The organism is Mycolicibacterium sp. SMGY-1XX (genome assembly GCF_059132455.1).
In genome coordinates this window covers 6,134,368-6,249,710 of sequence record NZ_CP101139.1, presented here as the reverse complement: position 1 = coordinate 6,249,710, position 115,343 = coordinate 6,134,368, and the positions used below count along the sequence as shown (strand labels likewise).

Genomic DNA, 115,343 nt, shown 5'->3' with positions numbered 1-115,343 from the left:
GGCAGCGCACCGGCGTCGGCCGCGGCGCCGGCCGTCCCGTACGCGGTGCAGGGTATGGACCCCGATGGGGACGCGGGACCGACACTCACCGAAGGTGACAAGGCGAGGGCGCCCGCATCCGATATGGCCGCTTCGAGTTCGGCGGCGGCGCTCGCGGCCACCCAGGCGCGCCGGAAGGCGCGGCGTCGCCGCGGTGCCGAGATCAAGGATCGTGGTTTCCGCGACGAGTACATGACCATGGACGACGGTCCCGCCGCGCCGCCCGAAGACACGCCCGTCACCCGGCCCACCACCGCGCAGTCGTCACATCAGGGCGCCGGAACACTCGGTGCCTCCGGCCTCGGTGGCACCCAGACCAAGACCGGGGCGGCCGACGCTGCCGGGATGACCTCACTGGAAGGTGACTCCTTCGGCAACGGGCCCACCAGCCCGATGCTGCCGAACACCTGGACCGCCGACGGCGAAGGCGGAGAGGGGGCACCACCTGAACCACGACGCTGATACCCGAAATCCATTCTCTATCACACGAATTGGAGTCAACTGATGAGCATGCTGGATGCCCACATCCCGCAGATCGTGGCGTCGGAGTCTGCCTTTGCCGCCAAGACGGCGCTGATGCGCAGCACCCTCGCCCAGGCCGAACAGGCCGCGATGTCCGCCCAGGCCTTCCACCAGGGTGAGTCCTCGGCGGCGTTCCAGGCCGCGCACGCCCGCTTCGTCGAGGTCGCGGCAAAGGTGAACGTGCTGCTGGATCTGGCCCAGGCCAACCTCGGTGAGGCCGGCGCCACCTACGTCGCCGAGGACGCCGCCGCCGCAAGCACTTACGGAGGAATCTGATGTCGCAGATCATGTACAACTACCCGGCGATGATCGGCCACGCCGGGGAGATGTCCAGCTACGCCGGGGCGCTGCAGGCGGTCGGCGCCGACATCGCCGCCGAACAGGCGGCGTTGCAGGGCGCCTGGCAGGGGGACACCGGTCTGACCTACCAGGCATGGCAGGCGCAGTGGAACACGGCCATGGAAGAGCTCGTCCGCGCCTACCGCGCGATGGCCACCACCCACGAGACCAACACGGTCTCGATGCAGGCGCGCGACCAGGCCGAAGGGGCCAAGTGGGGCTAGTGGGAGACGATGGCTGCGCCTGACGCCGTCGAACTGACGGTCGACGCCGCCTGGTTCATCGCCGATGCCGTGGGTGCCGGCGCGTTTCCCTGGGTGCTCGGTATCACGACGCCGTATCACGACCACAGCGAACGTGATGCCTTCCGCACTGCGCAGACGCAGGAGCTGACCGAGCTCGGGGTGATCTCCGGTGAGCCCGGCCGCATCTCGCCCGCGGTCGAGGAATGGGTCCGGGTGGTCTGTTTCCCCGAGCGCTGGCTCGAGCTGCGTTGTGTCCGGGGCGGATCCGGTGAGCTGCTGCGCGGCCTCGTCGCGCGCCGCGGCGACCGCACCGTGGTGGCGTTGCGGAGCGCTCAGCTGGTGACCTTCACCGCGCTGCCGGTCACCGACCCCTACGGGCTGGTGCCGATCCTGGCTGCTGGCCTGGGCTCTCGAGACCCGGCGCGCTTCGCCGAGTTCTCACTGCCGGCCCGGGTGGGCGCGCGCGCCGACGAGCAGCTGCGCGGGGGCGCCGACCTGGCGGGCGTGCTGGACTACCTGGGTGTGCCACCGTCGGCGCGGCCCGTGGTGGAAGCGGTCTTCCGTGGACCGCGCAGCTACGTCGAAGTGGTGGCGGGGCAACGGCGTGACGGTGTCCACACGACGACCGAAGTGGGTATCGCGCTGGTGGACACCACCCAGGGCCGGCTGGTCGTGAGCCCGGCGAAGGCCTCCGACGGTGAATGGGTCTCGACCTTTGCGCCCGGCACCCCGTTCGCCATCGCTGTGGCCGTCGAGAACCTGACCGCGACGCTGCCCGACGGGCAGTGGTTCCCCGCCGCACACCTGGCGCGCGACTTCAGCGCGCGCTGGGCCTGAATTTCCAACGGAGAGAGAAGAACCGATGAGTGAGACTTCGCTGGCGCCGGTGCTGCCCATCGTCAGGGTGGCGATCCTCAGCGACAGCCGCCTGACCGAGGTGGCGTTGCCCGCCGAACTGCCGCTGCGCGAGATCCTGCCCGCGGTGCATCGGCTGCTGCCCAGCGACGCCTCCGAGACCGCGCTGCGCCGGCTGAGCCTGGCCCCGGTCGGCGGGGCACCGTTCAGCCTGGATGCCACCCTGGACACGGTGGGTGTGGTCGACGGGGACCTGCTTGCGCTGCAACCGCTTCCGAAGGGCCCGGCAGCCCCTGGCATCGTCGAGGACATCGCCGACGCCGCCGTCATCTTCTCGGCCTCCCGACTGCAGCCGTGGGGGATCCGGCACATCCAGCTGGCGGCCCGCGCGGCGGTGGTCGCGGTGATCCTGGCGATCACCGGCCTGGGGGTGGCGCACACCCTGGCCGCAGGTGAGCCCTACGGCCTCTACGCCGTCAGCGTGCTCGCGGCGGTCACGGCGGTGGCCGCACTGCTGCTGCGGGCTCGTGCCCAAGCACCCGCCGTGGAGCTGTCCATCGTCGCGCTGGCACCCATCGGTGCGGCGTTCGGGCTCGCGGTGCCAGGCGATTTCGGTGCCCCACAGCTGCTGCTCGCCGCGGCGGGGGTGACGGCATGGTCGTTGATCAGCGTGATCCTCGCCCCCGAGAACTCGGAGCGATCCAGGGCCTTCTTCACCGCGGCCAGTGTCGTCGGCGCAGGTGTATTGCTGGCGGCCGGTGCGGCGGCCCTCTGGCCGTCCCTGCCGCTGCTCACCCTGGGCTGCGGCCTGATCGTGTTGGCGCTGCTGGTGACGGTGCAAGCCGCGCAGCTGTCGGCGATGTGGGCACGCCTGCCGCTGCCGGTCATCCCGGCCCCCGGTGATCCCACGCCCTCGGCTCCCTCGGTGCAGGTGCTGCGTGATCTGCCCCGACGGGTACGGATCAGCGAAGCGCACCAGACCGGTTTCATCGCCGGAGCCGTCGTGCTGTCGGTGCTCGGTGCCGTCGCCATCGGTGGGCGTCCCGAATCACCCAGCCTGTGGGCCTGGTACGTCGTGGTGGCCACCGGCGTCGCGGCGGTGCTGCGGGCGCGGGTGTGGGACACGGTGGCCTGCAAGGCGTGGCTGCTGGCGCAACCGCATCTGGTGGCCGTGGCTCTGCTGGTGATCTTCGTCGCCTCTGACCGCTACTGGGCGGCGCTGTGGACCTCGGTGGTGCTGCTCGGCCTGGTGGCGGTGTGGATCTTCGTGGCCACCAACCCGAAACTGGCCTCCGCCGAGAGTTATTCGTTGCCGATGCGACGCCTGGTCGGGTTCCTGGCCTCCGGTGTCGACGCGTCGCTGATCCCGGTGATGGCCTACCTCGTCGGCATCTTCACCTGGATCCTCAATCGATGATCCGCCTCGGAATCCGGTGTGCGGTCGCCGGGGCAGCGGTGCTGCTCGTGGCGGCGCCGTCGGCGTGGGCCATCAGCCCGCCGGAGGTCGATCCCAACTTCGAACCCCCGCCCGGAACCACCGGTCCGGAGGCGCCGATGTCCCAGCGCGGTGAATGTGTCACCACCGGAGTCACCCAGGGGTTCGACGACGCTGCTGTGCCTGCCGCCCAATCCATGCTGAATCTGGCCGGTGCCTGGCGTTTTTCGCGTGGCGAAGGCCAGACGGTGGCGGTCATCGACACCGGCGTCCAGCCCGGCCCGCGGTTGCCGAACGTTGACGGCGGTGGTGATTACGTCGCCGGCACCGACGGCCTCACCGACTGCGACGGCCACGGCACCCTGGTCGCCGGCATCATCGCCGGGCAGCCCGGTGCGGACGGATTCTCCGGAGTGGCGCCCGCCGCACGGGTGCTGTCCATCCGGCAGACCTCGGCGATGTATGCGCCCGCCAGCCCGGACGAGGATCAAGACGCGCAGCGGGCGGGTATCGCCATCGACTCGCTGGCTCGCGCCGTCGTGCGCGCCGCCGACGAAGGCGCCCGCGTCATCAACATCTCGACGATCACCTGCGTGGGACCCGACAGCACGATCGACCAGAACCCGCTGGGCGCGGCATTGCGGTACGCGGCGATCGAGCGTGACATCGTGATCGTCGCCGCCGCGGGCGATTCCGGCCCCCAGGGAACCGGCGGCGGACTCGCGTGCCAGTCGAACCCGGGTGACTGGGCCGGCGTCACGTCGGTGTCGGTGCCGTCGTCGTGGCAGCCCTATGTGCTGTCGGTCGGCTCACTGACTCCGGAAGGACAACCGTCGCCGTTCACGATGGCGGGGCCGTGGGTGGGCATCGCCGCTCCGGGTCAGGGCATCGTCTCGGTCAGCAACTCACCGGTCGGCGGACTGGCGGACGGTCTCCCGGACAACCGTGGCGGGCTGGCCCCGATCAACGGTTCCAGTTATGCGTCGGCGTATGTATCCGGGGTGGCGGCGTTGGTGCGCAGCCGGTTCCCGGAGATGCCGGCGCGGGACGTGATCGAACGGCTCACCGGCACCGCCAGCAACGGTGCGCAAACCCCTTCGAACCTCGTGGGGGCGGGAACCGTGGATCCGGTGGCGGCACTGACATGGCAGCTGCCCGCACCCGAAGGCGACGAGGGCGTCACCCAGATCGCCGCACCTGTCGTTCCCGAACCGGTGGATCAGCGGCCCCGCAACATCGCCCTGGGCGGCACCGCGGCACTGGTGCTCGTGGTGGCTGCGACCGCACTGGCCGTGCACCGAAGAAAGGAAACCGTCCGATGACGGGCCGAATCATGTTGGCGCTGTTGGTCCTCATCCCGGCGGCGATGGCCTACCCGTGGCAGACCCCGCTGGACTGGTGGCTACTCGGTATCGCGGTGGCGGTGGTGGTCGTGGTGTTCGCGTGGTGGCGGGGGACCTTCCTGACGACGGTGCTGCGTCGCCGCCTGGCGCTGCTGCGCGGGCATGACGAACCCCGGCACCTGGTGCAGCACAGCGAGACCGACGCCCGCACCACCGTGGTGTTGCGGGTGCTCACCGGAGATGAGCACGAGCTGCCGCTGCCGACGCTGAGCAGCTATCTCGATCGGTACGGCGTCCGGTGTGAGGCCGTTCGGGTGACCCACCGGGATACGCCGGAAGGCCGCACCACGTGGGTGGGGCTCACGTTCTCCGCCGCCGCCAACCTCGCTGCCTTGCAGGCGCGTTCGGATGACATCCCGCTGCGCGAGACCGCCGAGGTGACTCTGCGCCGCCTCGCCGATCACCTCCGTGAGCTGGGCTACTCGGTGAGCACCGTCGACGTCGACGTACCCGACCTGCTGGGGTCCGCGTCCAAGGAACGGTGGAAGACCGTGCAGGACGGTGGCCAGGGTTATCTCACGTGCTATTCGGTGCCGGCCGACGATCGGCTGAGTGAGACGCTCGCCGAACTGCGGGCCACCGACGCACCCGAGGTGTGGACCGTGCTGGAGCTGACCGGGGCGCCGGCCCGCCCGGAGATCACCGCGGTCTGTGCGGTGCGCACCGCGGAAGCACCCGCCGGCGCGCCGGTCGGTGCGGTGCAGCAGCTGCGCGGACGGCAACGGCACACCCTCGCTGCGCTGCACCCGGAATCCACTGAGCTACTGAGCGTCTAGAACATGATCGGATGCAGGAACTTCGTCATCCGGCGCAGGTAGTCCTTCTGGCTGACGTGGATCAGATGGTTGCCCGGAAACCAGTGCAGCGCACAGCGATCCCAGTGCTCCCAGAGCCTCTCGGCCTGGTCGGGCGGGGCCAACCGGTCGCCGAGCCCGGTGATGATGAGCCGCCGGTCCACCGGCACCAGCGGCCGGTAGTTCAGCGGCGAATGGTAGGCCGACGCCGCCACGGACGCTTCCCTCGACACTCCACCGGCGCACCGGCCGAGGGTCACCAGTGTGCTGGCCGGCCACCAGTCGTCGAACGCGGCTTCCGGTGTCACCACCGGCACATTGGGGACAACGGCCCGGATGCGGTTGTCCACACATGCCGCCAGCGCCGAGGTGTAGCCGCCCAGCGACAGCCCGGTCACGGCCACTCTGTCGACTCCGGTGGCCTCGAGATGGTCGATGACGGAACGGAAGTCGTGGATGGCCTGCGCCATGGTCTCGGCGAATCCCGCCATGCCGTTGGCGAAGATGCCGTAACCGCTGAAAGGTGACCCCTTCTCGGCGCGTCGACCGTGGAACGGCATCAGGTACAGCAGTACGTCGTATCCCGACCGGTAGAACCACGGCAGCGAGAAGAACAGTCCGTTGGCCAGGTATGCCGACCCCATGAAACCGTGGATCACACACAGTGTCGGGCGGGGACCGTCGCCGTGACGCCAGTGCTGGGCGCGTACCACGTTGTTGCGCGACAACCCTTTCCACACGTCCCGCATATCGGGGTTGATGGCGCGGAACGAACTGTCGAATTCGAGATTCTCGACGTTGCCGTGTGCCACCCACCGAGCCACGGCGTTTGCCGGGCGCGATGTGACACTGGGCGGTGACGTGGGTGCGGGGAAGGATGCCTTGACGTCTTGTCGGCCCGCGAGTTCGGCGTAGAACGCCATCGCGTCGCGGTCCCGGGTGGCCCGCGCCGGGCGCACCACCTCCGTCAGCACCCTGGGCAGCATGGCCGCCCCGATCATCGACGCCACCGCCGTGCGCAGGCCCAGGTCGGCGACCACGGACGCATCGACGATCGCGCGTTGTGTGGACGTCAGTTCCGAGCGGTCCGGTAGACCCCGTCGGCCGGCGTCGGCGCCGGGGATGTCCAGGACGGGCGGATCTATTGGGTCAGTCACCACCGGCGATGATAACGGGTGTTGTCATTCCAGACCGAACAACCGCGCCGCATTGTCGAACAACACGTTGCGTATCCACGTGTCGTCGGCGCCGTCCAGTTCGGTGATCGACCGAAGGGCGTCGCCGTAGCTGTACGGGATGTTGGGGAAGTCGCTGCCGAACAGGATCCGCTCACCGGCGGCCCACAGTTGCGGCCGCAGTTCGGCGGGAAACGGCATGCTCTCTTCGGAGAAGGCGGTGAACGCCATGGTGGTGTCGAGGCGCACCTGGTCGTGGGTCAGGCACAAGTCCAGGAACTCGCCGTACTCCGGCATGCCCAGATGCGCGACGATCAGCGGTAACCGCGGGAACCTGCGCAGCAGCCGCCTGATGGGCTCCGCACCGGTGTGGGTGCCGGGCACCGGGCCCGAACCGCAGTGGATCACCACCGGGACCTGGGCGTCCTCGATGGCGCCCCACACCTTGCCGAGCAGGGGATCGTTGGGCTCGTAGTCGCCCACCTGGATATGCGCTTTGAACACCCGGGTGCCACCCGCGATGGCGGCGCTGACGTACTCGGCGGCATCCGGTTCGGGGTAGAACGTCGCGGTGGCCAGGCAGTCCGGTGTCGCGGCGGCGAACTGTGCGGCCCACTGGTTTAGCCAGGCCGCCATGTTCGGCTTGTGCGGGTACACCAGCGACGTGAACGCCCACACCCCGAATTCGCGTAGCGTGCGCACCCGTTGGGTTTCGTCGGCGCGGTAGGTGATGGGCCATTCCCGGCCGATCAGCGGGCCCTGGGCGTCGAAGTACTGCCACACCTTGTCCATCACCGATTTCGGCATGAAATGGGTGTGCACGTCGATGATGCCGGGCAGGCCCAGCGATTCCCAGATGCGGCGTACGTCTTCGGTGTCTTGCATCGTTCATAGATGATGTCAGGGTGTGGAACCCCGACGTGTACCTGGCCTTCGCCGACCACCGCGGTCGCCCCTTCTACGACCTGACATCGCGGATCGACAGCTCGGAGCCGCGCCGGGTGGTGGACCTCGGCTGCGGGCCGGGCAATCTCACCCAGACGCTGGGACAGCGATGGCCCGGCGCGGTGATCGAGGCCGTCGACAGTTCCCCGGAGATGGTGGCCGCGGCCCGTGAACGCGGCATCGACGCTTCGGTGGGCGACGTCAGCGCCTGGTCACCGGCGGCCGATACCGACGTGGTGGTCTCCAACGCCACCTTGCACTGGATTCCCGACCACGTCGAGCTGGTCAGGCGCTGGGCTCGTGAGCTCACACCGGGATCGTGGCTGGCGTTCCAGGTGCCGGGCAACTGGGAGGCGCCTTCGCACCGGGCGCTGCTGGAGGTGGCGCAACGACCGCCGTATGCGGAGGCGTTGCGCGACATGCCGTTTCAGGACAGCCCGGTGGTACGGACGCCCAGTGAGTACGCGGGGTTGCTGACCGAGGCCGGGTGCACCGTTGACGCCTGGGAGACCACCTACGTCCATGAACTGGCCGGTGAGACACCGGTGCTCGACTGGATCACCGGCTCCTCGCTGACCGCGGTCAAGAGCAGGCTGTCCGAGGAAGCGTGGCAGCAGTACCGTGACGAGCTGGCCCCGATCTTGGCGCAGGCCTACCCGGCCCGCCCCGACGGCCGCACGTTCTATCCGTTCCGGCGGGTCTTCGTGGTGGCGCGTAAGGACTAGCCGGGACTTCGGTGCTTTGAACAACTGTCTATGTCGCCGTCCGTTGCCGGCGTGTGAGCGTGTACGCGCCACAATCGTGGCGCACGATCGACGTCAAAGGATCGACCATGAGTTTCGTCCAGAACCGGCGGCTGTTGTCCGCCCTCGCTGCCGCCACTGTGTTGATCGCGCCGCTCACTGCCTGCTCCAGTGATCAGCAGGAGAGCCCGGATTCCGGGTCGGCGCCGTTCCCCACTGTGGCGGCCGGTGCTCTGACCGTCGGGGTGCCGACTTTCCCGCCGTTCGTGGGTCTGGAGGGTGAGACCATCACCGGACCGGACGGGGAGATCGTGAACGCCATCGCCGAGCATTACGGGCTCGACGTGGTGGCCAAGCCTTACGATTTCGCGGCGCTCATTCCCGCCGTCCAGCAAGGCCGGATCGATGTGGCGATCGGGTCGATATTCCGCACCGAGGAGCGCAACAAGAGTGTCGACTTCTCCGACCCGCTCTACATCGAGCCGGGCGCGTTCATCGCCCGCGAGGAGATCACCAGCATCGACAGCCTCACCGGCAAGCGGGTCGGCACCGTGCAGGGTTACAACTGGAACCCCGACCTCGAAGCGATCTACGGCGATCAGCTGGTGCTGTATCCCTCGTCGGCGGAACTGAAGCAGGATCTGATCGCGGGCCGCCTCGATGCGGCCGTCGACAGCCAGGGCACCGCGCTGTATCTCTACAAAGACGACGGCTTCACCGTCACCCGGCTGCCCGCGGACGACCGCGTGGAGTCCACCACGGCGCCGGGCCAGACGGCGTTCGTGCTGGCCAAGGACAAGCCGGAACTCAGAGACGGACTCAACGCCGAGATCAAGCAACTGCACGAGGACGGCTCCATCGCAAAGTTCCTCGAAGAGGCCGGTCTGGATCCGGCAGCCGCGGACACCGGCGATCCCCGGTTCGCATGACCGAGGCCGCACCTCCGTTGCGGGTGGGCGTCCTCCTGCCCGCGACGGATACCGCGGTGGAGCTGGAACTCCCGCCGCGTCTGGCCGGCCGCGCCAGCGTGCACGTCGCACGTATGGTGCTGGACTCGGTCACCGTCGACGATCTCCGCAAGATGGAAGCCGACGCGCTCGCGCAGGCGCACATGCTGGCGCGGCTGCAGCCGGTCCTCGTCGTCTTCGCCTGCACCAGCGGAACATTCGTGTTCGGCGCCGAGCACGAAGCCGACCTCGTGGCCCGTCTCGAGCGGATCACCGGTGCGCCGGTCATCACGGCGGCGCGCTCCGTGGTGGCCGCACTGAACCGCCGGGGTGCCCAGCGCATCCGGCTCGGGGCACCGTATCTGCCCGAGATCGTGGATGCCGAGGTCGCCTACCTCGGCTCGCAAGGATTCACGGTGGTGGACAGCGCCGCCCTGTCGATCGTCGACGACGAGGACACCGCACGCCTGGGCGCCAACACGCTGGTCGACCTCATCGGCACACGCTCGGACGGGGCCGATGCGGCGCTGCTCAGTTGCACCAATCTTCGTACGCTGCAGCACCTCTCGATGATCGAGGAGGCCGCCGGGGTGCCGGTGGTCAGCAGCAACAGCGCGTTGCTGGAGCAGATTCTGGTGAGCCTCGACGACGTCAGATCCGGCCCGACAGCTCGGCGAGCACCAGACCCAGGTGCATCCGGAGCCGGCCAGCACCCGTCATCGACAGCCCGGTCAGCCGCTGCGCCTGGTTGATCCGGTAGTACAGCGTGCCGCGGTGGATGAACAGCTTCTGCGCGGTGTGCTGTGCGTCGTCATTGCTGTCCAGGTAGGCCTTGACCGTGCGGGCCACCTCGCGAGTGCGTGGTGTCTTCAACAGGGGTTCGACCGAGCTCAGGGGCTGCAACGGTGTCGTGTCGCCGAACGCGCCCCGCAGCTCCTCGAGAAAATCGAATGAGTCGTGATCCTCGGCGAACACCAGACCGGGTTCGTTGTTCCCGTGCCGCAGCAGGTCTTTGAGCGCGGAGGCGGCCACACCCAGGGACTGTGTGGAGACTCGACTCGGCGAAACCGCCATACGCAGGACGCTGCCCGGCGCGGACTGCGACTGCTGCTCCCATTGCTGCCGGAGCACGCGCATGGCTTCCTCGGTGCGATCGCGGGTCAACGCCGCGGGGGACCCGCCGAGGACGACGACACCCAGGACATCGCCGTCGATATCGGCTGCCGGTGCGGCCGCGGCATCGATACCGAATCGGTGAGGCAGATCGGCACCGGTCAACACGCCGTGCAGGCTGACGTTGGCCTGGCCGGTGGGGTCGAACACGGGGGGAGTGGAACGCGCCACCACCACAGCGCGGTGGGCTTCGGAGTGCGCGGCGACGGCTGCCACCTCATCGGTGGTGTTCGACGGGGCGATGGCGCTGAGCGGGCGGGTGAGCAGCTCCGTGGCGGTGCGGCTGAGGTCTTCCAGACCGCCGGCGGAAATGGTGCGGTCGGGGTCGATGATCCACACGTGCCCGATGACATCGCCGCCGGGTGCGTGCACCGGCACGTATGCGCGGCCCAGATCCAGTCCGTGAAACGCCGCGATGTGCCTGGGTCCGCGGTCGGAGGCAAGCTCCTCGGCGAACAACCGATCCCGCACCGGAACCGGCGCTGGCCTGCCGTACAACAGCTCCATCCGGCTGGCGTCGATCGGGCCCTCGTGGGGAGTGGAGGCCACCGGAACCATGTTCCGGTCGTTGAGGGCGACGGGCCGCCGGCACACCGCGGAGAGATCAGAAACAGCGCGGCTCAGTGTCGCAGACGTCATGGATACCCAGTCTGCTCACGGCGGGCTGAAAGCCACGGGTTAGAAGCAGCGGGAATTCAATGGCACCGGTGTGCTGTTAGTCAGAACTGACGCAGATTGTCCCGTAAGAGCCGGTGCTCGTACTGTTTCCGAACCAGGCCGCGGCGTTGCAGTTCCGGCACCAAGCCGTCGGTGACCTCGATCACGTGCTTGCGGTTGATCCGCAGACTCGGTGACTGGATCAGGAAACCGTCGCCGCCGACGAACTCGTGGATCGCCTGCAGCCGGTCGGCGACCGTCACCGGTGAGCCGACGATATCGCCCTTGCGGCGGCCGTTCTCACTGATGATCACCTCGCGCAGTGTCGAATTGCGGCTGCCCTCGACCATGGCCCGGTAGGTGCCCTGCTCGCCGTGGGATTCGAGATCCTCCGGCAGCGGTTTGTCGAGATCGAACTGGGCGAAATCGATATCGGTGACATCGGAGATCGCCACCAGGCTGCGTTCGATGAAGGTGGGGTCGTCGACGCGGCGTTGGGCGCGTTCGCGGGCATGCTCGTCGGTGTCACCGAGGATCGGGGTGATCAGGTAGAGCACCTTGATCTCGTCGGGATCGCGCCCGCTCTGCGCGGCCCGCGCCCTGATGTCCTCGCGGTAGGCGCGCATGGCTTCCGGCGTCGACGCCGGCGAGACGATGGTGTCGGCGTACTTGGCCGCCAGCGCGCGACCCGCCGGTGACCCACCGGCCTGGGCGAGAACCGGGTAGTGCTGGGGTGACGGAACGGTGTTCAGCGGTCCGCGGCTGCGGTAGAACCGGCCCTCGAAGTTGATGTCATGAACCTTGGTGTGGTCGACGTAGGTGCGGGTGGTCTCGTCGCGGACGACGGCATCGGGTTCCCACGATCCCCACAGGCGACGTACCAGATCGACGTACTCGTCGGCCTTTTCGTAGCGCAGGTCATGATCGGGTATGGCGTCGAGGCCGAAATTCTGGGCAGCCCGGTCCTCACCGGAGGTGACGATGTTCCAGCCGGCCCGTCCGCCGGTGAGGTGATCGAGGGTCGACATCAGCCGGGCCAGCAGGTACGGCGGGTAGAACGACGTCGACAAGGTCACGATGAATCCGAGGTGCTCGGTGGCCTGCGCCAGCAGCGGCACCAGCGGTGCAGGGTCGAGTTTCGGGGCGTGTACCGCGTGCCGTAGTTCGGCTTCGAACGTACCGCCGTAGGTGTCCGGCACCATCAACTTGTCTTCGAGCAGCACGAAATCGAACCCGGCGCGATCCAATTGCCTTGCCACGTCTACGAATACCGCGCCGGAGAAATCCTTGGCGCCGTCCGACCACTGTTCGGCCCAGCCGTCGATGGTGAAGTTGAGAAACCACCCGAGGTGGAATTGTTTCGGGTCAGGCATTGACCGGGCCTTTCTTGTCGAACGATTTCAGGGGGGACAGGCCCATCCGCCTCTCCAGCCGGGCCACCATCCGGATCGCCGGCAGCGCGATGACGGCGTAGAGGACGCCGGCCATACTGAGGTACTCCAGGTAGAGGAACGTCATCGAGCCGTGGGTGTAGGCCCGGCTGATCAGTTCGGGGACCGACACCGCGTACGCCAGCGATGTCGCCTGGAACATCTGGATGGACAGTCCCAGCAGCGGCGGTACCGACACCCGCATCGCCTGCGGCAGCACGATGTGTCGCAGGGTGTCACGCCGGCCGAGGGCCAGTGCGTGCGCTGCCTCGACCTGGCCGGGATCCACCGATTGCAGTCCCGCGCGGATGATCTCGCTGCTGTAGGCCGCCGTGCTGAGCCCGATCGCGATCCACACCGACGGCATGGCCGCGATCGTGACGCCCTGGGCGGGTAATCCGTAATAGACGAGTTGCAGCAGCACGATCACCGGTGCCCCGCGCAGGATCTCGACAGCGGTGATGATGGGCCAGGAGATCCAGCGCCTCCGGGATACGGCGAGCAGTGCCAGCAGCAGCCCGGCCGGTATCCCGGCTCCGATGCTGACCACCGTGAGCTGCAGGGTGACGACGAGCCCGGCAAGCAGATCAGGCAGGTTCTCCCAGAGTGTTTCGGTCATCGGCCGACCCGCTTGCGCAACGTGTGGTCGACCCCGCGGGAAACGATCGCCACCGGCACACTCAACCCGATGTAGATGATCAGCGCCGCCAGGAAGGGGGCCAGGCCGTCGCCGTGTTCGCGAACCTGCGCGACGGTGCGGAAGGTCACCTCGGTCACGCCGATCACGCTCGGAATCGACGAGTCCTTCAGCAGGGTGAGCGCGAACGTGGTGCATGAGGGTATGGCGATTGAAACAGCCTGCGGGGCAATGATCCACCACACCGCGGCCGTGCGGTGCATACCCACCGCACGTGCGGCGTCCCACTGCCCCTGCGGTACGGCGGCCACCGCGGCGCGGTAGACCTCGGCCAGGTAGGCGGCGGTGACACCGGCAAGGGTCACCACGGAGGCGGTGAGTTCATCGACGGCGGCGCCGTTGATCTGCACGCCGAAGTACACGATGAACAACCACACCAGGATGGGGACGGCACGGATCACGTCGACGGCGAACCTGGTGGGACGGCGCCACCACCACCTGCGGCTCTCCAGTCCGGCGGCCAACGGGACCGCCAGCACGCCTCCGAGCACCAGGGCCGCGCCGGTGATACCGACCGTCAATGGGACGCCCTTGGCGATGATCGACATGGTCTCGACGAAGGTGTCCACCGGTCAACGACCCAGCACCGCGTGGAGAAAACGCCGGGTGCGTTCGTGACGCGGATCTTCGAAAATCTGTTCTGCGCTGCCCTTTTCGATCAACGATCCGTCGGCCATCACCCCCACCTGGTCTGCGACACCACGCGCGAAGCGCATCTCGTGCGTCACCACCACCATCGTGCGGCCTTGGTCGGCGAGATCGCGCATCACCGCGAGGACTTCCTGCGCGAGTTCGGGGTCCAGCGCCGAGGTCGGCTCGTCGAACAGCAGCACATCCGGATCCAGGGCCAGGGCCCGGGCGATCGCCACTCGTTGCTGCTGGCCACCGGAAAGAGTCGACGGACGCGACGTGGCCTTGGCGGCCAGACCGACGCTGTCCAGCAGCCGCAGCGCATACTCCTGTGCGCTCTCCGCCGAGCGACCCAGGACGCGACGCTGGGCGAGCGTCACATTCTGCAGAGCGGTCAGATGCGGGAAGAGGTTGAAGCTCTGGAACACCATGCCCACCGCTCGATTGAGTTCGGCGCGTTGCGAGCGGGTCAGCGCGGTGTCAGCGGGGTAGTACTTGCCGCCGATGGCGACACTGCCTGCATCCGGGGTGTCCAGTCGGTTGAGGCACCGCAGCAGAGTCGATTTTCCCGAGCCGCTGGGGCCGATGATCGCGGTGACATCACCCACGGCGGTATCGAAGCTCACGTCGTCGAACACCGTGTGCGCGCCGAAACTCTTGGACAGCCCGCGGACTTCCAGGGCAGGAGCACTCATGTGGCTTCGCCTTCCTGCGCGGCGGCCAGCACCGTGGCCAACAACACCGTTGCGCCGTCGGCGGCCCACCGTTTGGTGATGTCCTCGGCTTCGTTGTGGCTGATCCCGTCCTTACACGGCACGAAGATCATCGCCGTCGGGGCCACCGACGACACATGCACCGAGTCGTGTCCGGCGCCGGAGACCATATCGGTCCAACTGAGCCCGGATGCTTGTGCCGCTGCGCGGACCGCGTCCACGGTGGCGGGATCGAACCGGGTGGGAGCCACCTGCAGGGGACGCTCGATCCGCCATGTCAGGCCGTGCGCGCGGCTGATGCGTTCCACCTGAGAATGCAGTTCGGCTTCGATACGGTCCAGAACGTCGGTGTCGTCGTGCCGGATGTCGAGCTGTATCCCCGCACTGCCGGGAATGACGTTGCGGGAGTTCGGCGCGATGTCGATGCGACCGGCGGTGGCTCGCACCTCGGGCACCTCCCGGACGGCTGCCGCGCGGACGGCGGCGATCAACTCCGCGGCCGCCACCAGGGCATCCTTGCGGTGGTCCATCGGGGTTGTGCCGCTGTGGCCCGATGCGCCTTCGAGAAACACGTCGTACCAACGGATTCCGTAGACACCGGTGACCACGCCGATATCGATGCCGGCCTGCTCGAGGACGGGTCCTTGCTCGATGTGCAGTTCGAAGGACCGATAGGGGCGCGCCGGCGCCGCGGCGTTGTCACCGTCGTAACCGACGGCGTGCAGGGCGTCGCCCAGGGCCACCCCCTGATGGTCCGGACGCTGCAGCGCGTCGGCGAGAGGGTAGTTGCCGGCATATACGGCTGATCCCAGCATGCTCGGGCTGAATCTGGAGCCTTCCTCGTTGGTCCAATTGGCCACGACCACCGGACGCAGTGTCTGAACGCCCGCGTCATCAAGGGCGGCGAGAACTTCCATTCCTGCGAGTACTCCGTATGTTCCGTCGAAGCGGCCGCCTTTCGGCTGGCTGTCCAGATGCGAACCCATCAGCACGGGTGCCAGTTGCGGGTTGGTGCCCGGACGGGTGATGAAGATGTTGCCGATCGCATCCACGCCGCTGTGGTAACCGGCTGTTTTGGCCTGTGCGAGCAACCAATCCCTGGCGTCCCGGTCCGCGTCGCTCAAGGCAAGTCGGTCCAGGCCGTTCGCCGCTGTGGCGCCGAATCGGGAGACCGCGGCCAAGCGATCCCACAGTCGGTCCGCATCGATGCGCACGGTCTGGTCCAGGGAGGTACGGAACTCGGCCACCTGGCGAAGGTACGGACTCCCGCCGGCCTCAGACTATGGATAGGTGTTCAAATTCCCGCCGTCAGTCCCGCGCTTTGTGCAACGCCTCGAGCACCTGTGCCACCAGGGCATCGATATCGGCACCCGTGGTGTCGAGTACCAGGTCAGGGTTCTCCGGTGGCTCGTACGGCGCATCGACCCCGGTGAGCCCCTTGAGCTCGCCCGCCCGCGCCCGCGCGTAAAGCCCTTTGGGGTCCCGCTTTTCGCACTCGGCCACCGAGGTCGAGATGTAGACCTCGATGAACGGCAGTTTGGCGGCCTCGTTCAGAGTTCGGGCGATCTCGCGATCGGACTTCAGTGGTGATACCAGCGATGCCAGCGCCACCACCCCCGCGTCGGCCAGCAGCCGCGTGAGGTGCCCGACACGGCGGATGTTCTCGGCGCGGTCGCCGGCCGAGAATCCGAGGTCATCGGACAGACCGTGCCGGAGGTTGTCGCCATCGAGCAGATAGGCCACGTCACCGGCTTCCACCAGCGCCCGCTCCACCGCCACCGCCACCGTGGACTTGCCCGAGGCGGGCAGGCCGGTGAACCAGATGGTGGCGCCGCGCTGTCCCGTCTTCTGCCAGCGGTAGTCGCGGTCCAGGCTGGACGGGTGCCAGCGGATGTCGTTGCGCGTCTGGGCACCTGGCTTGATCTCACGGGCCTCGGTGATGGTGCCTGCACCCACGGTGTCGTTGGACGTCTCGTCGATCAGGATGAACGCGCCGCTGTCGCGGTTGTCGGCGTAGGGGTCGGCGACCACGATCGAGCTGGTGCGCAACGTCACGGCACCGATGTCGTTGAGCCCCAATTCCACTGGACCGTCGAGATCATCGAGGGTTTCCGGGTCCAGGCGCGTGTGCAGTTCCTGCACGGTGGCGCGCACGGTCCGCGCACCCTGCTTGAGCGCCAACCGGTCGCCGGCCCGCAGTGGGGTGTCGGTGAACCAGCAGACGGTCGAGTACAGCTCGCGGGCAAGGACGGGCAACACGGCGTCCTCGGCGCCGCTGACCAGCACGTCGCCACGCCCGACGTCGATGTCGTCGGCCAACTCGAGTGATACCGACAGCGGTGCCACGCCGACGCTGCGGTCGTCGTCGAGCGTGTCCAGGGCTGTCACGGTGGATTTTGTGCCCGACGGTAGGGCCACAACCGGGTCGCCCACGCTCAGCGTGCCCGCCGAGAGCCGCCCGGTGTAGCGCCGTCGCTGCTCGGCGGTGGGGCGGGACACCCACTGTACGGGCAGCCGGAGCTTCGAGGCTTCCGGTTGCGGCGCAACAAGATCGATGGTCTCCAGGTATTCCAGCAGCGACGGCCCGTCATACCACGGGGTGCGGTCGGAGCGGTGCACCACGTTGTCGCCGTGCTTGGCCGCGATCGGGATGACGGCCAGGTCCGCGCCACCCAGGCGGTCGGCGAGCTGCTTGAGTTCCTTTTCGACCTCGGTGAACCGGGTCTGGTCGAAGTCCACCAGGTCGATCTTGTTGACCGTGGCGACAAAATGTTTGATACCCAACAGTTTTGCGATGCGCGCGTGCCTCCGGGTCTGCCGCAAGACGCCGGCGCGGGCGTCCACCAGCAGGATCGCCACATGGGCGTTGGAGGCACCGGTGAACATGTTGCGGGTGTAGCGCTCGTGTCCGGGGGTGTCGGCCAGGATGTAGCTGCGGTTCTCGGTGGAGAAGAAGCGGTAGGCGACATCGATGGTGATGCCCTGTTCGCGTTCGGCGCGCAGGCCGTCCGACAACGCCGCCAGGTCAGCGATGCCCTCTTCGTCGGTGACCGCTTCGAGGTGATCCAGCGGCAGACTGTCGGTGTCGTGCATCAGACGCCCGATCAAGGTGCTCTTGCCGTCGTCGACCGAACCGGCCGTGGCGATGCGCAGAAGTTGTCTGGTCATCAGAAGTAGCCCTCACGTTTACGGTCTTCCATGGCAGCCACCGAGGTGCGGTCGTCGGCGCGGGTCTCGCCGCGTTCGGACACTGTGGCAGCGGAGATCTCACTGATGACACCGGTGATGTCGGTGGCGCGGGAGCGGACGGCGCCGGTGATCGTGAGGTCGCCGACAGTGCGGTAACGCACCCACTCCACCGCGGACTGTTCGTCACCTTGCGGCTGAACGTATTCCGATACCGCGAGCAGGATGCCGTCGCGAGCCACCACCTCGCGCTCATGGGCGAAGTAGATGGACGGCAACTCGAGGTTCTCGAGTTCGATGTAGCGCCAGATGTCCAGCTCGGTCCAGTTCGACAGCGGGAACACCCGGACCTGCTCGCCCTTTTTGATCCGGCCGTTGTACAGCGACCACGGTTCGGGCCGCTGGGCACGCGGATCCCACTGACCGAACTCGTCGCGGAAGCTCAGGATGCGTTCCTTCGCCCGCGCCCGTTCCTCGTCCCGGCGTGCACCGCCGAAGGCCGCGTCGAATCCTCCGGCTTCCAGGGCATCCAACAGGGTGCGGGTCTGCTGACGGTTGCGCGACGCTCCGGGGCCGGGGTCGGCGACTCGGCCGCTGTCGATGGTTTCCTGCACCGAGCCGACGATCAGCTTGTGGCCGTGCTCGGCCACGCGGCGATCGCGGAAGTCGATGACCTCGGGGAAGTTGTGACCGGTGTCGACGTGCAACACCGGGAACGGCAGGGGAGCGGGGCGAAAGGCCTTCTCCGCCAACCGAAGTAGCACTATCGAGTCTTTGCCGGCGGAGAACAGCAGCACCGGACGCTGCAGCTCGGCGACAACTTCGCGGATGATGTGGACGGCTTCGGCTTCCAACAGGCGCAGCTCGTCGACGTGGGTGGTGTCTATCGTGCTGGTCATAGCGGAAGACCCTCTCGCTCGGCGTCGGCGCGGTAGCGCTCCACCCATTCGTCGGACCGGTGGTCGGCTTGGCGCTCCAGGACCGGTGCAGGGGCGAGTTCCGGATCCAGGCCCAGTGCTTCGAGCACGGTGCCCACGGTCTGAGTGAGGTTGCGCCACAACACCGGATAGGGAACATCGATGGGCTGGATGTTCTCTTCGGCGAACCAGTCCTGCCAACCCTGATCCTGAGCCTTGAGCATGCTGACCACGTAGGCGATGGCCCCCGCGTGGTACTCGGCACGGGCGTCGCGAACGGGATCTGGACGGCCCCGCCACACGCGTGTCTGCACCGCCCGCCAGAACGACACCGCCTGGGACACCTTGTCGGGGCGGTGTACATGAATGAGCACCGGGTCGCTGCCGATGACGTCGCGGATGGCGGCCAGGAGGCCATCACCGGAGCGGTCAGGCAGGTCTTTGGCGCGCTGGAGCAGCAGCGGCGTCTGATTCCACATCAGCTTGCCGCCCCAGACGCCGTTCGGCGTCCGGCCGACGGTGCGGATGTAATCCCGCCAGATCTCTGCGGGCGCGATGTCGGGCTTGCCTTCGATCAGGGGGTCCAGCAGGCGCAGGATCGACTCGTCATCGACGTCAGCGAACCATTCACGGGGCTGCGGGGCGGCGCTGGTCTCCGGCAGGTACTGGAAGAACTCCTGCGGTTCGCCCGCGACGCCCGTGGCGCGCAGGGACTCGACGAGCAGTGTGCTACCACTGCGTTGGGACGCGAGTACCAAATAGGCGGTCGGGCTGGATGCCATGCGCGAGAGCCTAACCGCAATTCAATTCGAGTGCATATAGCCAATTTCCGTCAGCGTGAACAAAACTATTGTTTTGTCTCGGTGTCGATGCCGCGCTCGGACGCGATGGCCGATCTGCTGGGCAATCGTAGGCCTTTGATGTGCGCGTAGGTCTGGGTGTAGCGCTCGGCGATCCGGGTGCCGGCAAACTCTGAGGGAATGACGTCGTTGGTTTTGACCCGCCAGTCGTTCAGCTGCATCGACAACTCACGGGCGATCGCCTCGTTCTTGTCGCTGACCTCACCCGTCAGCAGATTCCGCGTTTCCGTCGGGTCGGCGATGAGGTCATACAGTTCGCGTTCGGGGCGGGGCGCAGACGCCTGCGGGCCGACCAACTGTCCCGGCGCACTTTCCTCGATATCCCACGGTAGATCGAGTAGCGGCCGCTGCGCGTAATTCTCGATATAGCTGTATTGCTTTGTGCGGATGGCGCGAATTGGATCGAACGAATCGTGATAAGTCTTGGTGGTGAAAACTGCGGGGCGGACTTCGGTGTCGTCCTCGGCCGAATTCGCAATTTTCTCGGCGTGTGACAAACCGTCGATATCGTCCGGAACGGGCACGCCGAGCAATTCCAACAACGTGGGCACCAGGTCCACGCCGCTGAACAGGTCGTCGTAGACGCGGCCGGCCTGCCGCCGGCTGCGCGGTGGCCGGATGATCGTCGCGATGCCCGTCCCTGCGTCATACAGCGTCGACTTCGCCCGCGGCAGCGCTGGTCCGTGATCGGTGAGGAACACCACCCACGTGGAGTCGGCCAGGCCGGTGTCGTCCAGGACCTCGAGCAGCTCGCCTACGGCGGCGTCGGCCACGGTGATCGATCCGTAGAAATCGGCCAGGTCCTGACGGATCTCCGGGGTGTCCGGCAGGTAATCGGGCAGCTCGACGCCGGTGGGCTCGGCGGGTTGGTAGCGCTCGTGGGGATACGGGCGATGCGTCTCGAAGAAGCCGGCGGTGAGCAGGAACTTCTGTGGGGGCGGGTTGCGCAGCCACTCGGCGGTCCGCTCCACCACGTACTCGCAATAGGAGTTGGAGACGTCGAACTCGTCGAAGCCCAGCCGCGACGGAAAGCTGGTTTCGTGTTGCATGCCGAAGAGGGCGGTGTGCCAGCCCGCATCGCCGAGCAGTTGTGGCAGTGTGCGCACGCCTGACCGGTACTCCCAGCCGTGATGAGCAAGTCCGACCAGCCCGTTGGTCTGCGGATAGCGGCCGGTGAAGATCGAGCCGCGCGATGGTGAGCACAGTGGGGCGGTGGCGTGCGCGCGGGTGAACACGATGCTCTCGTCGGCCAGCTGGTCCAACCGGGGACTGACGACGTCGGCATGGCCATAGACGCCTAGGTAGCGGCCCAGGTCGTGCCAATGGACGATGAGGACGTTTTCGTCGGAGGTCACTACTCCAGCTTGCCTGTGCACGGATTCGCATTCATCCACAGATCACGCTCGGCGGCTAGATTTGTCGGCCCCCGATGGCATAATCGAACACATGTTCGATACATTCGATGCGTCTGCGTTACTCAATGAGGTGGAGTGCTCCCGCCTCGATGAGTCGGCGGTGTGGGCGCATCGGATGGCCGCGATCGCCCCGTTGTTGGCGCAGCGCACCGCCGAAGCCCTGCAGCAGGCACTCGACGACCCCGACGGTGACCCGGGGTATGCATTGGTCACCGGCTGCGTGCGCACCGCCGCTGAGGTGGGTCCGGTGTTGGGAGTGCCGCCCGCGGTGGCCACCCGGCTCGTCGGGTACGCCGAAGCCCTCGATGAACGGATGCCGCAGACCTATGGCCTGCTGGCCTCGGGGCGGCTGGACTGGGAATCGACGAAAGTCATCTTGAATCGCACCGCCAACGTCACCGCTGCGGCGATCAAGGATCTGGATCGCAACCTCGCCGCGAAGATCGCCACCTGGCAGTGCTGGTCACGCACCCGGCTGCTGGGCGCCATCGACCGCGCCATCCTGCACGTCGATCCCGACGGCGCCAAGGAACGCCGGGTGAGCGCCGACACCGACCGCCGGGTGAGCGTGAAATCGCTGCCCAACGGGATGGGCGAAATCCGGGTCTATGCCTCGGCGCCGGTGGTGGCCCGCGTCGAGGCCCGCCTCGATCACATGGCCGCCCTGGTGTGTGCGGCGGATCCGCGCACTCCGGTGCAGCGTCGTGTTGATGCCCTCGACGCGATCGGTGCGGGCAGCTTCGTGTTGGCGTGTGTGTGTGGGCGCGACGACTGCGCGGCCCCGAAACCCGACGCTGCCGCTGCTGCGGGGGCAGGGGCGCGGTTTGTGATCAATGTGATCGCCCCGGCGGCCACCGTGACCGGCGACGGTGACGAGCCCGGCTTCCTGGAGGGCTACGGCATTGTCGACGCCGACCAGGTCCGTGAGCTGGCCGCCCAGCCCGCCACGGTGCTGCGCGAGGTCGCCGACCCCGACACCCCGACTGTGACCGGCGACGGCACCTCGGTGCTGCTGCGGCACCGTCCCTCGGCCGCCACGAATCGGTGGGTACGCTGCCGGTCCTTGACGTGTTCCTTTCCGTTCTGCAACCGGCCCGCCTGGACCGCGGATCTGGATCACAGCATCGCCTTCGATCACGACCACCCTCTGCGGGGTGGGTGGACGATGAGCGCGAACCTCGATCCGAAATGCCGGCAGCATCACCGGTTGAAGACGTTCCTGACCGGTGACTGTGGTTGGACCACCACGCAATTGGCGGACGGGACAATTGAGTGGACGTCGCCGACGGGGCGCAGTTATCGGTCGACCCCGGATGGGGCGGAATTGTTCGAGGACATCGCCACCGCGGGTGCGCCGAAACCGTGGCCCCGCCCGCGGGATCCCCGCCGGGACAAAGCCAGACGTACGGCGGCGGCGCGGGCCGGGGCGGCGGCCAAACGCGCGGCGAATGCCGAGATCCGGCGGGTCAATCAGGGCCGTGCCAAAGAGATCGCTGACCGTCAGTGGCGCAACGAGATGCGGTTCAAACTCTTCTGGTTCAAAGGCGCACCGTCGACCAGTCCCTGGTGCACCTGGGTCAACGATCCTGACGAAGACCACACCATCAGCGCCGACTGGCGCCCACCTCCCTTACCGGAGAAATCCGACGACGACCAACCACCCTTCTGAGTGGGTGGGGGCCCGTCCTCATATCTGCGCCGGCAGAACGTGATCGGCGACCTTGTCGGTGCTCAGGCACAGCGAGCACACGAAGGCGGCGTGTGTTTCGCACTTCATCATGTCGGGGCGCTCGTAATCGTGGTGGCAGACATGGCAGGTGAGATGGTCGGCGCCGGGGTTGCCGTGCTCGTCGTACATCGGCACGTCGATGCCGTCGTCGGTGCGGCGCAAGTAGTACTTGCCTTTGGTGGCGAGGGCGAAGATGGGCGGTAGCACCAGGCCCAATCCGATCGCCACCAAAGGGGAGTACGGACGGATTGCCTCGCCGAGACCGCCGAAGAACGCGAGAATCGACACCCCGGCCGCAATGAGCATCGACCCGAAGCCCACCGGATTGACGGCGTACAGCATGCCGCGCCGGAATTCTGGTTGCTTGGGCGAAATCTTGAGCAGGTACTTGTTGAAGACGATGTCCGACGCCACCACAACAACCCACGCCATACCGCAGTTGGCGTAGAACCCGAGGATGGTGTTGAGGAAGTCGAACATGTTGGCTTCCATCAGAATCAGCGCAATCAGAAGGTTCACGCCGAGGAACACCAGCCGCCCGGGGTAGTGCTTGGTGACGCGGGTGAAGGAATTGGTCCACGCCAGCGAGCCGGAGTAGGCGTTGGTGACGTTGATCTTGATCTGGCTGATCACCACCAGCACCACTGCCAGCGTCATCGCCAGCCAGCCCGGCAGGAAGTTCTCGTAGATCTCCAGGAACTGGTGCACAGGTTGGTTGGCGATGCCGGCGCCGTCGGCCACATTCGCAATGAGGTACACCGCCAGGAACAACCCGACAACCTGCTTGATCGCCCCGAAGATCACCCAGCCCGGGCCGGCCAGGATCATCCACGTCCACCAACTGCGGGCGTTCTCGGGCGTCCGCGGCGGCATGAACCGCAGATAGTCGATCTGCTCGGCGATCTGCGCGATCAGCGACAGGCACACTCCCGCCGCGAGCAGGGTGGCACCCAGATCGAAGCCACTGTAACCCTCCTCGCCCTGGTAGGCGAAGAACTCGCTCACCGACTCGGGATGGCTGATCACCAGGTAGGCGAACGGCGCGACCATCAGCACCAGCCACAGGGGTGTCGTCCAAACCTGCAATGTCGAAAGGACTTTCATCCCATAGATCACCAGCGGGAAGATGATGATGGTCGACACCGCATAGCCGATGGGGAGCGGGATGCCGAGTCCGAGCTCCAGCCCCTGGGCCATGATCGACCCTTCGAGGGCGAAGAAGATGAAGGTGAACGTCGCGAAGATGACGTTGGTGACCACCGACCCGTAGTAACCGAAGCCGCTGCCGCGGGTGATCAAGTCCAGGTCGATGTTGTACCGCGCCGCGTAGTACGCCAGCGGGAAACCGGTCGCGAAGATGACGACCGCAAAAATCCCGATGCCCCACAACGCATTTGTGGTGCCGTACGAGATCCCGATGTTCGCGCCGATCGCAAAGTCGGCGAGGTAGGCGATGCCGCCCAACGCCGAGATGCCCACCACGCGCGTCGACCATTTGCGGTAGCTGCGGGGAGCGAACCGGAGGGTGTAGTCCTCCAGCGTCTCTTTGGTGGCTGTCAGCTGATCGACGGCGACTTCCTGCGTCATGCGAGGACACTAAGGTCGCCTTGTTTCAGGGCTGTGACGCCGATGTTCCCTTCGCAAAGCTATGGATCAACAAGTGCGTCAATAAGTCTCAGGCGGACAGCAGCCCAGACTCACCCTGATTGTGCAGGAAGAAGTTGGGGTCAACGGCATCCCAGAGGGTGATGTAGAGCTGCTCTTTGGCCGCGAAGCTGGCCTCTTCGGTGTTGAGAAGGTCGGCGATCTGGTCGTAGACGTAGTACAGCACCGATACCGGACCGGTGGTCAGCAGCAGTTGATTGATGGCGATCTGCGCACCGGCCTTGTCACCGCTGAGCGCCTGGACGACGGCGGGCAGGACCGCGGTCACCGGCACAACCATGTTGACCACCGGCACGATCTGGCTGGCCCGATACACCAACTCGAAGCCCTCGCGGTAGACCTCTTTCAGCGGTGACGGGAGGAACAGCATCGTCAAGTCCCGCACCTGGATCAGCGGGGCGGGCATACCGATCGGATCCGGGTCGTCGGCGCGGAAGGGGTCAGTCGAAGGCGCGTCGGCCACCGCGGCGACCAACTGCACCGAGGGAGCGCTGGGCACTTCGACACTCGCGCCCGGCGACGACGGCGACAGTGGCAGCCCCGACTGGCCGCGGTTGTGCAGCAACGCAAACGGGTCGAGGATGTCCCAGGCCGTCGCGTAGAACACGTCCTTCAGCTGCTGCGCCTCGTACTCGAGGTTGATGAAGTCGGCGACTTCGTCGTAACCGTAATAGAGCACCGAAACCGGATGCAGGGTCACGATCAGGTTGTTGATGATGCTCTGAGTGGCGGTGCGGAACTCCACGGGATCGCCACTGGCGAGGTTCGGCAGCTGCCCGATGATGTTGACCGCGGGAATCACGGCGTTGACGAAGGGGATGAACTGGCTGCCACGGAATGCGGCTTCGAAACCCTCGCGGACGACGGGCTGCAGAAACGGCACGGGCGCAAACGCATTGATGACCGTCTGCTCGATGTCCCACAGCGCACCCGGCATGTCGTTGGGAGCGGGCTCCGGCGGCATCGGGCGGAACGGGTTGATGCTCCACGGCACCGGACCGGCGGCGGCTTGGGCTGTCTTGGTGTCTGAGTCAGTGTCGGACGGCTTGGGCAGCGCGGCAACCGCTTCGGAGGCCTTCGTCGCCAGGTCACTGACCGGCTGGAACACCGGGAGAGGCGCGGCGGCGACGTCGTCCTCCTCCTCGTCAGCGGTGGGCTCGTCTTCCTCGGTGTCTTTCTCGGTGTCGTCCTCGTCTTCAACAGTCTTGGATGGCTTCGCCAGCCCGAACTGCTTGGTCAAACCCCTGACGGCCTCGGCCGGATCGAACTTCGGCCGGTGATTCGTCGTCGCGCGCTCTGGGCCCGCGTCGACATCGTCGTCCTTGGTTTCGGCCTTCTCCGTTGTATCGGGAGCAGTCGCTTCCGGTTTCGACGAGTCCGACTCTGATGAAGACGATGAGCTCGCTGACGAGGACGTGCCGTCGGGGGTGTCAGCATGGGCCGTGCCCTGACCGGCGACGGCGATGGCCGCGCCGACCCCGGCGGCGACTGCCGCACCGCCGAGATAACCGATGTACTTTGCTGACGGCATGCTCGTCCCTTCGTAGGCCAAGGGGATCGTAGAGGCTCTGGGCAAATTCGGCACCACGAGCTTGTGATACGTGTGTGAGGGTGGGTCGACTAACTGGTGCGGCGGCCATCGCCGCGATCGTGCTCTACGCGGCGATGTGGATCGGATCCGTGCAGGACTGGTCCTGGCTGGCAGCGATGGATTCGTGGGCTCTCGATGCCGTGTATCCAATCGGGGCGGAGCGCCCCGCCTGGGTGACCTCGTGGCACGTGTTCTGTACCGTTCTGGGGCCGACGGCTTTCCGGATCGCCGGTGTCGTCGTCATCATCTGGCTGCTGAGACGTCGCTACCTGCGTCCCGCACTGTTCCTGGTCCTCAGCGTGGAACTGAGCGGACTGGTGACCGAGGCGGCCAAACTGCTGGCCGACCGTGCGCGACCCGACACCGCGATGGTGTACGCCTACGGAACGTCGTTCCCGTCCGGACATGCCGTCGGTGTCATGGCAGCAGTACTGGGACTGCTGACGATCCTGCTGCCGTTCCTCGCGGCGAAATGGCGCACGCCGCTGATCGTCGTCGGGGCAGTGGTGGTGATCCTCATCGGAGTCGGTCGGGTGGTCCTCAATGTCCACCACCCGTCCGATGTCCTGGCGGGATGGGCGCTCGGTTTTCTGTGGTACCTGGTGTGCCTGCGAATGCTGCGGCCACTGCCGCTGACTACATCGGGGGGTGAAACACCTTCAGCTCCCGATAACGGGCGCTGAAGCTGACCTCGTCGAACTCCTCACCGACCTCGCCGTCGCGCGACACCGGAATCGGACCGTCGAGCGACTCGAACCGGAACTCGGGCACCTGCAGTTCGTGATACAGCGGGCTGCGCGGTAGCCGCCCCAGCGCCAGCGCGACCAGGATCCTGGTCCGCGCCAGGCGCTTCCCGGTCTCGAGCAGCCGGACGTCGATCAAGCCGTCATCCATCCGGGTGCGCCGTGCCGGGGCGAAGCCGGTTGGCAGGTACACCGAGTTGCCCACGAAGAACAGTGAGGTCTGCACGACCTTGTTGTCGTAGCGAATCGTGACCGGAGAATCGGTGCGGAGCGTGTGCAGCATGGCGTAGATGCCGGCCAGGGGTTTGCCGACGCGGTGTTCGTACTTCTCGCGGGTCTGCACAAAGCGGGGATAGGCGCCGATGCTCGCGGTGTTGATCACCATGCGGTTTTCGTTGATGCACACCAGGTCGACGCAGCGGACTTGGCCGTGGCGGATCGCTTCGACCGTGCGTGCCACCGTGTCACAGCCGATGTCCTTGGCGAAATGGTTGAACGTGCCCGCGGGGAAGACCGCCAGTGGTAGATCGGCTTCGACGGAGATCGACGCGGCGGTGGAGACGGTGCCGTCGCCGCCACCGATGCCCAGCACTTCTGCGCGCTTGGCCGCCTCGCGGAGCACCTCTTCCGGATCGTCGTCGGGGGTCAGCTCGACGATCTCGGCTTTGGGCAGGGCGTCGCGCACCTCGTCGATCACCCGGGCACCGTTTCCGCTCCCGGAGGCAGGGTTGACCACGAGCACCACCCCGGCACCCTCGGGACGGTTGATCGTCGGAACGTAGAGCGGTTCGGTTCTCGGTAGCTGCGTCTCGACGACGGGAGGGACGAGCTTGCCGCCCAAGACGGCGATGCCGGCGCCGATGCCGAAGCCCGCGACCACGTCACCGGGGTAGTGCGCGCCGGTGGCGACGCGGGACAGCCCGACCATGCCTGCCAGCAGCGCCAAGCCGAAACCCAATGGCGGACTCTCCAGGCCGACCGCCACCGCGAATGCGGCGGCGCTGGCGGAGTGGCCCGACGGCAGCGAACTCGACGTGGGGAAACGCCGGATCTGGCGTGGCAGCGGCACCGAGGTGCGTAGCGGACGCGGCCGCTTCCAGACCCGCTTGGCCAACTGGTTGGTGAACAGGCTGGTGACGCCCAGGGTGACGACGCCACGGGCAGCGCCACGGGTGGCCCTCGGCTTACCCGATGCGGCCAGCGCCGCGGCGATGGCGAACCACAGTTTGGAGTGGTCGGCGGCGCGCGTCAGCGGCGGCATCAGCGTGTCCAGCAGCGGGGTCGGGGACTCCGCGATGGCCTCGAACACCTCGCGGTCCAGGGTGCCCAGGCCTTGCGTGATCTGGTGGATTCCTCGAGCGCGTTGCCACGGCCAGCGGTTCATTCACCCCACCCTAATCACAGGGACTCACCTGCCCTTGTCGTCGCCGTCGGCCTTGGCCTCAGCTTTGTCGTTGGGAACGATGATCCGCCTGGTCGCGACGGGCTTTCCCTCGACGTTCTTGGTGACCGTCGGCGCCGCGGGTGGTGGCGGCGGGGTGGTGATGCGGCCCTGTACGGGGGCGCCGTTCTTCACCGACGGCACCGACACGCGTTTTGTCGCGGCCTTGTCGTCTTTGTCTTGCCCACCGGCTGCGCCGGCCATGCCGCCCGGCGGCATCATCGGGTAGCCGCCGCCCATGCCGCCCATGGGGGCGCTTGCCTGCGCTGCCGGTGGTGCAGGTGGGGCCACCGATGCCCGTCCCGATGTCGGAACGGTTGAGCCCGTCGGTGTGGCAGCCGGTCCCAGCGCCGACATGGGCGTGGTGGCTCCCATACCGCCACCGCCGCCACCCGCGGAACCGCCTCCTCCAGAGCCGAGTTCGCTGTCGCCGGCCAGGATTTCACTGTCGAGGCCCTGAGTGGCCAGGTCTGCCGGCGTGACTTCCTTGCCGGCCTGCTGCATGGCACCCATGCCCTGTTGCAGCAGCTGCTGACCGGTCTGGGCGAGCTGCTGTGGAATCTGCGCCAGCGGTTGCAGCGCCCCGCCCAGTGCGCCCGAGATCGCCCCCGCAACACCGCCGATCATCTGCGGCATCTGTTGGGCCATCTGGGACATCTGGTCGACGCCCTTCATCTCCGCTTGTGCGGCTTGGTCTTGGGCGGGGAATTTCTGCAAGGCGTCGGATGTGATGGCTTTGCGTTCCGCATGGCCCTCCTGAGCTTCCAGATTGTCTTTGGGGTCACCTTGATTGGCGGCCAGTCCGAGTACCTGGAGCAACTGTTCGATTGGAGCAGCGCCTGCCATCACTGCATCCGAGACGATGGGCGGTGGCGGTGGAGTTTGGTCGGCGGCGAACCAACCCTGCAGATCAACGTTGAGAACTCCGCCTTGGCCGTCCTGTCCTGCTGGTGAAGTCATCGTGGTCCCCCTTGTGTTGCCATGCTCAACGCCTGGAACCAGGCGAAGTGGTATTTCAAAGTGGTTTTGTCTGAGGCTATGAGTCCGCTGATTGCAGCCAGCAGCTGCCAGTTGCCGACGTCATTGAGGTCGACGGCATCAGGGTAGGACTTGACCACTTTGTCGCGGATCGTGGTCAGGTGCTCGTAAAGGAGGTCTGCTTCGGTGTCGAGCACCCCAGTACCTGCGATGCCGGCCTTGGCCAGGGTATGCGCCAGTCGGGGTAGCCCGTCGCGCCAGTTGGTGGCCTGGGTGAGCTCCCAGTTGAGCTCACCGATATCCGGGACCTGTCGGGCCCGGAACGTCATCTCAACCGGCTCAACATCTTTGGCGTTCGGTAGATAGTGGCCTGGCGTCCAGATCGCGTGGTTGGTTGTTTCTCCGAGAAGATGTTCCAAGCCCCCGCGGCGCTTCTCCGGGGCCAGGAGGTCCACACCTTTGGGTATCTCGATGTGCGGAGGGATCCAACCGGACGCCAAGTCGGTGACGAGGACCGTCGACCCGTCTTCTCGATTTCCGATGGCCCACTTGAGTTTTGGTTCTTGACGGGCGACTGCCTCGAGGAGTCTGTCGAGCCTGGCCTGTGCCATGGATTGTTCTGCCGCTGCGCCTGCGACCGCGCCGGTTGTTGCTGAGGTGAGGGCGTTTTCGACCATGCCGGTCGGGTTCGCGGTGGTTGGTGTTGCGGCACCGGGTTGTTGACGGACGACGGCGGGCTGGTTGCCGGCCGCTGTACCGCTGGCCGGGTTGACCGGAGCAGCCGACAGCGGCGCTGCTGCTGCGGGCGGGGGAGGGGCTGCCGCCGCAGCCGGTCGAAGGTCGGAACCGTAGGCCGGTAGCGGGCCTGCTGGTGCCGCGGGTGGAGCTGCTGCAATGGGTGCGACGGGAGCGGCAGGTGCCGCTGCGACCGGTGCCGCATACATGGGTTGGGATTGTGCTTCTGCAGGTGCGGGTGGCGCGGCTGGCTCTGAAAAAACCTGCGGCGCTTCATAGGCGAAGCCGCTGGACGCGACCGTGGGGGCGACCGGTGGTGGTGGAGGGGCTGGGCTTTGTGGGGCTTGTGACTGCACGGTGTCGGAGATGCCCTGCGACAGTGCCTCTGCGCCGGCAGATGCCGGCGCTCCCGCCTGGACGCCGCTGTTGAAGCTCTGTGCCAAGCTTTCCGGGCTCAGGGGCTGGGGACTTGAGCCGAGGTTGGCGGGGGACGATAGGCCTGCGTTGCCGATGCCGCTTCCGCCGGTGGCCCCGCTCAGGGTTCCGGCTCCGGCGTTGGCCGGCCCCGCGCCTCCACTCACAGCGCCGATCGTGCTAGGGCTCGGTTGGGCTGAAATAGATGCGCCGGGCTGACCTTGGTTTGCGGTGGGTGTGCCAAGAATGTGATCAGCGACGCGAGCAGGTTCGAGTCTCTCCGACAACATGCTGTTCAGCGGTGGGCTATTTTGCTGACCGGGGTTGGCCTCGAGGCGGCCGGTTGCAACTGGCTGGGGGACTCCATCATCCGCCGGGCCCTCATATTGAAGATTTGCCCTGTCCTCCGCACCGGACCCTGCTAGCGCAGATTGTCCTTCGCCAGGCGCTTGGTTACTTTCGTTCGCAGCGCTGGTGGCCAGTCGTGACTTCACTTGCTCAGTCAGAGCCGTGGTGTCGGCGGTTGCGGGCTGTCTGAGGTTTATCCCGTTGGCCTGAGCGAACTGTTCGGGAGATCTTGTGTCGCCATCCGCAATGAGCACCTTCTCGATTCCCGACTTTATCTGATTCCCCCAGTTGTTGGTCTTCTGGGCTGCTTCATTATTTGCTGTCAGAATGGTGCTAAGCGTGGGCGTGATCTTATCAAGTATCGTTTGGTCCGCTTGAATCCTGTCGATTTCTTGGTTGCCGCGAGCGGCTATTCCACGTAATTCCGATCTAAGCCCTTCAAGCGCTTCGGCTGCGCTATGATAGGCGCTAGATTTCACCTCATTCTTCTCACTTATGCTTCTGGATTGCTTTTCGCCTCTATCGAAGGAGTCGGCCGCAGCTAGAGCGGTAGCGCCCAGTTGGCCCGAGAGTGGCCCATGACGTGTCTGAATCAGAACGTGTTCGTATTCCTCGAAGGTGTCTCGGTTGGACGCTCGGTTCCTGCTTGACGTGAGAGCGGCATCTGTAGATTGGGAGCTCGGCCACCATGGACCGACTAACAAATCACTCCACTGACCTGGAGGATCGTTGCTCATCCGCACGCCCGTGCTGCCGCTGCGTCCGCTGCGTCGAGCTTCTCGTTGAGAGGATCGAACGTGGTTTCAGGTGCGCTAGCGAGCTGCGCTAATAGAATTTCGTCGTACGCGTCCGACATGTCCTCAAAAGTTTTCGCCAACTCAGCCGGCGTGGCTGGGTTCTCGGCCAATTTTTGTTTCAGGTAATCCGAGTTGGCGTGAATCGCTAGACGGGTGTTTACGGCAATTGTGAAGTTCAAATTCGCATCGTCGCTGGAGCGGCCGCCGGCCTCGTTGATCGCGGCAAATATTTTGCGGTAAGCCTCACACATGTGGTTCTGAGCCGCCTCAACATCTTCTTGGCTGTACTGGTGTGGAGAGGAGACGGGCTTCGCCTCGTCTCCTGGACGGAACCACGACCCGATTGCGACCACAGTTGCTATTGCGGCGACCGCCAATGAAACGACCGTTAACGCGTTAGGTCGCTTCTGAGGGGGTGGAGGACCCTGGGGCGGTGGTCCGGCCGGCGGTTGCCATGAGCCCCCCGGCGTGACTCCGTACGGTGAGCCAGTCATGGCTCGATGGTAGCGTCGATAGCCGGATTTGCCATTCACCTGTTAGCTCACGAGCGAAGCCCGACTTCGTTCTGGCCGGCACCTCTGAATCGCGAATGATCCCCCTTCGGTGTCACGGGCGGTCACGATTGGTGAATTGATCAGCGAAGAACGCTAATACGGTCGGACCATAGTCGTTTGATAGCAGGGTTGTCGCGCAAGTTGACGTCGAGGTCCTGCGAACTGGTGAGAACCGTCGTGCACAGCGGGTCTTGCAGATGAGGCCGCTCAGAATCTCGCTCGTCGTGCGGTGGATTTGGCATCCTCGGTGGCTTTGCTGCTGCCGGCGACTTCGAGAGCACCCTCTTTCGGAGGCGCGCTTGCAGCATGTGGATCGCCTGCGTAATCACGCGCGATGACTGGGCGTGCTCGGCGCCAAGGTCCATGTCGCGGTGTCGGATCGCCGCAACGCTGAAGCGCTCTGGGCGGCGTGGCATTGCCCAAGCCTGAACCACATTCGATTAACGATGTTGTTGGCCGCAAGCGGTCCGTGGCGTTCTGGTGAGACGTTACAAAGCGTCGATCAGGAGAATTTTGCGGAGCGCCACCGCATTCCCTGTCGAAAGCGCCTTGGGCGCTTTCAGCGGTGAAGCCCTCTAGATCAGAAAGAGGGCCAGGCAGCATTGAGTTCAATAGGCTCCCGTAGTCCCCGTATGCAGTCGCAATAGCGATCTGGTTCGAAGCTAATGCACTGTGGTCTCGGTGCAACGAAAACTAGGCCACCAGCCTCCGACCAGCAAGTCGGAACATTTGTCCGGCGGAAGATCCCTCATGTACAGACCTCGAGCGCTTCCGCGTCGGCGGCGTCAAGCTTCGCATTCGCCTCCTCGAAGGACTCGGACGGAGCGTCTGACAGTTGACCCATCAGGATCTCGTCGTACGCCGACGCCATATCGTGGAATATTCGGGCAATGCCAGGTGGTAGAGATGGATTATCCGCCAAGGCCTCTCTTAGATGAATTGCGTTGGCGAGAATCGTCACTCGTGCGTTGACGGCAATGATGAATCGCACGTTCGGATCATCGCTAGTTTGACCACCTGCTGTGGTGATTGCTTTATCGACCTTATGATAGGCGCCGCAAATCGCATCAGTTGCTCCGGCAACCTCCTCAGAACTGTATTGCTCTGCGGGATCAGAGAGCTCTGCTGGCGGTGTATTTTGAATAGGTCGGAACCAGGAACCAATTGCGACTGCTGTCGCAAGAACAGCAATCACGATAGAGGCGATTACCAAGACTCGGGACTGCTTGGACGCGGGCGGAGAACCGAAGGGTGGGCTGGGTGGTGGAGGTTGCCAAGAGTCCCCCGGCGTGACTCCGTATGGTGAGCCAGTCATAGCTTGATGGTATCGCCGATGATCCTTCCTGCAATTCACCTATCTCTTGAGGCTGGGGGTTGACTCGGTACCCCGAGGAGAACCTTAAAGTGCATTCGCGACTTCCCGATAAGATTCAGAGTCACGCTGTTCTTCCTGAAACGTTCGGCGTGTGTCTCGGCTGCGAGAACACTCCCCGCCAGCCTCTTTTGCAGAGCTACCCTCCTGCGGCGATAAGGGGCCATTTCGGGTGTTCGTGAGGCGATGCTGAAAGTCGTCGAAGCTGTCTCGGATGGATGCTCGGCGTTGCGACGATGACACAGTCAATGATGAACGCTCAGCATCCCCAATAGAACTTCTGACCATGCGCCGGGCGGATCGCCATTCACTGGCAGGCCTTCGCCACTTCGGCATCCGTTTCATCGAGCAAGTCATAGGCGGCGTCGAGTTCCGTCTCTTCAGCGTCGGCCAGATTCAATAACGTGGTCTTTTGGTAGGTGACGGCGAGAGTTCGGAGACCGTTCGACACGTTTGATGGCGCAGCAGGATAATCGACTAATTTCTGCAGGAGATAGTCAGAGCTCGCAGAAGCGCTAAGGCGAACATTAGTCGCGACGATGTACGCGATTGTGGGGTCATCGCTACGCCGAGAAGCGGCGGTCCGCGTTGCTCTGCCGACTAACGCGTGTGCTTCACATAAGGCAGTTTTTGCGTCAGCAATTTCCTGCTTACTGTACGTGGTGTCACTGTTTGCCGCAGGGGCGTCCGCCGCGCCCTCGGGGCGAAACCACGAACCCACCGCCACGGCAACTGCAGTAATCGCAACGGCGAGAGCGGCAATCGTCACTCTGTTGGGAGGTTTCGCTGCAGGCGGAGGGACACCGGGTGGGTTCGGTTGCCAGGAGCCCCCCGGCGTGACTCCGTATGGTGAGCCAGTCATTGCTCGATGGTATCGCCGACGATCCTCCCGCCATTTACCTGTGTCTTGAGAGGCTGGGGGTGGCGGGACGTTCTTGTTAACTCAGATGCCCTGACTCGTCGGCGACCGGATTTGCTTACTGGGCGCGATTGGTGAATTGACGACCCGCAAAGCCCTAGTACGCTCGGAATGTACGTGTTTGCTATCAGGGGGTCATCGTGCAAGTTGACGTCGAAGTCATGCGGACGGGCGCGAATCGTTCTTACACGGCGGCGGGTCTCGCAGATGAGGGCGCTCAGAAGCTCGCTCGTCGTGCGGTGGGTTCTGGCATCTTCGGTGGCTTTGCTGCTGCTGGCGACTTCGAGGGCATCCTGTCTGAGGCGCACTCGCAGCATGTGGAACGCCTGCGTAATCACGAGCGGCGACTGGGCGTGCTCGGCGATAAGGCCCATGTCGCGGCGTCGGCATTCGTCGATATGGAACGCCGCAACGCTGAAGCGCTCCGGGCGGTGGCGTGGCAACTTACCCAAGCCTGAACAACATCCCCTTGGGGATGTTGTTGGCCGTAGGCGATCCGTGGCGTGCCGATGAGACGTTACAAAGCGGCGATCCGGGGGAGATTGCGGAGCTAGCCACCGCGTTTCGAGACGCAACCGCTTGCACCGAGGAAACGTTCAAGGAGTTCGCCCAAGCGCGTGAGCGGTTTCAGGCGTCCTGGAACGGGGAGAACGGCGAGCGTCCAATCGATGACTCCGCCGAGGTTCAGCGGGCAGTGACCCGGCTTTTCGTGCAATCGGAGCAACTCCCTGCGATCGCAATTGATCTGCAGAACATCGCGGCGGATTTGGCCGAGGCGGAGTCGCAATCCACCGCCAAGATCGAGAGCCTCAACAGCAGCCTCGAATCACTTGACGCATCGGTTGGCGTGGCGATCGCGAATGACGAGGACTACTCCGGTCTGCTTGACCAAGCAGAAGAAGCTACGCGCTCCGCCCTCGGAGAGGTCGAGCGGATCCGCGACACCTATACCGACAAGCTCGAAAGCGCAGCTTTCGACTTGCGGCTCAAGCATGGCTATGACCCCGCCGCTATTGAGGACGTGGACGGTGATGGTGAGATCAGTCCCGAGGAGCGGGGGCGCACCGCGCCGGAACACTACGACGCCAACCAGCGCGCCAAGGACGAAGCGCTCGTGAACGGCGGCGGCCCCATGACTCCTGAAAAGGCCGCAGCCGAAGCACGATTGCGGGATTTCGCAATCACTGCCAACCCTGCGGCCAGTGCTGACGCTAGAGAGTTGGCAGCACAAAGACTCGATGACTTCCGTATGGCCCACTTCGTGGGCCCGCTACCACGAGACCCACTGACCGGAGTCGATGCACGCGCCCGAGCGCAAGCTCGACTCGAACTGCAACGGCAATTCGAGCAGGGTTACTCAGGCGCTCCGCCCCTCACCCCGGACCAAGCCACCCAACTCATGAACGACGGCGAAGTTGCGGGTAGAGCCGCGGTCGTGAGGGAGGCTTACAACGGACTCACCGCGGCGGGGATGTCACCGGATGGTGCACTGCGGGTGCTGTCTGAGGTCTCTGGAACTATGGGTAATGCAGCGACAGGAGCCGAAGAGTTCGCGGATGGGATTCCGCGTGGCAGCCATGCGCGCTACACCGATTTCCTCACCGCCTCGGATGCGGAAGTTTTCGGGAAGGTGGCCGGCCGCATTACCCGGGCAACGGATGTCATCCAAATTGCCGTCGCTCTCAACGAATTCCTGCAAGGCGGTGAGCACAAGTGGGAGAAGGCTGGTGAGGCTGCGGGTGGGTTCGCGGGCGGGACCAGTGCAGCGTGGCTAGTCGGGATCGGCGCCGCCTCAGTCACCGGGCCGTGGACGACAGCTGCGCTGGTGATCATCGCTGGCGCTGCGGGTGGGCTTGGCGGAAAAGCCGCGGGCGGTGCAGTTGGCAGGCAGCTCGACTAGTGCCGAAGGGCTAAGACATGGAAATCAACGAAACCATCTACATCGCCGATGGGCCGGGGCTCACCGGGAGTGGTTGGTTCTGGATCTGTCTTATTCCCTTAGTGATTGGGTTCCTCGGCAGCGAGTTTGCAATGTGGAAATCTGCGAGGCTTTCTCCAGAAGCGATCAAACGGCGGTGCTATTGGGCAGGCGTATCTGGTTTCCTCGTGTGCCTGCTGCTGTCACAGATGCCTGATTGGAAGGAAGGCTCGATGGCAGTCGGTCTGTTCGGGTTTTCCTTCGTCGTTCTCGCCTTCTTTCGCAGCTCTCACATTAAGATCGGCGACACGATTTACGCGGCGTGGCCGTCCTACCGTCGCCCTGACCGGCCGCCGGCCCTCAGTAAGGAGGCGCGGGACTGACAGCGGGCTTGGCCTGCCCGCAACCGTCCGGTCCATGACGGCCCGAAAGAGCGGCTGCGAGTCGAGGGAGTGCGACTCTCCACGCCGGGGATCGTCGATATGCGAACCGATCTATCCGGAGGTCAAGTCAGTAACTGTCGGGCGACTGCCTCGAGTGGGTGTCGAGCGTGGACTGCGCTACGGACGTATTGCGTGCAGCGCCTGCGACTGCTCAGGCTGTTGCTGAGGTTACGCTTCTTAACGACACCAGTCGGGTTCCCTTTGATTGCTTTCCAGCTCGGGAAAACTTTTTGTCGAGATCCGCCTGAGGCGGTTCTTGCTCGTCTCGCACCCGAAAACAAGTGCTGATGGCCAAGCGTTGTCGCCACTAGTGCGAGAGCAAGCGAGATGACGACAAGTGCGTCGCCAGGACCCGGGCCAACTGAGCCAAGCCCGCCGCGAAGCGGACCTGCCGCCGTGCCCCACCGGTGACGGCGGCCCAGGCCCTGCGATGGTTTCAGCACCGCCCGGATTATCTAGTTCTGGGCGAGTTAACTCTCGCCAAGAGTCCCCCGGCGCGGATCCGTTTGACGGCCAGTCTTGGTTCGATGGTGTAGGCGAAAGCTCAACCTGCCATTCTTCATCTAGGGATTTCATCACTAGGGCGTCAGGTCTCACTCTGTTTTCAAGGTGAATTGACCACCCCCGAACCACTAGTACGCTCGGCGATAGCCGTTTGCTAACTGGGGGTGATCGTGCAAGTCGACGTTGAGGTCGTACGGATTGGCGCCAGCCGTTCGTGTACCGCGGCAGGCTTCACCAACACCCAGAACGAGCGACGGAATGAGAAACTCCGGCAGCGCGGTCGGCGGGTTCCTCCTCGGTGCAGGAGGAACAGCAGGCGGGGTGGCCCTCGCTGGCTCTTTCTCGAATCCGGTGACCGCGGCAATCGCAGTCGGTGTGATCGCGTATCTCTCTAGTGAGACTGGTGAGTACATCGGCGGCACTATTGGGAGCGCCTTCGACCCACCGAAATCGACCGTAGGGGGCTGAAGAATTTGATGGCATCTGCCTTCTTCTGGTGCGGTATCGCAATGATGGGGATAGGAACGTTAGGCGGGTGGTTCCCGCTTTGGAAGTCCTCCACGCTCTCACCTGACTCCATTCAGCGACGGGTGTACTGGGTCAGCGGTTCGCTGGCTGCGGTGATGTTCTTTCTTTCGCAGCTGCCGGATTGGCGGTCGGGCTTGTTCTTCGGCATCTGCATAGCGCTCGGACTTATCGCGATCGCCTTCAATTGGACTGGACACGTCAAGGTTGGTGGCCGGATCTACGCGGCCTTTCCCAATCTCCGTCGCCCCGATCGCCCGCCAGCTCTCAGCGATGAAACACGAGACTGACGCCCCGTTGCATCAAGAACGCAACCGGGCGCCGACAACTCGGCTAGCACCTGCGCGCGGAAGTTAGGACATGTCAGACATTTATCACCTCGCAGTGGGCGGCGCCGTTCCCGCTGCGCGCGTGTGGTTTTGGATCGGAACCGCGGGCCTCGCAGTTGGCGTGATCGGCAGTGAGTTCGCGATGTGGAAGTCGGCGGTATTGTCGCCGGACTCGATCAAACGCCGATTCTTTTGGTGCGGCGCAGCATTTTTCGTTGTATGTCTATTCATTTCTCAGGTGCCAGATTGGAAGGACGCCACTTTCGGCGCTCTCGTTTTCGGCTCTTGTTTCGTCGTAATAGCGTTCTTCCGGAGCTCGCACATCAAGATCGGTGACAAGATTTATGCGGCGTGGCCGTCCTACCGCCGCCCCGATCGCCCGCCGGCGCTCAGCGACGAGCCGAGGGATTAACGTCGGTGTTGCAGATCTGGAAGGGTTTGCAGCTTCCGCCGCCCCGTGAGGTTTGAGGGCCAATGTCGGATGCTCTGTGCTTGTGATCGCGGCAGTGGCGTTGAGGTCGACGGGCGAGGCTGACGCCCAGTCTCCAGAACAAGACCCAATCGTGTCGAAACCTTGACTTGACCGTCGACGGCGGCGCCCCGAACGATTAAGGGATGCGCCGACTACTCCGCGTGCTCTGCGCTGCCGCCTGCGCGACGATGTTGGCGCTGATCTCGGCGCCGATCGGACAAGGGCAGTACAACCCGTGGTTCGCCAACAGTGTCGGCAACGCCACGCAGGTGCTCGCGGTGACGGGCACCGGCGGCTCCGACGCGAAAATGGATGTCTGGCAGCGCAACGGCGCGGGCTGGCAACTGGTCAGTGCGGGCATCGCGGCGAAGGTGGGGTCCAAGGGCATGTCGCCCGACCACTACGAGGGATCGATGCTGACCCCGACGGGCATCTACACGTTGGACTTCGCCTTCGGCACGGCGCCGAGTCCGGGTGGCGGGCTCAAGTATGTCCAGGTCGGACCCGATCACTGGTGGGACGGCGACGTGAACAGCCCCACCTACAACACCATGCAGGTCTGCCCGAAAGACCAGTGCCCGTTCAGCCTGTCCGGCGGCACGGAGAATCTGCAGATCCCGCAGTATGCCCACGCCATCGTGATGGGCGTCAACAAAGACCGGGTCCCCGGCAAGGGCAGCGCCTTCTTTGTGCACAGCACCGACGGGGGACCAACGGCCGGGTGCGTCGCGATCGATGACGCCACTCTGGTGTCGATCATGCAGTGGCTGCGGCCGGGCGCGGTCATCGCTGTCGCTGAGTAGTCGCTTGTAGCCGGGCGCCTGCGCACATGGTCCCCCTCCGGCAGCGCGTGGGGCAGAAACGAGAAACCCCTCCGAACACCACAAACCCGCCGCCCTCACTGCAGGACCAGTTACAAGGTGATCGTCAAACCGGCTGTCCGACGCACCACCAACGCCGGCAACCAAGGTGGCTACTCCTCGGTGAACAACCGCCAGCTCGGCCCCGGAGAACACCGAAACCGCTTAAAGCGCCAGCGCGGCACCGGGCGTCAGCTTGAAGTCCAACCCTTTCAACGACATCGTCGCCTCATAGGTGCGCTGGTATCCCGTCGACGCGATCTTCCACCCCGCAGGGGTGCGCCGGTAAGTGTCGGAGTAGAAGGCCGCACCGATCAACATGAAGTCGAAGTCGGCCACGATCACCCGATCCTGTAGGTACCAGGTCCCTGTGGCGGTATCGCCGTCGACGACGATCTCCGGGTGGGTCACCCGGTGCTCGGTGATGACGTTCGCGGGCAGCGACGACCGCATGTACTCCACCAGCGACGCGCGATCGGTGAAGTGATGCTCCTCCCCGACGGACGAGCCGTAGTCGCCCACCACGTCCTCGGTGAGCGCGTCTTCGAAGTCGGCCCAGTGCTTGGTGTCCAGTGCCCGCAAGTACTGATACTTCACACGTTCGATGTCTTCGCGATCACCCATGCAAGAACAATTAGCACACGTTCTAGTTTCACTTGAGCAGAACGAGTTGCGGAGCCGGCTTTCGACCATAAGGTCACAGCGTGACGAAACTCCTCGACGGGTACTTGAGGTCGCCGCTGTCGGGTATTGCGCCATGGATCTTGTTCTCGGTGCTGTCCACACCGGGGCAATTCGAGGTGGCCGTCTGCGTCGCGCTCGGTCTCGCTCTGCTGACTCTGTGGCTCGGCCACCGCCGCGGTCTCGGTGTCTACGCGCTCGACGTGCTGGGTGTCTTGTTCTTCGCGATCCTGGCCGTCATCGGGCTGGTCGTCGACGATGCCACCATCGAGTTCCTCGAGGTCTGGGCGGGCGAGTGCACCAACATCGTCTTGGCGGTGTTCGTCATCGCCACCATCATCGCGCGCCGGCCTTTCACTCTGGCCTACGCCAAGAAGGAGACACCCGAAGAGTATTGGGACAGCCCGCTTTTCCTGAAGATCAACTACGTGATCTCAACGGTGTGGGCGGGTGCGTTCGTCTTCAACGCGGTGATGGGCTTCGTCGGCGACGCGGTTCTCCACGATCCCGGCAACTTCTGGACAGCGTGGGTTCTGCAGTTGGCGGCCCTCTTCTTCGCGATCGCGTTCACCGAGTACTACCCGGACCGGGCATCCGGGGACCAGCCGCCGTCGCTGCTGAAACTGTTCGACTGGCTGCCGATGTTCGTCCTCATCGCCGGAATCTTCGCACTCGTCACCGATGCGCTGCCCGACGCCGCCGGTATCGGCATGATCGCGGTGGGTATCGTCGGTAACGCGTTGGTGAGCAAGCTTTCCCCGCCGAAGGAGGCATCCGAAACATGAGCAGACTGTCTGTCATCTACTACTCGGCGACCGGGCACGGCACCAGGATGGCGCAGCGGGTGGCCGACGCCGCCGAAGCTGCCGGTGCCGAGGTTCGGTTGCGGCATATCGCCGAGACGCGGGACCCCGAATCGTTCAGTAAGAACGACGCCTGGGTGGCCAACTACGAAGCGACCAAAGATCTTCCGATTGCCACCGGTGACGACATCGTGTGGGCGGACGCCGTCATCTTCGGTACGCCCACCCGATTCGGGTCGCCGGCTTCACAGTTCCGCGCATTCATCGACACCCTCGGCGGGCTGTGGGCGCAGGGCAAGCTGGCCGACAAGGTGTACTCGGCATTCACGTCCTCCCAAACCGATCACGGCGGGCAGGAGACCACCCTGCTGGCGCTCTACATTTCGCTCATGCACTTCGGCGGGATCATCGTCCCGCCCGGGTACACCGACGGGCTGAAATTCGCCGACGGCAACCCGTACGGCGTCGGGCACGTCACCGGACCCGAGAACAAGGCGGAGCTGAGTGACGCCACCCTTGCCGCCCTGGATCACCTGGCCAAGCGCGTCGTCTCGGTGGCCGATCGTCTCAGCTGAGGTAGCGGATCACCATCTCCACCAGCGTGCGCCGTTCACGCTGCCAGTCGATGGACTGGTTGACGATCATCTCGGCGAGCACCATGCCGCGCAGCGCGGCCCAGATGACTTCGGCGACGTCGTGGTGGGCGGGATCATCGGAGATCAGCCGCCCAAGACCGCTGATGGCGTCGTTCATCTCCAGCAGATGACGCATCGAAGCCTCACCGCGGGTGGCCCGCAGAATCTCGAACGCCGCCAGTGAGGTGGGGCTGCTGTAGCAGTTCCAAGCGATGTCGACGACGGTCTCGATGCGCTTCGCCAGCGGTAGGTCGCTGACCTCAGCCGTCGACAGGCTGTCCAGCAGTTTGGCCACTCCGTCGTCCACCACGGCCATGAGCAGGCCATTCCGGTCGCCGAAGTGGTACTGGATGACGCCCCACGTGACGCCGGCGCGTTCGGCCACATGTTTGGCCGTCGCGGCGGGGAAGCCCTCCTCGACGATGCAGTTCACCGTCTCGTCGATGATCTTGGCCCGCGTGTCATCGCCGCGCTTGCGAGGGGCGGACGTCTTCCGGGTGGGGGCTACACTTGTCATCGTTGACTTTATAACATTGTCGAGTCTATGTTTGGGGCGTGACTGCAGCCCACAGCCGTTACGCCTCGCTGTCCAGGCAGGAACTCGCCACCCTGGTGCCTGAGCTCCTGCTCATCGGCCAGCTGATCGACCGCTCCGGAATGGCTTGGTGCATCAGTAATTTCGGACGCGAAGAGATGCTTCAGGTGGCCATCGAGGAGTGGATGGGTGCCAGCCCCATCTACACCCGGCGAATGCAGAAGGCGCTGAACTACGAGGGCGTCGACGTCATCACCATCTTCAAGGGTCTGCAACTCGATATCGGTGCCCCGCCGCAGTTCATGGACTTCCGCTACACCGTGCATAACCGGTGGAACGGGGAGTTCCACCTCGATCACTGCGGCGCGCTGCTCGACGTCGAGCCCATGGGCGAGGACTACGTGCGCGGGATGTGCCACGACATCGAGGACCCGACGTTCGACGCGACGGCGGTGGCCACCAACCGCCGCGCCCAGATCCGCCCCATCCACCGGCCGCCGCGGGTTCCGGCCGATCGTCACCCGCATTGCGCGTGGACGGTGATCATCGACGATTCACATCCGCCGGTGGAGGATCACCCTCATCTGGCTCTGGTCAACGAAAGCCGGGCTGCCAGTTGGGAGTTGGCGCCCATCGAGGCGGGTGACCACGGACAGTCAGACTACTCGGGTGCGCTGCTGGCCGACTTCGACTTCGCGGCGTTCTCCCATTCTGCGCTGGTGCGCATGGCCGACGAGATCTGTCTGCAGATGCACCTACTGAACCTGTCCTTCATCGTCGCGGTGAAGAAGCGGGCCGACGACGCGCTGGCCGCCGAGATCTGCACCAAACAGCTCACCGGTCTGGCCGGGGTGGCCGCCGAACGTATTCACAGGGCGCTGAGCCTGCCCGACGGTGTTGCCGGCGTGCAACGAGTCCTCGAACTGCACCCGTTGCTGAACCCGGCGGGTTACGTTGACGCCGAGATCGAAAATGGTCGTGTACACGTGCGCCGGTCGGCGGCTCACGACGACGGTTCGTGGATCTCGCTGTGCACGCCGGCATCAACACGACCGCTCGAGGCTGTCGCGACTGCGGTGGACCCTTACATCGGCGTTCAGCTCAGCGGTACCGACGACGACTGGACGCTGGAACTGCAGCACCGCGACACCAAGGCAAAGGAACTGTCCGAAGTGGAGGTCGCGAAATTCAGTGGGGGAGCGACGTTCCAGTTCGAGGCCCGTAAGTCCTTGCCGCTGACCGTGGTCTGAGCCCGTGCCGTATCGGGTGGTGCAATGGGGCACCGGAGAGATCGGCCGTGAATCGTTGCGGGGCATCCTCGAACACCCCGATCTGGAATTGGCCGGGGTCAAGGCATTCAGCGAGGACAAGAACGGCGTCGACGCCGGTGTCCTGATCGGGCAAGAGTCAGTAGGCGTCACCGCGACCACATCCCTGCAGGACGCACTGGCCGGGCCCGTCGACTGTGTGCTCTACACCCCGCGCACGCCGTCAGTGGACGAGGTCTGCCACCTCTTGGCGGCCGGTATCAACGTGGTGACCACCTCTTTCGCATTTCACCAGGCGCGGGCGGGCGCGCCCCAGTTACTCGAGGCCTGCAAGCGCGGAAACAGCTCACTGCACGGAACTGGGCTCAACCCCGGCAATCTGGGCGCCGTCCTGCCCCTCGCCATGGCGGGGATGTGCCGCGAGATCGAACAGGTCACCATTCAGGAACGCGCCGACTGGTCGATGTACGACAGTGCCGAGATCACTTTCGGTCAGATGATGTTCGGCGCCGAGCTTGCTGATGTCAGCGTCGACAGCCCGTCGCTGCGCTACACCAGTGAGCTTTTCCAACAACAGGTTTGGTTGCTCGGCGATGCACTCGGTGCCGATCTGGACGAGGTGGCCACCGAACTCGAGATCGTTCCCGCCGAGGTCGACGGCGAATTCCTCGGTCGCACACTCGAAGCGGGAACTGTCGCGGGGCAGCGGTGGCGCTGGTCCGGCCGGCGCGCAGGCCACACGGTCATCCAGGTCGAAACACTGTGGATGCTCGGTCAACGTCAACCCGAGCACTGGCCGTCACCGCAACACGGCTGGACGATCACCATCGAGGGCAGCCCGTCGCTGCAAGCACATGTGGTGACACTGGCCAGTTTCCGGCGCGACGTGCCACTGAGCGAACACGTGCACGCGGCCAGTGTCGCGACCGCCATGCAGGCCGTCAACGCAGTCCCCGCCGTGTGTGCCGCACCCGCGGGATTTGTCACCATGGCCGAATTGCCGTTGGCGTGGTTGCCGCGCATAGCTGCCTCATAGATTGCGCGGGGCGGGGTGTCGAGTTGCCCGCACGCTGCCCGTAGCGGCTAGGGTGGCCTCTCGACCGCCACTTACCGGTGAACACAAGGTGCAACTAGTGAGCGACCCTTTCGGGTTGTCTATCGGAACAACCAACCTGGTCGCGGCGCGTGTCGGAGCTCAGCCCGTGACGCGCCGCTCCGTGCTGACCCTGTATGGGCACCGTCCCGCAGAGGTGGGTCTGCCGTCGGACAATCCGAATCTCACCGAGCCCGGCCTCGTCCTGCGTGGTTTCGTGGAACGCATCGGTGACCCGGTGCCGCTGGTCGCCGTCGACGGTTCGCCCCACCAGGCTGACCAGCTGCTGGTCGAGGCCCTGGGAGCGATGGCCGACGCCGCCGGAGGCCCCGGTCCGAACAGCGACGTCGTCCTCGCGGTGCCCGCGCACTGGGCGCCGACCGCCGTCCGCGCTCTCGAGGCGGCGCTGCGGGGCGACCGCAAACTCGCCCCGAGTGGCGTGCTGCCCCGGCTGATGTCCGATGCGGTGACCGCGTTGACCGCGCTGCAGGTCAACCCCGGCCTGGCCGCCAACGGCATCGTCGCACTGCTCGACTTCGGTGGCAGCGGCACCAGCATCACCCTGGCCGATGCCGCGGCAGGCTTCCGTCCGGTCACCGAGACCGTGCGCCACCTGGATTTCTCCGGCGACCAGATCGATCAGGCCCTGCTGACCGCGGTGCTGGCCGACATCGGCAACCGCGGCGACGTCGACCCGTCGGCCACCGCCGCAGTGGGGTCGCTGGCCCGGCTGCGCGACGAATGCCGTCGAGCCAAAGAACGCTTGTCTGCAGAAACCGCCACCGCGGTGAATGTGCAGCTGCCCGGTGTGAGCACCGAGTCCCGGGTCACGCGAGCCGAACTGGAGAACCTGATCGGGCCGGCTCTGGAGGGTGTGCTGGCCGCGCTCGATGATCTGCTGCGGCGCAACCGGATCAACTGGTCCGACATCACCGCGGTGGGCACAGTCGGCGGCGGCGCCTCCATTCCACTTGTCACACAGCGGCTTTCCGAGCGATCCTCTGCGCCGGTGGTCACGACACCGATGCCGGCGCTGGACATCGCCGTCGGCGCCGCACTGATCGCCGCGCGTGGGCCCGACGCCGACGCACCCACCGGGTTGTCGACGGCTCTGGGTGAGGCGGCCACGTCGGGGATCGGTGTAGCGGGCTGGGCGGCGGATCCCAACGCGCCGGGATCCTCGACGTTCCGGGCACTAGCCTGGTCGCAGGACGACGACAGCGCGGCCGATCCGGTGCCCTACGAAGGTGATTATCAAAGCCCGTACGAGGCGCCGAACCCGTACGCGATGAACACCGGAGCCCGGCCCCAGATCGAGTACACCCCGGCGACGGGCACCTTCGAAGAACCCACGTCGCGGTTCCGGTTCCCGCAACTGGCGCTGGCCGCCGCGGCGCTGATCGCGGTGGTGGCTCTCGGCGGTGTGGCCTACACGCTGACCACCGACTCGTCGAGCACGGAGCCGACCACCCCGCCCAGCATCGCGCCCCCGGTGCTGACCACCCAAGCGCCGCCACCGCCCCCCGAGACGACGCTGCCCCCGCCGCCGCCGGAAACGACGTACGTTCCGCCGCCGGAGACGACGTACGTCACCATCACCCCGAGCCAGGCGCCGCCCCCACCACCGCCGCCGGAGACCACCACCACCACGACGACGCCTCCGACGACCACCACAACCACCACCACGACGACGACCACGACACCGACAACCACGACGACGACCACAACACCGACGACCACGACACCGACAACCACGACACCGACAACCACTCCGCCGCCGATGACGACGACGCACCTGAACATCCCGTTCCTACCGGTGCCGATTCCTATTCAGGTGCCGAACCGGGAGTCGCAGCAGCCATTCCCCTGATCGTTGACAAAAACATTTGTCAAGGCTGACCATCGAATGGTGTTCGACGTCGATGTGATCGCAGACCCGGCCGCCGCGGCGAGCGCGCTGGACCCCATTCGCAGCCGCATCCTCGCCGAATTGGGCGAACCCGCGTCCGCGGCGGTGTTGGCCTCGCGACTGGGCCTTGCCCGCCAAAAGGTGAACTACCACCTGCGCGCGCTCGAAGACCACCACCTGGTGACCGTCGCCGACGAACGCAGGTGGGGCGGGATCAAAGAGCGGATGCTTGTCGCCACGGCCTCGTCGTATGTCGTCTCACCGGCGGCGCTGGGCCCGGCCGGAGCCGACCCGGGACGTATGACGGACCGGTTGTCCGCCAGCTATCTGATCGCCGTGGCCGCACGGACGGTCCGCGAAGTCGGGGGGCTCTGGCGGGCGGCCCGCGAGCAGAACAAGCGACTGGCGACCCTGGCGGTCGACACCGAGTTGAGTTTCGCCTCTCCCGCCGACAGGGCTGCGTTCACCGACGACCTCGCCGGCGCCGTCGCTGCGCTGGTCTCGAAGTACCACAATGCCGGCGCGCCGGGCGCTCGGACGTATCGCCTGGTGGTCGGTGCCTATCCAACCCCGAACTCCACCAACTGAGGAGCGCCACATGCCCATGCACAAAGACGAATCCGGCCGCCGCTGGGTCGAGGTGGGGGTCGTCGTTCCCGGGTCGCCGGAACAGGTGTGGCAGGCCATCGCGACGGGCCCCGGGTGCAGCGCCTGGTTCGCCCCCGCCACCATAGGCGAATACGTCGGGGGCACAGTTGAATTCGACTTCGGGGACGGCACAACCTCGTCGGGACCGGTGACGGCCTGGGAGCCGCCCACACGGTTCGCCTACGAAGAGGTGGGTTGGAGTGGAGAGGCGCCGCCGGTGGCCACCGAGGTCACCGTCACCAGCCGCAGCGGTGATCAGTGTGTGGTGCGGATGGTGCACAGCCTGTTCACCGACCGCGACGACTGGGACGACGAACTGGAGAGCTTCGAGAGGGGCTGGCCGACGTTCTTCGAGGTCCTGCGGATCTACCTGGCCGATCACGCGGGTGAGCCGGCCGCGACCGTCAACGTCGGCGCGTCACCGTCCGGTACCGAAGCGCACGTGTGGAAGGCGCTGGTCGACGCGCTCGGCGCCCGCGAGGCAGATGTGGGCGACGTCCTCTCGCTCGGCACCCCGCGCATCCTGGGTACGGTGGAGCAGACGCAGCAGAATCACAGGTTCCGGCAGCTGCTGATGCGGCTCACGGAACCCACCGCCGGGGTGTTGGTGGCTGGCACCTGCACCGTGGGCGGCCAGACCATGGTCAATGTCAGCGTCTACCTCTACGGGCCGGAGGCGGCACAGTTCGCCGTTGACGACGAGTGGATGAGCTGGCTGAGCGCCGTGTGCGACGCCGCGGCAGCGCCGAGACCGACGTAATTCCGGTTTCGTCTCGCACTTTCGGGCCCAAACTCACGTTTGGGCGAGGTGGTGGGGGCCGGTGGCACACTGGAGTCATGAGCAGCAGCAATAATCCCTTCGGCTTCGATCCCGAGGACTTCGATCGCATGGTCCGGGAAGCCGGTGAAGGTCTGCGCGAAGCGTTCGGGCGGGTGTTCGAGACCGGTGGCCAGCGTGGGGGCTGGAACATGTTCTTCGATCAGGGCGGTCACCGGCCGCGGCCCGAGCCCGAGACCACCGGCGATACCGGCGACGGGGTGTGGGCCATCTACACCGTGACCGAGGACGGCTCAGCGACCGTGGAGCAGGTGTTCGCCACGGAACTCGACGCCCTCCGCGCCAACAAACACAACACCGACGCCACGCGGAAGGTGCGGTTCCTGCCCTACGGCATCGCGGTCAGCGCGCTGGACGAAGCGGATCGGTCGGCTACCGACGAGGCTTAGCGGCGGCGGTTGACCACAGCGCCCACGCCACCAGAACCGGCTGGAACAGCAGTCGCACGAACCTCTTGGTGTCGCTGTTGAGGCCGAAGCCGTCGCGCTTGTTGACATACTGCGCGATGTTGCCGGGGAAGACGGCCACGAAGAACGCCGCCAGCAGCCGGCCCACCAGCACGCGGTCGCGGCGCAGAAGTGCCAGACCGGCACCGAGCACGATCTCCACGCCACCCGAGGCCATCACCACGCCGTCCGGATCCATGGGGAGCGATTTCGGCACCTGGGCCTGGAATTCCTGACGGCCCCAGAAGAGGTGACTCAGTCCGGCGAACACCATGGCGCCGGCCAGAACCAGACGAGCAGCCGTGCGCGCCGGTGTGGTGGGTGGCGGGGGCGGAAGCTCCGCCGAAACAGGTGAGGTCACCCCCTACAGATACCCCACGCCCCCGGCGCTCTACCAACCGGTTGCGTGGGCGCTAATTACAGGAATGTTTCCTGTCAAAACTCTGTGAAACGGGAAAAATTTCAATCCTTAGCGAGCCAAAACTGTTTTTCTCGTCCAAGATGGCTCCTCGAATCCTGATCGAGGCGTAAACGTGGACCGGAACCCGACCGGTCGCAGTACACCCACGCCCCGCGGAACCAACTGAGGAGCCCGATGAGCACCCTGCGCACCACCCTGCGCAAAACCGCTGTCCTGTTCTGCATCGCCACCGTCGCCGCCTTCGGTGTCGCCGCGTGTGGCGGAGACGACGACGCGGGCGGCGGATCCAGCTCGGGATCCGGGGGCGGCGAGATCAACATCTCGATGACGTCGTTCCCCGACTACATCGACCCGCAGCTGTCGTACACCGTCGAAGGGTGGGAGACGCTCTACAACGTCTACACCCCGCTGCTGACCTACAAGCACGCCAAGGGCGAGGACGGCACCGAGGTGGTGCCCGGCCTGGCCGAGGCGATGCCCGAGGTCTCGCCCGACGGCAAGACCTACAAGCTCAAGCTGCGGTCGGACATGTTGTACTCCGACGGCACGCCCATCAAGGCGTCGGACTTCACCTACGCGATCCAGCGGCTGTTCAAGGCCGACTCGGGTGGCTCGGTGTTCTTCAGCGGCATCGTCGGCGCGCCCCAATACGCCGACGGATCCGCGGACACCATCTCCGGCATCGTCACCGACGACGCCACCGGCGACATCACCATCACCCTCGACGCGCCCAACGGCACCTTCGAGAACGTGCTCGCGCTGATGTTCTCGGCGCCGGTTCCGCCGAGCACCCCGCTGGCCGATGACACCACCAACAATCCGCCGCCGTCGAGCGGGCCGTTCATGATCACGAATGTGGAAGCCCCCCAGACGTTGACGCTGGAACGTAACCCCAACTTCGAGACCGTCAAATCCGCCGGCGCCACCGAAGTGGCCGACGCCCAGGTCGACAAGATCACGGTCACCCAGAACAAGAGCAACTCCGCCCAGGTGACCGGAGTGGAGCAGAACACCATCGATTTCATGGTCGACCCGCCGGACGCCGACCGGCTCCAAGAGGTCAAAACCCGCTTCGGAGAACGGTTCCGGCTCGAGGAATCGATCAACACCTACTACTTCTGGATGAACAACCAGACCGCTCCCTTCAATGACGTGCGGGTGCGCCAGGCGATCAACTACGCGATCGACCCCGAAGCCCTCAACCGCGTGTTCGGCGGTCGCATGCACGCCACCCAGCAGATCCTCCCGCCGGGAATGCCCGGCTACGAGGAGTACAAGCTGTACCCGGGACCTGACATGAACAAGGCCAAAGAGCTGCTGGCTCAGGCCAATCCGGCCGACAAGGACATCACGGTCTGGACCAACGACGAGCCTGACCGCAAGCGGATCGGCGAGTACTACCACGATCTGCTCAACCAGCTGGGATTCAACGCCACGCTGAAAGTGATCGCCGGTGACGTCTACTTCACCACGATCGGCAACCAGTCCACGCCGGACCTCGACACCGGATTCTCCAACTGGTTCCAGGACTTCCCGCACCCGGACGACTTCTTCCGTCCGCTGCTCAACAGCGACGCCATCCTGCCCACCAACGGCAACAACTTCTCCCGGGCCTCCATCCCCGCGCTGGACGCCAAGATGAACGAGTTGCTGACCAAGCAGCTCACCGACGGGGACACCGAGCAGCAGTACGCGGCGTTGGACAAGGCCTATATGGAGCAGGCGGTGTGGGCGCCGTACGGCAACGAGCAGTACACGACATTCGTCTCCGAACGGATGGACTTCGACAAGGCCTACAGCCATCTCCTGTTCAACCAGGACTGGTCCGCGCTCGCCATCAAGTAAATGGCCACTCCTACTGATGCGGTGGAGGCACCCGGGGAACCGGTGCTGCCCACCGGTGTTCCGGCCGAGCAGATCCGGGGCCGGAGCCCGTGGTACCTGGCGTGGTTACGTCTGCGCCGCAACAAGGTGGCGCTGGGCTTCGGGGTGCTGTTCGTCCTGATCGTCGTGTTCTGCCTGGCGGCGCCGCTGTGGGCAGATCACGTGGCGCACACCGGACCCAACGAGAACCACATCACCGACACGGTGATGATCGACGGCAAGGAAACCGACGTCGTATCACCCGACGGCACACCGATCGGACCCGGACTGCACGGCCGCTACCTGCTGGGGGCCGACCAGAACGGCCGTGACGTGATGGTGCGGTTGATGTACGGCGGGCGGACATCCATCTACATCGGGGTGGCCGCCGCGGCGATCACCACGGTGTTGGCGGTCCTCGTCGGCCTGGTGTGCGGCTACTACCGCGGCTGGATCGATGCGCTGCTGTCACGCGTCATGGACGTGGTGTGGGCCTTCCCGGTGCTGTTGCTCGGTATCGCGCTGGGCACCGCACTTGCGTTGGGCGGTTTCAAGATCGGCGACGTGCAGGTGGCCGGGGACTCGCTGTGGATCCCGATCCTGATCATCGGCCTGGTGTACGTGCCGTACATGGCCCGGCCGATCCGCGGTGAGGTGCTGGCGTTGCGGGAGAAGGAGTTCATCGAAGCGGCGGTGGCTCAGGGCAAGGGGCCGCTGCGCATCATGTTCACCGAACTGCTGCCGAATGTGGTGTCGACCATCATCGTGTTCTTCACGCTGAACATCGCGAACAACATGCTGCTCGAATCGGCGCTGTCGTTCCTCGGTGCGGGTGTGCGGGCGCCGAACGCGTCGTGGGGCACCATGATCGCCGACGGTTACCAGACGATCTACACCGCGCCGCATCTGACGATCGTCCCCGGTCTGCTGATCGTGTTGACGGTGTTGTCGCTCAACGTGTTCGGCGATGGGTTGCGCGACGCGCTCGATCCCCGCGCCAAGATCCGGATGGAGCACTGATGCTTCGTTTCGTCGCCAGGCGGGTGATCGGCATGGTCGCGGTGCTGTTCGCGATCTCGATTCTGGTGTTCCTGATCTTCAACGTCATCCCCAACTCCGATCCGGCGGCGCGCATCGCCGGCAAGAACGCCGACCCCGAACTCATCGCGCGGGTCAACGCCGACCTCGGTCTCGACCAGCCGCTGCCGGTGCAGTACCTGACGATGATGAAGCAGATCTTCACCGGAGAGCTCACCTCGTACGCGAGCTCGCTCAACGTCGTGGACCAGATCTGGAAGGGCCTGCCCGCCACGCTGTCGCTGTGCGTGGGTGCGGCGGTGCTGTGGATGGCGCTGGCCATCTGGTTCGGTTATCTGAGCGCGGTGCACGCGGGCAAACTCACCGACCGGGCGCTGACGGTGCTGAGCCTGGTCGGTATCTCGATGCCGGTGTTCTGGCTCGCGGCAATTCTGTTGTACTACTTGAGTTTCAAAGCTGAGCTGTTCCCCACCAGCAGTTACGTGCCGCTGACCAAGGACCCACTGGACTGGGCGTATCACCTGATCCTGCCGTGGATCACCCTGGCGGTGCTCTACGTGGGCTTCTACAGCAGGGTGTTGCGCTCCAACATGCTCGACGTGATGAACGACGACCACGTCCGTACCGCCCGCGCGAAAGGAATCAGTGAACGTCAGGTCCGCATCAAACACGTGCTGCGCAACTCGATGATCCCGATCGTGACCCTGTTCGGGTTGGATTTCGGGGCCGTCGTCGGCGGGGGAGCGATCCTCACCGAGACGGTGTTCAACATCAACGGTGTCGGTTTGTACGCCGGGCAGGCCATCGGCTCGCTGGATCTGCCTCCGCTGATGGGCGTCACGATGTTCGGCGCCTTCTTCATCGTGCTGTTCAACACGCTGGTGGACATCGCGTACGCATTCCTGGACCCCCGCATCCGATTGGGAGAGGCGGCACCGGTATGAGCCCCATCCTCGAAGTCAATGACCTACGAGTCGGTTTCGCCACCCAGGACGGCATGGTGCACGCCGTCGACGGCGTGTCGTTCGACCTGTCCGCCGGTGAGGTACTGGCCGTCGTCGGCGAATCCGGCAGTGGTAAGAGCGTCACCGCCCAGACGCTGATCGGCCTGACCCGGGCGCCGAACGCCACCATCGGGGGCTCGGTCCGCTACCGCGGCACGGATCTGGTGACGCTCAGCGACAACGACCTGCGCAAGGTGCGGGGCAATGACATCGCCATGGTGTTCCAGGATCCGATGACCTCGTTGAACCCGGTGTACCGGGTGGGTGACCAGATCGCGGAGATGATCCGGGCCCACCGCGACGTCTCCCGCGCCGAGGCCCGGGACCGGGCGATCGAACTGCTCCGCTCGGTCGGAATCCCCAATCCTGAACGGCGGGTGCGTGATTACCCCCATGAATTCTCCGGCGGTATGCGCCAACGGGTGATGATCGCGATGGCGCTGTCGCTGGAACCGGACGTGCTGATCGCCGACGAACCCACCACCGCGCTCGACGTCACGATCCAGGCGCAGATCCTGAGGCTGCTCGACGACCTCAACACCCAGCGTGACCTCGCGGTCATCCTGATCACCCACGACCTCGGAGTGGTGGCGGAGGTGGCCGACCGGGTGCTGGTCATGTACGCCGGGCATGTGGTGGAGGACGCGAGTGTCGACGACATCTTCTACGATCCCCAGCATCCTTACACCTGGGGGCTTTTCGGCTCGCTGACGCCGCTGGACGCGCCGCAGCACAGCCGTCTGCCGCAGATCGGCGGCGCCCCGCCGTCGCTGCTGTCACTGCCTTCCGGCTGCCGGTTCGCCCCGCGCTGCCCGCACGCCTTCGAGGCCTGCGACACCCCGCCACCGCTGGAACCCCGGAGGTTCCCGGAGCACCTGGACCGGTGCTGGCTGGAACCGGAACAGAAGTCGACACTGCGTGATGTCGACGGCCGGATCGGGTTGCGGAAACCGGTCGCCTCATGACTGAACCGCTTCTGGAAGTCACCGACCTGGTCAAACACTTCCCGATCAAGGCGGGCGCCGTCATCGAACGCGAGGTCGCGCGGGTGCGCGCCGTCGACGGGGTGAGCCTGGTGCTCCACGAAGGCGAAACCCTGGGGCTGGTGGGCGAGTCCGGCTGCGGCAAGTCCACACTGTGCCGGCTGATCATGCAGCTGTTGACGCCGACCTCGGGGTCGGTGCGCTTCGACGGCCAGGAACTGGTGGGCCGGTCGCGACGGGAACTGCGCCCCATCCGCAGGCACATCCAGATGGTGTTCCAGGACCCGTTCGCCTCACTGAACCCACGCAAGCGGGTCGGACAGATCATCGGCGACGCGATGGAACTGCACGGCCTGGCCGGCGGCGGCGACGTCAAGCGCAAGGTCCAGGACCTGCTGGACCGGGTCGGGTTGCAGGCCGAGCACATCAACCGCTACCCCCATGAATTCTCCGGTGGACAGCGCCAGCGGATCGGCATCGCGCGGGCGCTGGCGCTGCGCCCGAAGCTGATCATCGCCGACGAACCGGTCTCGGCGCTGGACGTGTCGGTGCAGGCGCAGATCATCAACCTCCTCGAGGACCTGCAGGACGAGTTCAAGCTGTCCTACCTGTTCGTCGCGCACGATCTCGGCGTGGTGCGGCATGTGTCGGATCGGGTGGCCGTCATGTACCTCGGCAAGATCGTCGAGACCGGGATGTCAAACGATCTGTATGACAAGCCGTTTCACCCATACGCCAACGCACTGCTGTCCGCGGTGCCGATCCCGGACCCTCGACGCAACTCCGCGCGGGAGCGGCTCATCCTCGAAGGGGACGTCCCCAGCCCGATCGACCCGCCGTCGGGATGCCGCTTCCACACCCGGTGCCGCTGGGCCACCGAAGTGTGCACCGCGGAGGAGCCGGTGTTGGTGACGCATGAGCCCGCGCATGCGGCGGCCTGCCATCACCCGCGGCACCTGGAAGCGGCGTTTGGGGGTAGCTGACCCGGGTATCCGGCGCACATGTCTGCGCCCAATCCCTGTACTGACGTGACGCTGGAGGTCGACGGCCAGCGCCACGAGCTGCGGGTCGACAACCGCGTCACCCTGCTGGACGCCCTCCGTGAACACCTGGGCGTACGCACCGCGAAGAAGGGTTGTGACCACGGCCAGTGCGGTTCGTGCACCGTCCTGGTCGACGGCCGCCGGGTGGTCAGCTGCCTGTCGTTCGCGGTCGCCGCGCAGGGCAGTCAGGTCACCACCGCCGGGGGCCTGGGTTCCGGCGAGGAGTTGCACCCCGTGGCCCAGGCGTTCTACGACGAAGACGCCTTCCAATGCGGGTACTGCACGCCGGGACAGATCTGTTCGGCGGTCGGCATGCTCGACGAGGCCAAGGCCGGAGCCCCGAGCTTTGTCACCGACGACCTGGAGCACGTCGCCGAGCTCACCCGCGAGGAGATCCGGGAACGGATGAGCGGCAATCTGTGTCGTTGCGCGGCGTATCCGAACATCGTCGCCGCCATCGAGGAAGCGGCCACCCGATGAGACCGTTCGAATACCACCTCGCGGCCAGCCCCGCTGACGCCGTCGCCACCCTGGCACGTCGGCCGGACGCCGCCTACCTGGCCGGCGGCACCAACCTCGTCGACCACATGAAACTCGGTGTCGCCAATCCCGGGCTGCTGGTGGACGTCAGCCGGCTCGACCTCAGTGAGACCACGGCGCTGCCGGAGGGCGGTGTGCGCATCGGCGCCACCGTCCGCAACAGCGATCTCGCCGCGGATCCGGTGATCCGGTCCCGCTACCCCGTGCTGACCCGGGCGTTGCTGTCCGGAGCCTCGGGACAGTTGCGCAACGCGGCCACCACCGCGGGCAACCTGCTGCAGCGCACCCGCTGCGTGTACTTCCAGGACGTCACCACCCCGTGCAACAAACGTGAACCCGGCAGCGGCTGCTCGGCGATCGGCGGGTACCTCCGTTACCACGCCATCCTGGGTACGTCCCCGCAGTGTGTAGCCGTCCATCCCTCCGATATGGCGGTGGCCATGGCCGCGCTGGACGCCGAGGTGGTGATCCAGGGTGACAACGGTGAACGGCGTGTGCCGGTCGAAGAGTTCCACCGGCTGCCGGGCGAGGAGCCGGAACGGGACACGGTGTTGCGCCACGGCGAACTCATCACAGCCGTCGAGCTGCCCGCACCACCCGAGGGCGCGGTGTCGAACTATCGCAAGGTGCGCGACCGCGCGTCGTACGCGTTCGCTCTGGTCTCGGTGGCGGCCGAACTCGTGGTGACGCCCTCCGGCGACATCCGCTCCGCCAGAATCGCTTTCGGCGGGGTGGCCCACAAACCCTGGCGGGCCCGCAAAGCCGAGGGTTTGCTGACGGGTGCACCGGCCACCGAGGAGACCTTCCGCGCGGCTGCCGATGCCGAGTTGGCGGCGGCCGAACCGCTGCCCGGCAACGAGTTCAAGGTCGACCTGACCCGCCGCACCCTGATCGCCGAACTGCGTGCACTCAGTGGGAGACAGCGCTCATGACGATGCTCGAACCCCGCTCGATCGGCCAGCCGGTCGCCCGCCTGGACGGTCGCGCCAAGGTCACCGGCACCGCGCCGTACGCCTTCGAACAGGCCGTCGACAACCCGGCTTATCTGCACCCCATCCAGTCGACCATCGCCCGTGGCCGGGTGATCGCGATGGACACCGCCCAAGCGCGCGCGGTGGACGGTGTGCTCGATGTCCTGACCGTGTTCGACGCACCCGAACTGGCCGATGACTCCGACGGCGAACTGGCGATACTCCAGGATCAGCGCGTGCATTTCCGCGGCCAGTTGATCGGCGGCGTGGTGGCGGAGACAGCCGAAATCGCCCGTCACGCTGCGGGTCTGGTGGAGCCGGAGTATGAGCAGGAGGCTCACGACGCCGAACTGACCCCGGATCACCCGGGTCTGTACACACCGGAATCGGTGAATCCGTCCTACGATCCGGACACTGACGACGGCGATGTCGAGGCCGCGCTGGCCGCTGCCGAGTTCGTGGTGGACCAGACCTATACGACCCCCATCGAGCACAACAACCCGATGGAACCGCACGCCTGCATCGCGCAGTGGTCCACCCGGGGCGGGCAGCCGTCGATCACCATGTACGACTCCACCCAGGGCGTGCACGTGGTGCGAAAGACGTTGGCGCCCATCTTCGGTGTGGAACCCGAACAGCTGCGGGTGGTGGCCCCGCACGTGGGTGGCGGTTTCGGTTCGAAGGGGGCGCCGCACGCCCATGATGTCCTGGTGTTGCTGGCCGCCCAGCGGGCCGGCGGGCGCCCCGTCAAGCTGGCACTGACCCGGCAACAGATGTTCTCACTGGTGGGGTACCGCACCCAGACCATCCAGCGTCTGCGGCTCGGTGCCGGTGGCGACGGCCGGCTGACCGCGCTGGTGCACGACGTGGTGGAACAGACCTCAGCGGCCAAGGAATTCGCCGAGCAGACCGCGGTGACCTCGCGCAAGATGTACGCCTCACCGAACCGGCGGACGTCGCACCGGCTGGCCAAACTCGATGTGGCGATCCCGTTCTGGATGCGTGCGCCGGGGGAGTGCCCGGGCACCTACGCCGCCGAGGCCGCGATGGACGAACTGGCGGTGGTCTGCGGCATCGACCCGGTCGAGCTCCGGATCCGCAACGAACCCGAGGTCGACCCGGAAACGGGTAAATCGTGGTCCGGTCGCCACCTGGTGGAGTGTCTACGGCTGGGGGCCGAACGGTTCGGCTGGGAAACGCGTAACCCCACTCCGGGACAGCAGATGTCCCAGGATTGGTTCATCGGGATGGGAGTGGCGTCGTCCACGTATCCCGGAATGGCCATGCCCGGCAACGCCGCCCGCATCACCTACGCGGCCGAGGGGCGTTACGCGGTCGCCATCGGCGCCGCCGATATCGGCACCGGAACCTGGACGACGCTGACGCAGATCGCCGCCGACGCACTGGGCTGCGGTGTGGACGCCGTCGACCTGCAGATCGGTGATACCGATCTGCCACCGGCGTCGGTGGCGGGCGGGTCGTCCGGCATGACGTCGTGGGGCACCGCGATCGTCACGGCGGCCGAGCAGTTCCGGCGCGACCACGGCGATCCCCCGGCCGTCGGCGCGACGACGATGGCGGAATCATCGGGTCCCGAGTCCGACGACTTCACCGTGCAGTCCTTCGGAGCCCAATTCGTCGAGGTTCGGGTGCATCGCGACACCGGCGAGATCCGCGTACCCCGGATGCTCGGGGTGTTCGACGTGGGGCGGGCCATCAACGGCCGCACACTGCGGTCGCAACTCATCGGCGGTATGACCATGGGCCTGTCGATGGCGTTGCATGAGGAAAGCGTCCGCGACACGCGTTTCGGCCATGTGGTCACCCAGGATCTGGCGACCTACCACATCAGCTCACACGCCGATGTCGAGGACGTCGACGCCATCTGGCTGAACACGCCGGACGAGCACTTCAACGTGATGGGGTCGCGGGGAGCCGGTGAGATCGGGATAGTGGGCGCCGCCGCCGCGGTGGCCAACGCCGTCTACAACGCGACCGGCGTGCGGGTGCGTGATCTGCCCGTCACCCTGGACAAGGTGTTGGCCGGCTGGCGCTGAGGTCACTGCCTCTGCCAGGCGCGGGCGGCGAGCAACTCCGGGACCACCACCTCGGTGAGCAGGCGGACGTCGTCGTCGGTGTCACCCGGATACCGCAACCCGTACCCTGCGCCGGCCACCTCACCGCCGACACCGACGACGGTGCTGCCGCGGGCGGTGGTCCACTCCGCCAGTTGGTTCTCCCAGGCCGAGCCGGCGAAGACCAGCAGCCGGTAGTCGGTGGTCTTGGTCAGGTAGACGTCGACGTGGCTCCAGTCGCCGGTCTCACATCCCACCGCCGGAAGCCGCGGGCCTTCTCGCACCATCAGCGACCCCTGCTGCGCAGAACAGAGCCGCTGTGCGGGCGCAGCCAAGTGGGTTCCATCCGGCCCCAGCAGGAGTCCCGAAAGCTCCGGCTGCCAAGTGCTTTCGGTGTCGAGGAGGTGTTGGGTGGCTTCGGCCGACCTGGTGATGGTGTCAGTCGGGGTGTCCCTGCCGGTGAGGTGGCATTCGAGCGCTATCAGCAGCGCCAGCGTGTGCTGATAACTGCGGCAGGCGACACCGCCGACCTCCGGTTCCGCGTGCAGTGCCACGGTGGCATCGCAGGCTTCGGTGATCGGGGAGTCGGCGGTGTTGGTCAGCGCCACGGTGGGCACCTGCCGGCGCAACCGGTCCAGGGCGTCGAGGGTTTCGACGGAGCCGCCGCTGGCCGAGGTGGCCACCACCAGAGTGCCGAGACCCCAGTCGGGCAGCAGTGAGGACGACGCCAGCTCCGATGTGACGATGAGCCCGCGGGCGCGCATCCTCGCCGCGGCCACCCCGCCGGCGTAGGCCGACGAGCCCATTCCGAGCAGGACAACCCGCTCGACATCCGGCGAAACGACAGCGGCCCAGGGATTTTCGGCGGCCAGAGTCTCAGCGAGCCGACCCAGGACCTCCGGCTTGCGCTGCACGTCGGCCAGGAAGCCTTCGGGTTTCACAGCGGTGACCTTTCATCGAGAAGTGCGGGCAGTGCCGCATCGGGGACGTACATCCACCGCGGCAGATGCCGGGCGGCGTAGATGATCTCGCGCAGCACCTGCTGCAGGCGGAAGGCGCGCAAGACGGTGTGGTCGAGTTCTCCGGCGTAGCCACCGAGGAACGCCGCGCGTGCGGCGGCGTCCACCTCGGCGAGTATGTCGGCGTCCAGGTCGGTGTACTTGCGGGCGACGACGGCGGCGTGGGCCAGTGATTGGGTCATGCCCGCGACATCGAGGGCTGCGGGAATCGGCAGCATCCGCTGCCGTGCCGGGAGCACCGGGTTGCCGTCGAAATCGGTCACCACGAACCGGTGGCCGCTGCGCAACACCTGGCCGACATGCAGATCACCGTGACCGTCGAGCACCGGTGTACCGCCCAGCGTGCCCACCGCGCCGAGGATGGTCGCGATCTCGTGGCGGCGGGTACGGGCGGTGGTGATACTCGCGGAGTCGCCGCTGGCGCAGGCGATGTCGAGGGTGCCCATCGCGTCCTCATGCCAACGTTGAGCGTCCTCCGGCGCGGCGGTGGTGGTGGTGCTCGCCAGTGCGGTGTGCAGGTCGGCCACCAGAATTCCCACCGCGGTGGCTGCCTCGACGACAGGGCCGGGATCACGCGCGAGGACGGCCCGGGTGATCAGCTCCACCGCCCAGGTCCAGCCGTCGACGGCACCGGGCAGGTACTCGTCCACGCTGGCCACCAGGGTCTCGTCACCGTCTGGTGAGCGCCAGGTGATCAGCCCCCACGGTGTCGGCATGCCGGTGAATCCGGCTTCGCGCAGCGTGGTGATCCGGTGCGGCGCCGGGTGCGGACCGGCTTCGAGATGGGTGGCCCACTTGACCACCGCGGTGGCGCCGACGATCACCGATTCGTTGGTCTGGTCGACGCCGATGGTCCGCTCACCGGTGGCGGTACGGGTGCTCCACGAGTGAATGGTGAAGCGGCCCTGGTCTTTTGATCCGCGTGCCAGGACTGTCAGGAGCGCCTCGGCCGCACCGTCGCCGGGTCGGGCGCGGACGTCGCCGATGTGGGGGAGCGCGGCCAGTCCGTCGCCGTCGGGCACGATGACGAGCCGCCTGCCGCCGCCCAGGTCGAGGGCGTCGAGGAAATCAGGCAACCGACGCCCGGTGCTGGACACCGACCTCTTCGATCACGTCGGCGCCCACTCGCAGCCCGTTGCGCCGGCGCACCGCGGCGCCGATTCCGTCCATCCGCTGCCGCAGCGCGGTGTCGGCGAGGAGGCGGTCCACCGCCGCGGTCAGTTCATGATCGGCGAAGGCGTAGGTGTCGAGCCGGATGCCGAAGCCGAGTTCGGCTATGCGCTGGGCGTTTTCGTACTGATCCCAGAACAGCGGCAGTACGATCAGCGGTTTCCCGAAGTGCACGGTCTCGGTGACGGTGTTGTTGCCGCCGTGGGAGATCACCAGATCGACCTGGGGAATGACCGTGGTCTGCGGGAGCATCTGTGCGCCGACCATGTTGTCGGCCAGCGTGATCCGGTCGGCCTGCGGCCCCATACTGACGATGTAACGGTGTCGGGTGGTACCGAGCACGTCGACCAATCGTTGCATCAGCGCCACGTCGGCGCCCCCGAGCGAGCCGAGCGACAGGTAGATGAGACCGCTGTCGGCGGGCCGGCCTGTCACCGTTTCCGGCAGTGGGTAGTCGTCATCGGTTTCCCGCACGCTGGAGTCCATCCGGGTCCAGGTGCCGTCGAGCGGACGGACATCGGTGTAGTCGGCTTCGGCGGGGTAGACGTACAGATTGGCCGCATTGGCGCGGGGCATGAACTCCAGCTCCGGCAACGCGGGGGCGCCCTGGGCCTGCACCCAGGCGTCGAAATCGGACCACATGGCGCGGTGGGTTCGGGCGAACTCGGCGCGGTAGTGGTCCCAGTCGGTGCGGTCAGCGCTCGGCAGACCCGAGAACGGCGGAGGCACTTCAGGGCCGGGGATTTCCAGCGGGCTGCAGGAGACGATCCGCACGAAGGGCGCCCCCGCGGTGACCAGTGCGGGGAACAGCACCACGTTGTCTTCGACGATCACGTCCGGGCGGTGAGTGGCGATGATCTGACGCAATCGGGGCTCGCTGTACTTCGCGCCGTCGATCAACGCCTGATAGGTCGGCTGGATGAACGACTCGAGCTGCTCGATCGTGGGTTTGCGGAACTCCGGCGCGGTTTCGGCGATGAAGTCGGTCCAGAACTTGCCCGCGTCCTGCTCGTTCGCCTCGGGATCGGGTTCGGCCAGATCGACGAGTTCCTCGATGAAACCGAACGGTGCGAGTTTGCCGGCCCAGGAACTCTCGGCGGCGAAGACGATGGTGTGCCCGCGGTCGCGCAGGATCGCGGCCAGTCCGATGCATTGATTGGTCGGCCCGTAGGCCGACTCGGGCCAGAACATGATCGTCAGCGGTGTCGGCATGTCACGAAGATACCGGCGGCAGACCAGCTCGCAGGGGGAGTGAGCTGCATCACATTCGGGTACCCCAGGTTGGTTCAGCGTCCAGTAGCGGTTGGGGGATCTCATGAGCGCAGCACCCACTCTCAAGAAGGCGCTCTCGCAGAGACAGCTCACCATGATCGCCATCGGGGGTGTCATCGGCGCGGGGCTGTTCGTCGGCTCGGGGGTGGTGATCGGCGATACCGGTCCCGGCGCCTTCATCACCTACGGTCTGGCCGGCGTGTTGATCATCATGGTGATGCGCATGCTCGCGGAAATGGCGGTCGCGAACCCGTCCACCGGGTCGTTCGCGGACTATTCGCGCAACGCCATGGGCGACTGGGCCGGCTTCTCCGTCGGCTGGTTGTACTGGTACTTCTGGGTGATCGTGGTCGGCTTCGAAGCGATCGCCGGTGCCAAGATCGTGCAGTACTGGATCGACGTGCCGCTGTGGCTGTCTGCACTGATCTTCATGGTGCTGATGACGGCCACCAATCTGTTCTCGGTGGCCTCCTACGGTGAATTCGAGTTCTGGTTCGCCGGTATCAAGGTGGCCGCGATCATCGCGTTCATCGCTCTGGGTGCCGCGTTCGTCTTCGGGCTGTGGCCCGGAAAGTCGGCTGATTTCTCGAATCTCACGGACAACGGTGGATTCATGCCGTTGGGTTTCGGGGTGATCACCGTCGGCATCGTGACGGTCATCTTCTCCATGGTGGGTGCCGAGATCGCGACCATCGCGGCTGCGGAATCCGCCGATCCGGAACGGGCGGTCGCCAAAGCCGCCAACTCGGTGATCGTGCGCATCCTGGTCTTCTACGTCGGGGCGGTGCTGCTGCTGGTGACGATCCTGCCGTGGAACGACGCGGGGATGGCGGCCTCACCGTTCGTCGCGGCGTTCACCGAGATGGGCATCCCGTACGCCGACCACGTGATGAACGCCGTGGTGCTGACCGCGGTGCTGAGCTGCCTGAACTCCGGCATGTACACCGCTTCCCGGATGCTCTTCGTGCTGGCCGCTCGACGGGAGGCGCCGTCCGCGCTGGTGCGGGTCACCAGGCGAGGGGTGCCGATGAACGCGATCCTGGCGTCGTCGGTGGTCGGGTTCCTCTGCGTGATCGCCGCGGCGGTGTCACCGGACACGATCTTTGCGTTCCTGCTGAATTCGAGCGGCGCGATCATCCTGTTCGTGTACCTGCTGATCGCCCTGTCGCAGATAGTGCTGCGCTACCGGACTCCGGATTCGGAGCTGCGGGTGAAAATGTGGTTGTTCCCTGTGCTTTCCATCCTCACCGCGGTGGCAATCGTCGCCATTCTGGTGCAGATGTTCATCGATCCGGCGCTGCGCTCCCAGTTGGTGCTGAGCCTGCTGTCCTGGGCAGTGGTGATCGTGTTGTTCGCCGCGAACAAGTGGTTCGTGAAGCGGCGCCCGGCAGTGACGGACGAGGTGTCGACCGTGACGCCACACCGGGTACTCGTGCTGGCCAATCACACCGTCGATTCCGCGGAGCTGCTCGAGGAACTGGAGCGCATCGGGGCCGACCGGGAGACCCGGTATCTCGTGGTGGTGCCCGCCAGCCCCGTCGACACCGGTGCCGCGGCCACGCACGGACCGCGCGATGTCTCCGAAGCCACGCAGGAGGCGGCGCAGGCGCGGCTCGACACCACCCTGTCTGCACTGCGCGGTCAAAACCTGGACGCCGACGGCGAACTCGGTGATGAACGCCCCCTGCGGGCACTGGAACACGCGGTCGGGAGGTTCGGCCCGGACCAGATCGTCATCTCGACCCTGCCGCCGGAGTCATCGATCTGGCAGCGCTTCGACGTCGTGGACCGCGCCCGTGCCCAGTTCAAGTTGCCCGTCACCCACGTGGTGGCGAGATCGGTTGAGGTCAATCAGGTCCCGCGATGACCATCATCGCGGGGTTTAGCGCGAGCCGACAGGGGATGGCGCCGCTGTATCTGGCGGCGCAGGTGTCACGGTGCACCGGAGCCAGGATCGTGGCCGTCGCCATCGTCGAGCGGCCGTGGCCACCCAAGGCGGGTGCCGTCGAGAACGAATATCTGAATTACATTGCCGCCCAGGCCAAGGACGCACTGACACAGATGGCGGAGCAGATGCCCCGCGGCTTGGACGTGTGGCAGCTGGTGCATCAAGCCTCCTCCATTCCGGCGGGTCTGACCGAACTCGCCGCTGAGATGAACGCGGAGCTCGTCGTCGTCGGGTCGTCATCGTCTGGACTGCTCGGCCGGGTCGCCCTGGGCAGTGTGACCGATCGACTGGTTCACACCGCCGCGGTACCGGTGGCGATCGCGCCGCGCGGATATCCGGCACATTCGGGTCAGATCAATCGGCTGACGGTGGCCTACGGCGGGCAGGCCGACGCGGTGGGGTTGGTGGCCACCAGCGCGGAACTGGCCCAGCGGTGGTCGGCGCGCCTGCGGATCGCCTCCTTCACCGTGCGCCCACCGCGGATGTTCCGCGGCGGCATCGAGCCGGCCGCCGAAGATCTTGTGGTCGACGCATGGGCGCGCCGGACCCAGGAGGGGATCGCCAAGCAGATGCAGGAGATCCGCTCGGGGATCGACACTCTGGACGCCGAAGTGGTGATCGGGGCCGGGCCGACGTGGCGTGAGGCGGTGGACTCCCTGCAGTGGAAGCCCGGCGACCTCCTGCTGTTGGGTTCCGGTGCGGCGGGGCCGGCCGCCCAGGTGTTCCTGGGTTCCGCCGCGGCACGAATCCTCCGGCATGCGCCGGTACCGACGATGATCGTGCCGCGGCGGCAGTGAGTGGACCTAGCCCGTGATCGGCGCTTCCACCCGGTAGCGCTTGTACAGACCGTTGCCGAAGTCGACCTCGATATCGCGGGAGGCCACCAGCGTGGCCTGATCGCCGGCCACGGCGTAACCGATCTCGGTGGTGGCGGGCACCACGGAGTACCCCACCGGCATCTGACCCCGCAGCGCCCACCGCGACAGGTGCCTGGCCCACGAGGCGCCGAGGCGTGCTTCTGCACTGTCGGCCGAAGCGCGTGCGGACACCTCGGTGCCGTCGGGCGCGGGTGTGGGTTGGGCGTTGCCCCGGGTCAGCCGGTCCACGGTGCGCGTCGAGTCCGCCACGCGTGTGACCGTCCCGTCGTTGTCCACCGACACCCGTACTTCGCCGGCACCGGGGGTGACGACGGGCAGGCCGTTGATGAGCTGCTTGAACTGAACCGTCGTCTCGGTGACGAACGGGTCCAGCAGCTCTCCGCCGCCCTGAGCGCTGCCACCGGCTTCCATCGCGTATCGCACGCTGTCGAACACCAGCTGCGCGTCGCGGTTCAACCCGTACAGGCTCACCGCTTCCTGGGCGATGGCGGCCACCTGATCGAGCGAAAGCTGGTTGTGATTGCGGTAATTGGATGCGGCGAGTTGCGCCTCCACCGAGCCGTCCGCACCGAATGCCACACCGGCGTTGTCCTGCACCACGCGGTAGGCGCCGGTGCGGGACACCGTGATCTCGCGCGGCACGGTCAGCGGTAACCCGTACCGGTTCACCTCAGAACGCAACACGTTCTCGCCGATCTGAATCGGTCGCAGCTGGGCCACCGAGAGATCGTCCGGGATGGCGGTCAGTTTCTCGCGCGTCGCCATGTTCGACGGGGCCATCCGAGCGGCGTTGTACCAGCGCCACTCCCACCAGTCCCGGCTCGCATGCTGCCACGCGAAAGACCGCTCGTTGTACAGACGGTCGGCAGCTTCGGCCTGGTTGGCCCCCACCGCGACGACCGACGGCACCTGGCCGGTCGAGATCCGCCAGCTGGCATCCATCCACGCCGTGCTGAACGACTTGCCCTTGTTCCACTCCTCGAAGAAGTACCTACCGTAGTTCGGGTTGTCGTAGCTGATGGTCTCGAACCCGAACAGCATCCGGAAGCCGAGATTCGAGTTGCCCCAAGCGCTGAGCGGATTCAGCGGCGCGTAGACCGGGCAGGCCAAACACGTCGACCAGAACAGGTAGTTGGCTCGTTCGTTGCCCAAGCGCATCTGGTCAGACCAGGCGTCGCTGCCCTGATCCGACCAACTGGCACCCATCGGGAACCACACCCGGCCGTCGGCCAGGCGGCCGCCGTGGCCGGAGTGGTACATCACGTTGACGGCATCGGCTCCGTAGGTGTCCTGCCAGTTGTCGAACTCTTCGTAGTAAGCCCAGTTGGCCACATTGCCGTCGCGGTACCAGAAGTTGGGCGCGGTGAACCCGGCCACGTAGTCGTAGAACCCTTGCGCATCGTCGTGGGTGTAGGTCAGTGGACTGGAGTTGGCGAAGGTCTCGATGGAGAAGAAGCCGTAGGCGTTGGCGCCGGCCCGCTGTCCATTGGTCTTGCCATTGGTCTTGCCGTCCCGCGACGCCGGACTGTCGTGCGGATCCTCCCCGACGCCGGTGCCCAGCACCAGATGGGTCTCGGGCACCGGGGCGGCGACGACGTTGGTGGTGTCGGTGCTGCGCTTGGGTACCGCTGTCTTTGTTGTGGACATCTGAACTCCTTCGAAAAGTGAGACGCCACAGCAGGAGTGGGCGCCGGCGAGGGAATTTCGCCTGCCCGCGATGGTCCCCGCCGCTGGACGGGGCGAATAGAGTACCGCGCTACTCGTGCTCGGCCCCGGCGGTCCGGCCACCATTTTCACGGATGCGCAATTCCGCGCGTCCACTGTTCCTACAGGGGGCCCGATCATGGCGAAAACAACCAACAAGCGTGCCGAACAGAGCCGTATCTGCAATCTGGTGCCGACACCGGAGGCGAGCACGAGGACCGACTGGCGTTTCACCGATGCCGTCGAGGCCGGGGCGTTCGGTGCGGTACGGGCGAACCCGTCGAGTCTCGATCTGCGTGAGCCCTGGTGGACCATCGGGGATCAGGGCGCCACCGGGTCATGCGTGGGCTGGGCCACGGCCGACGGTGTGGCCCGCGGTGTTTTCGGCGCCGCCGGCAGACTGCCGGAGGACACCAAACTCTCACCGCGGTTCGTCTGGATGGCCTGCAAGGAGACCGACGTGTTCACCAGCCGACCCCAGACCATGATCGAGGGTGCGGGTACCACGCTCAAGTCGGCGGTCGACGTGTTACGCAATTACGGGGCGGTCCCGGAGTCACTGCTGCCCTTCAAGATCGACACCGCGATGTACATCGGTAACGAGAACGCCTTCTATGCGGCTGCCGCGCGGTACAAGGTGGCGTCCTATTTCAACCTCGGTCTCGAACTGGACAACTGGCGATCCTGGCTGGTGCAGCGCGGCCCGATCCTGGTGGGACTCAACGTCGATTCGACCTGGGGCAAGGCCACCGACACCGGTGGAAAGCTCGACGTCTTCAAGCCGGGGACCACCCGCGGTGGACATGCGGTGGCTGTGGTGGGCTACACCGACGACGAGCGATTCATCATTCGCAACAGCTGGGGCACCGGCTGGGGTGATGATGGATTCGCCTACGCCAGTGAGAACTACATCAGGGATGCCTTCTTCAACGAGAGCTACGGGGTGACACTCTGATCACGCTGACCGACCACGACAACGGCACCAGGGTCACCGTGCGCGTCGGTGACACCGTCGAGGTCCGGCTGGCCGAGAACGCCACCACCGGATACCGCTGGGCCGCAGAGGACGTCGACGCCGCTGTCGTCGAGCTCCTCGACACCTCGGCCGACTATCCACCGTCGGTGGTCGGGGCGTCCGGAGTGGCGGTGTTCCGCGTGCTGGTTCGTGGTGCCGGGTCGGTGACCCTGGGTTTCAAGTGCTGGAGGCCCTGGGAGGGCGACGACGGGGTGGTTCAGCGGTTCGCCGTGGTGATCACCGCCGCCTGACGGGAATCGCGCTAATCCTGCGGCAACGCAATGGAGTTCTTAGTATGCCTCCATGCCATCCGGTACGGCCGTGTCACAGCAGGGTGCGGGGCCGAGCCATGCCCCGGCTGTCCCGCAGATCGAACTGATCGGCGTCCGCAAGGAGTTCGGGGACAAGGTGGTGGCCGTCGAGGGCGCCGATCTCGCGGTCGCCGACGGTGAGCTGTTCGCGATCCTGGGGCCGTCCGGCTCGGGCAAGACCACGCTGCTGCGGCTGATCGCGGGATTCGAACAGCCCACCGCAGGCACCGTCAAGCTGGGCGGCAGGGACGTCACCGCGCTCCCGCCCGCCCAGCGCGACACCAACACCGTGTTCCAGCAGTACGCGCTGTTCCCCCACATGACCGTCGCGCAGAACGTGGAATACGGTTTGCGCGTCCGCGGTGTCGCGAAGCCGGAACGTCGGCGTCGTGCCGGCGAGGCCCTCGAGATGGTGCAGTTGGCGGGGTTCGCGGCCCGTAAGCCGGCGGAATTGTCCGGCGGTCAACAGCAACGCGTCGCGCTGGCCCGCGCCCTCGTCGGACGGCCCCGGGTCCTGCTGCTGGACGAACCGCTGGGTGCGCTCGATCTCAAGCTGCGCGAACAGATGCAAGTCGAGCTCAAAGCGATTCAGCGCGAGGTCGGCATCACCTTCGTGATCGTGACGCATGACCAGGACGAGGCGCTGACGCTGTGCGACCGGCTGGTGGTATTGAACAACGGCCGGATCGAACAGATCGGACCCGCCCGCGAGGTCTACGACAACCCCGCCAACCGGTTCGTGGCCGATTTCGTCGGTACCTCGAATGTTCTGGACGGCGCTGCGGCAGAAGCGGTCATCGGGAAGCGGGGGACGCACGCCATCCGCCCGGAACGCATCGCGGTGCTCAGTCCCGAGGCGCCGGTGCCCGCCGGGCAGCGCACCGTCACCGCCGAGGTGGCCGAGGTGGTCTATGCCGGGCCCATCACGCGGATCGCGGCCACGGTCACCGGCCTGTCCGAAGACGCCCGGCTCACCGCGACACTGCTGTCGGCGGAAGCGTCCACCGCCCTCACCCACGGCACCCCCGTCGTCTTGGCCTGGCCGGACACGGCGGTTCTGGATCTCACCTCGGACCCAACAAAGGAGTCGCCATGAGAATCACCTATCGCCGCCTGGGCGTTGCGCTGGCGGCGGGAGCGCTGCTGCTGGCCGGGTGTTCGAGTTCGAGCGACTCGGGCGGCACGTCGGAGGGTCCGCCGGAGATCGAGGCCGCCACCGAGGTGGGCGACGGGGAGGGCGAGCTGAACCTGATCGCCTGGCCCGGCTACGCCGAGGACGGCTCCAATGACCCGGCGGTGGACTGGGTGACACCGTTCGAGCAGCAGACCGGCTGCAACGTCAACATCAAGATCGGCAACACCTCCGACGAGATGGTGCAGCTGATGCGCAGCGGTCAGTACGACGGGGTCTCGGCGTCCGGGGATGCGACGCTGCGGCTGATCTACGCGGGCGACGTGGCGCCGGTGAACACCGACCTGACACCCAACTACGCCACCGTCGTCGATTTCCTCAAGGACAAACCGTGGAACTCGGTTGACGGCCAGATGTACGGCGTTCCGCACGGGTGGGGCGCAAACCTGTTGATGTACAACGCCGATGCCGTGACACCTGCCCCGGATTCCTGGGGCGCGGTGTTCCCGGGGGCACCTGAGTTCAAGGGCAAGGTCACCGCCTACGATTCGCCCATCTACATCGCCGATGCCGCGCTGTTCCTGTCGAAGACCAAACCCGAGCTGGGGATCAATGACCCGTACTCGCTGACCAGCGAACAGCTCGAGGCCGCGGCCGATCTGCTCAAGCAGCAGAAGGAGAACATCGGCGAATACTGGTCGGACTACACCAAAGAGGTGCAGGCCTTCGAGTCCGGCAGCACCGTGATCGGCACCAGCTGGCAGGTGATCGCCAATACCATCGAGGCCGACGGCAAGGTCAAGATCGGCACCGTGCTGCCCAAGGAGGGCTCCACCGGTTGGTCGGACACGTGGATGCTGTCGGCGAAGGCCGCCCATCCCAACTGCATGTACAAGTGGATGGACTACATCATCTCGCCCGAGGCCAACGCCCAGGTGGCCGAATACTTCGGTGAGGCACCGGCACAGACCAAATCGTGTGACCTGACCGCCGACAAGCAGCACTGCGCCACCTACCACGCCACCGACGGTGACTACGCCGCCCAGATCCATTACTGGACAACGCCGCAGACCAAGTGTGTGGACGGCAGTGGTGACAACTGCACCAGTTACGACCAGTGGGTCACCAAGTGGCAGGAGATCAAGGGCTGATGCACTCGGCGCTGTCGCCGCGCGTGCGGGAGAGGGCGGCGCTGGCGTTCCTGTTGATTCCGCCGCTGGCGTGGTTGGTCATCGCCTACCTGGGATCACTTGCGGTGCTGTTGGTTTCGGCATTCTGGGGAACCAACAGCTTCACCGGTGCGGTGGTGCGGACCTTCACCACGGACAATCTGATCCGGGTGCTCACCGACCCGGTGATCAGGGCGGTGGCGTTGCGAACACTGTTGGTGGCACTGGCCGTGACCGTGCTGTGTGCGGTCCTGGCGGTTCCGCTGGCGCTGTTCATGGCGAAATTCGCGTCACCGACCATGCGCATCGTGTTGGTGGTGGCCGTCACCACCCCGCTGTGGGCGAGCTACCTGGTCAAGGCGTACGCGTGGCGAATGTTGCTGTCACCGGAGGGGCCGTTGTCGTGGGCCACCGGATGGTCACCGGGTTACGGGTTGACCGCCACGGTGATCACCCTGACGTATCTGTGGTTGCCGTACATGGTGATTCCGGTGTTCGCGGCCTTTCAACGGGTCCCCGACTCGCTGGTGGACGCCAGTGCCGACCTGGGCGCCTCCGATCTGAGCACGCTGCGGTTGGTGGTGGCGCCGATGGTGTTTCCCGGTATCGCGGCCGGCTCCATCTTCACCTTCTCGCTGTCGCTCGGTGACTACATCGCGGTGACCATCGTCGGCGGCAAAACCCAGATGCTGGGCAATGTCATCTATGGCCAACTGGTCACGGCCAACAACCAGCCGATGGCTGCGGCGCTGTCGTTGATCCCGTTGCTGGCGATCGTGTTGTACCTGTTGGCCATGCGGCGCACCGGGGCTTTGGAGAACGTTTGATGCTGGGGTCGAGGCTACGCGGGTTCACCGGTGTGTGGACTGTTCTGGTTCTGGTATTCGTCTATGCGCCACTGGTGTTGGTGGTGATCAACGCCTTCAACGCCTCCAATACCTTCGCCTTCCCGCCGACGGGTTTCACGCTGCAGTGGTGGCGCGCCGCCTTGCACAGCGAGGGCATGTGGGTGTCGCTGGGCAACTCGGTGGTGGTCGGGTTGGTGGCCACCGCCATTGCCCTGGTGCTGGGCACCATGGTTGCCTTCGCGGTGCAACGCTACGAGTTCTTCGGCAAGCAGACGGTGAACCTGCTTGTGGTGCTGCCCATCACGTTGCCCGGTATCGTCACCGGCATCGCCTTGAATGCCACGTTCACCTCGGCGCTGGGCATCACCCTGGGCATGGCGACCGTCATCGTCGGTCATGCCACGTTCTGTATCGTCATCGTGTTCAACAACACCCAGGCCCGGTTGCGGCGCCTCGGCACCAGTCTCGAGGACGCGTCGGCCGACCTCGGGGCGTCGTCCTGGCAGACCTTCCGATTCGTGACGCTGCCGATGATGCGGGGTGCGCTGGTGGCCGGCGCCATCCTGGCGTTCGCGTTGAGTTTCGACGAGATCGTGGTGACCACCTTCACCGCCGGTCCGGCGGTGCAGACCTTGCCGATCTGGATCTTCGGGAACCTGTTCCGTCCCAACCAGGCTCCGGTGATCAACGTGGTGGCTGCGGTGCTGACGATCGTCGCCATCGTGCCGGTGTGGCTGGCCCAGCGCATCGGTGGTGACCCGGCGGGAACGCGGATCTAGCTTCGGCTCGCGTCTTGACTGTGCGCTGGATCACACTAATATGACCAGTGGTCATAGTGGACCGCGAGCGTGAGGAGCCGCCATGCCAACGGTGACATGGGCACGCCTTGACGGCGACCGCCGGGGTGCGGTGGTGGCCGCCGCCGAGGACGAGTTCGCCACGCACGGGTTCTCGGCCGGCAGTCTGAACGTGATCGCCCGCCGGGCGGGTGTGGCCAAGGGCAGTCTGTTCCAGTACTTCGCGGACAAGCGAGATCTGTACGCCTACGTCACTGACCAAGCCAGCCAACGTGTCCGGGTCTACATGGAAGCGCAGATCGACCGTCTCGACGCCCGCCGCCCCTTCTTCGAGTTCCTGACCGACCTGCTCGACGCCTGGGTCGCCTACTTCGCCGACAACCCCCGCGAGCGCGCCCTGCACGCCGCGGCCAGCTTCGAAGTGGACACCGACGCCCGGGTCAGCGTGCGCGCGGTGGTCCATCGTCACTATCTCGAGGTGCTGCGCCCGCTGGTGCGTGATGCCCAGGCGCGGGGCGATCTGCGCGGCGACGCCGACACGGACATGCTGTTGTCGCTGCTGCTGATGATCCTGCCGCACCTGGCGCTCGCGCCGTACGTCCGTGGACTGGACCCGGTGCTCGGACTCGATGAGTTGTCGCCCGATCAGCCGGCACTGGCCGTGCGCCGTTTCGTCGCCGTCTTGTCGGCGGCTTTTGCACCCGTCCCTTCTCAGCCCACCACCGCAGTACCGACCGCAGGAGGTCATCATGTCTAGAACTCGCTCGGATTCCCTGGCCGCGGGAGGCCTCAACTGGGACAGCCTGCCGCTGAAGCTCTTTGCCGGCGGCAATGCCAAGTTCTGGAATCCGGCTGACATCGACTTCACCCGTGATCGCGAGGACTGGGAGTCACTGTCGAGTCTGGAGCGGCACTGGGCCACGCGGTTGTGCGCCCAGTTCATCGCCGGCGAGGAAGCCGTCACGCAGGACATCCAGCCGTTCATGGCGGCGATGCGGGCCGAAGGCCGGCTCGGTGACGAGATGTACCTGACGCAGTTCGCGTTCGAGGAGGCCAAGCACACCCAGGTGTTCCGGTTGTGGCTCGACGCCGTCGGAATGACCGACGATCTGCAGGGGTACCTCGACGACTTGCCCGCCTATCGGCAGATGTTCTACGACGAGTTACCGGCCTCGCTCGATGCGTTGACCACCGACCCGTCACCGGCCGCGCAGGTGCGGGCGTCGGTGACCTACAACCACGTCATCGAGGGTATGATGGCGCTGACGGGATACTATGCCTGGCAACGTATCTGCGTGGACCGCGGAATTCTCCCGGGCATGCAGGAACTGGTGCGGCGCATCGGTGACGACGAGCGCAGGCACATGGCCTGGGGAACGTTCACCTGCCGGCGTCACGTCGCCGCCGATGACGCCAACTGGTCGGTGTTCGAGGCCCGGATGAACGAGCTGATCCCGTTGGCGCTCAAGAACACCGAAGACGGGTGGGCGCTCTACGACGTGGTGCCGTTCGGCTTGCAGATGGAGGAGTTCCAGCAGTACGCCGCCGACAAGGGGATGCGGCGGTTCGGGACCATCAGCAGCGCGCGAGGGCGGCCGCTGGCCGAGATCGACGTCGACTCCTCGCCGTTGCAGTTGGAGGACAGCTTTGCCGACGAGGACCGGCGGGCTTTGGCCACGTCGGCCTGAATTCAATGAAGTGACGTTGTGCTGACGTCTGCGCCAATATTCTCCAGGTCATCCCGGTGGGCGTTAGATTCCTGCCGTGACGTCGCGACGGTGGGCACTTTGGTTGGGTGCGTTGGGGGCAGGCGCCTGCATAGCACTGACTGCTGGATCCGGCCTCGCTCAGGCTGAGCCGGAGGGCGCCGCCAGTTCGACTTCGGTGTCAGCTTCCGACGACAGCGCGGGCGACCGCGCCTCCTCGCCGGCGACCGATCGATCCGACGCGACCAGCCGTGACAACGACAACAACGACAACGACAACGATGACGCCGCCGACCATGTGTCCACGCCGTCGCGCACCGACGACAGCGCGAAGGTCACGCTCCAACGGCGCCACAGCGCCGACGGCGAGCCCACTCGCAAAGACGGCCGCCGCACCATCGTCATCGACGACACCGGCGCCGAGCCAGGCGTCGAACGGAAGTCGGTGAGCTACGCGCGTACCGAACGGGCAGCGCCGCATCGGTTGCGCACACCGGTGCAGTCGACGCCGCCGGTGGCTCCGACGGTGACTGCGCCGACCCCTTCGCCCACCGCACCGGGAGCACTGGCCGCATCCCCGGCGCCCGCACCCGTGACGGGCGTCCGCGCCGGTCACTCGTCACTGACGATCCCATTGGGCAACAACGGTTTCACCACCGCCGCCGACTGGTATTTCCCGACCCAGGCCGACGGCTCCGTGGCCGCAACCGGCGTCATCTGGTTGCAGCACAGCTTCCTGGGTGACAAATCGTGGTACTCGGCCTTGGCGAAATCGCTGTCGCAACAGACGAACAGCGTGGTTGTCGCGCCCAACGTACCGTCGTTTCCCTTCGGCTGCTCGGGTTGCTCGCTCAACGACTCCGACATGCAGCAAGCCGTGGCCACCATGTTCGACGGTAGCCAAGAGGCCTTGAACACCAGCGCCATCGCGGCCGGCTACCAGGGCACCCTGCCGGAGCAGTTCATTCTCGCCGGCCATTCCGCCGGCGGAGGGTTCGCTGCCGCGGTGGGCGGCTTCTACGCCACCAATCCCAACCAGCGCCGGCTGCGGGGCGTGGTGATGTTCGACGGCGTATCCCGCGACTTGGACAGCGCGCTGGACGGCCTCGGTGACATCCCCGTGTACCAGATCGCCGCGCCGCCGCAGGCCTGGAATGCCTTCGGCGCCACCACCGATGCTCTGGTGGCTGCCCGCCCGGGTCAGTTCGTCGGTGTCACCCTGGTCAACGGGTCACATGCCGACGCTCTGATCGGGGGCAACCTGATCGTCGACTTCTTCGCGCAGTTGTTCACGCGATTCTCCCCGCCCGGCAACACCGCAGCGGTCTACACGTTGGCCAACGGCTGGATCTCCGACCTCTACCAGGGTCTGGGCCCAACCGATGGCACCGGCATCTACGGTGCGCCGGATCAGTACCTCGTCCTCGGTGACGCCGCCGGCGTGGTGCTGGCTCCGGCGCCGATCGTCGACCTGAACCGCTACCTCGGCACCTGGTACGAGGTGGGCAGCGTCAAGCAGTTCTTCTCGCTGGGCCTGGTGAACACCAAAGCGGTGTACAGCCTCAACCCCGACGGCTCGGTACGGGTGGAGAACTCCGGGAACTACTTCGTCAACAACGGTCCGTCGTCCCGCATCGTCGGTGTAGCGCTGCCGGTCGACACGGTGAACAACAAACTCAACGTGACGTTCTTCGGCCCCGCGTCCGACAGCCCGCCGGGTAACTACTGGATCGTCGATCTGGACCCTGACTACCAGTGGGCCATCGTCAGCGACCCCACCGGATTCAGCGGTTTCCTGCTCAGTCGGAGCCCGGTTGTTTCCGACGAGCTCTATCAGGAGTTGTTGAACAGGGCTTCCGTGCAGGGGATCTGGGGATGGATCACCCGGACCCGGCAACCCGGGGCAGAGGCCCCGGCCGCGATCTCGGTGTGAAACCCGCTACTGAGCGAGTTCACCCTTCCACGAATCGAAGGCCGACGATGCCGGCCACGACGAGGCTCAGGAACATGATTCGACTCGTCGTGACGGCATCGCCGAAGGCGACCATGCCCGCGATGGCGACTCCGACGGCTCCGATGCCCACCCACACCGCATAACCGGTGCCCGCGGGGAGGTTTCGCAGCGCGACGGCCAGCAGCCCGAAACTCGTGACCGCGCCGCCGATGGCGATCACGCTGGGCCAGAGTTTGGTGAACCCGTCGGATTGCTTGAGCGCGACCGCCCATACCACTTCGAGCAGGCCCGCGATGATCAGGATGATCCAGGCCGTCATGCGTTGGTACCGCCGTCCACCGTCAGGACGGAACCGGTGATGGTGCGGCCGCCGGGACCGGCCAGGAACGCCACCGTCGCGGCGACGTCGGCCGGCTGGGCGTAGCTGCCCAGGGCGCTGAGCGTGCGCTGATGGTCGGCGCTCGGGCCGTCGGCCGGATTCATATCGGTGTCGGTGGAACCCGGTTGGACCAGGTTGACCGTGATGCCGCGGTCACCGACGTCGCGGGCCAGTCCGCGGGTGAACCCGATGAGCGCCGACTTGCTCATCGCGTACAGCGTGACGCCGGCGAACGGCACTCGCTCGGCGAGGTTGCTGCCGATGCTGATGATGCGGCCACCGGTCGGCATGTGTTGCAGCGCAGCCTGACTGGCGAGGTAGACGGCGCGGGCATGGATGGCGAGGGTGCGGTCGACGTCCTCCAGCGGGGTCTCTTCGATGGGGCCCGAAGGAAAGACGCCGGCGTTGTTCACCAGGATGTCGAGGCCGCCGAGCGTGGCCGCGGTCTGGTGCACGGCGTTCGTGATGTCCTGCGGGTCGGCGCTGTCCGCCTTGATGGCGATGCCCCGGGTCGCCAGCTTCTCGACCACCGCGTCGGCGCGTTCGGCTGAGTTGGCGTAGGTGATTGCGACGTCGGCTCCCTGTTCGGCCAGTGCCTGGGCGACTGCGGCGCCGACGCCTCGACTGCCGCCGGTCACCAGGGCCACCTTGCCGGTCAGCTCGGTCATGTCCACCTCCATTTATGTATCGGTCACTACATATTTATGGCCGCGACTATCATCTGTCAATAGGTATTCGTGTCGTTCGTTACAGAAAGGGGTCGGCATGGCTGGACGTGGCCGGCCCCGGACTTTCGACCGAGACCAGGCGCTGCACCGCGCCATGGAGCAGTTCTGGCTGCACGGGTACGAAGGCACGTCGATGACCGACCTCACGTCGGCCATGCAGATCAACTCACCGAGCCTGTACGCGGCATTCGGCAGCAAGGAGCAGCTGTTCCGCGAGGCCGTCGCGCATTACAACAACACCGAGGGCGCGGCGGGGCTGGCAGCCTTGCGCGACGCGGTGACGGCTGCCGACGGCATCGCAGAGTTCTTGCGCCACAACGTGACTGCCTTCATCGAACCCGGCAAACCGCCTGGGTGCCTGATCGTGTTGTCGGCGACGACGGCCACCGAACGCACCCAGGACGTATACGCGCATCTGTCCGAGTGGCGGCTGGCCACCGAGCGCGATTTCGAGGAACGCATCCGACGCGGCATCGCCGAAGGCGATGTGCCCGCAGACGCCGACGCGCGCGCGATCGCAGCGTTCTACAACACCGTGAACCACGGGATGGCGCTACAGGCGCGCGACGGCGCGGACCGGGAGAAGTTGTCGGCGATCGCCGAGGGGGCGATCGCCGCCTGGTCTGCGGTGGTGGGGAGAACCTGAGCGGGCCGCGTCTGGGTTCTACCGTCCGCGGTTCAAGAACCAGATGTGGGTGGACAGCGCGGTGGCGAAGGTGCACCACGCCGGATACAGAGCCAGCGGGGCTGCCGTCGCGCCCCGTACGGCGACGGCGCGACGGGTCAAGTCGGCGCTGCTGGCAGCGAGCGCGGCCGCGGCAATCGCCGATGTCCCCAGCAGCCGTCGGTTGAAGAACAACCACGACCAACTGGCGTTGAGGACGAGGTTGGCGGCCAGCGCCCGGGTGTAGTCACGGCGTTCCTCGAGGCGGCCCTGTCGCTCCAGTTCGTCGAGCGTGGCCGACGAGACCGCCGCGATGTCGGCGTACAGCGCGGGCCACACGATCGGGAACGCCTGGCGCGGTGGTTGATACGACGGCTTCTTCAACGCTGCGAACCACGATGACTGCGCGGGTCGGCTGGCCAGCCCACCGATGACAGCAGTGGCCGTGACGGCCAGTGCTGACGGAACCAGTGTCTTGAGGTGCATGGAGCTCCCATCGCCGAGTTAGTTAAGTAACTGAAATAATAGTACGCGGCGATGCGGCGGGGGTTCTGGACGCGCGTGCCCCGCGGGTCGACGCGGCCGGGTCAGATGGGGAAGCGAGCGGTGCGCAAAGAGGTCGGCGCACGCGGAGATTCAATAGCGACCAGCGTCAGAGTCGCTGGGAATATGTGGAGCCGATGACGGGAATCGAACCCGCGTATTCAGCTTGGGAAGCTGATGTTCTGCCATTGAACTACATCGGCGGTGTGGCTAGAGAGATTAGCATTCCCGGCGCCCGAGCCCGACCGGGGCCGGTTGCGGGGCGGCGCTGGGGAACCTGTGTAAAGCCTGAAAGGTAGCCCCCAATTCAGCTCAGCCGTCGGCTAGACTTCGCTGGTCCGCGTCACAGCAAATGCATCGGAGTCCAGAAGGTATGGCGTACAACAGGTTTCATCGGTCTGTCAAAGCGGGCGTAGCGCTGGCGGGCGCTGGAGCCATCGCCTTTGCCACGGTGCCGGCTCCCACGCCGCTCGAGGACGTGACCGTCGCCGCACCCGCTGCCTTCGTCAACTCCGCCCCTCGGGTGGTGACCGCCGAGATCGAGCCCGTGGTGCTGGCCAGCGCTCTGCAGATCCTGGCCACGGGCGCCGTCCAGGCCGTCCAGGAGAGCATCCACGCCCTCCAGTACGACACTCCGGCGATCTTCGACCGCGTTGTCGAACAGTGGGCCGACATCAACCTCACGCCCTGGAACCACAGCCTGGTCGCCGCGGCACTGCTCGCGCCGGTGGCGCCGCTGGTGGTCGGCCCGTTCAACTATGCCGTGGCGGACGCGGTGGCTCAGGTGTTCCCGCAGTACGGCGACCAGATTCGTGAGGACCTGCCCGAGGCCGTCCAATACGCTTTTGCCCGGGTTGTCGGCCCGTTCCTGAGCGCCTTCGGTGCCACCGGCGCGGTGCACCAGGACTACTACTACGCCGGCATGGCCGGGGACCGCCTCGGACAGAACCTGGCCCTGCTCAACGCGCCGGTCAAGATCATCGAGGCGTTCCTCAACGGTGGCTACGGCGATCTGGGCCCACTGCTCACCGGTGACCCCGACGCGCCCCGTCAGGCCGCTCCGGGTCTGCTCACCCCGTGGGGCCAGTGGCCCGCCGACCGCAACGTCACCGTCGTCGAGGACGACGGCGTGCCCGACAACGAGTTCTTCACGCTCACCCTCGACGCCGCCGCCACGGAAGAGGAGTCCGAGGGCGCAGCTGAGACCAGCGAGGTTGTCGAAGCATCCCTGGGGTCCGTCGAGGAACCGGTTGTGGAAACGGAGATCGTCGCGGTCGAGGAAGCTGAAGTCGAGGACGGCGAGACGGTCTCCGAGAAGCCGACCGGCATCGACATCCGCAAGAGCCTCCAGGACTTCGGCGACGACCTGGATGCGACCGTGAAGAGGCTCACCGGCGCCGGCCGCGAGGCCGCTTCGGACGAGTCCGCGGAGACCGAAAAGGAAACAAAGTCCGACGACGCGGACAAGGCTGACAAGGCCGACAAGACCGAGACCTCGAAGAGCGACGACAAGTCCGAGAAGGCCGACAAGAGCGACAAGGCCGACAAGAGCGACAGCGACTAGTACTCACCAGCACGTCAGGCGTCTGCGGAAGCGCAGGCGCCTGACGTGCTTTTTCGTCGAACCGGACGTGGGCAGATATGTCAGCACCAGGGCCGATACGCTCGTCGCGTGCTGCTTTCTGACCGCGACATCCGCGCTGAAATCGCCTCCGGCCGCCTGGGCATCGACCCGTTCGACGACTCGATGGTGCAGCCGTCCAGCGTCGATGTGCGGCTGGACAACCTGTTCCGGGTCTTCAACAACCTGCGCTACACCCACATCGACCCGGCGCAGCGCCAGGACGATCTGACCAGCCTGGTGGAACCCGCCCAGGGGGAGCCGTTCGTCCTGCACCCGGGAGAGTTCGTGCTCGGCTCCACCCTCGAGCTCTGCACGCTGCCCGACGATCTGGCAGGCCGGCTGGAAGGCAAGTCGTCGCTGGGGCGGCTCGGGCTGCTGACGCATTCGACGGCCGGCTTCATCGATCCCGGCTTCAGTGGGCACATCACCCTCGAGCTGTCGAATGTGGCCAACCTGCCGATCACGCTGTGGCCCGGGATGAAGATCGGTCAGCTGTGCCTGCTGCGGCTGACCAGCCCGGCCGAGCATCCCTACGGCAGCGCGCAGGTCGGATCCAAATACCAGGGCCAACGCGGGCCCACCCCGTCGCGGTCCTACCTGAATTTCGGCAAGCGGGATTGAGCTCGGCGCGTAGTCTGGAACCGCGGGGCAACGGGGTGCTCAGCTAATTCGCACACGCTGTAACGCCAGCGGATGGTTAGCCGATGAAACATCTAGCTGGCAGCAATGGTGACGTGCCCGAACGGGGTTGTCGAGCCCGTCACAGCAAATAGTTTTGGAGGGGTAGTGGACATCGTACTTGGTGTGTCCATGACACCGACGACGGTCCGTATGGTGCTGGTCGAAGGCGAAAAAGCCGACGGTGTGACAGTCGATCACGACGTGTTCGACATCCCCGCCGACAACCCTTCGGCAACCGCGCCGGACCAGGTTGTCGCCGCGATTCTGGGCACCAGGGAAAGCGCTGTCGAGGGCGGCCACCGTCTCGTCGCCACCGGCGTCACATGGCGTGATCACGCCGAAGCCGCCGCACTTCGCGACGCCCTGACGTCGCGCAAGATCGACGACGTCATGCTCGTCTCGGAGTTGCATGCCGCGGGCGCGCTGGCCCAGGCGGTGGGCGCCGCTGTCGGCTACGAGCGCACCGCGCTGTTGTTCCTGGAACGCAACACCGCCACGCTCTCGGTGGTCGAGACCTCAGACGGCTCCATCGTCAAGGTGCAGAGCCACGACCTGCACACCACCGATGCGGTGGCCGAGCTCGCGTCCATGGTCGCCGGGCTGGAATCGCTCGAATCGCCGCCGCAGGGTGTCTTCGTGGTGGGCTCGGGCGTCAGCGTGGGTGCCATCAAGCTGCAGTTGGAGTCGGCGACATCGCTCCCGGTGAACGCCCCTGATGAGCCCGAAGTCGCCCTGGCCCGCGGCGCGGCGCTGGCCAGTGCCAATGCGCCGCTGTTCGAGGCTTCGACCGTCGGTCTGGCGTACTCGCAGGACGGCGTCGACGGCACCACCGCCGGCGCCGCGCTGGCGGGCATGGCCGCCGCCGACGTCACGCAGGCCGCCGGCATCGGGTACACCGGCGCCCCGGCTGCGCTGGCCTACAGCGAGGCCGACCCGGACTCGCAGGTCTTCCCGATCTACGACGAGCCCGAGAAGCCGGCCGAACAGCAGCAGGGCCGCAAGCCGTTCCTGCTCGTCGGCAGCGCGCTGACGTCGATCTTCGTCCTCGGCGTCACCGCGTTGGTGATCTCGCTGGCGGTCAGCATCCGTCCGACCGTGGATCAGCGGCCCAGCCCCGCCGAAAGCGTCATCGTGCCCACCCAGGCTCCCGAGGCGCTACCCGCCGTTCCCGAAGCGGCAGTGCCGCCGGCCCCCGCGCCGCCTCCGGAAACCATCCAGGCTCCGGTGCCCGTGGTCCAGGAAGCGCCGCAACCCCAGGCGCCGCCTCGCACGGTGTATGTCGAGAAGCCGGCGGCCCCGGCCCCCGCTGCCCCGGCCGCGCCTGCTCCTGCTCCGGCGGCCCCGGCCCCGGCGCCGGCTCCGGCTGCTCCGCCGGTGGTGGCCCCGGTGGTGCCGCCGGCCGTGGTGTTGCCGCCGCCGATCATCCAGCTGCCCGCCCCCCGGCTGCCGTCGATCTTCCGCCCCCCGTGGGAACAGCAGCCGCAGAACAACTGGCCGGACTGGACGCCGCCCAGCAGAGACGACGATGACGACGACTGGACGCCGCCGTGGCGGCCCCAGCCGACGCAGACTCAGCAGCCGAAGCCCACGCAGACCAAAGAGCCCAGCGCGCCCGTGATCACCGTCCCGACGGTGCCGCAGGCCCCGCAGAAACCGTCGGTCCCGGAGGTTCCGCAGGTCCCGCAGATCCAGTTGCCTCAGCTGCCGCAGTGGCCCGGATCGGGTGGCTCGGAGAGCTCGAGTGGCTCGCGCGGTGACTCCGGCTCGGGTGGTTCGGGCCGCGGCGGCGACGGCGGTTCGGGTCGCGGTGGCGACGGCGGCTTCGGCGGCGGTGGCGGCGACGGCATCCTGCCGTTGTGGCCCTTCGGCGACGGCGGATAACTCGCCCAACGGTCACGTCCTGTTCGTGCTCTGCTCAGAGTCGCGACGCGGTTAGGTCACCCGCGCCGGGGTAAATGCTGGTATGCGTTGCACTGTCATCGGCACCGGCTACCTCGGCGCGACCCACGCCGCGGGCATGGCCGAACTGGGTCACGACGTGCTGGGGGTGGACGTCGACCCGGGCAAGATCGCCAAACTGGCCGCCGGTGAGGTTCCGTTCTACGAACCCGGGCTGGGAAAGATGTTGCGCGACAACATCAACGCCGGGCGGTTGCGGTTCACCACGGATTACGACGAGGCGGCGGCGTTTGCCGATCTGCACTTCCTCGGTGTCGGCACGCCGCAGAAGAAGGGTGAGTACGGCGCCGACCTGCGGCACGTGTACTCCGTGGTGGACGAACTGGTGCCACGGCTGATCCGCTCGGCGGTGATCGCCGGCAAGTCCACCGTGCCGGTGGGCACCGCGGCCGAGCTGGCGCAGCGGGCAAAGGCGCTGGCACCCAACGATATCGACGTCGAGATCGCATGGAACCCGGAGTTCCTGCGGGAAGGTCACGCCGTGACCGACACGCTGGCGCCCGACCGGATCGTGCTCGGAGTGCAGGCGGGGTCGGTGCGGGCCGAGGCGGCACTGCGCGAACTGTACGCACCGATCCTCGCCAACGGTGTGCCGTTCCTGGTGTCCGACCTGCAGACCGCCGAACTGGTCAAGGTCGCCGCCAACGCCTTCCTGGCCACCAAGATCTCGTTCATCAACGCGATGTCGGAAGTCTGCGAAGCCGCCGACGCCGACGTCACCGTCCTGGCTGACGCGTTGGGTTACGACGAGCGCATCGGGCGTCGATTCCTGAACGCGGGCTTGGGTTTCGGCGGTGGCTGCCTTCCGAAAGACATCCGGGCTTTCATGGCACGCGCCGGCGAACTCGGCGCCAACCAGGCGCTGACGTTCCTGCGTGAGGTCGACAGCATCAACATGCGCCGGCGCACCCGGGTGGTGGAACTGGCCACCGCCGCATGCGGAGGCTCGTTGTTGGGCGCCAACATCGCGGTGCTGGGTGCGGCGTTCAAACCGGAATCCGATGACGTGCGCGACTCACCCGCCCTCAACGTCGCCGGCATGCTGCAATTGCACGGCGCGACGGTGAACGTGTACGACCCTCAAGCCGTGGACAACTCGCGCAAGCTGTTTCCCACACTCAATTACGCGACGTCGGTGCTAGAGGCCTGCGATCGCGCCGATGCGGTGCTAGTCCTCACGGAGTGGCAGGAGTTCGTGGACCTGGACCCGGCGACGCTGGCCGGCACCACTCGGGCCAAGGTGGTGGTCGATGCGCGCAACTGCCTGGACATCTCCCGGTGGAGTGCCGCCGGTTGGCAGGTGCACTGCCTGGGTAGGCGCGTAGCCTGACCTGCGTGGACTTCGCTGCGGAATTCCTGGCCGAGACGGAAGCTTTCGGAGCGGTGGTTGCGGCGGGTGACCCCGCCACCGACGTGCCGACCTGCCCCGGGTGGACGCTGCAGCAGTTGTTTCGCCACGTGGGCCGCGGAAACCGGTGGGCCGCCCAGATGGTGCTCGACGGTGCCACCGAGGGACTGGACCCGCGCGCGGTTCCCGACGGCAAGCCGCCGGAGGGGCAGGAAACCGCCTGGTTGCATGAGGGCGCACGGAAGCTGGTCGACGCGGTGAACCGCGACGGTGAAGCGCCGGTGTGGACATTCATCGGTTCCCGGCCTGCGGCCTGGTGGACCCGCCGACGCCTGCACGAGGTGCTGGTGCACCGTGCCGATGCGGCGCTGGCGCTGCGACGGCCTTTCCAGGTGGCACCCGCGCTGGCCGCCGACGCCATAGGCGAATGGCTCGACATCGTGGTGCACACCGAGCAGGCGAAGACCGCACTGCGCGACGGAGACTCGATCCACCTGCACGCCACCGACGACGGGCTGGGCGACGACGGCGAGTGGACGCTGACCCGCCGGGGAGACGTGGTGTCGTGGAGGTTCGAGCACGGTAAGGGCAGCGTCGCGCTGCGCGGCACCGCCACCGACCTGCTGCTGGCGTTGACCAGGCGACGTCCCCGCCAGGAATCGGCCATCCTGACCTTCGGCGACGAGACGGTGTGGCAGTCCTGGGTGGACCACGTCGCTTTCTGAACCGCGTGGCCTTCTGACCCGCCGCCGAAGGTAGGTTGCACATCATGAGCACATCCGAGATCGCCACCGTCCTCGCCTGGCACGACGCCCTCAACGCCAAAGACCTCAGCACTCTGGTCGACCTGTCCAGCGACGATATCGAGATCGGTGACGCGCACGGTGCCGCCCAGGGGCTGGAGGCGCTGCAGGAGTGGGCGCAGGGGTTCTCCCAGAACGTCACCGTGGGTCGCCTCTACGTCCGCGACGGCGTGGTGGTTGCCGAGCAGAGCACGGGTGCCTCGGCGTTCCGGGTGGTGCACGACCAGGTGACGTCGGTGTTCCGGCATCCCGACCTGGCGTCGGCCCTGAAGGCCACCGACCTGACCGAGGACGACCTGGACGCCTGATGCGCGGCATCATCCTCGCCGGAGGATCCGGCACGCGGCTGTACCCGATCACCCTGGGTGCCAGTAAGCAGCTGCTGCCGGTGTACGACAAGCCGCTGATCTACTACCCGCTGTCCACCCTGATGATGGCCGGGATCCGCGACATCCTGGTGATCACCACCAGCGAGGATGCGCCGGCCTTCCAGCGGTTGCTCGGCGACGGCTCGGCGTTCGGGATCAGCCTGACCTACGCCGTGCAGGACAAGCCCGACGGGTTGGCGCAGGCGTTTGTCATCGGTGCCCGGCACATCGGCACCGATTCGGTGGCATTGGCGTTGGGCGACAACATCTTCTACGGCCCCGGCCTGGGCACCAGCCTGAGCCGGTTCTCCCGTGTGGACGGCGGCGCCATCTTCGCCTACTGGGTGGCCGACCCGTCGGCGTACGGAGTCGTGGAGTTCAGCGCCGACGGTGTGGCCCTCTCGCTCGAGGAAAAGCCCGCCACCCCGAAGTCCCACTATGCCGTGCCGGGGCTGTACTTCTACGGCAACGACGTCGTCGACATCGCCCGGGGCCTGAAGCCCTCAGCCCGAGGCGAATACGAGATCACCGAGATCAACCAGCACTACCTGAACCAGGGCCGGCTGACCGTCGAGGTGCTGGCCCGCGGCACCGCCTGGCTGGACACCGGCACCTTCGATTCCCTGTTGGACGCCAGTGATTACGTGCGCACCATCGAACGCAGGCAGGGCCTGAAGATCTCCATCCCCGAAGAGGTGGCGTGGCGCATGGGCTTCATCGACGACCAGCACCTGGCCCAGCGGGCCGAGACGCTGGTCAAGTCCGGCTATGGCGGTTACCTGCTGGAGCTGCTGGGGCGCCAGGGGTAGCCAGCACCGCGGCGATGGCCGTGGTCAGTGGCACCGACAGCGCCAGAGCGATACCGCCCACCGCCGAGCGGGCGATCTCGATGGCCACGCTCTCACTGGTCAGCACGTCCGACAAGGACCGGCCCGCAACGCTGAACAACAGCAGCAGCGGCAGTGAACTGCCGGCGTACGCCAGCACCAGGGTGTAGACGGTACTGGCGATGTGGTCGCGGCCCACCCGCATGGCGCCCACGAAAACGGCGCGCCGCGAGGTGTTCTCGATAGCAGCCAATTCGAAGGCGGTCGAGGCCTGGGTGACGGTGACGTCGTTGAGCACACCCAGGGAACCGATGATGAACCCGGCCAGCAGCAGCCCGGTGATCGACACGTGGCCCAGGTAGGCGGCCACCTCGTTGTTCTGGTCCTCCGACAGCCCGGTGAGCTGGGCCAGTTCGATTGCCGCCCAACTCAACACCGCGGCCATCAGCAGCGACGTCAGGGTGCCCAGCAGCGCCGCCGATGTCCGCAGGCTCACCCCGTGCGCCAGATAGATGACCGCGTAGAGGATCGCCGCCGAGGCCACCAACGACACCGGCACCGCGGGAGCGCCGTCCCGCAGGGCGGGTAACAGGAACACCACCAGAACGGCGAAGGCGACCACGATGCCGATCAGCGCGCGCAGGCCGCGCCAGCGGGCCACGGCGACGACGATCACGGCGAAGGCCAGCGCCAGTCCCGCCAACGGCCAGGTGCGCTCGTAATCGAAGAAGGCGTACGTCGTCGCACCCTGTTGGTCGACAGCGCGGATGATCCGGATGTCTTCGCCCGCAGACAGATTGGGCTGGCCTGGGGTGAGGGTGAACTCCAGGACGGTGGTGGCGCCGGCATTGGAACCGGAATCGATGGCCACCACCGACTGCACGCATTCACCGGCATCCGGCAGGCCGGGCAACGGGGCCGATGTCAACACCTGACCGGCTGACGGGCTGCCACAGTTGCCGAGCGCCGTCGACACCACCTGGCCGGCCTCGGTGGTGACGGCCCCGCCCGTGGCGTCCTGGAACGGCAGCGGGATGTCCACCTTCTGCTGGCTGGGCCACAGCACCACCGCACCCGCCACCACCGCCACCCCGATGACGATGAGCAGACCCACCACGATGCGGGCTGCCAGCGGTCCCAGGGGAGCGGGCCCGCTCGAGGAATGCGAGTGCGAATGACCGTGCGTCATCAGCAGTTGGAGGGGGCGGGCTCGCCGGCGAATCGGGCGGCGATCCAGTTGGTCATGGGCTCACCGGGATTCAGATCATGGCCGCCGTCGTCGATACGGGTGGCCTCGATGGTGTCGCCGAGATCGCAGGCGCGCCGCACGGCCGCCTCGGTCCACTCCGGCAGCACCAGCTTGTCGACGCCGCCGTAGTACACCGCGATCGGCACCGGTGTCGGCAACTGCGGCAGTGCGTAGGACGCCAACCGGTCGGTCAGACGGCTGATCGCTTCGGGGGACGCCTCTTTGGGCTCCACCTTGCCCGGTGCGCACGTCGTCGTCTCATCGGAGCCCTCGGGCAGGTAGTCCGAGGGGATGATCGCGGGATCGACGGCAGCCAGCCCCGCGACGACCAACGGGAACACCGCCTTCTGGTCATCGGTCAGGGTGGTGGGGTCACCCAACTGGCTGACGTCCAGCGCGGGCACAACAGCAGCGGCACCCAGGAGTTGGAGTCCGTCACCGTAGGCCTTGGCGTACTCGGCGGTGGCGAACGCCGCCTGCCCGCCCTGCGAGTTGCCCACCGCGACCCAGCGGTCAGACAGTGCGGAATCGAACGTGCGCGCCGCGCGCACGGCGTCGATCACGTTGAAAGCAGCGGACTTCGGCTCCAGGTAGGGGTGCACCTGTTTGGGTTCGGACCCGATGTCACCGAGACCCACGTAGTCGGTGTACGCCACCGCGTAGCCCTGGTCCAGGATGCCGGCGACGAAGCTGATGCTGCCGGCGAGTTCCTTGTCGCCGGTGGGACCGCACCCCACCGACACTCCCGAGGTGAAGTGCGCGTAGCTGACCACCGGCCAGCCGCCGGCGGGCGGGTTTCCCGGGGGCACGAAGAACGCCCCGCTGACCACGGTCGGTGCGCCGGTGATCCCCGATGTCGAGCGGTAGACCATGGTGGTGGCCGACGAACCCTGCGGCAGCGCGGACATGTCGAACGGCGTTTCGTCGGAGGAGGTGATCACCTGGCCGCGTGCCTGCCAGTCCTGCGGGGCGATGGCCGGCATCTCCCGGCTGTAGGCCATGGGTTCCTGAGCCCGCTCGATCGGCGCAGTCACCGACGGAGAAGCGGATCCGCTGCACCCAGCAGCAACGAGGACAGTTAGCAGGATTGCCGGGATGGCCCGGAAACGACAGCGCACCTATTGACGGTAGCTCGCCAGGAAGTTGCCCAAACGTTCGATTGCGTTGGCCAGGTCACGCGACCACGGCAACGTCACGATCCTGAGGTGATCTGGCGCGGGCCAGTTGAAGCCAGTGCCCTGCGTCACAAGGATTTTCTCCTGCAGCAGCAGGTCGAGGACCAACTGCTCGTCGTCCTCGATGTCGTAGACCTCGGGGTCCAGCCGCGGAAACGCGTACAGCGCACCCGCCGGTTTGACGCACGAGACGCCGGGGATCTCGTTGAGCTTGTTCCACGCCACATCACGCTGCTCGAGCAGCCGGCCGCCGGGCAACACCAGATCATCGATGCTCTGATGTCCACCGAGGGCCACCTGAATGGCATGTTGCGCAGGCACATTGGGGCACAGACGCATGTTGGCCAGCAGGCTGATGCCCTCGATGAAGCTGCTCGCGTGTTCCTTGGGGCCGGTGATGACCAGCCAGCCGGAGCGGTACCCGGCCACCCGGTAGGCCTTCGACAGGCCGTTGAACGTCAGCGTGAGCACGTCGGGGGCCAATGTGGCCAGACTGATGTGCTTGGAGTCGTCGTAGAGGATCTTGTCGTAGATCTCGTCGGCCAGCAGCAGCAGCTGATGTTTGCGGGCCAACTCGACCATCTGCTCGAGGACCTCGCGGGTGTACACCGCGCCGGTGGGGTTGTTCGGGTTGATCACCACCAGCGCCTTGGTGCGATCGGTGATCTTGGATTCCAGGTCGGCGATATCGGGCTGCCAGCCCTGGGTCTCGTCGCACAGGTAGTGCACCGGGGTGCCGCCGGCCAGGGCGGTCGACGCGGTCCACAGTGGGTAATCGGGCGCCGGGATGAGCACCTGGTCGCCGTTGTCGAGCAGCGCCTGCAACGTCATGGTGATCAGCTCGGAGACACCGTTGCCGAGGTAGACATCGTCGACATCGAACTTCGGGAACCCGTCCACCAGCTCGTAGCGGGTGAACACTGCGCGGCGGGCGCTCATGATGCCCTTGGAGTCGGAGTACCCCTGGGCGTACGGGAGTGCCTGGATGATGTCGCGCATGATCACGTCAGGCGCTTCGAAACCGAACGGTGCGGGGTTGCCGATGTTGAGCTTGAGAATCCGGTGGCCCTCGTTCTCCAGCCGGGTAGCGTGCTCGTGGATCGGCCCGCGGATCTCGTAGAGGACATCCTGCAGCTTGGTCGACTGGGTGAAGACTCGCTGCCGGTGCCCCTGGCCGGTCGATTGCCAAGGCAGCTGGTGGGTGCTCACGGGAACCAGTGTCCCACGGCTGTCGACGCCTTTTTCCCGACACGATCGCGCGGCTCCCAGGATTTGCACAGCCAGGGTTGTTAACTCGCTTCGACACACGGGAGGCGGGACATGAAGCTGACAGCGGGATACGGGCTGGCATCGGTGGTTGCTACGACGGCGGTTGCGGTGGGCCTGGCCGCCCCAGCTGCGGCCGAGCCGCCGTCGTTCAACGGAACCTACGCCGGCGGTGACGCCGAGAACGTCTGGACCGTCACCACCAGCTGTCCCACGGAGGGATGCACGGGAACGGTGGCCAGCAACCAGGGCTGGCAGGTGCCGGCCAAGATGGTGCACGGCCTGTGGCAGTTCATCATCACCAAGCCGGATGGCGCGATCTGCAGCGACGGAAGCTATGCGCCCGCCTACATCGAACTCGAGGTCGACCCTGCGACCCTCAACGGCCTCATCACCCTGGACGACAACTACAGCTGCCCCGGCGGCACCGTCACCCAGACGCCGTTCACGCTGACCAAGGTGGGTTAGCCGAAGTCCGCCGCCAGGTTCGTGAGTTGCGCCCACTTCGCTTGGAACTGTTGAGGATTCAGCACGGTCTCGACGTGCGCGCCGACGGGCCGGAACAGCTCGGGCGCCAGCAGTGCCAGCGCGGTCGACTGATCCCAGAACATCGAGCGCCCGCCATACCCCGACTGTTCCCAGGTGTCGATGGCCCAGGTGCCCGACTCGTGCAGCAGGATCTGCTTGAGGGTGTTGGGTAACCCGGTCTCGCCGAGGGAGCGCGCCATCGCCAAGGTGGGGCCGTACACCGTGCCGCTGCACCACGCTTTGTTGGGGGTGAGATCGCAGCCGGTTCTCGGGACGTCGACGAACGTGTGGTCCAGGCCCGGCAGCTGCTGGTGAAACGCCTCCTCGCAGGACGGCCGGTCATAGACGCAGTTGAAGGATTCGCCGGCTTCGAGCTCCAGGTCACCCTCCAACGGCCTGCCCGTGATGACCACCCGGCCCAGCTTCGGGCGGATCGCTGGGCTGTAGTTCACGAAGGAGGTGAAGGCGCCGAGTATCAACACGTCCACCGTGGCGCAGCCGGCCACCGCGTCGGCCACCTGTTGTGCGTAGTCAGGCCGGGCGGGGGTGGGCGGCAGCGCGGCCGGCAGGAAGTTGTTCAGCCGGTTCATGATTGCCCGGTAGACGAGCACGTAGTCACCGAATGTCTGGGCGATGTCCGCTTCCGCGCGGTTGATCCCGGCGCCGACGATCACCGGAATGGTGCGCTGCCCGGGTTCGGCGATCAGCCGGTTGACGGCGGATGCTCCGAGCGTCGGCAGCGTGTACCCCTCCGTGGTCACGATCGCGGCGACGTGGCGTGCCCCGATGACCGTCGGGATGGACATCATGTCGTCGATGTCGAAATCGGTGTCGATCACTACGCACGCGTCGGGTGCCGCGCCGGCGGGTGCCGCGACGCCGAGGGCGACAAACACCGCCGAGACTGCACACAGTGCGAGATTTCGGCGGAATCCACGCACAGTGTGCAGTCTCGGCGTTCGTCTTTTCTAGCGCTTGCCGGGGCGGCGGGCACCCTTGGCGATCCCGAGGCCCTTCACCGGTGGCTCGTCACCGACGACGCGTGCTTCACCGTTGCCGTTGGATGACGGTGCGTCCGGCTCGGGGGCGGGCGCCGGCTCGGGCTCCGCTTCGGGCTCGGGGGCGGGCTCAGGGGCGGGCGCAGGCGCCGCCTTCGGCGCTGCCGGAGCCTTCTTGGCGCCGGGGCGACGGGCGCCCGGTGCGATACCGAGGCCCTTGACCGGCGGTTCCGGCTTGGTGGTCTCCAGGCCCAGATCGGAGTCGGCCGTGTCGGCGTCCTCGGTGCCTGCCTTGGCTTGATCCGGGTCGACGTTGGCCGGCTGCACCACCGTCTCCGCGCCTTCGTTCGGCGATGCCTTGGCGGGGGCGGCCTTCTTGGCGCCGGGGCGACGAGCGCCGGCGGCGATCCCCAGACCCTTCACCGGCGGCTCGGCTTTCGGGGCCGCCTCAGCCGGAGCCTCGGTTGTGGCTTCAGGGGCCTTGGCGGCGGCGGGTGCAGCCTTTTTGGCGCCGGGGCGTTTGGCTCCGCCGGCGATGCCGAGGCCCTTGACGGGTGCTTCGGCTTTCGGTGCCTCGGTTTTCGGTGCCTCGGCCTTGGGGGTCTCGGCGGCCGGTGTGGCCGCAGCTTTCTTGGCGCCGGGACGTTTGGCCCCGCCGGCGATGCCGAGGCCTTTGACGGGTGCCTCGGTCTTGGCTTCCTCGGCGGGGGCGGATGCGGCGGCCGGTGTGGCCGCGGCTTTCTTGGCGCCGGGGCGTTTGGCTGCGCCGGCGATGCCGAGGCCCTTGACCGGCGCCTGCGTCTTCGCCTCGGCCGGAGCGGCTTCGGGCTCGGCCTCGATGTCCTCGGCCTCGACCTCGGCGGGCGCTTCCTCGGCTTCGGCCTCGGTCTCCGCCTTCTGGGCGGCACGCTTCTCTGCTTCCTCGGCGGCGGTGCCCTTGGCGGGCAGCGTCACCGAGCTCAGGTCCAGCGAGCCCAGCAGCAGCTGAGCCACGTCGAGCACCTCGACCTTCTCGACGTCCCGGGTCGCGGCGACGTCGTCCACGCCGTCGGTCATCATGACGCGGCAGAACGGGCAACCCGTCGCGATCTTGGAGGCGCCGGTGTCCATGGCCTCTTCGGTGCGCTCGACGTTCACGCGCTTGCCGATGTGCTCTTCCATCCACATCCGCGCGCCGCCGGCGCCGCAGCACAGGCCGCGGTCGGCGTGCCGGGGCATTTCCTTGAGCGTGGCGCCGGACGCGCCGACCAGGTCACGCGGAGCCTCGTAGACCTTGTTGTGCCGGCCCAGGTAGCAGGGATCGTGGTAGGTGATGTCTTGGCTCACCGAGTTCACCGGCACCAGCAACTTGTCCCGGACCAGCCGGTTCAGCAGCTGAGTGTGGTGCAGCACCGTGTAGTTGGCACCCACCTGGGAGTACTCGCGGCCCAGGGTGTTGAAGCAGTGCGGGCAGGTGACCACGATCTTGCGGTCGACGGTCTCGACCCCCTCGAACAGGTCGTTGATGGTCTCGATGTTCTGCGCGGCGAGCTGCTGGAACAGGAACTCGTTGCCCGAGCGCCGCGCCGAGTCGCCGGTGCAGGTCTCGCCGTCGCCCAGCACCAGGAACTTCACCCCGGCCACCGCCAGCAGCTCGGCGACGGCCTTCGTGGTCTTCTTGGCGCGGTCTTCGTAGGCGCCGGCGCAGCCGACCCAGAACAGATACTCGTAGCCGTCGAAGCTGTCGACGTCCTTGCCGTACACCGGGATGTCGAACTCGACCTCGTCGATCCAGTTTAGGCGGTCCTTGGCGTTCTGGCCCCAGGGGTTGCCCTTGTTCTCCAGGTTCTTGAACAGCACACCGAGCTCGGAGGGGAATTCCGATTCCATCAGCACCTGGTAGCGGCGCATGTCGACGATGTGGTCGATGTGCTCGATGTCGACGGGGCACTGCTCGACGCAGGCGCCGCAGGTGGTGCAGCTCCACAGCACGTCGGGGTCGATGACGCCGCCCTGCTCGAGGGTGCCGACCAACGGGCGGGTGGCCTGGTCCGGGCCGGAGCCCATGATGCGCTCGAACCCGGACTCGGGCACGTGCTCGTGCGAATGCTCCTCGGAGTGCTTCTCGCCGCGGATCTCCTCGCCGAGACCACCCTCAGGGGTGTTCTCCAGCGGGGTTTCCTTGTCGCCCAGGATGTAGGGCGCCTTCGCGAAGAGGTGATCGCGCAGGTTCATGATGACGAGCTTCGGCGACAGTGGCTTGCCGGTGTTCCACGCCGGGCACTGCGACTGGCAGCGGCCGCACTCGGTACAGGTGGTGAAGTCGAGGTAGCCCTTCCAGCTGAAGTCCTCGATCTTGCCGCGGCCCAGCACAGCATCCTCGGCGGGATCCTCGAAGTCGATCAGTTCGCCCTTGTGCTCCATGGGCAGCAGCGGGCCCAGGCCGTCGGGCAGCCGCTTGAACGTGACGTTGATGGGCGCCAGACCGATGTGCAGGTGCTTGGAGTGCAGCACGATCAACAGGAAGACCAGCATGACGCCGATGTGGGCGAGCAGTGCGACCGTCTCGATGATGTGGTTGGCGCTGTGTCCCAGCGGCTCCAGGACGATCGCCAGACCGTGGGAGAGGAACGCGCCCCAGCCGTACGGGAAGGCCTCGCCGAGGTTGTTGACGGCCGCGGCGCGGAAGATCGCGTAGGTCAAGATGACCAGGAAGATCATGAACAGGATCAGCCATGCGCCGCCGGTGTGCGAGCCGTAGAAGCGCGAGTCGCGGCCGTGCTCCTTGGGCTCGGACCGCAGTCGGATGATCGAGAAGACGATGATGCCGAGCAGTACGGCCAGGGCGAAGAAGTCCTGTAGAAAGCCCAGGGCGTCCCACCGGCCGATGAGCGGGATGTGGAACTCGGGATTGAACAGCACGCCGTAGGCCTCGAGGTACACCGAGGCGAGGATGAAGAAGCCCCACATGGTGAAGAAGTGGGCGATGCCGGGCAGGTTCCACTTGAGCAATTTCGCCTGACCGAGGACTTCAGTGAACTGCGCTTTGATCCGGTCGGGGACGTCGTCTTTGCGTCCGGCAGCATCGCTGATGGGCTGTCCGGAGCGAATCAAGTTAACGAGCCAGAGCACTCGCTTGACGGCGAGGCCGGCCACAACGGCCGTTCCGAGCAGGCCTATTGCCAGCCTGACCCATTCCAACGTGCCCACAAGTGCCTCCCCAATCGAAGTTACTCAACAGTAACTTATTGGATGTTACCGGTCGGTAACTTAAGCGCGATCCAGCTCATAGTTACATCCCGGCGCAAATGTCCGCTACGGAGGCTTACCTAACTTGGCGCTAAATGTGGTACGCGTCTCACCTCTGGGGTGAAAGCAGCGCACGCAACATCGACAACATCTCCGACCGTGACTCGGCGCCGAGGCGTCGACGGATCCGGGCGACGTGGTGTTCGACCGTCTTGGCGGAGATGAACAACTGGGCGCCGATGTCCCGATACGGCATCCCGAGGATCAGGAGTTCGGCGACTTCGCGTTCCCGGTCCGACAACGGGGAACCGGTAGGTGTCGCGGGTCCGCCGGGCGTCGATGCGGTCACCGGGGATTCCGTCGCCGGCAGGTCCGCACCGCCTGAGGTCATCTTCAGATCACGCGCGATCTGCAGCATCGCGCCGGAGACCCGGGGATCCGGGGCTTGCAGCGCCGCCTGGCCGGCCAGCCGTGTCGCATCCCAGGTCAGTCCGAACTGGGCGAGCCCACGAGCGGCGGCGGTGACCTCGTCGACGTCGACCTGCCGAGCGAGCACACGCAGCCATGACCTCCCGGCCACGGCCAGTGCGCGGGCGAAGTCGCTGCTGGCGCCGGCTGCGGTCAGCGCCTGCCCGTGCGGGGCCAGCGACTCGGGTGCATTGGCCAGAATCGCGGCGTGCACACCGGCCCAGTGCAGGGGCAGGGACCACGCGCCGGGATTACCGAGGGAGGCCAGGATGCTGAATGCCTGCTCGATCGGATGGGTGAGCCGGTCCATCTGCCGTAGCCGCGCGGCGGCCACCCACAACTCGCCCAGCGGCAGCAGCGAGTACAGGTCGACCGAGTACTCGGTCACCACATCCATGGCCGCTGACCAGTGGGTGAGCAGCGCACCGGCGTCACCGCTGCGGCGCGCCAGGCCGGTGCGCAGCGCGGCGGCCCACAGCGCGTCGCGCCGGTGCAGACCGGAGGAGGGAATACCGCTGACCTCGGCAGCCGCCCCGGCCAGGTGACCGTCCTGCATCTTGACCCACGCCGACAGCAGTTGCAGCCGGTGACTGAACATCACGGTTTCCGAGGTGCCGGCGGCCCTGGCCAGCACACTGCGAGCCCGTACCGCATCACCGGCATGCAAGGCCGCAAGGCTCACCAGTGCGGCCGGGCTGTCGGGAAGTGCTTCGGACGCGGCCTTCTCCGGGCCGATGGCTTGGCCGAATCGGGTGACCGCGGCCGGATAGGACTGTTCCACCGTGCTCAGCAGCCCCTCGGCCAGGCTGCGTGCGGCTCGCGCCGCGGCGGTGGGGGGACCGCTCGGGGCCGACAGCGACTCGCGCGCCGCGACAGCCTGCCCGGCTCCCAGGAGAACGACGACGGCGCTGGCGCTCAGTACTGCGTCGTCCTGCGGCCCGATCCATCCGAACAGTTCGGCGGCGTGCGCGACGTCGCCGTCATGGGCGGCGACAGCCGCGGCGATGCGCACGGCAGATGCCCGTTCACCAGCGCTCGGGGAGGCCAGCAGCTCATCGGTCAGCGCGGCGGCGCCGGCGCAGTCGCCGGTGAGGGCCAGCGCGTCGGCCAGCGCGACGGTGGGCGCGTCGGCGCCCGCGGCGGTGGCAGCGCGCAGCAGCCGCGCGACGGTCTGCGGCCTGCCGCGGATGCGGGCGGCCTCGTCGCTGAGGACGGCGGTGAGCGCGGGGTCACGCACACCGTGTTCGGCAAGGCGCAGCGCCAACTCCGGGGCGAGGGCACCCATGTCGAGTTGTGAACGCAGCAAAGAGCTTTCGATCTCGTGGTGACGCGCGGTGCCGACGATCCGCGTGGTCGCACCGTGCACCGCCGACAGAAAAGCAGCTCCGTGCGCCGGACTCAACAATCCGGTGGCGTGTGCGCTTGCGACGAGTGCGTGCGCCTCCTCCAGCCCGAGGCGCAGCGCCGCGGCGACATCCGTCGGCCCCAGATCCGGACTCAACGACGTGACCAGCAGCGCATCGACAACCGGTTGCTCGGTGCGGCGCAGGCGTTCGGTGAGCACATTCTGTGTGACGGCGGTGGGATCCGTGTCGGCCTCTAGTGCTGCGGCCAACAGGAACGGCAACCCCGCGGTGGCTGACATGATCGAATCGACCCGGCCGGCAGGGGGATCCGACAACCGTGCGATGACCTCCGAGCGGGAGAGCGGACCGAGGACGATGCGCGGGTTCTCGCGCTCGAGAGCGGCCATCAACTCGCGCAGGGCGGCGTTGTGTTCCCTGGCCTCGGTCGCGACGATCACGGTGCTGTGCGGATCCGCCACCAGCGTGGCCAGAGAGTTCAGCTCGGCCGCGGACAGCACATGGGCGTCATCCACCAGAACCGCCGCGTCCCCGCCAGCGGCGGGTGGGCGGCTGCGCACATCAATGCCATTGCTGCGCAGAGCATTTCGCAGCTCAGCCAGTGATGTGCTCTTTCCGGTGCCGATCCCGCCGGTGATGAGGAGCTTGACAGGCGAGTCGTGCACCGAGGAGAGCAGGGTCGACCACCGGCGGGTGCCCGCCGGGTCGGCCATGGTCATCCCGCATCCGGGAAGGTGGGGACCACCGGATCGTCGGGAACATCCGGCACGTCGGGTATCACGGGTTCATCGGGTGTTGTCGGCGGCGGCGAGAACGTGGTGGTCGGCGGCGGTTGCGTCGTGGTCGGCGGCGGTGTCGTCGTCGGAGGTGTCGTGGTGGTCCGCGTCGTCGTCGTGGTGGTGGGAGTGGTCGTCGTCGTGGTGGTCGTGGTGGTGGTCGTTGTTGTTGTCGTCGTGGTCGGCGAGGTGGTGGTGGTGGTCGGCGGTGTGGTGGTGGTGCTCGGCGGCGGGGGAGGGGGCACCTCCGAGGTGGTGATCTGGCCGTTCTCGCCGGTGATCGTCACGGTTTCGGTGGTGAGTGGCGGCACTTCAGAGCTGGGGGCACCGGATTCGGTTGGCAGCGTGGTGGTTTCGGTGACCGGTCCGCTGTCGCTGCTGGTGCCCGTCAACGTCACGGCCAGGCCGCCCACTGCCAGCAGCGCCGCGGCGGCCGCGGCGCCGAACAACACCGGCGGGCGTTTGTACCAGGGCAGCGGCGGGGGTTCCATCACATAGGTCTCGTCGTCGCCGTGGTCGAAGTCCACGGCCGGACGCGCGCTGGTGGCGCCCTGCTGGGCATAGGTGTCGAAGGTGTAGTCCTCGCCGGAATACGGCACCGGTTCGTCGCCCGGTGAATCGTCGTCGGACCAGGCCAGCGCCCGGAACGTCGCCGAAGGTGAACCGTCCGAAGCGGATTCGGCTGCCGCCGCACCGGCCGCGCCCGCCGCCCACGCCGCGGGCGCAAGTCCCGTCGGCAGGTCGGCGGCATCGACCGAGGTCGCCATTCCGGTGGGCGCATCGGGGGAGGGGCCCTGGACCGCGAGCAGTCCGGCACCCACGGCCACCGTCGCAGCGGGATCCGGTGACGTGATGACAGGTACCCGCAGTTCCTCCGAGAGGCGCTGGGTGATCAGCGGGATCGCGGCGCCACCGCCGACGGTGGCTACCGCGGACAGCATCGCCGCAGGAATCCTGTTGCGCTCCAGTAGATCTCCGAGGGCGTCGAAGAAGCCGGCCAGCGGGTCGGCCAGCAGCGCCTCCAGCTCGCTCCGGGTGAAGCGCACATCGGTGGTGGTGCCGGGCAGCTGGACCGGAATCACCGTGGCGGTCTCGGCGGACAGCCGCTCCTTGGCCGACTTGCATTCACCACGCAGCCGCGTCAGAGCGCCCACCGCGGCCGTACCTGCTGTCTCAGCCGCGCCGGCGTCGGAGATGCCGGCCAGAACCTGGCTGAGGACGGCTTGATCGAGTTGGTCCCCGGAGAAGTCGGCATAGCGCACCACCTCACCGACGGGGAGCAGCCCGGCGCCGGCGTCGGCCAGGGCCAAAGTGGTTCCGCTGCCGCCGAAATCGCACAGCGCCACCACACCGCTTTCGGGCAACCCCTGCCCGGCTTTCAGGGCGGCCAGGGCGGCTGCGGCGTCGGGAACCAGATCGGGCGGGGCGCCGTCGGAGAACAGGCCGGTCTTGGCGCGCAACGCACCGCGCAGCGCCCCCACCGTGGCCGGGCCCCAGTGCGCGGGCACGGCGATGGCCACCCGATCCGGGGCGCCACTGCCGGCGACCGAGCGGGCCATGGCGTCGAGCGCTTCGGCGGTCAGTGCCTCGCCGCGGTGCGAGGAACCGTCCTGCGCCACCAGCGGCACAGGGTCCCCCACCCGCTCGACGAAACCCCACATCACCAGCCCGGGCTCGGTCAGATTCGGGTTCTCGCTGGGCAGGCCGACCTCAGGCGCACGGTGTTCGAACAACGTGAGCACCGACCGGCGCACCACGGGGGGCTGCCCCGTACGAGTTGCCACCAGGTTCGTCGCCCCGATCGACAACCCCAACGAGTCGGTCATATCCCCTACCTAACTTCTGCGCGTGGTGCGGCCCTCACCTTAACCGCCGCGCCACGTCGAACCAGCTACGCCGGGCCGCGATCCCCCTACCGGAGTCAATCCCCTATTGGGGCACCCCCTAATGACGGACTCGGGGCGGTGGGTTGCGCACCGATTCGGCGGCTCTGCGTCGGCCATAGCATCGACAGCACTAGGGGACTCGTTGTCGACCAGGGGAGAGACGGAATGGCGAACGAACTGCTGGACTTCGTGATGGGGTTGGTCCGTGATCCGGACGCCGCCGCACGGTACGCCGCCGATCCTGCCCGGGCCATCGCTGACGCGCACTTGACGGACGTGACCAGTGCCGATGTCAACAACCTGATTCCCATGGTGTCGGATTCGCTCTCGATGGCCGCACCGACATTCGGGGCAGGCGTTGACGAGGTGATCGACAGCAACGTGTGGACCAGCGGCGCCGCGACGGCCGCGTTCGACGCGTTCGCACCGCTGGCGCCCGTCGACATACCCGACGCCGGCGGTGTCATCGACGTCGCCAGTGCGGTGTCAGCCGAGCCCGCATCCGTGGTGGCAGACCTGGAACCCACCGCCGACAGTTTCCTGGCCGACGAGTCGGTGCAGCTCAGCGAGGTGGACACCGATCCGTTCGGCACCGACCAGCCCGCCCCCTGGGAGCAGTCCACGATCGATCCCCAACCCCACGATCAGGGGCACCCTGCCTTCGACCTGTTCGATTAGGGGCTACAGCTCCACCCCCGGACCGCCGGCAATGCGACTGCGTTGCCGGCGGTCCTTTTTGTGCAGTTGAGGGCAATTCTCAGGGTTTCTGAGGCAAGCCCCTATCGACCCCCTAATCCCCTAACGCCCCGGGCCGGCTGACCCCGGACACCTCCGGCTCAGGGAGGGGATTGCGCCCCGTTTCCGGGCTCCTGCGGCGCCCATAACGTTGTTCCCATCAGCCCCGGACACCCCGGAGCGAGCAAGCGAAAGGGACTCACATGAACATCATCGACTGGATCCTCGACCTGTTCCGCAGCGAAGACGTGGCCCGTGCATTCGTCGCCGCCCCCGAGCAGGCCCTGCGCGACGCCGGCCTCGCCGGTGTGTCGGCCGCCCAGCTGGGCGCCGTCGCCACCACCGCGGTTCCGGGCCTGGTGCTCGGTGATGGCGACCCGATCGTCGGCCTGCAGCGCGCCGTGTCCAACAACTACGGCTTCGCCCCGGCCACCGATTACTCGCCGAGCAACAGCCTGCTGTCGCCGAGCTTCGCACCGGAAACCAACACCGAGCTGGCCAGCCGCAACAACACCGACCTGCTGAGCGGGAACAGCGTCCCGATCGCCAGCCCCGACCAGGCCGCCGGGGCCAACGCCCAGAACGGCGCCTTCAACCTGGGCTTCGGTGACATCACTTTCGGCAACAAGACCTCCAACACCGCCACCGACGGCGGCGTGGTGGTCGACGGCAACAACACCGGCGACATCGTGAGCGGTGACGGCGCCGTCCTGGGCAACAACAACGACGTCAACAACGGTGATGTGCTGGCCGGCGCCGGCTCGAACGTCAACATCGGCGAAGGTGACATCGAGGACAACGGCAACACCAACACCGGCAGCGGCAGCATCATCACCGACAACGAGGCCCCGGTGTTCCAGGATGTCGACGCCTCCGGCGGCAACGGCGGTAACGCCAGCGGCGGCGGCAGCTTGATCGGTATCGGCGGCGGCAATGACGGTGGCAACGCCGGCGGTGGCGGAATCATCCTGGTGGACAACCGAACCGAGGAGACCTCGGTCGGCGGCGACCAGACCGCGATCGGCGGTGACTACGGCAGCGGCAACTCCGCGGACACCTCGGTGATCAGCGAGACCGACAGCAGCACCACCGCCATCGACAGCTCGGATCACTCGGACAGCTCGCTGATCGACACCAGCCTGCTGAGCGGCAACGACACCTCGCTGCAGAACGATTTCTCGAATGAGATGTTCTCGGGCAACGACACCGCCGTGTCGACGGAGGTCCTTTCCGACAATGACCCGTCGCTGGGCGTGGACACGACGCTGGCCAACGACTCTCAGACCAGCGTGGCCAACCTGGGTTTCTAGAACCTGACCGCTGAGACGGCGGGGACCGCACACCGGTCCCCGCCGTTTCGCCGCCTAAGTTGGACGAGTCCGACAGGAGAGTTCAGTGACGCAGCCCAATGCAGCCGAAAAGGTCGACCCGAGAAAAGTCAGGGTGATCGTCGAGCTCATCGACCACACCGCCAGGATCGCCGAACAGAATGATCGCGGTGACCTGCGCCAGCGCCTCATGGTGGCCAAGGAGCGGATCACCGACCCGCAGATCCGGGTGGTGATCGCCGGACAGCTCAAACAAGGCAAGAGCCAGCTGCTGAACTCCCTGCTCAACATGCCGGTGGCCCGCGTCGGCGACGACGAGACCACGGCCCTGGTGACCATCGTGTCCTACGCCGAGCAGGCCTCGGCGCGGTTGGTGGTGGCGCCCCCACCCGGGGGTACCGAGCCGGAGGTCATCGAGATCCCGGTCGCCGACATCAAACAGGATCTGCGCCGGGCACCCCAGGCCGGTGGCCGCGAGGTGATCCGGGTCGAGGTCAGTGCACCCAGTCCGCTGCTCAAAGGCGGGTTGGCGTTCGTCGACACCCCGGGCGTCGGTGGGCACGGCCAGCCGCACCTGTCGGCCACCCTGGGACTGCTGCCCGATGCCGACGCGATGCTGATGATCTCCGACACCAGCCAGGAATTCACCGAACCCGAGATGCGGTTCATCCGCCAGGCCCACGAGATCTGCCCCGTCGGCGCCGTCGTCGCGACCAAGACCGACCTGTACCCGTACTGGCGGCAGATCGTCGACACCAACATCGCGCATCTGCACCGCGCCGGACTCGCTGCGCTGCCGGTGATTCCGGCGTCCTCGCTGCTGCGCAGCCACGCCGTGGCGCACAACGACAAAGAACTCAACGAGGAATCCAACTTTCCCGCCATTGTGAAGTTCCTGTCGGAGAAAGTGCTGTCCCGGGAGAATGACCGGGTGCGCGACCAGGTGATCAACGAAATCGCCGCAGCCGCAGAGCATCTCACTCTCTCGGTCAGCTCGGAACTGTCGGCGATCAACGATCCTGACGACGCCCGCCGGCTCACCGACGATCTCGAGCGACGCAAACGGGAAGCGCAGGAGGCCCTGGCGCACACCGCGTTGTGGCAACAGGTCCTCAGCGACGGTATCGCCGATCTGACCGCAGACGTGGACCACGACCTGCGCTCACGCTTCCGTGCCATCACCCATCACACCGAGCAGGTGATCGACAACTGCGATCCCACGGTGCACTGGGCCGAGATCGGTGCCGAAGTGGAGAACGCCGTGGCCACCGCAGTCGGCGACAACTTCGTCTGGGCCTATCAGCGCGCCGAGGCGCTGGCCGAGGAAGTGGCGCGCACGTTCGTGGAGGCGGGCCTGGATGCGGTGAAGATGCCCGAGGTCAGTGCACGGGAGATGGGGGCGGGCTTCGATGGGCTGAAGTCGCTGGCCAAACTCGAGTCCAAGCCGATCGGCGCGGGGCACAAGGCCATCACCAGTATGCGCGGCTCCTACGGCGGCATCCTGATGTTCGGCATGCTGACCTCGGTGGCCGGGCTGGGTATGTTCAATCCGCTGTCGCTGGGTGCCGGTCTCCTTTTGGGCCGCAAGGCCTATCGGGAGGACATGGAGAACCGGATGCTGCGGGTGCGCAATGAGGCCAAGACCAACCTGCGCAAGTTCGTCGATGACGTGATGTTCGTGGTCAGCAAGGAATCCCGCGACCGGCTCAAAGGGGTCCAGCGACAGCTGCGTGACCACTACCGCGACATCGCCAACCAGACCACCCGGTCGCTCAACGAATCCTTACAGGCCGCCATGGCTGCCGCCAAACTCGAAGAGGCCGAGCGTACTACGCGGGTCAAGGAGCTCGAGCGCCAGCTCAACATCCTCAAGCAGGTCAACGAGAACGTGCAGAAGCTGAGAACGCCCGCCGTGTCGGCTTAAGGGCTCAGGGTGCGAGTCTCGTTGAGCCGCGGCCGCTTTCGGGTGGTCGTGGTCTCGTTGTCATCGTCATCATCGTCGCGGATGCGCGGCGTACGGCTGGGCCGCGATGTCGTCGACTCCCCGGAGCTGGTCTCCGAACTCGGGGTGGTGCTCGTCGCCTCGCCAGGGACACCGATGTCCGTGGTGGACAGGTCGACACTGGTGGGGAAGGTGGACGACTCGTAGGACGGTGTCGCGATGAACGGTTCCGTGCTGCGCAAGGTCTGCTGAGTGGTGGGTGCGTTGGTGGTGGTCATCACCGTCGGGGTGGACGGGCTGCTCCACTGGTCGGACATCCGCACCACGGTGACGACGAGCGCGGCGATCAACGCCACCCCGACCACGCCGGCGACGGAGAGGACGGCCGGGCTGCGATACCACATCTCCGGCGGTTGATCCGGATCGGGTTTCGAGGTTGGGGCCACGGGCGCCGATACTAGCGAGCGCGCCGGCACTGGCAACGTGATGGGCCTTGCGAACAGCTGCGGGCCGTAAACTCATGCGGCAATGAGCACGAGTGACCAGGTGCGCGCCATCCTCGGCGGAACTATCCGCGCCTACCAGGGCGAACCCGCCTATCAGCAGCGACCCGACGTGTTCAGTGAACTGGACAGGATCGGCTGGCGACTCAACCAACCGATCAGGATCGCGTTGGCCGGCACCCTCAAAGCCGGCAAATCCACCCTGGTGAACGCACTGGTGGGGGAGAACATCGCCCCGACCGATGCCACCGAGGCCACGCGGATCGTCACCTGGTTTCGGCACGGGCCGACACCGAAGGTCACCGCCAATCACGTCGGCGGCCGTCGAAGCAATGTGCCCATCACCCGCGATGACGGCCTGACTTTCGACCTCGGCCGGCTCGATCCCGCCGACGTCACCGACCTGGACGTCGAGTGGCCCGCCGCGGAACTGATCGATGCGACGATCATCGACACCCCGGGCACGTCGTCGCTGTCGCGGGACGTCTCCGAACGCACGCTGCGGCTGCTGGTTCCCGAGGACGGGGTGCCCCGCGTCGATGCGGTGGTGTTCCTGCTGCGCACGCTCAACGCCACCGATATCGCCCTGCTCAAGCAGATCGGCGAGTTGGTAGGGGGTTCGTCGGGCGCGCTCGGTGTGATCGGAGTGGCCTCGCGGGCCGACGAGATCGGCGCGGGCCGGCTCGATGCCATGCTCTCGGCCAAGGACGTGGCCACCCGGTTCACCACCGAGATGGACAAGACCGGGATCTGCCAGGCAGTCGTCCCGGTGTCGGGACTGCTGGCACTGACGGCACGCACCCTTCGGCAGGGTGAGTTCGTCGCGTTGGAGAAGCTGGCCGGTGTCGACGCCGCGGAACTCAACAAGGCGATGCTGTCGGTGGACCGCTTCGTCCGCGAGGACAGCACACTGCCCGTCGACGCAGCGACCCGCGCGCGGTTGCTGGACCGGTTCGGCATGTTCGGGGTCCGGATCTCCATCGCGGTGCTGCGCGCCGGTGTCACCGATTCGGTGGCGCTGGCCGACGAACTGCTGGAGCGCAGCGGGCTGGTGGCGTTGCGCGACGTGATCGATCAGCAGTTCGCACAGCGCTCCGAGCTGCTCAAAGCGCATACCGCGCTGCTGTCGTTGCGCCGCTTCGTCGAGGTGAACCCGATCCGTGCGACGCCGTACATCGTCGCCGACATCGACCCGCTCCTGGCCGACACACATGCCTTCGAGGAGTTGCGGCTGCTGTCGGCGTTGCGGTCACGGCCGACGACTCTCAACGACGACGAGATGGCCTCACTGCGGCGGATCATCGGCGGCTCCGGGACCGACGCCGCGAGCCGGCTCGGGCTGCGACCCGAGGAGCCTTATGACGGGCCGCGGGCCGCGTTCGCGGCGGCGCAACGGTGGCGGCGCCGCGCTGAACATCCGCTCAACGATCCGTTCACCACGCGGGCGTGTCGGGCCGCCGTACGCAGCGCCGAGGCCATGGTCGCGCAGTTCGGGCAGGCTGGCAGGCGCTGACCTACGCGCCCTCCTCCGGCGCGGGCTCCACCGGCGCTGGCTGAGTGACGGTTTCGGTCTGGGTCTGAGTCTCGGTCTGGGTGACCGTGCTCGGCGGGACCGTGGTGGTGGTCGTCGTCGTGGTCGGCGTGGTGGTGGTCGTCGTGGTGGTTGTGGTCGTGGGGGGCGGCGTTGTGGTGGTGGTCTGCGCCGACTCCGTGGTCGACGGCGGAACCGTCACGGTTTCGGTCTGACCCGGCGCCGGAACCACGGGCTGGGTGGTCGCCTCCTGCCCGGAGGTGGTGGCCGATGTCGACGTGGTGGTGTCGGTGGTGCTCGATGAATCACCCGACATCGACACGATCGCGTAGATCACCAGCGCGATCACGATGACCGCGGCCGCACCGATGCCGACCAGCGTCGCGGGTTTCTTGAACCACGGCGTGGGTTCCGGGGCGGCCGGCTGACCGTAGTCAGGCTGGTAGCCGTAGTCAGTCTGGCTGTACTCCGGGCCCTGGTACTCGCTGTAGGCCTGGCCACCGGTACCACCTGTGCCGGTGTCACCGGTGTAGTTGGCGTACTGCGTCGGGTCCTGGTCCGAATACTCGTTCGGATCGTCGTTACGCGCCACGGGCTGATAGTAGCTAGTCGCGTCCGCCCCAGTCGGGATTGCGTCCCGCCGTCGGGAAGTTGCGCGTGGGACCGTCGTCGCCCGTAACCCCGCCTTGGCCGCCCGGAGCAGGAGTTTGCCGGGTCCAGGTGCTGCGGGGCCGCTGGGTGTATTGCGGAACGTAGGTGTTCCGGTTCTCGGCCGACGGCGGTGGGGGTGGTGGAGGTGGTGGCGGCGGTGGCGGAGGCGGCGGCACCACGCTCGACGGTGCCAGCGTCGGCGCCCTGGACGACGTGGGCGCTGCGGACTCCGCCGTCGGGCTGGGCGAGGTGCTGGGTGCGACGTTGGTATCGGCGGAGTCGCCGTCCGAGCCGCCCGCGAGCAGCAGCGCCGCTGCGATGACGATCGCGACGGCGGCGGCGATGATCGCCCCCAACGCCAGCTTCGCCGACGACCTGCTGTGCCACGGGGTGTCTCGCTCGAACGGCGGGGGCGCGACGAACGCCGGTATCGGCATCGACGGGTCGGTGTGCGCGTCGTCCTGGTCGTCGGGATACCGCGGCTGAGCCGTGGTGGTCTCGGCTGTGGTGGTGGCAGTGAAGAACCGGGAGGGTTCGGGTTCCGGCTCCTCGGTGACGACGGGCTCGGGCTCGGGTTCCGGCCGTGTCTCGGGTTCCGACGCCGTGCCGCGGAAGAACCCAGCCGGCGGCTCTTCCTGGGCCGGCGGCGGAGTGGGCGGCGGCGGAGTGGGCGGTGGCGGAGTGGGCGGTGGCGGCGCTGGCGGTGGTGCTTTCGGGGGAGCGCCAGGGGCGCTGCCGAAGAATCCGCCCCCTTCGTCACCGCGGTCGGAGGCGAAGAAACCGTGATCCGATGCTGGGGTGCGCGAAGAGGTGTCGGGCGGACTCGAGGCGTGCGAAGCCTCGGGTTCTGCGTCTCCGGTGTCTGTGCGTCCACCGAAGAACCCGGCCCCCTGCTCGGGTTCGTGTGTAGCCACAGCTACCGAGCTTAACGGCCTTGCCTGGACTGATGATGCAGAAGTTCAGTCAGAGAAGTTGCCGAACGACACCGTCGGCGAACAACTCGAGGTGATCCAGGTCGCCCAGATCGAGCACCTGCAGGTATACCCGCTGCACCCCGCCGTCGATGAAAGCTCCGAGTTTGTCGACGATCTGATCCGGTGTACCGACCAACGGGGTGTTGGTCTGCAGTTCCTCGACTTCGCGGCCGATGGCCGCAGCGCGGCGCGCCACTTCGGCATCGTCACGACCGGCGGCCACCACGAAGCACGCCGAGTACGTCATCGACTCGGGGGCGCGTCCGGCCTCGGCAACGGTGGCCTTGACGCGATCGAACTGGGTGGTGATCTCCTCGAGCGACGAGAACGGCACGTTGAACTCGGAGGCGAACTTGGCCGCCAGGTCGGGCGTGCGCTTCTTGCCCTTGCCGCCGATGATGATCGGCGGTCCCGGCTGCTGAGCAGGTTTGGGCAGAGCGGGAGAGTCGGTGACGGTGTAGTGCTTGCCGCTGTAGTCGAAGGTGTCGCCCACCGGCGTCGACCACAGCCCGGTGAGGATGTCGAGCTGTTCTTCGAGTCGGTCGAAGCGTTCACCCAGCGGCGGGAACGGGATGGCGTACGCCTGGTGTTCCTTCTCGAACCAGCCGGCTCCGATGCCGAGATCAACACGGCCGCCGCTCATTTCGTCGACCTGGGCCACGGAGATGGCCAGCGGTCCGGGAAAGCGGAACGTCGCCGAGGTCACCATCGTGCCGAGCCGGATCTGCTGCGTATCGCGTGCCAGACCGGCCAGCGTCACCCAGGAGTCGGTGGGTCCGGGCAGGCCGTCGCCGCTCATCGCGACGTAGTGATCGGAGCGGAAGAAGGCCGAGTAGCCCAGTGATTCCGCTGCCCGCGCTACGGCCAGTTGTGCGGCGTACGAGGCGCCCTGCTGAGGTTCGACGAATACGCGAAAGTCCACTTGCGCAAGCCTAGTGCGCTAGAAGGTGTCGACGCCTTCCACGGCCACGAACATGCCGTGCCCGGTGCTGTCGTTGGTGAAGCGGGTGCCTTCGCTGTCGGCGGCGATTGTCCAGCCCGCGGCCTGGTAGGTGCGGTAGTCGATCGTCACGGTGGGGATGTTGCCGAGGTTGCCGAGGATCCACTCCACGGAGCCGTCTGAGGTGATCCTCACACCGTTGGCGGGTGCGCCGTCGACCACGGGTGAGTTCTCGAACGCCGATTCGCAGCCAACGGTCTGGCTGTTGAGCTGACAGCGGGTCTTGCCCGTCTTCGTTTCGATGTAGACGTAACCCTGCTCGTTGGTGGGGAGCTGTTCTGCCCGCGGCGGGGCTGCGGTCGCCGTCGGGATGGGGCTGGGCGGCAGCGTCGTCGTCTCGGTTGTGGTCTTCGTCGGGGGCGGGGTGGCCGCCGTGGGCTCGACGTAGGTACTGACTCCGTCGGAGGTCGGTTCTCCGTCGGTCATCGCCGAGCATCCGGCGAGCGCCGTCGCTGCGACGACCCCCGCGCTGATCAGACACCACTTCACCGATTTCACCACCATCACGAGCGTATTCCCGCTGTGGCAGGAGTTGCGGGTGTGACTCGGTCTCGATTGGTTAACGGGTCGATATCGCGCCGGCGACGCGAATCCGAAGCGCCCCACTCTGGGCGGGGCGCTTCTGACGGTGAATCAGCGGAACGACAGCTGGCGGGAACTAGCCGGAGGTGACCTGCGCGCACAGCAGGGTGGTCAGCGGAACGCTGAACAGCAGCAACGCCAGAACCGGATCGTCGCCGGCAACGTCGGGCAGCAGCGCCACGACCCCGGCGGCGGCACCCACCAGGAGCAGCTGCGCGGAAACGGTGAGCACAACGCCGGTGTGGCCGCCTTCCTCGTCCGGCGGCAACGCCCACAGCAGGGCGAACAGGGCGGCCGTCACTGCGATCACCGGTGTCAGCGGCGTGGCGATCACATTGGGGAGCCAGGACGCGCCGCTGACGATCAGCAGCGGAATCAGCACCAACCGGTTGGCGATCTCGGGAGACAGAAACGACCGCTTCCCCGCAACACCCAATACGGTCGCGGCGCAGCCGATGACGGTGAGGCAGATGGCGACCTGTGGTGCCTTGGCCCAGAACGGGATCGGCCAAGACAGCCCCAGTGCGTGCCCCGTGACGCCCACATAGACCGGAGTCAGGAACAGCAGGCTCACCCTGGCGACCGACTGGCCGACCGTCCCACGCCATCGCGTGCCGATCGCCACAGGCACCAGGGTGACCATGGCCACCCAGGCGATGACGAGTTCGAGGCCGGCAGGCGGGCCGATCAGCGTGTGGGTCGGACCGATGACCGCGCTGGCGACCAGGTTCACCACCATCGCGAGAGCGATCACGATGTGACCACACAGCGTGCTGACACCGATCGCCAAAGTTGTTGCCACATCACCGCGTTGCACGAGCGGGGTGTGGAAGGAGCGGCGAGTCACGAAGGTGATGGCGCCGGCGACGAGCACTGCGTGCGGCCAGGTCCACAGATCGCCGAGATCCCAATAGGTGTCCAGGAACCCTGAGTCGATGCCTGCGAAACCCGACACTTCGAGTGCGATGACGCCGACCGCGAGCACACAGATGACCGCGCTGAGTCGCCAGCCGGCGCGGTGCCGCGAGATGTGGTGTGCGACAGCTGCGCGGGAATGCGCGGCGATCGCCACACCCGCGGTGGCCATGGCGGCGACGAAGGCCAGTGCAATGCCGGGGACGTAGGTCTTGGCGGGCAGATCGGCGAGGAGCAGGTGCAGCACGGCGCTTTCGTCGCGGGGAGTGGTGTTGAGTGCGGAGCCCAGGGCAATGTTGGCGTACACGGCGGGAATCCATGGCGCCGCCACCAAACCGGTGAGCAGCAGGCTCGTCCACGGTCCGGGGGCCCGGCGCCGCACGTGCACGCACCCGATCACGAGGATGGCCGCGGCCAACCAGGCGATCGCCACCGGAATCGTCTGCCAGACGCGGTCGATCGCGAGAACCAGGACCGGTATCAACGGAGTCGCGATGCCCGCGCACCAGGCCAACACCACGTGATGACGCGGCCCGCCCGGATCTATCGCGGTGCATGTGTAGCCGACCGCCGCCACGGCCGACCCGAGCGCAACACCGCACAGCAGCGGCCAGAACGGCGCGTATTCGAAGGTCAGCGCTCCGCCGTACAGCGAGGTCTCTTCAGGGGTGAAAAGGCCCGGGATGAAGTCGAAGGCGAGCACGGTGGCCGCGCCGAGCCAGGTGAGTATCGCGAGCACTTCCAGCGGTACCGGAAGGGAGCCGGGACGAAGCCGCGCCGGCCGTTGCTTGGCGTCCTCCCACAGGCGTTGCACCAGGGATTGCTGCACGGGTGTCGCTTGCACTGCGGCAGTCTCGCGAAGCGCACTTGGCGATCACTTGGATCGTTGAAGGCGCCCCGCCGCCGGACCGGTGGACGACCGCACCACCAACGTGAGCGGCAGCAACAGTGAACGCGGATGCCGCGCGGGATCGTTGAGTACTTCGAGCAACAACCGGGCCGCCTCGGCACCGATTTCGTAGTGCGGGATCCGCACCGTTGTCATCGGCGGTGAGACCTTGTCCATGAGGGGGATGTCGTTGAACCCCACCACGCTGATGTCGTCGGGGCAGCGCAGGCCCCGCTCGGCCAGCGCGTCGTAGACGCCGAGCGCGAGCAGATCATTACCGGCGAGAACCGCGGTGAATTCTGGACCGTCGGTCAACAGAGCTCGCATGGCCTCCGCGCCCGCCTGCTCCGACCAGGCCCGGCAGACGACCGTGCGCTCTTTCTCGGCGGGCAGGTGAAAGTCTTCCAAGCTGGACATGAACGCACGGCGGCGGGTCACGCCGGTGGACAGGTCCTGAGGTCCCGCGAGGTGCACGACTTTGGTGTGTCCCAAGTCGACGAGGTGCTGCATCGCGGTGGCGACGCCCGAAGCGTCGTCTGAGGTGACCGACGGTATGTCGGCGCCGGCGCTGCGGCGGTTCACGAGCACCATCGGTGTCGATGTCGCGGCCAGTTCGTCCAGTAATGGGTGCTTGAGATGCGCCGTGGCGAAGACGAAGCCCTCGACGTTGCGCTGGCGAAACGACTCGATGGCCGCGCGCTCGATGTCCGGTCGATTGTCGGTGTTCACGATCCAGGCGCTGTAACCGATCGAGCGCAGGACGTCCTCGACTCCCCGCACGATCGGGGGAAACAGGGGATTGGTCAGATCCGGGATCACCAGGCCGATGCTGGCCGATCGAGAAGTCTTGAGGCTGCGCGCAATTGGGTTCGGTGAGTAACCCATGGCGGCGGCGACCTTCTTGATCCGCGCTGCCGTCTCGGCGTTGACCAGACCTTCGGTCTGTCGGTTCAGGGCACGCGAGGCGGTCGCCGGGTGAACGCCCGCCCTGATCGCAACCTCGCGGAGCGTCGCCCTTTGCACCGACCCTGACTCCCTCCGTTGCTGCACCCCGGATGCAGTCCGTCTCCAATGATGGAGTTCTCGCCGACCCCGTGCAATCCGCTGCGCGCAATCGTGTGAGATTAGTTACTTCACGCCATTGACATGACCCACATCACACCGCAGGATGAAGCAATCGATTGCAGTACCCCTCCTCGAGACAGTGGTTGGGCAACATGGCGCAGGCTTATCCCTCGACGACCCGGAATCCCGGGCCGCACCTCACCGACACCGCGGCCACCGCCGCACCGTTGATCGAAATCCGCGGCGTATCTGCCGGATATGAGAACAAGAGACAGAAGACCCGGCTCATCGCCCTTCGGGACGTGGAGCTCGATGTGTACCGGGGCGAATTCGTGGCGATCGTCGGACCGTCCGGCTGTGGAAAAACCACCTTGATCAACATGATCGCCGGCTTCATGAAGCCGTTGGAAGGCACGATCCGCGTCGACGGCCGCGTCGTCGACGGACCCGGTCCGGACCGGACCATGGTGTTCCAGGACTACGCGGTCCTGCCGTGGCGCACGGTGTACAACAACGTCCGATTCGCTCTGGAGAACCGGCATCCCCGGCCGTCGAAGGCCGTGATGCAGGACCGAATCGCCCACGCTCTCGACCTTGTGAGCCTCACCGGCTTCGAGAAGTCCTACCCCTACGAGCTGTCGGGCGGGATGCGTCAACGGGTCGGTATTGCCCGAGCTCTGGTGTCCGAACCGGAGATCCTGCTGATGGACGAACCCTTCGGAGCCGTCGACGCCATGACGCGGGAGGCCATGCAGGCGGAGTTCGAGAAGATCATCGCCGAGACCGGTCAGACCGTCGTCTTCATCACCCATTCCATCGACGAGGCGCTGACGCTCGCGGACCGGGTGGTGATGGTGTCCAACCGTCCCGGGCGGGTCAAAGAGGTCATCGACGTCGATCTGCCACGGTCCCGTTTCGACGAGGGAGTCAAGCGCAGTGAGCGATTCGGCGAACTGCGCGAACACATTTGGAGCGAGCTGCAGGCCGAGGCGTTGGGTGCGAAGGTCGGAGGGGCCCGATGAGCGCCGAGACCATCGCCTCCACGAGCACACGCCCCGAATCGTCTGCGGTCACCGAGGCGATCACCCGGAGCAGATGGGCGCCGTTCCGGAGTTTCTTCATCCTGGTGATCAACCTGTCGCTCTTCTTCACGGCCTGGCAACTGCTCGCCCTGTCAGAGGTCATCAACCCGCTGTTCTTCCCCAAGGCGACCGACATGTTCGCCGCGATGTACCACGGGTTCGTCGACGGCATCATCGGCCCGCAGCTGATGCACAGCCTGCGCAATTTCCTCATCGGGATGGTGATAGCCGGGGTGATCGGCATCCCGCTCGGCCTGCTGATGGGCGGCGTACGGATCATCGATCAGATCCTCAGTCCCTATGTGTGGGCGATGACGGCATTGCCTCGGGTGGCCCTCATCCCGTTGCTGATCCTGATCCTGGGATTCGGTAATTCCATGCAGCTCACCATCATCGTGCTGTCGGCCGTGTTCCCGATGATGGTCAACTGTATGGAGGGGGTCAAGACCGTCGACCCGTCATTGGTGCGTGCCGGCCGGATCTTCGGCGCGAACCAGGCGCAGTTGTACGCAAAAGTGATCCTGCCTTTCACCTTGCCGTTCGTCATCAGCGGTATCAATCAGGGCATCGCCCGCGGTCTGGTCGGGATGTTGATCGGCGAGCTGCTCGGCGGAGGCGGTAAAGGCCTCGGGTTCTTGCTCGATCGCGCCGGTGACCAGTTCGACGCGCCGATGATGTACGCGACTCTGCTTCTGCTGGCGGTGATCTCGGTGGGGTTGGTGCAGGGCATGCGCTGGATCGAACGCCGAGCGGCGCCCTGGCGGAGTTTCGCGGTGGCCTGATCGCTCCACCTCCCTCATCCGACGTTTCAGCTGAACCAAGGAGAAGTGCATGAAAAGCAATCGATTGCTGGCCCTGTTGAGTACCGGTGTGGCGTTCGCAACGATGCTCACCGGTTGCGGCAGCGACGACTCCGGCGGCGGAGGCGAGACCTCCGCTGCAGCCATGCCCACCACCGCCGACGAGATCAACGGCACGATCGACCCATCCAAGGTGAAGAAGTCGATCACCGTGGCAGTGGACAATCCGTACTACCTGTTCCACTCCGATGTCCTGGTGGCGCAGGACAAGGGCTACTTCCAAGAGGTGGGGATCGACAACGTCGAGATCGTGACGGTCGAGGACCCGCTGCCGGCTCTGATCGGCGGGTCGCTGGACTTCGCACTGTACGACACCGACACCACCATCGCCGCGGCGAAGAAGTCGAACGCGGGCGTGCGTTATCTCTCGGTGTACCTCGGCGGCGAGGCGAACATTCTCGGAGTGCGCGAAGGGATCAACTCGGCCGAGGACCTCAAGGGCAAGACCATCACCGGCGGCCAGTTCGGAAGTCGCAATGACTTCTTGATCCGGAAGCTGTTGACGGACAACGGGTTGAATCCCGAAACCGACGTCAACCTGGTGAGCACCGGTGGTCAGTCCAATGAGCGGCTGCAGTCGGTGATCGCGGGAACCGTGGATGGCGCCAGCCTCCAGCTCCGGCACCGATCGCTGCTGGAAGCCGAGGGTGGCACCTTCCTCTTCGAGGAACTGGGACGCGCGCCACAGAACGGCTGGTCTGCGAACAAGATCCTGACCGAGAGCCCCGAGACCGCGGCTGCGTTCCTGACCGCGACACTCAAGGCCCGGCAGTTCATCACCGACGTCAAGAACAAGGACGAGGTGCTGAACCTCATGGCCACCAAGGACTTCGACCTCCCGCAGCCCTACCGGGATGCCTACGCCGACGAGCAGAGCCCCGACTATCACATCGCCGACGGCGGATTCGATGTGGCCGACATGGATCAGTTCATCAACGAGCAGATCGAGCTGAAGGTGATCCCCGAAGGCACGAACTGGCGGGAGTTCGTCGACCTCATCCCCCTGTGGCGCGCACAGAAGGCACTGGATCTGCCATTGCGGCCCACGCCGGAGGAAATGTCCGCCCAGTGACCACCAGAACCGCATCAGCTCGGGGCGTGCGGCTCATCGGCCAGCATGACCTCGCCGGGCGTGGCGACGGGATGCAGGTGATGCGCCATGGCGACGCCCTCTATGTCGGGCACGCCGGCACCACCGGGGCGGGCACGTCGATCCTCGACGTGTCCGCACCGGACCGCCCCGTGCTGGTGGCGCAGTGGGACGCTCCCCCCAACACCCACACGCACAAGGTGCAGACCGCCGACGGCCTCCTGCTCGTCAACCACGAACGCTTCCCGTACCGGCCCAAGAAACCGTTGGGTCCGCATTCGGCCGGCGTGGCGATCTACCGGTTGACTGATCCTTTCCAACCCGAGCAGATCTCGTTCTGGGAGTCCGGTGGCAAGGGTGTCCACCGCATCGTCTGGGAGGGCGGGCGATATGCCCACATGTCCGGTACCCCAGCGGGGTTCACCGACCGCATCTGGATGACCATCGACCTGGCCGAGCCGGAGAAGCCGGTGCTCGCCGCACGCTGGTGGTGGCCGGGGCAGTGGACCGACGGCGGTGAGACCGTCGACTGGCCGGATGGTCACCGGGTGGCGGCACACCATGGGCTGGCCGAGGGCGTCCACACCTATCTCGGCTACGACGACGCGAACCTGGTGGTGCTGGACACGTCCGATCCGACGGACCCCCGTGAGGTCTCGCGTCTGCACTGGGGCGGCGGTGCGACCCACACCTGCATGCCCCTGGTGGGTCGTGGCCTGCTCGTGGCCACCGATGAGCAACAGCACGACGGACCCCACGGCGCCGAACGCCGGATCCACCTGATCGACATCGCCGACCCGGCGGCGCCCCGTCATCTGCGCACGTTGCCCGCGCCCGGTGCGTCGTTCGAGGAACTTCCGCAGCGCTACGGGCCGCACAACCTGCACGAGAACCGGGACGGGTCCTACCGCAGCAACAGGGTGGTGTTCGCCACCTACTTCAGTGCCGGCCTGCGCGTCTACGATTTGTCCGATCCAGAGGATCCCCGGGAGGTCGCGCACTGGGTCAGTGAGGCGCCCGCGGGTTCGGCTGTGCCGCAGGCCAATGATCTCTTCGTCGATGACCAGGGTCTGATCTGGGTGACCGACCGCGGTACCGGTGGCGTCTTCTGCCTGGAGCCGCTGCCGGAGTTGGCGGATCTGATGTCGGAGGCGGCTTCTTGACCGCACCCGGGTTCACCTCTGAGGGTGTGGAATTCGTCGGATACCACGATGTCGGCGGCAAGCCGGTGTTCAAGCTGGCGATGCAGGTGGTGCCCTCCCCGTCCGGCGACCGCTGGTATCTCTACGCGAGCCACTTCTGGGAACCGCGGCTGTCCATCTTCGACGTGACCCACCCGGCCGATCCCCGCCTGGTCGGTGCCATCGAAGGCCCGGACCAGGCCGCGACGTGGCAGGTGCAGGTCGCAGACGGTCTGCTGGTCCAGGGCATGGAGCGGCGACCACCGGCCTGGGGTGGTGACCCGCTGGACACCTCTGACGAGGGTATCCGGCTGTTCGACGTCCACGATCCGGAGACACCGAAACTGTTGAGCCAGTGGCGAACCGGGGATCAGGGGGTCCACCGAAACCACTTCACCGGTGGCCGTTACCTGCATGTGACCGCGAGCCGCCGCGGTTTCGACGGCAACATCTACGTGGTCCTGGACATCGCTGATCCCCGAAACCCGGTCGAGATCGCGATGTGGTTTCTCCCTGAGCAGTTCACCGCGGCAGGCCACGCGCCGCCCCGCCGGGTCTCGCTGCACGGGCCACCCTATGTGCTCGGCGACCGGGCCTACCTCAGCTACGGCGCGGCCGGGCTGGTCATCCTCGACGTCTCCGATATCGAACACCCGACACTGATCTCGCGGTTGGACATCGGCGCCGCCTTCTCCAGCATGATCGCGATGCACACCGTCGTCCCCCTCCCTTCGCGAAACCTCTTGCTGGTCAACACCGAAGCGATCGCCGAACGGCAACAGGAACCGTACAACTTCGCGGGCATCGTCGACGTCAGCGACGAGGTCAACCCCAGGCTGATGTCGCTGCTCCCTATACCCCAACCGGCTCCCGGGGCGACCTATCCGAACTTCAGTACCCGCGGTGGACGGTTCGGCCCGCACAATCAGCACCACCCGCAAGGCCCCGAACTCTTCGCCGATGACAACCTGATGTTCAT

General features: G+C 66.4%; 107 protein-coding genes, 1 tRNA gene and 1 pseudogene (2 of these 109 only partly in view). 64 read left to right on the top strand and 45 right to left on the bottom strand.

Annotated features, from left to right (window positions below; all coding sequences use genetic code 11):
• The 7 genes in view from NL241_RS29800 to eccE are tightly spaced (at most 42 nt apart) and all read left to right on the top strand, a layout consistent with a single transcriptional unit that may run on beyond the window.
• Nucleotides 1–501 carry the final stretch of a PPE family protein gene (locus tag NL241_RS29800; RefSeq protein WP_494395845.1) on the top strand. It extends 1,101 nt beyond the left edge of the window, so only the last 501 of its 1,602 coding nucleotides appear in the window; its start codon lies off the left edge, out of view; its stop codon occupies nucleotides 499–501.
• 42 nt (nucleotides 502–543) lie between these two features.
• On the top strand, nucleotides 544–837 hold the full coding sequence (locus tag NL241_RS29795) for a type VII secretion protein EsxS (protein ID WP_487696524.1): 294 nt from the start codon (nucleotides 544–546) through the stop codon (nucleotides 835–837).
• Entirely contained in the window at nucleotides 837–1,124 is a 288-nt protein-coding gene (locus NL241_RS29790; protein ID WP_487696523.1) for a WXG100 family type VII secretion target, read from the top strand. The genes NL241_RS29795 and NL241_RS29790 overlap by 1 nt, the downstream gene beginning before the upstream one ends.
• 9 nt (nucleotides 1,125–1,133) lie before the next feature.
• On the top strand, nucleotides 1,134–1,982 hold the full coding sequence (locus NL241_RS29785) for an ESX secretion-associated protein EspG (RefSeq protein ID WP_494395844.1): 849 nt from the start codon (nucleotides 1,134–1,136) through the stop codon (nucleotides 1,980–1,982).
• Nucleotides 1,983–2,007: 25 nt separating this feature from the next.
• Complete coding sequence (eccD, locus tag NL241_RS29780) at nucleotides 2,008–3,417, top strand: type VII secretion integral membrane protein EccD (protein ID WP_494395843.1); 1,410 nt, start codon at nucleotides 2,008–2,010, stop codon at nucleotides 3,415–3,417.
• Nucleotides 3,414–4,757, top strand: a complete 1,344-nt coding sequence (gene mycP / locus NL241_RS29775) for a type VII secretion-associated serine protease mycosin (protein WP_494395842.1) — start codon at nucleotides 3,414–3,416, stop codon at nucleotides 4,755–4,757. Before eccD ends, mycP begins: the two co-directional genes overlap by 4 nt.
• Complete coding sequence (gene eccE / locus NL241_RS29770) at nucleotides 4,754–5,614, top strand: type VII secretion protein EccE (RefSeq protein ID WP_494395841.1); 861 nt, start codon at nucleotides 4,754–4,756, stop codon at nucleotides 5,612–5,614. Before mycP ends, eccE begins: the two co-directional genes overlap by 4 nt.
• Here the strand turns inward: eccE and NL241_RS29765 are convergent.
• Together NL241_RS29765 and NL241_RS29760 are read right to left on the bottom strand one after the other, a co-directional pair.
• Nucleotides 5,611–6,789, bottom strand: coding sequence for an alpha/beta hydrolase family protein (locus tag NL241_RS29765; protein ID WP_494395840.1), 1,179 nt, complete (start codon nucleotides 6,787–6,789; stop codon nucleotides 5,611–5,613). The two genes, eccE and NL241_RS29765, sit on opposite strands and share 4 nt — an antisense overlap.
• A 24-nt stretch (nucleotides 6,790–6,813) precedes the next feature.
• Entirely contained in the window at nucleotides 6,814–7,692 is an 879-nt protein-coding gene (locus tag NL241_RS29760; protein WP_494395839.1) for an amidohydrolase family protein, read from the bottom strand.
• 20 nt (nucleotides 7,693–7,712) lie between these two features.
• On the opposite strand from NL241_RS29760, the gene NL241_RS29755 reads away from it, so the two are divergent.
• The 3 genes from NL241_RS29755 to NL241_RS29745 all read left to right on the top strand — a co-directional run bounded on the left by NL241_RS29755 (nucleotide 7,713) and on the right by NL241_RS29745 (nucleotide 10,194).
• Nucleotides 7,713–8,477: a trans-aconitate 2-methyltransferase gene (locus NL241_RS29755; protein ID WP_494395838.1), complete on the top strand. Its 765-nt coding sequence runs from the start codon at nucleotides 7,713–7,715 to the stop codon at nucleotides 8,475–8,477.
• A 107-nt stretch (nucleotides 8,478–8,584) separates the two neighbouring features.
• Nucleotides 8,585–9,424 (top strand): substrate-binding periplasmic protein, encoded by an 840-nt coding sequence (locus tag NL241_RS29750; RefSeq protein WP_487696515.1) that lies wholly within the window; start codon nucleotides 8,585–8,587, stop codon nucleotides 9,422–9,424.
• Entirely contained in the window at nucleotides 9,421–10,194 is a 774-nt protein-coding gene (locus NL241_RS29745) for a maleate cis-trans isomerase family protein (protein WP_494395837.1), read from the top strand. Before NL241_RS29750 ends, NL241_RS29745 begins: the two co-directional genes overlap by 4 nt.
• On the opposite strand, the gene NL241_RS29740 is transcribed toward NL241_RS29745, so the two are convergent.
• The 10 genes from NL241_RS29740 to NL241_RS29695 form a co-directional block, all read right to left on the bottom strand.
• Entirely contained in the window at nucleotides 10,094–11,254 is a 1,161-nt protein-coding gene (locus NL241_RS29740; protein WP_494395836.1) for a PucR family transcriptional regulator, read from the bottom strand. The genes NL241_RS29745 and NL241_RS29740 overlap by 101 nt on opposite strands.
• Nucleotides 11,255–11,334: 80 nt before the next feature.
• Nucleotides 11,335–12,645 carry an NtaA/DmoA family FMN-dependent monooxygenase gene (locus NL241_RS29735; protein WP_487696512.1) on the bottom strand — a complete coding sequence of 437 codons (1,311 nt, stop codon included), beginning with the start codon at nucleotides 12,643–12,645 and terminating at the stop codon, nucleotides 11,335–11,337.
• The gene (locus NL241_RS29730) at nucleotides 12,638–13,321 is read right to left on the bottom strand and encodes an amino acid ABC transporter permease (protein ID WP_494395835.1); all 684 of its coding nucleotides are present in this window, start codon (nucleotides 13,319–13,321) and stop codon (nucleotides 12,638–12,640) included. The genes NL241_RS29735 and NL241_RS29730 overlap by 8 nt, the downstream gene beginning before the upstream one ends.
• A complete protein-coding gene (locus tag NL241_RS29725) occupies nucleotides 13,318–13,968 on the bottom strand; it encodes an amino acid ABC transporter permease (RefSeq protein WP_494395834.1) in 651 nt (216 codons plus the stop codon). Before NL241_RS29725 ends, NL241_RS29730 begins: the two co-directional genes overlap by 4 nt.
• A gap of 3 nt (nucleotides 13,969–13,971) precedes the next feature.
• A complete protein-coding gene (locus NL241_RS29720; protein WP_487696509.1) occupies nucleotides 13,972–14,724 on the bottom strand; it encodes an amino acid ABC transporter ATP-binding protein in 753 nt (250 codons plus the stop codon).
• Entirely contained in the window at nucleotides 14,721–15,989 is a 1,269-nt protein-coding gene (locus tag NL241_RS29715) for a Zn-dependent hydrolase (RefSeq protein WP_494395833.1), read from the bottom strand. Before NL241_RS29715 ends, NL241_RS29720 begins: the two co-directional genes overlap by 4 nt.
• A 61-nt stretch (nucleotides 15,990–16,050) precedes the next feature.
• Nucleotides 16,051–17,910: a sulfate adenylyltransferase subunit CysN gene (cysC, locus tag NL241_RS29710; protein WP_494395832.1), complete on the bottom strand. Its 1,860-nt coding sequence runs from the start codon at nucleotides 17,908–17,910 to the stop codon at nucleotides 16,051–16,053.
• On the bottom strand, nucleotides 17,910–18,827 hold the full coding sequence (gene cysD, locus NL241_RS29705; RefSeq protein WP_487696506.1) for a sulfate adenylyltransferase subunit CysD: 918 nt from the start codon (nucleotides 18,825–18,827) through the stop codon (nucleotides 17,910–17,912). The genes cysC and cysD overlap by 1 nt, the downstream gene beginning before the upstream one ends.
• Nucleotides 18,824–19,627: a trehalose 2-sulfotransferase gene (stf0, locus tag NL241_RS29700; RefSeq protein WP_487696505.1), complete on the bottom strand. Its 804-nt coding sequence runs from the start codon at nucleotides 19,625–19,627 to the stop codon at nucleotides 18,824–18,826. The genes cysD and stf0 overlap by 4 nt, the downstream gene beginning before the upstream one ends.
• Nucleotides 19,628–19,692: 65 nt before the next feature.
• Nucleotides 19,693–21,060, bottom strand: coding sequence for a sulfatase family protein (locus NL241_RS29695; RefSeq protein ID WP_494395831.1), 1,368 nt, complete (start codon nucleotides 21,058–21,060; stop codon nucleotides 19,693–19,695).
• Between the two features lie 91 nt (nucleotides 21,061–21,151).
• On the opposite strand from NL241_RS29695, the gene NL241_RS29690 reads away from it, so the two are divergent.
• Nucleotides 21,152–22,789: a DUF222 domain-containing protein gene (locus NL241_RS29690; protein WP_494395830.1), complete on the top strand. Its 1,638-nt coding sequence runs from the start codon at nucleotides 21,152–21,154 to the stop codon at nucleotides 22,787–22,789.
• Nucleotides 22,790–22,807: 18 nt separating this feature from the next.
• On the opposite strand, the gene NL241_RS29685 is transcribed toward NL241_RS29690, so the two are convergent.
• On the bottom strand, nucleotides 22,808–24,436 hold the full coding sequence (locus NL241_RS29685; protein WP_487696502.1) for a purine-cytosine permease family protein: 1,629 nt from the start codon (nucleotides 24,434–24,436) through the stop codon (nucleotides 22,808–22,810).
• Nucleotides 24,437–24,524: 88 nt separating this feature from the next.
• Nucleotides 24,525–26,045 (bottom strand): prolipoprotein diacylglyceryl transferase, encoded by a 1,521-nt coding sequence (locus tag NL241_RS29680; protein WP_494395829.1) that lies wholly within the window; start codon nucleotides 26,043–26,045, stop codon nucleotides 24,525–24,527.
• A 134-nt stretch (nucleotides 26,046–26,179) separates the two neighbouring features.
• Between NL241_RS29680 and NL241_RS29675 the strand changes: the two genes are divergently transcribed.
• Nucleotides 26,180–26,788 carry a phosphatase PAP2 family protein gene (locus NL241_RS29675; protein WP_494398413.1) on the top strand — a complete coding sequence of 203 codons (609 nt, stop codon included), beginning with the start codon at nucleotides 26,180–26,182 and terminating at the stop codon, nucleotides 26,786–26,788.
• Here the strand turns inward: NL241_RS29675 and NL241_RS29670 are convergent.
• From NL241_RS29670 to NL241_RS29655, 4 genes are all read right to left on the bottom strand, one after another.
• On the bottom strand, nucleotides 26,742–28,232 hold the full coding sequence (locus NL241_RS29670) for a bifunctional phosphatase PAP2/diacylglycerol kinase family protein (RefSeq protein ID WP_487696500.1): 1,491 nt from the start codon (nucleotides 28,230–28,232) through the stop codon (nucleotides 26,742–26,744). The two genes, NL241_RS29675 and NL241_RS29670, sit on opposite strands and share 47 nt — an antisense overlap.
• 24 nt (nucleotides 28,233–28,256) lie before the next feature.
• Nucleotides 28,257–29,249, bottom strand: coding sequence for a hypothetical protein (locus NL241_RS29665; protein ID WP_494395828.1), 993 nt, complete (start codon nucleotides 29,247–29,249; stop codon nucleotides 28,257–28,259).
• Nucleotides 29,246–29,944: a DUF5631 domain-containing protein gene (locus NL241_RS29660; RefSeq protein WP_494395827.1), complete on the bottom strand. Its 699-nt coding sequence runs from the start codon at nucleotides 29,942–29,944 to the stop codon at nucleotides 29,246–29,248. Before NL241_RS29660 ends, NL241_RS29665 begins: the two co-directional genes overlap by 4 nt.
• A gap of 1,553 nt (nucleotides 29,945–31,497) precedes the next feature.
• Nucleotides 31,498–31,938, bottom strand: a complete 441-nt coding sequence (locus NL241_RS29655; protein WP_494395826.1) for a hypothetical protein — start codon at nucleotides 31,936–31,938, stop codon at nucleotides 31,498–31,500.
• Nucleotides 31,939–32,459: 521 nt separating this feature from the next.
• Between NL241_RS29655 and NL241_RS29650 the strand changes: the two genes are divergently transcribed.
• Nucleotides 32,460–32,684: a hypothetical protein gene (locus tag NL241_RS29650; RefSeq protein WP_494395825.1), complete on the top strand. Its 225-nt coding sequence runs from the start codon at nucleotides 32,460–32,462 to the stop codon at nucleotides 32,682–32,684.
• A 179-nt stretch (nucleotides 32,685–32,863) separates the two neighbouring features.
• Here the strand turns inward: NL241_RS29650 and NL241_RS29645 are convergent, their stop codons facing one another.
• Nucleotides 32,864–33,310: a hypothetical protein gene (locus NL241_RS29645; protein WP_494395824.1), complete on the bottom strand. Its 447-nt coding sequence runs from the start codon at nucleotides 33,308–33,310 to the stop codon at nucleotides 32,864–32,866.
• Nucleotides 33,311–33,794: 484 nt separating this feature from the next.
• Nucleotides 33,795–34,256 carry a hypothetical protein gene (locus NL241_RS29640; RefSeq protein ID WP_494395823.1) on the bottom strand — a complete coding sequence of 154 codons (462 nt, stop codon included), beginning with the start codon at nucleotides 34,254–34,256 and terminating at the stop codon, nucleotides 33,795–33,797.
• Nucleotides 34,257–34,609: 353 nt separating this feature from the next.
• Here NL241_RS29640 and NL241_RS29635 point away from each other — a divergent pair.
• From NL241_RS29635 to NL241_RS29610, 6 genes and pseudogenes are all read left to right on the top strand, one after another.
• Nucleotides 34,610–34,864 (top strand): annotated as a pseudogene (locus tag NL241_RS29635) (DUF2563 family protein); the annotation flags it as partial.
• Nucleotides 34,843–36,306 carry a putative alpha/beta hydrolase gene (locus NL241_RS29630; protein WP_494395822.1) on the top strand — a complete coding sequence of 488 codons (1,464 nt, stop codon included), beginning with the start codon at nucleotides 34,843–34,845 and terminating at the stop codon, nucleotides 36,304–36,306. The pseudogene NL241_RS29635 and the gene NL241_RS29630, both read left to right, overlap by 22 nt.
• A 17-nt stretch (nucleotides 36,307–36,323) precedes the next feature.
• Nucleotides 36,324–36,707, top strand: coding sequence for a hypothetical protein (locus NL241_RS29625; RefSeq protein WP_494395821.1), 384 nt, complete (start codon nucleotides 36,324–36,326; stop codon nucleotides 36,705–36,707).
• A 1,040-nt stretch (nucleotides 36,708–37,747) separates the two neighbouring features.
• The gene (locus tag NL241_RS29620; protein WP_494395820.1) at nucleotides 37,748–38,086 is read left to right on the top strand and encodes a hypothetical protein; all 339 of its coding nucleotides are present in this window, start codon (nucleotides 37,748–37,750) and stop codon (nucleotides 38,084–38,086) included.
• Nucleotides 38,087–38,156: 70 nt separating this feature from the next.
• Nucleotides 38,157–38,537, top strand: a complete 381-nt coding sequence (locus NL241_RS29615) for a hypothetical protein (protein WP_494395819.1) — start codon at nucleotides 38,157–38,159, stop codon at nucleotides 38,535–38,537.
• 203 nt (nucleotides 38,538–38,740) lie between these two features.
• On the top strand, nucleotides 38,741–39,400 hold the full coding sequence (locus NL241_RS29610) for a L,D-transpeptidase family protein (RefSeq protein ID WP_494395818.1): 660 nt from the start codon (nucleotides 38,741–38,743) through the stop codon (nucleotides 39,398–39,400).
• 222 nt (nucleotides 39,401–39,622) lie between these two features.
• Here NL241_RS29610 and NL241_RS29605 read toward each other — a convergent pair whose 3' ends face one another.
• The gene (locus tag NL241_RS29605) at nucleotides 39,623–40,081 is read right to left on the bottom strand and encodes a nuclear transport factor 2 family protein (protein WP_487696492.1); all 459 of its coding nucleotides are present in this window, start codon (nucleotides 40,079–40,081) and stop codon (nucleotides 39,623–39,625) included.
• An 80-nt stretch (nucleotides 40,082–40,161) separates the two neighbouring features.
• Between NL241_RS29605 and NL241_RS29600 the strand changes: the two genes are divergently transcribed.
• Together NL241_RS29600 and wrbA are read left to right on the top strand one after the other, a co-directional pair.
• A complete protein-coding gene (locus NL241_RS29600; RefSeq protein WP_494395817.1) occupies nucleotides 40,162–40,923 on the top strand; it encodes a DUF3159 domain-containing protein in 762 nt (253 codons plus the stop codon).
• Nucleotides 40,920–41,516, top strand: coding sequence for an NAD(P)H:quinone oxidoreductase (gene wrbA / locus NL241_RS29595; protein ID WP_487696490.1), 597 nt, complete (start codon nucleotides 40,920–40,922; stop codon nucleotides 41,514–41,516). The genes NL241_RS29600 and wrbA overlap by 4 nt, the downstream gene beginning before the upstream one ends.
• On the opposite strand, the gene NL241_RS29590 is transcribed toward wrbA, so the two are convergent.
• Nucleotides 41,509–42,093, bottom strand: a complete 585-nt coding sequence (locus NL241_RS29590) for a TetR/AcrR family transcriptional regulator (protein ID WP_494395816.1) — start codon at nucleotides 42,091–42,093, stop codon at nucleotides 41,509–41,511. The two genes, wrbA and NL241_RS29590, sit on opposite strands and share 8 nt — an antisense overlap.
• A 38-nt stretch (nucleotides 42,094–42,131) precedes the next feature.
• Here NL241_RS29590 and NL241_RS29585 point away from each other — a divergent pair, with 38 nt between their 5' ends.
• The 6 genes from NL241_RS29585 (at nucleotide 42,132) to NL241_RS29560 (ending at nucleotide 48,256) form a co-directional block, all read left to right on the top strand.
• Entirely contained in the window at nucleotides 42,132–43,361 is a 1,230-nt protein-coding gene (locus NL241_RS29585) for a hypothetical protein (protein WP_494395815.1), read from the top strand.
• A gap of 4 nt (nucleotides 43,362–43,365) precedes the next feature.
• Nucleotides 43,366–44,415, top strand: a complete 1,050-nt coding sequence (locus tag NL241_RS29580) for an NAD(P)H-dependent amine dehydrogenase family protein (RefSeq protein WP_494395814.1) — start codon at nucleotides 43,366–43,368, stop codon at nucleotides 44,413–44,415.
• A 97-nt stretch (nucleotides 44,416–44,512) separates the two neighbouring features.
• A complete protein-coding gene (locus NL241_RS29575) occupies nucleotides 44,513–46,342 on the top strand; it encodes an Hsp70 family protein (protein WP_494395813.1) in 1,830 nt (609 codons plus the stop codon).
• A gap of 39 nt (nucleotides 46,343–46,381) precedes the next feature.
• Nucleotides 46,382–46,969 (top strand): helix-turn-helix domain-containing protein, encoded by a 588-nt coding sequence (locus NL241_RS29570; protein WP_494395812.1) that lies wholly within the window; start codon nucleotides 46,382–46,384, stop codon nucleotides 46,967–46,969.
• Between the two features lie 10 nt (nucleotides 46,970–46,979).
• The gene (locus NL241_RS29565) at nucleotides 46,980–47,789 is read left to right on the top strand and encodes an SRPBCC family protein (RefSeq protein ID WP_494395811.1); all 810 of its coding nucleotides are present in this window, start codon (nucleotides 46,980–46,982) and stop codon (nucleotides 47,787–47,789) included.
• Between the two features lie 77 nt (nucleotides 47,790–47,866).
• On the top strand, nucleotides 47,867–48,256 hold the full coding sequence (locus NL241_RS29560; RefSeq protein WP_487693980.1) for an Rv0313 family protein: 390 nt from the start codon (nucleotides 47,867–47,869) through the stop codon (nucleotides 48,254–48,256).
• Here the strand turns inward: NL241_RS29560 and NL241_RS29555 are convergent.
• Nucleotides 48,240–48,674 (bottom strand): DoxX family protein, encoded by a 435-nt coding sequence (locus NL241_RS29555; protein ID WP_487693981.1) that lies wholly within the window; start codon nucleotides 48,672–48,674, stop codon nucleotides 48,240–48,242. The genes NL241_RS29560 and NL241_RS29555 overlap by 17 nt on opposite strands.
• Before the next feature lie 234 nt (nucleotides 48,675–48,908).
• Between NL241_RS29555 and NL241_RS29550 the strand changes: the two genes are divergently transcribed.
• The 8 genes from NL241_RS29550 to NL241_RS29515 are packed head-to-tail and all read left to right on the top strand — an operon-like array spanning nucleotide 48,909 to nucleotide 58,233.
• Nucleotides 48,909–50,579 carry an ABC transporter substrate-binding protein gene (locus NL241_RS29550; protein ID WP_494395810.1) on the top strand — a complete coding sequence of 557 codons (1,671 nt, stop codon included), beginning with the start codon at nucleotides 48,909–48,911 and terminating at the stop codon, nucleotides 50,577–50,579.
• Nucleotides 50,580–51,617 (top strand): ABC transporter permease, encoded by a 1,038-nt coding sequence (locus NL241_RS29545; protein WP_487693984.1) that lies wholly within the window; start codon nucleotides 50,580–50,582, stop codon nucleotides 51,615–51,617.
• A complete protein-coding gene (locus tag NL241_RS29540) occupies nucleotides 51,617–52,579 on the top strand; it encodes an ABC transporter permease (RefSeq protein ID WP_487693986.1) in 963 nt (320 codons plus the stop codon). The genes NL241_RS29545 and NL241_RS29540 overlap by 1 nt, the downstream gene beginning before the upstream one ends.
• A complete protein-coding gene (locus tag NL241_RS29535) occupies nucleotides 52,576–53,604 on the top strand; it encodes an ABC transporter ATP-binding protein (protein WP_494395809.1) in 1,029 nt (342 codons plus the stop codon). Before NL241_RS29540 ends, NL241_RS29535 begins: the two co-directional genes overlap by 4 nt.
• The gene (locus NL241_RS29530) at nucleotides 53,601–54,605 is read left to right on the top strand and encodes an ABC transporter ATP-binding protein (RefSeq protein ID WP_494395808.1); all 1,005 of its coding nucleotides are present in this window, start codon (nucleotides 53,601–53,603) and stop codon (nucleotides 54,603–54,605) included. Before NL241_RS29535 ends, NL241_RS29530 begins: the two co-directional genes overlap by 4 nt.
• Nucleotides 54,606–54,623: 18 nt before the next feature.
• The gene (locus tag NL241_RS29525; protein WP_494395807.1) at nucleotides 54,624–55,145 is read left to right on the top strand and encodes a 2Fe-2S iron-sulfur cluster-binding protein; all 522 of its coding nucleotides are present in this window, start codon (nucleotides 54,624–54,626) and stop codon (nucleotides 55,143–55,145) included.
• Nucleotides 55,142–56,137: an FAD binding domain-containing protein gene (locus NL241_RS29520; RefSeq protein ID WP_494395806.1), complete on the top strand. Its 996-nt coding sequence runs from the start codon at nucleotides 55,142–55,144 to the stop codon at nucleotides 56,135–56,137. Before NL241_RS29525 ends, NL241_RS29520 begins: the two co-directional genes overlap by 4 nt.
• A complete protein-coding gene (locus tag NL241_RS29515) occupies nucleotides 56,134–58,233 on the top strand; it encodes a xanthine dehydrogenase family protein molybdopterin-binding subunit (protein ID WP_494395805.1) in 2,100 nt (699 codons plus the stop codon). Before NL241_RS29520 ends, NL241_RS29515 begins: the two co-directional genes overlap by 4 nt.
• A 2-nt stretch (nucleotides 58,234–58,235) precedes the next feature.
• On the opposite strand, the gene NL241_RS29510 is transcribed toward NL241_RS29515, so the two are convergent.
• The 3 genes from NL241_RS29510 to NL241_RS29500 are packed head-to-tail and all read right to left on the bottom strand — an operon-like array spanning nucleotide 58,236 to nucleotide 61,652.
• On the bottom strand, nucleotides 58,236–59,192 hold the full coding sequence (locus tag NL241_RS29510; RefSeq protein WP_494395804.1) for an SIS domain-containing protein: 957 nt from the start codon (nucleotides 59,190–59,192) through the stop codon (nucleotides 58,236–58,238).
• Complete coding sequence (locus tag NL241_RS29505; protein ID WP_494395803.1) at nucleotides 59,189–60,367, bottom strand: glucosamine kinase; 1,179 nt, start codon at nucleotides 60,365–60,367, stop codon at nucleotides 59,189–59,191. The genes NL241_RS29510 and NL241_RS29505 overlap by 4 nt, the downstream gene beginning before the upstream one ends.
• Nucleotides 60,339–61,652: a glycosyltransferase gene (locus tag NL241_RS29500; protein WP_494395802.1), complete on the bottom strand. Its 1,314-nt coding sequence runs from the start codon at nucleotides 61,650–61,652 to the stop codon at nucleotides 60,339–60,341. The genes NL241_RS29505 and NL241_RS29500 overlap by 29 nt, the downstream gene beginning before the upstream one ends.
• 103 nt (nucleotides 61,653–61,755) lie before the next feature.
• Here NL241_RS29500 and NL241_RS29495 point away from each other — a divergent pair, with 103 nt between their 5' ends.
• The gene (locus NL241_RS29495) at nucleotides 61,756–63,579 is read left to right on the top strand and encodes an amino acid permease (protein WP_487693999.1); all 1,824 of its coding nucleotides are present in this window, start codon (nucleotides 61,756–61,758) and stop codon (nucleotides 63,577–63,579) included.
• Complete coding sequence (locus NL241_RS29490) at nucleotides 63,576–64,457, top strand: universal stress protein (protein ID WP_487694000.1); 882 nt, start codon at nucleotides 63,576–63,578, stop codon at nucleotides 64,455–64,457. Before NL241_RS29495 ends, NL241_RS29490 begins: the two co-directional genes overlap by 4 nt.
• Before the next feature lie 6 nt (nucleotides 64,458–64,463).
• Here NL241_RS29490 and NL241_RS29485 read toward each other — a convergent pair whose 3' ends face one another.
• Nucleotides 64,464–66,185, bottom strand: coding sequence for a DUF6345 domain-containing protein (locus tag NL241_RS29485; protein ID WP_494395801.1), 1,722 nt, complete (start codon nucleotides 66,183–66,185; stop codon nucleotides 64,464–64,466).
• 196 nt (nucleotides 66,186–66,381) lie between these two features.
• Here NL241_RS29485 and NL241_RS29480 point away from each other — a divergent pair, with 196 nt between their 5' ends.
• The 9 genes from NL241_RS29480 to NL241_RS29440 all read left to right on the top strand — a co-directional run bounded on the left by NL241_RS29480 (nucleotide 66,382) and on the right by NL241_RS29440 (nucleotide 75,153).
• The gene (locus tag NL241_RS29480; protein WP_494395800.1) at nucleotides 66,382–67,197 is read left to right on the top strand and encodes a C1 family peptidase; all 816 of its coding nucleotides are present in this window, start codon (nucleotides 66,382–66,384) and stop codon (nucleotides 67,195–67,197) included.
• Between the two features lie 38 nt (nucleotides 67,198–67,235).
• Nucleotides 67,236–67,508 (top strand): protease inhibitor I42 family protein, encoded by a 273-nt coding sequence (locus NL241_RS29475; protein ID WP_487694004.1) that lies wholly within the window; start codon nucleotides 67,236–67,238, stop codon nucleotides 67,506–67,508.
• A 52-nt stretch (nucleotides 67,509–67,560) separates the two neighbouring features.
• Nucleotides 67,561–68,664 (top strand): ABC transporter ATP-binding protein, encoded by a 1,104-nt coding sequence (locus NL241_RS29470; protein WP_487694006.1) that lies wholly within the window; start codon nucleotides 67,561–67,563, stop codon nucleotides 68,662–68,664.
• A complete protein-coding gene (locus NL241_RS29465; RefSeq protein ID WP_487694007.1) occupies nucleotides 68,661–69,851 on the top strand; it encodes an ABC transporter substrate-binding protein in 1,191 nt (396 codons plus the stop codon). The genes NL241_RS29470 and NL241_RS29465 overlap by 4 nt, the downstream gene beginning before the upstream one ends.
• On the top strand, nucleotides 69,851–70,696 hold the full coding sequence (locus NL241_RS29460) for an ABC transporter permease (RefSeq protein WP_494395799.1): 846 nt from the start codon (nucleotides 69,851–69,853) through the stop codon (nucleotides 70,694–70,696). The genes NL241_RS29465 and NL241_RS29460 overlap by 1 nt, the downstream gene beginning before the upstream one ends.
• Nucleotides 70,696–71,496: an ABC transporter permease gene (locus NL241_RS29455; protein ID WP_494395798.1), complete on the top strand. Its 801-nt coding sequence runs from the start codon at nucleotides 70,696–70,698 to the stop codon at nucleotides 71,494–71,496. The genes NL241_RS29460 and NL241_RS29455 overlap by 1 nt, the downstream gene beginning before the upstream one ends.
• An 82-nt stretch (nucleotides 71,497–71,578) precedes the next feature.
• On the top strand, nucleotides 71,579–72,271 hold the full coding sequence (locus tag NL241_RS29450; protein WP_494395797.1) for a TetR/AcrR family transcriptional regulator: 693 nt from the start codon (nucleotides 71,579–71,581) through the stop codon (nucleotides 72,269–72,271).
• The gene (locus tag NL241_RS29445; RefSeq protein ID WP_487694013.1) at nucleotides 72,264–73,202 is read left to right on the top strand and encodes a R2-like ligand-binding oxidase; all 939 of its coding nucleotides are present in this window, start codon (nucleotides 72,264–72,266) and stop codon (nucleotides 73,200–73,202) included. Before NL241_RS29450 ends, NL241_RS29445 begins: the two co-directional genes overlap by 8 nt.
• Before the next feature lie 196 nt (nucleotides 73,203–73,398).
• Complete coding sequence (locus NL241_RS29440; protein WP_494395796.1) at nucleotides 73,399–75,153, top strand: lipocalin family protein; 1,755 nt, start codon at nucleotides 73,399–73,401, stop codon at nucleotides 75,151–75,153.
• A gap of 19 nt (nucleotides 75,154–75,172) precedes the next feature.
• Here NL241_RS29440 and NL241_RS29435 read toward each other — a convergent pair whose 3' ends face one another.
• The gene (locus NL241_RS29435; RefSeq protein ID WP_487694017.1) at nucleotides 75,173–75,493 is read right to left on the bottom strand and encodes a DMT family transporter; all 321 of its coding nucleotides are present in this window, start codon (nucleotides 75,491–75,493) and stop codon (nucleotides 75,173–75,175) included.
• The gene (locus NL241_RS29430; protein WP_494395795.1) at nucleotides 75,490–76,221 is read right to left on the bottom strand and encodes an SDR family oxidoreductase; all 732 of its coding nucleotides are present in this window, start codon (nucleotides 76,219–76,221) and stop codon (nucleotides 75,490–75,492) included. The genes NL241_RS29435 and NL241_RS29430 overlap by 4 nt, the downstream gene beginning before the upstream one ends.
• 97 nt (nucleotides 76,222–76,318) lie before the next feature.
• On the opposite strand from NL241_RS29430, the gene NL241_RS29425 reads away from it, so the two are divergent.
• Nucleotides 76,319–76,927: a TetR/AcrR family transcriptional regulator gene (locus NL241_RS29425; RefSeq protein WP_494395794.1), complete on the top strand. Its 609-nt coding sequence runs from the start codon at nucleotides 76,319–76,321 to the stop codon at nucleotides 76,925–76,927.
• A gap of 18 nt (nucleotides 76,928–76,945) precedes the next feature.
• Here NL241_RS29425 and NL241_RS29420 read toward each other — a convergent pair whose 3' ends face one another.
• Both NL241_RS29420 and NL241_RS29415 read right to left on the bottom strand, forming a co-directional pair.
• Entirely contained in the window at nucleotides 76,946–77,431 is a 486-nt protein-coding gene (locus NL241_RS29420; protein ID WP_494395793.1) for a TspO/MBR family protein, read from the bottom strand.
• Nucleotides 77,432–77,617: 186 nt separating this feature from the next.
• Nucleotides 77,618–77,691 (bottom strand) — tRNA-Gly (locus tag NL241_RS29415).
• 248 nt (nucleotides 77,692–77,939) lie between these two features.
• Here NL241_RS29415 and NL241_RS29410 point away from each other — a divergent pair.
• The 7 genes from NL241_RS29410 to rfbA all read left to right on the top strand — a co-directional run bounded on the left by NL241_RS29410 (nucleotide 77,940) and on the right by rfbA (nucleotide 85,080).
• Nucleotides 77,940–79,052 (top strand): hypothetical protein, encoded by a 1,113-nt coding sequence (locus NL241_RS29410; RefSeq protein WP_494395792.1) that lies wholly within the window; start codon nucleotides 77,940–77,942, stop codon nucleotides 79,050–79,052.
• A 108-nt stretch (nucleotides 79,053–79,160) separates the two neighbouring features.
• Nucleotides 79,161–79,733: a dCTP deaminase gene (gene dcd / locus NL241_RS29405; RefSeq protein WP_487694033.1), complete on the top strand. Its 573-nt coding sequence runs from the start codon at nucleotides 79,161–79,163 to the stop codon at nucleotides 79,731–79,733.
• 165 nt (nucleotides 79,734–79,898) lie between these two features.
• Nucleotides 79,899–81,674 carry a DUF7159 family protein gene (locus NL241_RS29400; RefSeq protein WP_494395791.1) on the top strand — a complete coding sequence of 592 codons (1,776 nt, stop codon included), beginning with the start codon at nucleotides 79,899–79,901 and terminating at the stop codon, nucleotides 81,672–81,674.
• A gap of 82 nt (nucleotides 81,675–81,756) precedes the next feature.
• Nucleotides 81,757–83,082, top strand: coding sequence for a UDP-glucose dehydrogenase family protein (locus tag NL241_RS29395; RefSeq protein WP_487694035.1), 1,326 nt, complete (start codon nucleotides 81,757–81,759; stop codon nucleotides 83,080–83,082).
• A gap of 5 nt (nucleotides 83,083–83,087) precedes the next feature.
• Nucleotides 83,088–83,825, top strand: coding sequence for a maleylpyruvate isomerase family mycothiol-dependent enzyme (locus tag NL241_RS29390; protein WP_487694037.1), 738 nt, complete (start codon nucleotides 83,088–83,090; stop codon nucleotides 83,823–83,825).
• A gap of 44 nt (nucleotides 83,826–83,869) precedes the next feature.
• Entirely contained in the window at nucleotides 83,870–84,211 is a 342-nt protein-coding gene (locus NL241_RS29385) for a nuclear transport factor 2 family protein (RefSeq protein WP_487694039.1), read from the top strand.
• On the top strand, nucleotides 84,211–85,080 hold the full coding sequence (gene rfbA / locus NL241_RS29380; RefSeq protein WP_494395790.1) for a glucose-1-phosphate thymidylyltransferase RfbA: 870 nt from the start codon (nucleotides 84,211–84,213) through the stop codon (nucleotides 85,078–85,080). The genes NL241_RS29385 and rfbA overlap by 1 nt, the downstream gene beginning before the upstream one ends.
• Here the strand turns inward: rfbA and NL241_RS29375 are convergent.
• The 3 genes from NL241_RS29375 to NL241_RS29365 form a co-directional block, all read right to left on the bottom strand.
• The gene (locus tag NL241_RS29375) at nucleotides 85,028–86,287 is read right to left on the bottom strand and encodes a YibE/F family protein (RefSeq protein ID WP_494395789.1); all 1,260 of its coding nucleotides are present in this window, start codon (nucleotides 86,285–86,287) and stop codon (nucleotides 85,028–85,030) included. The two genes, rfbA and NL241_RS29375, sit on opposite strands and share 53 nt — an antisense overlap.
• A complete protein-coding gene (locus NL241_RS29370; protein ID WP_494395788.1) occupies nucleotides 86,287–87,381 on the bottom strand; it encodes a lipase family protein in 1,095 nt (364 codons plus the stop codon). The genes NL241_RS29375 and NL241_RS29370 overlap by 1 nt, the downstream gene beginning before the upstream one ends.
• Nucleotides 87,382–87,465: 84 nt before the next feature.
• Nucleotides 87,466–88,791 (bottom strand): pyridoxal phosphate-dependent aminotransferase, encoded by a 1,326-nt coding sequence (locus tag NL241_RS29365; RefSeq protein WP_487694184.1) that lies wholly within the window; start codon nucleotides 88,789–88,791, stop codon nucleotides 87,466–87,468.
• A 51-nt stretch (nucleotides 88,792–88,842) separates the two neighbouring features.
• On the opposite strand from NL241_RS29365, the gene NL241_RS29360 reads away from it, so the two are divergent.
• Nucleotides 88,843–89,256 (top strand): hypothetical protein, encoded by a 414-nt coding sequence (locus tag NL241_RS29360; RefSeq protein WP_487694044.1) that lies wholly within the window; start codon nucleotides 88,843–88,845, stop codon nucleotides 89,254–89,256.
• On the opposite strand, the gene NL241_RS29355 is transcribed toward NL241_RS29360, so the two are convergent.
• The 4 genes from NL241_RS29355 to NL241_RS29340 all read right to left on the bottom strand — a co-directional run bounded on the left by NL241_RS29355 (nucleotide 89,253) and on the right by NL241_RS29340 (nucleotide 97,976).
• Entirely contained in the window at nucleotides 89,253–90,212 is a 960-nt protein-coding gene (locus NL241_RS29355) for a nucleoside hydrolase (RefSeq protein ID WP_494395787.1), read from the bottom strand. The two genes, NL241_RS29360 and NL241_RS29355, sit on opposite strands and share 4 nt — an antisense overlap.
• Nucleotides 90,213–90,284: 72 nt before the next feature.
• Complete coding sequence (locus NL241_RS29350; RefSeq protein ID WP_494395786.1) at nucleotides 90,285–93,503, bottom strand: (Fe-S)-binding protein; 3,219 nt, start codon at nucleotides 93,501–93,503, stop codon at nucleotides 90,285–90,287.
• A gap of 148 nt (nucleotides 93,504–93,651) precedes the next feature.
• Complete coding sequence (gene iniR / locus NL241_RS29345; protein WP_494398412.1) at nucleotides 93,652–96,087, bottom strand: isoniazid response ATPase/transcriptional regulator IniR; 2,436 nt, start codon at nucleotides 96,085–96,087, stop codon at nucleotides 93,652–93,654.
• Between the two features lie 2 nt (nucleotides 96,088–96,089).
• Nucleotides 96,090–97,976, bottom strand: a complete 1,887-nt coding sequence (locus NL241_RS29340; RefSeq protein WP_494395785.1) for an Hsp70 family protein — start codon at nucleotides 97,974–97,976, stop codon at nucleotides 96,090–96,092.
• A gap of 225 nt (nucleotides 97,977–98,201) precedes the next feature.
• Here NL241_RS29340 and NL241_RS29335 point away from each other — a divergent pair, with 225 nt between their 5' ends.
• The 3 genes from NL241_RS29335 (at nucleotide 98,202) to NL241_RS29325 (ending at nucleotide 102,023) form a co-directional block, all read left to right on the top strand.
• A complete protein-coding gene (locus NL241_RS29335; protein WP_487694049.1) occupies nucleotides 98,202–98,714 on the top strand; it encodes an Rv0340 family IniB-related protein in 513 nt (170 codons plus the stop codon).
• Between the two features lie 260 nt (nucleotides 98,715–98,974).
• The gene (locus NL241_RS29330; RefSeq protein ID WP_487694050.1) at nucleotides 98,975–100,081 is read left to right on the top strand and encodes an IniB N-terminal domain-containing protein; all 1,107 of its coding nucleotides are present in this window, start codon (nucleotides 98,975–98,977) and stop codon (nucleotides 100,079–100,081) included.
• Between the two features lie 85 nt (nucleotides 100,082–100,166).
• Nucleotides 100,167–102,023 (top strand): dynamin family protein, encoded by a 1,857-nt coding sequence (locus NL241_RS29325; protein ID WP_487694051.1) that lies wholly within the window; start codon nucleotides 100,167–100,169, stop codon nucleotides 102,021–102,023.
• Here the strand turns inward: NL241_RS29325 and NL241_RS29320 are convergent.
• Nucleotides 102,020–102,487, bottom strand: a complete 468-nt coding sequence (locus NL241_RS29320) for a hypothetical protein (RefSeq protein ID WP_494395784.1) — start codon at nucleotides 102,485–102,487, stop codon at nucleotides 102,020–102,022. The two genes, NL241_RS29325 and NL241_RS29320, sit on opposite strands and share 4 nt — an antisense overlap.
• Before the next feature lie 82 nt (nucleotides 102,488–102,569).
• On the opposite strand from NL241_RS29320, the gene NL241_RS29315 reads away from it, so the two are divergent.
• Nucleotides 102,570–104,057 carry a dynamin family protein gene (locus NL241_RS29315; protein WP_494395783.1) on the top strand — a complete coding sequence of 496 codons (1,488 nt, stop codon included), beginning with the start codon at nucleotides 102,570–102,572 and terminating at the stop codon, nucleotides 104,055–104,057.
• Between the two features lies 1 nt (nucleotide 104,058).
• On the opposite strand, the gene NL241_RS29310 is transcribed toward NL241_RS29315, so the two are convergent.
• The 6 genes from NL241_RS29310 to NL241_RS29285 all read right to left on the bottom strand — a co-directional run bounded on the left by NL241_RS29310 (nucleotide 104,059) and on the right by NL241_RS29285 (nucleotide 110,109).
• Nucleotides 104,059–104,667, bottom strand: a complete 609-nt coding sequence (locus NL241_RS29310) for a hypothetical protein (RefSeq protein WP_487694056.1) — start codon at nucleotides 104,665–104,667, stop codon at nucleotides 104,059–104,061.
• 13 nt (nucleotides 104,668–104,680) lie between these two features.
• Nucleotides 104,681–105,640: a hypothetical protein gene (locus NL241_RS29305; RefSeq protein ID WP_494395782.1), complete on the bottom strand. Its 960-nt coding sequence runs from the start codon at nucleotides 105,638–105,640 to the stop codon at nucleotides 104,681–104,683.
• 49 nt (nucleotides 105,641–105,689) lie between these two features.
• A complete protein-coding gene (locus NL241_RS29300) occupies nucleotides 105,690–106,622 on the bottom strand; it encodes an LLM class F420-dependent oxidoreductase (protein WP_494395781.1) in 933 nt (310 codons plus the stop codon).
• 18 nt (nucleotides 106,623–106,640) lie between these two features.
• On the bottom strand, nucleotides 106,641–107,204 hold the full coding sequence (locus NL241_RS29295) for a hypothetical protein (protein ID WP_494395780.1): 564 nt from the start codon (nucleotides 107,202–107,204) through the stop codon (nucleotides 106,641–106,643).
• A gap of 154 nt (nucleotides 107,205–107,358) precedes the next feature.
• Nucleotides 107,359–109,041: a hypothetical protein gene (locus NL241_RS29290; protein WP_487694060.1), complete on the bottom strand. Its 1,683-nt coding sequence runs from the start codon at nucleotides 109,039–109,041 to the stop codon at nucleotides 107,359–107,361.
• A gap of 30 nt (nucleotides 109,042–109,071) precedes the next feature.
• Nucleotides 109,072–110,109, bottom strand: coding sequence for a LacI family DNA-binding transcriptional regulator (locus NL241_RS29285; protein ID WP_487694061.1), 1,038 nt, complete (start codon nucleotides 110,107–110,109; stop codon nucleotides 109,072–109,074).
• 194 nt (nucleotides 110,110–110,303) lie between these two features.
• On the opposite strand from NL241_RS29285, the gene NL241_RS29280 reads away from it, so the two are divergent.
• The 5 genes in view from NL241_RS29280 to NL241_RS29260 are tightly spaced (at most 49 nt apart) and all read left to right on the top strand, a layout consistent with a single transcriptional unit that may run on beyond the window.
• A complete protein-coding gene (locus NL241_RS29280) occupies nucleotides 110,304–111,173 on the top strand; it encodes an ABC transporter ATP-binding protein (RefSeq protein WP_487694062.1) in 870 nt (289 codons plus the stop codon).
• Nucleotides 111,170–112,015, top strand: a complete 846-nt coding sequence (locus tag NL241_RS29275) for an ABC transporter permease (RefSeq protein ID WP_487694063.1) — start codon at nucleotides 111,170–111,172, stop codon at nucleotides 112,013–112,015. Before NL241_RS29280 ends, NL241_RS29275 begins: the two co-directional genes overlap by 4 nt.
• A gap of 49 nt (nucleotides 112,016–112,064) precedes the next feature.
• Complete coding sequence (locus NL241_RS29270) at nucleotides 112,065–113,165, top strand: ABC transporter substrate-binding protein (protein ID WP_487694065.1); 1,101 nt, start codon at nucleotides 112,065–112,067, stop codon at nucleotides 113,163–113,165.
• On the top strand, nucleotides 113,162–114,346 hold the full coding sequence (locus tag NL241_RS29265; protein WP_487694067.1) for an LVIVD repeat-containing protein: 1,185 nt from the start codon (nucleotides 113,162–113,164) through the stop codon (nucleotides 114,344–114,346). The genes NL241_RS29270 and NL241_RS29265 overlap by 4 nt, the downstream gene beginning before the upstream one ends.
• Nucleotides 114,343–115,343: the 5' portion of an LVIVD repeat-containing protein gene (locus tag NL241_RS29260; RefSeq protein ID WP_487694068.1), read on the top strand. 217 nt of this gene lie beyond the right edge of the window; 1,001 of the gene's 1,218 nt are visible here — the first part of the coding sequence; it begins with the start codon at nucleotides 114,343–114,345; the stop codon falls past the right edge of the window. The genes NL241_RS29265 and NL241_RS29260 overlap by 4 nt, the downstream gene beginning before the upstream one ends.

Coding starts and splice junctions, on each gene's coding strand:
- NL241_RS29670 (WP_487696500.1), bottom strand. CDS start 28,232: ATGAACCGCTGGCCGTGGCAACGCGCTCGAGGAATCCACCAGATCACG.
- NL241_RS29270 (WP_487694065.1), top strand. CDS start 112,065: ATGAAAAGCAATCGATTGCTGGCCCTGTTGAGTACCGGTGTGGCGTTC.
- rfbA (WP_494395790.1), top strand. CDS start 84,211: ATGCGCGGCATCATCCTCGCCGGAGGATCCGGCACGCGGCTGTACCCG.
- NL241_RS29360 (WP_487694044.1), top strand. CDS start 88,843: ATGAAGCTGACAGCGGGATACGGGCTGGCATCGGTGGTTGCTACGACG.
- NL241_RS29460 (WP_494395799.1), top strand. CDS start 69,851: ATGCACTCGGCGCTGTCGCCGCGCGTGCGGGAGAGGGCGGCGCTGGCG.
- NL241_RS29435 (WP_487694017.1), bottom strand. CDS start 75,493: ATGACGGCCTGGATCATCCTGATCATCGCGGGCCTGCTCGAAGTGGTA.
- NL241_RS29625 (WP_494395821.1), top strand. CDS start 36,324: ATGGAAATCAACGAAACCATCTACATCGCCGATGGGCCGGGGCTCACC.
- NL241_RS29615 (WP_494395819.1), top strand. CDS start 38,157: ATGTCAGACATTTATCACCTCGCAGTGGGCGGCGCCGTTCCCGCTGCG.
- NL241_RS29335 (WP_487694049.1), top strand. CDS start 98,202: ATGGCGAACGAACTGCTGGACTTCGTGATGGGGTTGGTCCGTGATCCG.
- NL241_RS29530 (WP_494395808.1), top strand. CDS start 53,601: ATGACTGAACCGCTTCTGGAAGTCACCGACCTGGTCAAACACTTCCCG.
- NL241_RS29730 (WP_494395835.1), bottom strand. CDS start 13,321: ATGACCGAAACACTCTGGGAGAACCTGCCTGATCTGCTTGCCGGGCTC.
- NL241_RS29750 (WP_487696515.1), top strand. CDS start 8,585: ATGAGTTTCGTCCAGAACCGGCGGCTGTTGTCCGCCCTCGCTGCCGCC.
- mycP (WP_494395842.1), top strand. CDS start 3,414: ATGATCCGCCTCGGAATCCGGTGTGCGGTCGCCGGGGCAGCGGTGCTG.
- eccD (WP_494395843.1), top strand. CDS start 2,008: ATGAGTGAGACTTCGCTGGCGCCGGTGCTGCCCATCGTCAGGGTGGCG.
- NL241_RS29385 (WP_487694039.1), top strand. CDS start 83,870: ATGAGCACATCCGAGATCGCCACCGTCCTCGCCTGGCACGACGCCCTC.
- NL241_RS29660 (WP_494395827.1), bottom strand. CDS start 29,944: ATGGTCGAAAACGCCCTCACCTCAGCAACAACCGGCGCGGTCGCAGGC.
- NL241_RS29540 (WP_487693986.1), top strand. CDS start 51,617: ATGCTTCGTTTCGTCGCCAGGCGGGTGATCGGCATGGTCGCGGTGCTG.
- NL241_RS29550 (WP_494395810.1), top strand. CDS start 48,909: ATGAGCACCCTGCGCACCACCCTGCGCAAAACCGCTGTCCTGTTCTGC.
- NL241_RS29490 (WP_487694000.1), top strand. CDS start 63,576: ATGACCATCATCGCGGGGTTTAGCGCGAGCCGACAGGGGATGGCGCCG.
- NL241_RS29515 (WP_494395805.1), top strand. CDS start 56,134: ATGACGATGCTCGAACCCCGCTCGATCGGCCAGCCGGTCGCCCGCCTG.
- NL241_RS29675 (WP_494398413.1), top strand. CDS start 26,180: ATGTGGATCGGATCCGTGCAGGACTGGTCCTGGCTGGCAGCGATGGAT.
- NL241_RS29745 (WP_494395837.1), top strand. CDS start 9,421: ATGACCGAGGCCGCACCTCCGTTGCGGGTGGGCGTCCTCCTGCCCGCG.
- NL241_RS29480 (WP_494395800.1), top strand. CDS start 66,382: ATGGCGAAAACAACCAACAAGCGTGCCGAACAGAGCCGTATCTGCAAT.
- NL241_RS29495 (WP_487693999.1), top strand. CDS start 61,756: ATGAGCGCAGCACCCACTCTCAAGAAGGCGCTCTCGCAGAGACAGCTC.
- cysC (WP_494395832.1), bottom strand. CDS start 17,910: ATGACCAGACAACTTCTGCGCATCGCCACGGCCGGTTCGGTCGACGAC.
- NL241_RS29420 (WP_494395793.1), bottom strand. CDS start 77,431: ATGCACCTCAAGACACTGGTTCCGTCAGCACTGGCCGTCACGGCCACT.
- NL241_RS29395 (WP_487694035.1), top strand. CDS start 81,757: ATGCGTTGCACTGTCATCGGCACCGGCTACCTCGGCGCGACCCACGCC.
- NL241_RS29470 (WP_487694006.1), top strand. CDS start 67,561: ATGCCATCCGGTACGGCCGTGTCACAGCAGGGTGCGGGGCCGAGCCAT.
- NL241_RS29620 (WP_494395820.1), top strand. CDS start 37,748: ATGGCATCTGCCTTCTTCTGGTGCGGTATCGCAATGATGGGGATAGGA.
- NL241_RS29485 (WP_494395801.1), bottom strand. CDS start 66,185: ATGTCCACAACAAAGACAGCGGTACCCAAGCGCAGCACCGACACCACC.
- NL241_RS29275 (WP_487694063.1), top strand. CDS start 111,170: ATGAGCGCCGAGACCATCGCCTCCACGAGCACACGCCCCGAATCGTCT.
- NL241_RS29465 (WP_487694007.1), top strand. CDS start 68,661: ATGAGAATCACCTATCGCCGCCTGGGCGTTGCGCTGGCGGCGGGAGCG.
- NL241_RS29590 (WP_494395816.1), bottom strand. CDS start 42,093: ATGACAAGTGTAGCCCCCACCCGGAAGACGTCCGCCCCTCGCAAGCGC.
- NL241_RS29455 (WP_494395798.1), top strand. CDS start 70,696: ATGCTGGGGTCGAGGCTACGCGGGTTCACCGGTGTGTGGACTGTTCTG.
- NL241_RS29315 (WP_494395783.1), top strand. CDS start 102,570: ATGAGCACGAGTGACCAGGTGCGCGCCATCCTCGGCGGAACTATCCGC.
- NL241_RS29430 (WP_494395795.1), bottom strand. CDS start 76,221: ATGACCGAGCTGACCGGCAAGGTGGCCCTGGTGACCGGCGGCAGTCGA.
- NL241_RS29520 (WP_494395806.1), top strand. CDS start 55,142: ATGAGACCGTTCGAATACCACCTCGCGGCCAGCCCCGCTGACGCCGTC.
- NL241_RS29450 (WP_494395797.1), top strand. CDS start 71,579: ATGCCAACGGTGACATGGGCACGCCTTGACGGCGACCGCCGGGGTGCG.
- NL241_RS29525 (WP_494395807.1), top strand. CDS start 54,624: ATGTCTGCGCCCAATCCCTGTACTGACGTGACGCTGGAGGTCGACGGC.
- NL241_RS29330 (WP_487694050.1), top strand. CDS start 98,975: ATGAACATCATCGACTGGATCCTCGACCTGTTCCGCAGCGAAGACGTG.
- cysD (WP_487696506.1), bottom strand. CDS start 18,827: ATGACCAGCACGATAGACACCACCCACGTCGACGAGCTGCGCCTGTTG.
- NL241_RS29690 (WP_494395830.1), top strand. CDS start 21,152: ATGTTCGATACATTCGATGCGTCTGCGTTACTCAATGAGGTGGAGTGC.
- NL241_RS29500 (WP_494395802.1), bottom strand. CDS start 61,652: ATGCCGACACCGCTGACGATCATGTTCTGGCCCGAGTCGGCCTACGGG.
- NL241_RS29685 (WP_487696502.1), bottom strand. CDS start 24,436: ATGACGCAGGAAGTCGCCGTCGATCAGCTGACAGCCACCAAAGAGACG.
- NL241_RS29425 (WP_494395794.1), top strand. CDS start 76,319: ATGGCTGGACGTGGCCGGCCCCGGACTTTCGACCGAGACCAGGCGCTG.
- NL241_RS29740 (WP_494395836.1), bottom strand. CDS start 11,254: ATGACGTCTGCGACACTGAGCCGCGCTGTTTCTGATCTCTCCGCGGTG.
- NL241_RS29610 (WP_494395818.1), top strand. CDS start 38,741: ATGCGCCGACTACTCCGCGTGCTCTGCGCTGCCGCCTGCGCGACGATG.
- NL241_RS29340 (WP_494395785.1), bottom strand. CDS start 97,976: ATGACCGACTCGTTGGGGTTGTCGATCGGGGCGACGAACCTGGTGGCA.
- NL241_RS29535 (WP_494395809.1), top strand. CDS start 52,576: ATGAGCCCCATCCTCGAAGTCAATGACCTACGAGTCGGTTTCGCCACC.
- NL241_RS29735 (WP_487696512.1), bottom strand. CDS start 12,645: ATGCCTGACCCGAAACAATTCCACCTCGGGTGGTTTCTCAACTTCACC.
- NL241_RS29375 (WP_494395789.1), bottom strand. CDS start 86,287: ATGACGCACGGTCATTCGCACTCGCATTCCTCGAGCGGGCCCGCTCCC.
- NL241_RS29795 (WP_487696524.1), top strand. CDS start 544: ATGAGCATGCTGGATGCCCACATCCCGCAGATCGTGGCGTCGGAGTCT.
- iniR (WP_494398412.1), bottom strand. CDS start 96,087: ATGGCCGACCCGGCGGGCACCCGCCGGTGGTCGACCCTGCTCTCCTCG.
- NL241_RS29545 (WP_487693984.1), top strand. CDS start 50,580: ATGGCCACTCCTACTGATGCGGTGGAGGCACCCGGGGAACCGGTGCTG.
- NL241_RS29560 (WP_487693980.1), top strand. CDS start 47,867: ATGAGCAGCAGCAATAATCCCTTCGGCTTCGATCCCGAGGACTTCGAT.
- NL241_RS29295 (WP_494395780.1), bottom strand. CDS start 107,204: ATGGTGGTGAAATCGGTGAAGTGGTGTCTGATCAGCGCGGGGGTCGTC.
- NL241_RS29680 (WP_494395829.1), bottom strand. CDS start 26,045: ATGCCGTCAGCAAAGTACATCGGTTATCTCGGCGGTGCGGCAGTCGCC.
- eccE (WP_494395841.1), top strand. CDS start 4,754: ATGACGGGCCGAATCATGTTGGCGCTGTTGGTCCTCATCCCGGCGGCG.
- NL241_RS29445 (WP_487694013.1), top strand. CDS start 72,264: ATGTCTAGAACTCGCTCGGATTCCCTGGCCGCGGGAGGCCTCAACTGG.
- NL241_RS29665 (WP_494395828.1), bottom strand. CDS start 29,249: ATGACTTCACCAGCAGGACAGGACGGCCAAGGCGGAGTTCTCAACGTT.
- wrbA (WP_487696490.1), top strand. CDS start 40,920: ATGAGCAGACTGTCTGTCATCTACTACTCGGCGACCGGGCACGGCACC.
- NL241_RS29785 (WP_494395844.1), top strand. CDS start 1,134: ATGGCTGCGCCTGACGCCGTCGAACTGACGGTCGACGCCGCCTGGTTC.
- NL241_RS29720 (WP_487696509.1), bottom strand. CDS start 14,724: ATGAGTGCTCCTGCCCTGGAAGTCCGCGGGCTGTCCAAGAGTTTCGGC.
- NL241_RS29565 (WP_494395811.1), top strand. CDS start 46,980: ATGCCCATGCACAAAGACGAATCCGGCCGCCGCTGGGTCGAGGTGGGG.
- stf0 (WP_487696505.1), bottom strand. CDS start 19,627: ATGGCATCCAGCCCGACCGCCTATTTGGTACTCGCGTCCCAACGCAGT.
- NL241_RS29605 (WP_487696492.1), bottom strand. CDS start 40,081: ATGGGTGATCGCGAAGACATCGAACGTGTGAAGTATCAGTACTTGCGG.
- NL241_RS29760 (WP_494395839.1), bottom strand. CDS start 7,692: ATGCAAGACACCGAAGACGTACGCCGCATCTGGGAATCGCTGGGCCTG.
- NL241_RS29790 (WP_487696523.1), top strand. CDS start 837: ATGTCGCAGATCATGTACAACTACCCGGCGATGATCGGCCACGCCGGG.
- NL241_RS29280 (WP_487694062.1), top strand. CDS start 110,304: ATGGCGCAGGCTTATCCCTCGACGACCCGGAATCCCGGGCCGCACCTC.